Source organism: Providencia sp. PROV208 (genome assembly GCF_028479465.1).
Taxonomy (GTDB): Bacteria; Pseudomonadota; Gammaproteobacteria; order Enterobacterales; family Enterobacteriaceae; genus Providencia; species Providencia alcalifaciens.
In genome coordinates this window covers 173,014-288,356 of record NZ_JAMPNS010000003.1, presented here as the reverse complement: position 1 = coordinate 288,356, position 115,343 = coordinate 173,014, and the positions used below count along the sequence as shown (strand labels likewise).

At 42.1% G+C, this 115,343-nt stretch carries 99 protein-coding genes and 1 other annotated feature (1 of these 100 running past the window's edge); of the genes, 61 read left to right on the top strand and 38 right to left on the bottom strand.

Annotated elements, in window-relative coordinates; translation table 11 throughout:
• The first annotated feature begins 301 nt into the window (after positions 1–301).
• Together sltY and trpR are read left to right on the top strand one after the other, a co-directional pair.
• Entirely contained in the window at positions 302–2,218 is a 1,917-nt protein-coding gene (gene sltY, locus PR766_RS03115) for a murein transglycosylase (RefSeq protein ID WP_006662823.1), read from the top strand.
• A gap of 131 nt (positions 2,219–2,349) precedes the next feature.
• Positions 2,350–2,667, top strand: coding sequence for a trp operon repressor (trpR, locus tag PR766_RS03110; RefSeq protein WP_006662822.1), 318 nt, complete (start codon positions 2,350–2,352; stop codon positions 2,665–2,667).
• An 83-nt stretch (positions 2,668–2,750) separates the two neighbouring features.
• On the opposite strand, the gene yjjX is transcribed toward trpR, so the two are convergent.
• On the bottom strand, positions 2,751–3,287 hold the full coding sequence (gene yjjX, locus PR766_RS03105; RefSeq protein WP_006657125.1) for an inosine/xanthosine triphosphatase: 537 nt from the start codon (positions 3,285–3,287) through the stop codon (positions 2,751–2,753).
• Positions 3,288–3,339: 52 nt separating this feature from the next.
• Here yjjX and gpmB point away from each other — a divergent pair, with 52 nt between their 5' ends.
• Complete coding sequence (gpmB, locus tag PR766_RS03100) at positions 3,340–3,987, top strand: 2,3-diphosphoglycerate-dependent phosphoglycerate mutase GpmB (protein ID WP_036983375.1); 648 nt, start codon at positions 3,340–3,342, stop codon at positions 3,985–3,987.
• Positions 3,988–4,061: 74 nt separating this feature from the next.
• Here gpmB and robA read toward each other — a convergent pair whose 3' ends face one another.
• Positions 4,062–4,964 carry an MDR efflux pump AcrAB transcriptional activator RobA gene (robA, locus tag PR766_RS03095; RefSeq protein WP_006657127.1) on the bottom strand — a complete coding sequence of 301 codons (903 nt, stop codon included), beginning with the start codon at positions 4,962–4,964 and terminating at the stop codon, positions 4,062–4,064.
• A 182-nt stretch (positions 4,965–5,146) separates the two neighbouring features.
• Between robA and creA the strand changes: the two genes are divergently transcribed.
• A complete protein-coding gene (gene creA / locus PR766_RS03090; RefSeq protein ID WP_006657128.1) occupies positions 5,147–5,653 on the top strand; it encodes a protein CreA in 507 nt (168 codons plus the stop codon).
• Positions 5,654–5,734: 81 nt separating this feature from the next.
• Here the strand turns inward: creA and PR766_RS03085 are convergent, their stop codons facing one another.
• Both PR766_RS03085 and arcA read right to left on the bottom strand, forming a co-directional pair.
• A complete protein-coding gene (locus PR766_RS03085; protein WP_006657129.1) occupies positions 5,735–6,538 on the bottom strand; it encodes an LEM-3-like GIY-YIG domain-containing protein in 804 nt (267 codons plus the stop codon).
• Between the two features lie 140 nt (positions 6,539–6,678).
• Entirely contained in the window at positions 6,679–7,395 is a 717-nt protein-coding gene (gene arcA, locus PR766_RS03080) for a two-component system response regulator ArcA (RefSeq protein WP_006657130.1), read from the bottom strand.
• A 1,096-nt stretch (positions 7,396–8,491) separates the two neighbouring features.
• On the opposite strand from arcA, the gene thrL reads away from it, so the two are divergent.
• From thrL to thrC, 4 genes are all read left to right on the top strand, one after another.
• Positions 8,492–8,587: a thr operon leader peptide gene (thrL, locus tag PR766_RS03075; protein ID WP_071524960.1), complete on the top strand. Its 96-nt coding sequence runs from the start codon at positions 8,492–8,494 to the stop codon at positions 8,585–8,587.
• Positions 8,526–8,647, top strand: a sequence feature (Thr leader region). Its footprint overlaps the gene before it by 62 nt.
• Before the next feature lie 24 nt (positions 8,648–8,671).
• Positions 8,672–11,131, top strand: a complete 2,460-nt coding sequence (gene thrA, locus PR766_RS03070) for a bifunctional aspartate kinase/homoserine dehydrogenase I (protein ID WP_006662819.1) — start codon at positions 8,672–8,674, stop codon at positions 11,129–11,131.
• 3 nt (positions 11,132–11,134) lie between these two features.
• Positions 11,135–12,064 carry a homoserine kinase gene (thrB, locus tag PR766_RS03065; protein ID WP_230086822.1) on the top strand — a complete coding sequence of 310 codons (930 nt, stop codon included), beginning with the start codon at positions 11,135–11,137 and terminating at the stop codon, positions 12,062–12,064.
• A 3-nt stretch (positions 12,065–12,067) separates the two neighbouring features.
• On the top strand, positions 12,068–13,363 hold the full coding sequence (gene thrC / locus PR766_RS03060) for a threonine synthase (RefSeq protein ID WP_154636319.1): 1,296 nt from the start codon (positions 12,068–12,070) through the stop codon (positions 13,361–13,363).
• A gap of 73 nt (positions 13,364–13,436) precedes the next feature.
• Here the strand turns inward: thrC and PR766_RS03055 are convergent, their stop codons facing one another.
• The 4 genes from PR766_RS03055 to yaaA all read right to left on the bottom strand — a co-directional run bounded on the left by PR766_RS03055 (position 13,437) and on the right by yaaA (position 16,601).
• Positions 13,437–14,117, bottom strand: a complete 681-nt coding sequence (locus tag PR766_RS03055; RefSeq protein WP_006662816.1) for a hypothetical protein — start codon at positions 14,115–14,117, stop codon at positions 13,437–13,439.
• A 59-nt stretch (positions 14,118–14,176) separates the two neighbouring features.
• On the bottom strand, positions 14,177–14,395 hold the full coding sequence (locus PR766_RS03050; RefSeq protein ID WP_006657135.1) for a hypothetical protein: 219 nt from the start codon (positions 14,393–14,395) through the stop codon (positions 14,177–14,179).
• 226 nt (positions 14,396–14,621) lie between these two features.
• A complete protein-coding gene (locus PR766_RS03045; RefSeq protein WP_036974925.1) occupies positions 14,622–15,617 on the bottom strand; it encodes an aldo/keto reductase in 996 nt (331 codons plus the stop codon).
• 207 nt (positions 15,618–15,824) lie between these two features.
• Positions 15,825–16,601: a peroxide stress protein YaaA gene (gene yaaA, locus PR766_RS03040; protein ID WP_036967378.1), complete on the bottom strand. Its 777-nt coding sequence runs from the start codon at positions 16,599–16,601 to the stop codon at positions 15,825–15,827.
• A gap of 534 nt (positions 16,602–17,135) precedes the next feature.
• On the opposite strand from yaaA, the gene tal reads away from it, so the two are divergent.
• Both tal and mog read left to right on the top strand, forming a co-directional pair.
• On the top strand, positions 17,136–18,089 hold the full coding sequence (gene tal, locus PR766_RS03035) for a transaldolase (protein WP_006662814.1): 954 nt from the start codon (positions 17,136–17,138) through the stop codon (positions 18,087–18,089).
• A gap of 207 nt (positions 18,090–18,296) precedes the next feature.
• Complete coding sequence (gene mog / locus PR766_RS03030; protein WP_006657140.1) at positions 18,297–18,881, top strand: molybdopterin adenylyltransferase; 585 nt, start codon at positions 18,297–18,299, stop codon at positions 18,879–18,881.
• A gap of 91 nt (positions 18,882–18,972) precedes the next feature.
• On the opposite strand, the gene satP is transcribed toward mog, so the two are convergent.
• Positions 18,973–19,539, bottom strand: a complete 567-nt coding sequence (gene satP, locus PR766_RS03025) for an acetate uptake transporter (protein ID WP_036963007.1) — start codon at positions 19,537–19,539, stop codon at positions 18,973–18,975.
• A gap of 335 nt (positions 19,540–19,874) precedes the next feature.
• On the opposite strand from satP, the gene dnaK reads away from it, so the two are divergent.
• On the top strand, positions 19,875–21,788 hold the full coding sequence (gene dnaK, locus PR766_RS03020; RefSeq protein ID WP_006657142.1) for a molecular chaperone DnaK: 1,914 nt from the start codon (positions 19,875–19,877) through the stop codon (positions 21,786–21,788).
• 110 nt (positions 21,789–21,898) lie between these two features.
• On the top strand, positions 21,899–23,050 hold the full coding sequence (gene dnaJ, locus PR766_RS03015; RefSeq protein WP_006662812.1) for a molecular chaperone DnaJ: 1,152 nt from the start codon (positions 21,899–21,901) through the stop codon (positions 23,048–23,050).
• A 62-nt stretch (positions 23,051–23,112) separates the two neighbouring features.
• Here the strand turns inward: dnaJ and PR766_RS03010 are convergent, their stop codons facing one another.
• Both PR766_RS03010 and PR766_RS03005 read right to left on the bottom strand, forming a co-directional pair.
• Complete coding sequence (locus PR766_RS03010; protein WP_036963010.1) at positions 23,113–24,513, bottom strand: amidohydrolase; 1,401 nt, start codon at positions 24,511–24,513, stop codon at positions 23,113–23,115.
• Positions 24,514–24,602: 89 nt separating this feature from the next.
• Entirely contained in the window at positions 24,603–25,451 is an 849-nt protein-coding gene (locus tag PR766_RS03005) for an EamA family transporter (RefSeq protein ID WP_006657145.1), read from the bottom strand.
• Between the two features lie 394 nt (positions 25,452–25,845).
• On the opposite strand from PR766_RS03005, the gene nhaA reads away from it, so the two are divergent.
• Both nhaA and nhaR read left to right on the top strand, forming a co-directional pair.
• Positions 25,846–27,033: a Na+/H+ antiporter NhaA gene (gene nhaA / locus PR766_RS03000; RefSeq protein ID WP_006657146.1), complete on the top strand. Its 1,188-nt coding sequence runs from the start codon at positions 25,846–25,848 to the stop codon at positions 27,031–27,033.
• A 174-nt stretch (positions 27,034–27,207) separates the two neighbouring features.
• On the top strand, positions 27,208–28,131 hold the full coding sequence (gene nhaR / locus PR766_RS02995; RefSeq protein WP_006657147.1) for a transcriptional activator NhaR: 924 nt from the start codon (positions 27,208–27,210) through the stop codon (positions 28,129–28,131).
• Between the two features lie 65 nt (positions 28,132–28,196).
• On the opposite strand, the gene rpsT is transcribed toward nhaR, so the two are convergent.
• Complete coding sequence (gene rpsT, locus PR766_RS02990) at positions 28,197–28,457, bottom strand: 30S ribosomal protein S20 (RefSeq protein WP_006662810.1); 261 nt, start codon at positions 28,455–28,457, stop codon at positions 28,197–28,199.
• A 599-nt stretch (positions 28,458–29,056) separates the two neighbouring features.
• On the opposite strand from rpsT, the gene ribF reads away from it, so the two are divergent.
• The 8 genes from ribF (at position 29,057) to carB (ending at position 40,736) form a co-directional block, all read left to right on the top strand.
• Entirely contained in the window at positions 29,057–29,995 is a 939-nt protein-coding gene (gene ribF / locus PR766_RS02985; protein WP_006657150.1) for a bifunctional riboflavin kinase/FAD synthetase, read from the top strand.
• 28 nt (positions 29,996–30,023) lie between these two features.
• Positions 30,024–32,834: an isoleucine--tRNA ligase gene (gene ileS / locus PR766_RS02980; protein ID WP_154636320.1), complete on the top strand. Its 2,811-nt coding sequence runs from the start codon at positions 30,024–30,026 to the stop codon at positions 32,832–32,834.
• Positions 32,834–33,337, top strand: a complete 504-nt coding sequence (gene lspA, locus PR766_RS02975) for a signal peptidase II (RefSeq protein WP_006657152.1) — start codon at positions 32,834–32,836, stop codon at positions 33,335–33,337. The genes ileS and lspA overlap by 1 nt, the downstream gene beginning before the upstream one ends.
• 102 nt (positions 33,338–33,439) lie before the next feature.
• The gene (gene fkpB / locus PR766_RS02970) at positions 33,440–33,910 is read left to right on the top strand and encodes an FKBP-type peptidyl-prolyl cis-trans isomerase (RefSeq protein ID WP_006657153.1); all 471 of its coding nucleotides are present in this window, start codon (positions 33,440–33,442) and stop codon (positions 33,908–33,910) included.
• Positions 33,891–34,844 (top strand): 4-hydroxy-3-methylbut-2-enyl diphosphate reductase, encoded by a 954-nt coding sequence (ispH, locus tag PR766_RS02965; protein ID WP_006657154.1) that lies wholly within the window; start codon positions 33,891–33,893, stop codon positions 34,842–34,844. Before fkpB ends, ispH begins: the two co-directional genes overlap by 20 nt.
• 222 nt (positions 34,845–35,066) lie before the next feature.
• Positions 35,067–35,888, top strand: a complete 822-nt coding sequence (dapB, locus tag PR766_RS02960) for a 4-hydroxy-tetrahydrodipicolinate reductase (RefSeq protein ID WP_006657155.1) — start codon at positions 35,067–35,069, stop codon at positions 35,886–35,888.
• 448 nt (positions 35,889–36,336) lie between these two features.
• On the top strand, positions 36,337–37,500 hold the full coding sequence (gene carA / locus PR766_RS02955) for a glutamine-hydrolyzing carbamoyl-phosphate synthase small subunit (protein WP_154631675.1): 1,164 nt from the start codon (positions 36,337–36,339) through the stop codon (positions 37,498–37,500).
• Between the two features lie 14 nt (positions 37,501–37,514).
• The gene (gene carB, locus PR766_RS02950; RefSeq protein ID WP_006657157.1) at positions 37,515–40,736 is read left to right on the top strand and encodes a carbamoyl-phosphate synthase large subunit; all 3,222 of its coding nucleotides are present in this window, start codon (positions 37,515–37,517) and stop codon (positions 40,734–40,736) included.
• Positions 40,737–40,879: 143 nt separating this feature from the next.
• Here carB and PR766_RS02945 read toward each other — a convergent pair whose 3' ends face one another.
• From PR766_RS02945 to metC, 3 genes are all read right to left on the bottom strand, one after another.
• Positions 40,880–41,779, bottom strand: coding sequence for a PhzF family phenazine biosynthesis protein (locus tag PR766_RS02945; protein WP_006657158.1), 900 nt, complete (start codon positions 41,777–41,779; stop codon positions 40,880–40,882).
• A 125-nt stretch (positions 41,780–41,904) separates the two neighbouring features.
• Complete coding sequence (locus PR766_RS02940) at positions 41,905–42,582, bottom strand: DedA family protein (RefSeq protein WP_036963016.1); 678 nt, start codon at positions 42,580–42,582, stop codon at positions 41,905–41,907.
• A 137-nt stretch (positions 42,583–42,719) separates the two neighbouring features.
• Entirely contained in the window at positions 42,720–43,904 is a 1,185-nt protein-coding gene (gene metC / locus PR766_RS02935) for a cystathionine beta-lyase (protein WP_154636321.1), read from the bottom strand.
• Between the two features lie 366 nt (positions 43,905–44,270).
• Here metC and exbB point away from each other — a divergent pair, with 366 nt between their 5' ends.
• The 4 genes from exbB to yedF all read left to right on the top strand — a co-directional run bounded on the left by exbB (position 44,271) and on the right by yedF (position 48,407).
• Complete coding sequence (gene exbB, locus PR766_RS02930; protein ID WP_006662806.1) at positions 44,271–45,197, top strand: tonB-system energizer ExbB; 927 nt, start codon at positions 44,271–44,273, stop codon at positions 45,195–45,197.
• 5 nt (positions 45,198–45,202) lie between these two features.
• Positions 45,203–45,634: a TonB system transport protein ExbD gene (gene exbD / locus PR766_RS02925; protein WP_006657163.1), complete on the top strand. Its 432-nt coding sequence runs from the start codon at positions 45,203–45,205 to the stop codon at positions 45,632–45,634.
• Positions 45,635–46,956: 1,322 nt separating this feature from the next.
• Entirely contained in the window at positions 46,957–48,171 is a 1,215-nt protein-coding gene (gene yedE / locus PR766_RS02920) for a selenium metabolism membrane protein YedE/FdhT (protein ID WP_154636322.1), read from the top strand.
• Positions 48,168–48,407 carry a sulfurtransferase-like selenium metabolism protein YedF gene (yedF, locus tag PR766_RS02915; protein WP_006657165.1) on the top strand — a complete coding sequence of 80 codons (240 nt, stop codon included), beginning with the start codon at positions 48,168–48,170 and terminating at the stop codon, positions 48,405–48,407. The genes yedE and yedF overlap by 4 nt, the downstream gene beginning before the upstream one ends.
• Before the next feature lie 37 nt (positions 48,408–48,444).
• On the opposite strand, the gene PR766_RS02910 is transcribed toward yedF, so the two are convergent.
• Together PR766_RS02910 and rdgC are read right to left on the bottom strand one after the other, a co-directional pair.
• Positions 48,445–48,960, bottom strand: coding sequence for a GNAT family N-acetyltransferase (locus tag PR766_RS02910; protein ID WP_006662805.1), 516 nt, complete (start codon positions 48,958–48,960; stop codon positions 48,445–48,447).
• A 236-nt stretch (positions 48,961–49,196) separates the two neighbouring features.
• Positions 49,197–50,102 carry a recombination-associated protein RdgC gene (gene rdgC, locus PR766_RS02905; RefSeq protein ID WP_154636323.1) on the bottom strand — a complete coding sequence of 302 codons (906 nt, stop codon included), beginning with the start codon at positions 50,100–50,102 and terminating at the stop codon, positions 49,197–49,199.
• 175 nt (positions 50,103–50,277) lie between these two features.
• Between rdgC and mak the strand changes: the two genes are divergently transcribed.
• Both mak and PR766_RS02895 read left to right on the top strand, forming a co-directional pair.
• Complete coding sequence (gene mak, locus PR766_RS02900; RefSeq protein ID WP_006662804.1) at positions 50,278–51,186, top strand: fructokinase; 909 nt, start codon at positions 50,278–50,280, stop codon at positions 51,184–51,186.
• A 717-nt stretch (positions 51,187–51,903) separates the two neighbouring features.
• On the top strand, positions 51,904–53,853 hold the full coding sequence (locus PR766_RS02895) for a bifunctional 2',3'-cyclic-nucleotide 2'-phosphodiesterase/3'-nucleotidase (RefSeq protein ID WP_006657169.1): 1,950 nt from the start codon (positions 51,904–51,906) through the stop codon (positions 53,851–53,853).
• Between the two features lie 247 nt (positions 53,854–54,100).
• Here PR766_RS02895 and PR766_RS02890 read toward each other — a convergent pair whose 3' ends face one another.
• The 4 genes from PR766_RS02890 to sbcD form a co-directional block, all read right to left on the bottom strand.
• Positions 54,101–54,400, bottom strand: coding sequence for a hypothetical protein (locus PR766_RS02890; protein WP_006662802.1), 300 nt, complete (start codon positions 54,398–54,400; stop codon positions 54,101–54,103).
• A gap of 446 nt (positions 54,401–54,846) precedes the next feature.
• Positions 54,847–55,446 carry a nitroreductase family protein gene (locus PR766_RS02885; RefSeq protein ID WP_006662801.1) on the bottom strand — a complete coding sequence of 200 codons (600 nt, stop codon included), beginning with the start codon at positions 55,444–55,446 and terminating at the stop codon, positions 54,847–54,849.
• A gap of 199 nt (positions 55,447–55,645) precedes the next feature.
• The gene (locus PR766_RS02880; RefSeq protein ID WP_230086824.1) at positions 55,646–59,329 is read right to left on the bottom strand and encodes an AAA family ATPase; all 3,684 of its coding nucleotides are present in this window, start codon (positions 59,327–59,329) and stop codon (positions 55,646–55,648) included.
• 2 nt (positions 59,330–59,331) lie between these two features.
• Positions 59,332–60,546, bottom strand: a complete 1,215-nt coding sequence (gene sbcD, locus PR766_RS02875; RefSeq protein WP_154636324.1) for an exonuclease subunit SbcD — start codon at positions 60,544–60,546, stop codon at positions 59,332–59,334.
• A gap of 315 nt (positions 60,547–60,861) precedes the next feature.
• On the opposite strand from sbcD, the gene phoB reads away from it, so the two are divergent.
• From phoB to brnQ, 3 genes are all read left to right on the top strand, one after another.
• Positions 60,862–61,551: a phosphate regulon transcriptional regulator PhoB gene (gene phoB / locus PR766_RS02870; RefSeq protein ID WP_154636325.1), complete on the top strand. Its 690-nt coding sequence runs from the start codon at positions 60,862–60,864 to the stop codon at positions 61,549–61,551.
• A 23-nt stretch (positions 61,552–61,574) separates the two neighbouring features.
• On the top strand, positions 61,575–62,873 hold the full coding sequence (gene phoR, locus PR766_RS02865; protein WP_006657175.1) for a phosphate regulon sensor histidine kinase PhoR: 1,299 nt from the start codon (positions 61,575–61,577) through the stop codon (positions 62,871–62,873).
• Positions 62,874–63,381: 508 nt separating this feature from the next.
• The gene (brnQ, locus tag PR766_RS02860; protein ID WP_036974916.1) at positions 63,382–64,710 is read left to right on the top strand and encodes a branched-chain amino acid transport system II carrier protein; all 1,329 of its coding nucleotides are present in this window, start codon (positions 63,382–63,384) and stop codon (positions 64,708–64,710) included.
• 75 nt (positions 64,711–64,785) lie between these two features.
• Here brnQ and ggt read toward each other — a convergent pair whose 3' ends face one another.
• From ggt to PR766_RS02845, 3 genes are all read right to left on the bottom strand, one after another.
• A complete protein-coding gene (ggt, locus tag PR766_RS02855; protein WP_006657177.1) occupies positions 64,786–66,552 on the bottom strand; it encodes a gamma-glutamyltransferase in 1,767 nt (588 codons plus the stop codon).
• A 210-nt stretch (positions 66,553–66,762) separates the two neighbouring features.
• Complete coding sequence (locus PR766_RS02850) at positions 66,763–67,365, bottom strand: peroxiredoxin C (protein WP_006662798.1); 603 nt, start codon at positions 67,363–67,365, stop codon at positions 66,763–66,765.
• 206 nt (positions 67,366–67,571) lie between these two features.
• The gene (locus tag PR766_RS02845; protein ID WP_036963035.1) at positions 67,572–68,183 is read right to left on the bottom strand and encodes an acyl carrier protein phosphodiesterase; all 612 of its coding nucleotides are present in this window, start codon (positions 68,181–68,183) and stop codon (positions 67,572–67,574) included.
• A gap of 177 nt (positions 68,184–68,360) precedes the next feature.
• Here PR766_RS02845 and queA point away from each other — a divergent pair, with 177 nt between their 5' ends.
• The 19 genes from queA (at position 68,361) to PR766_RS02750 (ending at position 86,810) form a co-directional block, all read left to right on the top strand.
• The gene (queA, locus tag PR766_RS02840) at positions 68,361–69,443 is read left to right on the top strand and encodes a tRNA preQ1(34) S-adenosylmethionine ribosyltransferase-isomerase QueA (RefSeq protein WP_006657181.1); all 1,083 of its coding nucleotides are present in this window, start codon (positions 68,361–68,363) and stop codon (positions 69,441–69,443) included.
• A 75-nt stretch (positions 69,444–69,518) separates the two neighbouring features.
• Positions 69,519–70,646, top strand: coding sequence for a tRNA guanosine(34) transglycosylase Tgt (gene tgt, locus PR766_RS02835; RefSeq protein WP_006657182.1), 1,128 nt, complete (start codon positions 69,519–69,521; stop codon positions 70,644–70,646).
• A gap of 217 nt (positions 70,647–70,863) precedes the next feature.
• Positions 70,864–71,196 (top strand): preprotein translocase subunit YajC, encoded by a 333-nt coding sequence (yajC, locus tag PR766_RS02830; protein ID WP_006657183.1) that lies wholly within the window; start codon positions 70,864–70,866, stop codon positions 71,194–71,196.
• Between the two features lie 27 nt (positions 71,197–71,223).
• Positions 71,224–73,071, top strand: coding sequence for a protein translocase subunit SecD (gene secD, locus PR766_RS02825; protein ID WP_006662794.1), 1,848 nt, complete (start codon positions 71,224–71,226; stop codon positions 73,069–73,071).
• A 10-nt stretch (positions 73,072–73,081) separates the two neighbouring features.
• Positions 73,082–74,050 (top strand): protein translocase subunit SecF, encoded by a 969-nt coding sequence (secF, locus tag PR766_RS02820; RefSeq protein ID WP_006662793.1) that lies wholly within the window; start codon positions 73,082–73,084, stop codon positions 74,048–74,050.
• A 112-nt stretch (positions 74,051–74,162) separates the two neighbouring features.
• A complete protein-coding gene (gene nrdR, locus PR766_RS02815; protein ID WP_006662792.1) occupies positions 74,163–74,612 on the top strand; it encodes a transcriptional regulator NrdR in 450 nt (149 codons plus the stop codon).
• Positions 74,613–74,617: 5 nt separating this feature from the next.
• Positions 74,618–75,733, top strand: coding sequence for a bifunctional diaminohydroxyphosphoribosylaminopyrimidine deaminase/5-amino-6-(5-phosphoribosylamino)uracil reductase RibD (gene ribD, locus PR766_RS02810; RefSeq protein ID WP_154636326.1), 1,116 nt, complete (start codon positions 74,618–74,620; stop codon positions 75,731–75,733).
• 103 nt (positions 75,734–75,836) lie between these two features.
• Complete coding sequence (gene ribH / locus PR766_RS02805; protein WP_006657188.1) at positions 75,837–76,310, top strand: 6,7-dimethyl-8-ribityllumazine synthase; 474 nt, start codon at positions 75,837–75,839, stop codon at positions 76,308–76,310.
• A 69-nt stretch (positions 76,311–76,379) separates the two neighbouring features.
• The gene (gene nusB, locus PR766_RS02800) at positions 76,380–76,796 is read left to right on the top strand and encodes a transcription antitermination factor NusB (protein ID WP_006657189.1); all 417 of its coding nucleotides are present in this window, start codon (positions 76,380–76,382) and stop codon (positions 76,794–76,796) included.
• 128 nt (positions 76,797–76,924) lie between these two features.
• A complete protein-coding gene (gene thiL / locus PR766_RS02795; protein WP_036978364.1) occupies positions 76,925–77,896 on the top strand; it encodes a thiamine-phosphate kinase in 972 nt (323 codons plus the stop codon).
• 10 nt (positions 77,897–77,906) lie between these two features.
• Positions 77,907–78,416 carry a phosphatidylglycerophosphatase A gene (gene pgpA, locus PR766_RS02790; RefSeq protein WP_006657191.1) on the top strand — a complete coding sequence of 170 codons (510 nt, stop codon included), beginning with the start codon at positions 77,907–77,909 and terminating at the stop codon, positions 78,414–78,416.
• 701 nt (positions 78,417–79,117) lie between these two features.
• The gene (locus PR766_RS02785; protein ID WP_154636327.1) at positions 79,118–79,657 is read left to right on the top strand and encodes a fimbrial protein; all 540 of its coding nucleotides are present in this window, start codon (positions 79,118–79,120) and stop codon (positions 79,655–79,657) included.
• Between the two features lie 63 nt (positions 79,658–79,720).
• Positions 79,721–80,449: a fimbrial biogenesis chaperone gene (locus PR766_RS02780; protein WP_154632833.1), complete on the top strand. Its 729-nt coding sequence runs from the start codon at positions 79,721–79,723 to the stop codon at positions 80,447–80,449.
• Complete coding sequence (locus PR766_RS02775) at positions 80,430–80,996, top strand: fimbrial protein (protein ID WP_230086826.1); 567 nt, start codon at positions 80,430–80,432, stop codon at positions 80,994–80,996. The genes PR766_RS02780 and PR766_RS02775 overlap by 20 nt, the downstream gene beginning before the upstream one ends.
• A gap of 11 nt (positions 80,997–81,007) precedes the next feature.
• Positions 81,008–81,544 carry a fimbrial protein gene (locus PR766_RS02770; protein ID WP_224050823.1) on the top strand — a complete coding sequence of 179 codons (537 nt, stop codon included), beginning with the start codon at positions 81,008–81,010 and terminating at the stop codon, positions 81,542–81,544.
• A gap of 57 nt (positions 81,545–81,601) precedes the next feature.
• Positions 81,602–82,354, top strand: coding sequence for a fimbrial biogenesis chaperone (locus PR766_RS02765; protein ID WP_154630317.1), 753 nt, complete (start codon positions 81,602–81,604; stop codon positions 82,352–82,354).
• Positions 82,345–83,094 carry a fimbrial biogenesis chaperone gene (locus tag PR766_RS02760; RefSeq protein WP_154632831.1) on the top strand — a complete coding sequence of 250 codons (750 nt, stop codon included), beginning with the start codon at positions 82,345–82,347 and terminating at the stop codon, positions 83,092–83,094. The genes PR766_RS02765 and PR766_RS02760 overlap by 10 nt, the downstream gene beginning before the upstream one ends.
• Positions 83,084–85,666, top strand: a complete 2,583-nt coding sequence (locus PR766_RS02755; protein WP_154636329.1) for a fimbria/pilus outer membrane usher protein — start codon at positions 83,084–83,086, stop codon at positions 85,664–85,666. Before PR766_RS02760 ends, PR766_RS02755 begins: the two co-directional genes overlap by 11 nt.
• A gap of 49 nt (positions 85,667–85,715) precedes the next feature.
• Positions 85,716–86,810, top strand: coding sequence for a hypothetical protein (locus PR766_RS02750; protein ID WP_224050825.1), 1,095 nt, complete (start codon positions 85,716–85,718; stop codon positions 86,808–86,810).
• Between the two features lie 61 nt (positions 86,811–86,871).
• Here PR766_RS02750 and dxs read toward each other — a convergent pair whose 3' ends face one another.
• From dxs to xseB, 3 genes are all read right to left on the bottom strand, one after another.
• Positions 86,872–88,737 (bottom strand): 1-deoxy-D-xylulose-5-phosphate synthase, encoded by a 1,866-nt coding sequence (dxs, locus tag PR766_RS02745; protein WP_006662780.1) that lies wholly within the window; start codon positions 88,735–88,737, stop codon positions 86,872–86,874.
• 174 nt (positions 88,738–88,911) lie between these two features.
• Positions 88,912–89,829, bottom strand: coding sequence for a (2E,6E)-farnesyl diphosphate synthase (ispA, locus tag PR766_RS02740; RefSeq protein ID WP_006657201.1), 918 nt, complete (start codon positions 89,827–89,829; stop codon positions 88,912–88,914).
• A 3-nt stretch (positions 89,830–89,832) separates the two neighbouring features.
• Entirely contained in the window at positions 89,833–90,084 is a 252-nt protein-coding gene (gene xseB, locus PR766_RS02735) for an exodeoxyribonuclease VII small subunit (protein WP_006657202.1), read from the bottom strand.
• Between the two features lie 222 nt (positions 90,085–90,306).
• Here xseB and thiI point away from each other — a divergent pair, with 222 nt between their 5' ends.
• On the top strand, positions 90,307–91,758 hold the full coding sequence (gene thiI / locus PR766_RS02730) for a tRNA uracil 4-sulfurtransferase ThiI (protein ID WP_006662778.1): 1,452 nt from the start codon (positions 90,307–90,309) through the stop codon (positions 91,756–91,758).
• Between the two features lie 54 nt (positions 91,759–91,812).
• Here the strand turns inward: thiI and yajL are convergent, their stop codons facing one another.
• Positions 91,813–92,406, bottom strand: coding sequence for a protein deglycase YajL (yajL, locus tag PR766_RS02725; RefSeq protein WP_006662777.1), 594 nt, complete (start codon positions 92,404–92,406; stop codon positions 91,813–91,815).
• A complete protein-coding gene (gene panE / locus PR766_RS02720) occupies positions 92,369–93,280 on the bottom strand; it encodes a 2-dehydropantoate 2-reductase (RefSeq protein ID WP_036961866.1) in 912 nt (303 codons plus the stop codon). Before panE ends, yajL begins: the two co-directional genes overlap by 38 nt.
• A 174-nt stretch (positions 93,281–93,454) precedes the next feature.
• On the opposite strand from panE, the gene PR766_RS02715 reads away from it, so the two are divergent.
• The gene (locus PR766_RS02715; protein ID WP_006657206.1) at positions 93,455–93,946 is read left to right on the top strand and encodes a YajQ family cyclic di-GMP-binding protein; all 492 of its coding nucleotides are present in this window, start codon (positions 93,455–93,457) and stop codon (positions 93,944–93,946) included.
• An 80-nt stretch (positions 93,947–94,026) separates the two neighbouring features.
• On the opposite strand, the gene PR766_RS02710 is transcribed toward PR766_RS02715, so the two are convergent.
• From PR766_RS02710 to PR766_RS02670, 9 genes are all read right to left on the bottom strand, one after another.
• Positions 94,027–95,388 carry an MFS transporter gene (locus PR766_RS02710; RefSeq protein WP_036967314.1) on the bottom strand — a complete coding sequence of 454 codons (1,362 nt, stop codon included), beginning with the start codon at positions 95,386–95,388 and terminating at the stop codon, positions 94,027–94,029.
• A 363-nt stretch (positions 95,389–95,751) separates the two neighbouring features.
• Positions 95,752–96,639 carry a heme o synthase gene (gene cyoE / locus PR766_RS02705; protein WP_006657208.1) on the bottom strand — a complete coding sequence of 296 codons (888 nt, stop codon included), beginning with the start codon at positions 96,637–96,639 and terminating at the stop codon, positions 95,752–95,754.
• A gap of 12 nt (positions 96,640–96,651) precedes the next feature.
• Entirely contained in the window at positions 96,652–96,984 is a 333-nt protein-coding gene (locus tag PR766_RS02700) for a cytochrome o ubiquinol oxidase subunit IV (protein WP_006657209.1), read from the bottom strand.
• A complete protein-coding gene (locus PR766_RS02695; RefSeq protein ID WP_006657210.1) occupies positions 96,985–97,599 on the bottom strand; it encodes a cytochrome o ubiquinol oxidase subunit III in 615 nt (204 codons plus the stop codon). It lies immediately after the preceding gene.
• On the bottom strand, positions 97,589–99,580 hold the full coding sequence (cyoB, locus tag PR766_RS02690; RefSeq protein WP_006662774.1) for a cytochrome o ubiquinol oxidase subunit I: 1,992 nt from the start codon (positions 99,578–99,580) through the stop codon (positions 97,589–97,591). The genes PR766_RS02695 and cyoB overlap by 11 nt, the downstream gene beginning before the upstream one ends.
• 4 nt (positions 99,581–99,584) lie before the next feature.
• Positions 99,585–100,577: a cytochrome o ubiquinol oxidase subunit II gene (gene cyoA / locus PR766_RS02685; protein ID WP_036961872.1), complete on the bottom strand. Its 993-nt coding sequence runs from the start codon at positions 100,575–100,577 to the stop codon at positions 99,585–99,587.
• Positions 100,578–101,003: 426 nt separating this feature from the next.
• Complete coding sequence (locus tag PR766_RS02680) at positions 101,004–101,777, bottom strand: nucleoside-specific channel-forming Tsx family protein (protein WP_006657213.1); 774 nt, start codon at positions 101,775–101,777, stop codon at positions 101,004–101,006.
• Positions 101,778–102,053: 276 nt separating this feature from the next.
• The gene (gene ampG, locus PR766_RS02675) at positions 102,054–103,580 is read right to left on the bottom strand and encodes a muropeptide MFS transporter AmpG (protein ID WP_154636331.1); all 1,527 of its coding nucleotides are present in this window, start codon (positions 103,578–103,580) and stop codon (positions 102,054–102,056) included.
• 182 nt (positions 103,581–103,762) lie between these two features.
• Positions 103,763–104,344 (bottom strand): YajG family lipoprotein, encoded by a 582-nt coding sequence (locus tag PR766_RS02670; RefSeq protein WP_036961876.1) that lies wholly within the window; start codon positions 104,342–104,344, stop codon positions 103,763–103,765.
• Positions 104,345–104,605: 261 nt separating this feature from the next.
• Between PR766_RS02670 and bolA the strand changes: the two genes are divergently transcribed.
• From bolA to PR766_RS02625, 9 genes are all read left to right on the top strand, one after another.
• On the top strand, positions 104,606–104,944 hold the full coding sequence (gene bolA, locus PR766_RS02665; RefSeq protein WP_006657217.1) for a transcriptional regulator BolA: 339 nt from the start codon (positions 104,606–104,608) through the stop codon (positions 104,942–104,944).
• 340 nt (positions 104,945–105,284) lie between these two features.
• Positions 105,285–106,589, top strand: coding sequence for a trigger factor (tig, locus tag PR766_RS02660; RefSeq protein ID WP_006657218.1), 1,305 nt, complete (start codon positions 105,285–105,287; stop codon positions 106,587–106,589).
• A 483-nt stretch (positions 106,590–107,072) separates the two neighbouring features.
• Complete coding sequence (clpP, locus tag PR766_RS02655; RefSeq protein WP_006657219.1) at positions 107,073–107,693, top strand: ATP-dependent Clp endopeptidase proteolytic subunit ClpP; 621 nt, start codon at positions 107,073–107,075, stop codon at positions 107,691–107,693.
• Between the two features lie 117 nt (positions 107,694–107,810).
• A complete protein-coding gene (gene clpX, locus PR766_RS02650) occupies positions 107,811–109,088 on the top strand; it encodes an ATP-dependent protease ATP-binding subunit ClpX (protein WP_154636332.1) in 1,278 nt (425 codons plus the stop codon).
• A gap of 233 nt (positions 109,089–109,321) precedes the next feature.
• Positions 109,322–111,751 (top strand): endopeptidase La, encoded by a 2,430-nt coding sequence (gene lon / locus PR766_RS02645; protein WP_006657221.1) that lies wholly within the window; start codon positions 109,322–109,324, stop codon positions 111,749–111,751.
• Between the two features lie 238 nt (positions 111,752–111,989).
• Entirely contained in the window at positions 111,990–112,265 is a 276-nt protein-coding gene (hupB, locus tag PR766_RS02640) for a nucleoid-associated protein HU-beta (protein ID WP_006662768.1), read from the top strand.
• A 173-nt stretch (positions 112,266–112,438) separates the two neighbouring features.
• Entirely contained in the window at positions 112,439–114,307 is a 1,869-nt protein-coding gene (gene ppiD, locus PR766_RS02635; RefSeq protein ID WP_006662767.1) for a peptidylprolyl isomerase, read from the top strand.
• Between the two features lie 163 nt (positions 114,308–114,470).
• On the top strand, positions 114,471–114,842 hold the full coding sequence (locus tag PR766_RS02630) for a ComEA family DNA-binding protein (protein WP_036961879.1): 372 nt from the start codon (positions 114,471–114,473) through the stop codon (positions 114,840–114,842).
• Positions 114,843–115,088: 246 nt separating this feature from the next.
• Positions 115,089–115,343 carry the 5' portion of an acyl-CoA thioesterase gene (locus tag PR766_RS02625; protein ID WP_006657225.1) on the top strand. 174 nt of this gene lie beyond the right edge of the window, so the window shows 255 of its 429 coding nt (coding positions 1–255); its start codon is at positions 115,089–115,091; its stop codon lies beyond the right edge, outside the window.

Genomic DNA, 115,343 nt, shown 5'->3' with positions numbered 1-115,343 from the left:
CTGCTTCTTGAATATGACTTTTGCAATAGTAGGGCAGAAAATCTAATTATAATTATCTTATTTTAGGGGAAGTCGGCAGAGGCCTATACCCGATCGCCCCTAGGCTGGTCTAGGTTATCCGTGTTGTCAGGGTTAACGAATCGAATAAGTAAAAGATTGTAAACCCAACCATTTCAAGAAATCTCCTCTGTCGCTGGCTGAAAACTTTAGGTAGCATTAACATTATTGATGTAACTAATGAATGCTTTGAGTATGTTTGAGCGCAATCTCTAACAAGATTTAAGCGATGGAGCGAATAAATATGAAAGGTTGGTTAGCGGCAGTTCCGGTCACTATGCTGTTGGTATCCACAACAGTTTGGGCGGATTCTTTACAGGCACAACGTGAACGTTATCAAGCAATTAAGCTTGCTTGGGATGCCAATAAGATGGATGAAGTCGAGCGTTTATTGCCAACCTTACGTGATTATCCGCTGTATCCATATTTAGAATACCGCGAGCTGTCACAAGATTTAGATATTATCTCGCCAAGACAAGCGCAAGAGTTTATCGATGCATACCCAACGTTGCCTGTGGCGAAAACTCTCAAAAGTCGGTTTGTGAATGAGCTGGCACGTCGCCAAGAGTGGACATCATTATTGGCATTTAGCCCTGAACCGCCACAGCCAACGGAAGCACAATGTAATTTCTATTTTGCCAATTGGGCGACGGGAAATAAACAGGTCGCGTGGCAAGGTGCTGAAAAATTATGGCTGAATGGTAATTCCATGCCTACGGCGTGCGATAAGCTATTTACTGAATGGGAAAAAGCCGGATATCTTTCAACGGATATGATTTTGGCGCGTATTCACCTTGCTATCAAAGACGGTAACACGTCAACGGCAACTTACCTTGCGAAGCGCTTACCAAGTAGCTACAAAACCATTTCTGATGCACTTGTGAAGCTGCAAAATGACCCTTCAACGGTGGTCACGTTTGCTAAAATTCTGACGCCAACTGATTTTACACGTCAAGCAACATTGGCTGGATTTAGCCGTTATGCACGTCAATCTCCTGATGCCGCTCGTTCTGCATTAGCGGGGATCAGTTCTGCCCAGAAAATGAATATGGCAGAAAACCAGCAAATGAAAGACAGCGTTGCTTGGCAGTATATGGGCGTTGATGTAACCCCAGAACAGGCAATGTGGCGTGACGAGGTGATCCGAGAAACTAACTCCGCAGCCTTAAAAGAGCGTCGAGTGCGTTTAGCTCTGGGAGAAGGGGATAAAACAGGTTTGGCTTCATGGCTGAGACAATTGCCAAATGAAGTGAAAAATAAAGAAGAGTGGCAATATTGGCAGGCTATCACGTTAATTGATCAGGGCAAAACCGCAGAAGGGGAAGCCATATTGCGTGAGTTAACCTCGAAGCGCGGATTCTATCCAATGGTTGCGGCCCAGCAACTAAAAATGGACTATCCGGTCATGGTGAACAAAGCGGTGAAACCCGATGAAAGTATCCGCAACATGCCGCAAATTCAACGTATTCGAGAGCTAATGTATTGGGAGATGGATAACCTTGCTCGCTCTGAGTGGATCAACTTAGTCTCTTCAATGTCCACGAATCAACAAGAGCAGCTGGCCCGTTATGCATTCGACAATAAATGGGCTGATCTTAGTGTTCAAGCGACGATCACAGCGAAGTTGTGGGATCATCTTGAAGAGCGTTTCCCTCTTGCGTGGGAAAAACAGTTTGATAATTACACCCGCAGTAAAATGATCCAAAAAAGCTATGCAATGGCGATCGCTCGCCAAGAAAGTGCATGGAATCCACAAGCGCAATCGCCTGTGGGTGCGACGGGCTTAATGCAGTTAATGCCTGCGACCGCAAAACATACGGCGCAAAAGCAAGGGATCAGCGGCTATGTAAATGCAGGGCAATTGACCAACCCGGTGATGAATATTGAGCTAGGTACTGCGTATTTAGACGATGTTTATCAACAATTTGGCAATAACCGTATTCTAGCGAGTGCTGCTTACAATGCGGGACCATCTCGAGTCACGCGCTGGTTAGGCAACAGTGCAGGGCGCATTGATGCGGTGGCTTTTGTGGAAAGTATTCCGTTTGCAGAAACCCGTGGTTATGTGAAAAATGTGCTCTCTTACGATTTGTTTTATAAACATTTCTTAGGTGAGAAAGGTAATGTACTCTCTGCGTCAGAATGGAATATGAAGTACTGATCCGTGTGATGTACCATCTTATCGAGTGACGCGATTGACCATCGATAAGATGGGCTGTGTATTTTTCATTAGGAGTAATAGTGTTCTGTGCTATTATTTGTACTAGTTTAATAGTATGGAAGGGTAGAATGATGACTGTAGAATATAAATCAGATCCGGCATTAACCGCCGATGAGAACGCGGATTGGCAACGTTTTGTGGAACTGCTGCAAATGGCTTTTGAGCAAAATATACAGGATTCAATTCTTCAATTATTACTGACACCGGATGAACGGACGGCATTAGGAACACGCGTAAGAATTGTACAAGAATTAATGCGTGGAAAAATGAGCCAACGCGAATTGAAAAATGAGCTGGGTGTTGGTATTGCCACCATTACTCGTGGTTCAAACAGTTTGAAGTCAGCCCCTATTCCGGTAAAAGAGTGGCTGGAATCTAAGCTACTGTAGTTTTTATAATTTTTTCAAAGTGCTACATGTAGGGCTCTTATTGCTAAGCGCCCTACATGCATTTTAGATTGTTTTGAGTATAATTAGTCTTCTATGTGATTTAGCTCTTTATAAATTTCGTGTTTGATAGGAACTAAAGCCAATATTAATGCTTGTTGATAAACGCTGGTGCGCGTTAATACGCCATTGGTGAAAAAGCCAATTGCACCGCCTTGTTGCTTGATATTATCAATACCAGTGAGATCAGCCATTTCATCTCCCAGTTCACGACCCTCACGGATCCCTGCAAGAACTTTTTCTGGGATCATAATGCTGGCGGAACGGGATTCTCCACGGATTTGATGATGCTCAATCACAATCCATGCAAATGTCATGTCATCTTCAACACCCGCCTCAATACCCACCCAAAAGTCAGCTTCTGGGCGTACTTGGCGTGATGCCATCACACGTTGTCTTGCTCCTGTACGGGTTTCATTATTACCGATAGGTTGCTGTGGAACACTGCTATCGACATTAATATCTTCAATTTGATAACTGCCAGGCCCAAAAACGGCATCGAAAGCAAGATGAATCGCTTTAATTTTGGCTGGATTCGTCGTTGCAGCTATAACTTGGTACATTAATTATTTTCCTTTGAACACATACTTTGTACAGTAATAACGGAACACATCTATGTTACAGGTTTATCTTGTTCGCCATGGCGAAACTGAATGGAACGTTGCTCGTCGCATACAGGGACAATCCGATAGCCCTTTGACGACACTTGGTCGCCAACAGGCAATGCAGGTCGCTCAACGGGTTAAATCCGAAGGTATTACCCATATTATCACTAGTGATATGGGACGCACACGAGAAACTGCACAAATTATTGCGCAAGTGTGCGGGTGTGAAATTATCACAGAACCGCGCCTGCGTGAATTAAATATGGGCGTTTTAGAACAGCGAGAGATAGGCTCGTTATCTGAACAGGAAGAACAATGGCGCCAAAGCCTGATAAATGGCGCTGAAGGTGGTCGAATTCCTGATGGTGAATCCATGGACGAGCTCTTTACGCGTATGTTTGCAGCACTCAATAGCTGCTTAGATTTGCCTGAGGGAAGTCGACCATTATTAGTTAGCCATGGTCTTGCACTCAGTACATTGCTAAGCCGTATCTTAGGCGTACCTGCAAATTCTCCACGTCGCTTACGTCTGCGCAATTGTTCATTATCTCGTGTGGATTACCAAAATAGCCCATGGCTAGCGAATGGTTGGATTGTCGAAACGGCAGGAGAAGTGACCCATCTTTCGCAACCCGCCCTTGATGAACAGCAAGGTTAAAAATCGAATAAATAAAAAAGGCGTTTCAATTCATGAAGCGCCTTTTTTTCATGCGAGTGAAATTCTATAAAGATTTAATGAATTTCAGGCTTTTTAATCGGAACATAATAGCTAAATGTATCAATATGAGTTCTTGGATCCGCATCAGCGCTCACATGATGTTCCACATTTTTAATTTTATAGTGCTCAACGTCATAACCAGGGCGACGAGTCAGATTCAGTTTTGGCAAGTAAACCCCATAAACATGGTATAGGAACTCTTGCATTCGTTCTCTCGTGGCTTCTCCGTGATAGTTAAATTTCACGTACTCACCTGCAGGAATGGTGACATGGCTATATTCGGTATTACTAAAGCTAGCATCTTCAGGTTTAACCGCAGTGGTATAAAACACCGTTTGCTCATCATCTTTTTCTGAACTATGAATGGCATGGTGCAAACCGAACACTTCTGAAGCCACATGGGTGGTGTGCTCTAAATAGTACCGCCAGAAAGATTGACGCATTTGGGAACAGGCTGTTGACCATTCTTCAAGCACGTAAGAACAACTTTGTTCTAAGCCAACCAGTGGTTGCTCTTCCATGGTGATAAATTCATAATCAAGAGGTGAATGGTCATCTAAAACAATTGGAGGACAGATGCCTGTCGCGCACCATTCTTCGGTACGGCGATAAAATGCAGGCGTGAGATTAAACTGTTTCTTGAATGCGCGTGTGAAAGTTTGTTGTGAGTCAAACCGATACTGTAATGCAATATCAAGGATGGGACGGCTAGTTAAACGTAACGCAACTGCGGCACGAGATAAGCGTCTAGCGCGAATATAAGCACCAATTGCTTGGTCGGTCACATCCTTGAACATTCTCTGTAAATGCCACTTTGAGTAACCCGCTCTAGCGGCAACATTATCCAATGATAATGGTTTATCAAGATTGTCATCTATCCAACGAAGAAGGTCGCGAATAATATTTGTTTGATCCATGGATATCCCCAGGCAATACGACTCACAGAACAGATATGAGTAATCAATGAATAGCTATTCTATAACAACTTATCATTTTCGTTTATAGTAAATGAGTTGTATTTAATATTTCATTAATAAACAGAATTATTGCCGTTTAGATTATTTGAAATTTAGACGTTAAGCTGAAAAGGGAATACTGTATGCGTTCTTCCAAATTTAAAAAGGGTATTGCGAAAGGCAATACACTGAAAAATCTCGTTTTGGGAACAATATTGTCTGCATTATCTTTTGTGGCAGCCGCAGAAGAAATTGGCTCAGTAGATACTGTTTTTAAAGTATTCGGTCCTGACCATAAAATTGTGGTAGAAGCATTTGATGACCCCGATGTTGCTAATGTCACTTGCTATTTAAGCCGCTCGAAAACAGGTGGAATTAAAGGTGGGCTTGGGTTGGCAGAAGACACATCTGACGCCGCAATTTCTTGTCAACAAGTGGGCCCCATTGAATTAAATGACCGCGTAAAACGTAACCCGAAAAAAGGGCAAGTAGTCTTCCAGAAGAGAACGTCATTGGTGTTTAAAAAGCTTCAAGTCGTTCGTTTTTACGACCCTAAACGTAACGCACTGATCTATTTAACCTATTCCGATAAGATGATTGATGGCTCGCCGAAGAATGCGCTGAGTGCGGTACCGATTATGCCGTGGTAATCCTTTTTGATATAAAAACCACCACTGATTACGTTTAAAGTCAGTGGCGGTTTTTTTATGGCTCTTAGAAAATATAACTCATTAGATTTGTGTATCTGAATTATTAAAGCCAACTTTGAAAAATGGTTGAGCAAAGTTTCTATCTCGTTTTATGCTTTTACCCACATAAAGCGAACGTATTTCATCACTTGCTTTTCTGCCAATAAATTCCCAACGCCCACTTCCTTGAGTGACATTTCGAGTAAAGTATTGTTGAGTACCTGCTTCTACCCAAGAGTGAATTTCATACACTTCTTTAATGATATTGTTATAGGTAGCATAAGCATATTTTATATCTTGGTTTTTTCGAGGGGGGTTATGCCATACTCCACGAGTTGCCTCAAATAATTCAAGTTCACTCATATTAAATCTATAAAGCTTATTTAAAATAAACCCTATACCTTGGTGCTTAATATCTGAAACATTCATAACTTCTTGTGAATAAAGTGAAGCTGTTTCTTCTAATGTTAATCGTCCTTGCTTGAGAATATCAATGTCATTACTGGTGCTTTTACCATTGATCTTATTGGTTAAACCCTCAAGCCCGTACAAGTCTATGCAAGTTGTTTCTACCATAAAAGCCGTGTCTGAATCTAAACCATGACAAAGAATATCAATACCCAGTAAGTTTTCTTTATGTAATTCATAAATTCGTTTTAGCTTTGGGTCTTCCTCTCTTGATAGTTTATCTCTCGTTAATGCATCTTTAATATGTGTTAAACAACGAGAGCCTGTACCTTTCCCGATATAAAAAGGAATTCGGGTCGTTCCTGTAACTTCGCATAAGGCATAAACATAAAATTTGAGGCTACTGAGTGTATTTTTATATTGGTTAAAATCAGTCATGGGTTCTACCTATAAATATGTGATGAATAGATAGATATATCGGAATATTATTCGAGTTATTTAATGCCACATTAAGTTTTTATATTTTGCAGTCAATAAAAAACCGGCTTTCGCCGGTTCTGTGCATAGCTTAGTGACGATTACTCGTCTAAATCACCGCAGAAACGGTAACCTTCACCATGGATAGTGGCGATGATTTCTGGGGTATCAGGTGTTGACTCGAAGTGCTTACGAATACGACGAATCGTTACGTCAACAGTTCTGTCGTGTGGTTTTAACTCACGACCTGTCATTTTCTTCAGTAAGTCTGCACGGGTTTGAATTTTGCCTGGGTTTTCACAGAAATGCAGCATTGCACGGAATTCACTACGTGGTAATTTGTAGTGCTCACCCGCAGGGCTGACTAATGAACGGCTATTAATATCTAATTCCCAGCCATTGAATTTATAGCTTTCAACTAGACGACGTTCTTCTGAGCCACCGGCTAAATTCATAGTACGGGACAGTAAGTTACGTGCACGGATAGTCAATTCGCGTGGGTTGAATGGTTTGGTGATGTAATCATCTGCACCAATTTCCAGACCAAGGATTTTATCAACTTCGTTATCACGACCAGTTAAGAACATTAATGCAATACTTTCTTGCTCGCGTAATTCACGAGCTAGCAGTAAACCGTTTTTACCTGGTAAGTTTATATCCATGATCACTAAGTTGATGTCATGTTCTGAAAGAACATTGTTCATTTCTTCACCATCGGTGGCTTCGTGAACAACATAACCTTCCGCTTCAAAGATACTTTTCAGCGTATTACGTGTGACAATCTCGTCTTCAACGATCAAAATGTGTGGGGTCTGCATATTTGCTACCTAAAGTATTAAAATAAAAATACTGAACCCATGAGCCGTTTCCAGTTAGGTGGTTGTTGGTATGATTATCTGGAAAAACACGTTCATGAGTATAAATTTGTCTTTACATTTTTCAGTGACTTAACGCTGCCTATCCGCTAGGCAAAAGGCTGTAAAACGAACCAAAACTTAAGCACTTTCCCAATATTGGGCTGTTAACAGCAATATAACAGCTAATACTGCATTTACCACCTAAAAAACTAACTTTTGTTGATACATATCAAAATCAATTGTAGCACGTTAACAATGATTGTTAGGTAGATAATTATACCAAAATTATTTGTTATTGAGATATCGAAATGATGACAAAAACAAGATAAAAAAATTGAGATACTGCCATTTTTTCAGCGTGATATCACAAATAAAGGGGGATCTTAATAGGGATAGTAAGATGGTGATTTGACTTAAGTTTGTTTGCGGGTTGGTTTTCTGCTCCCTTGAATAATGTAAAATTATTGAAGAGTAAAATTTTGTTATTCACCCCAAAATCGCGTAAAAATAGTATTTTTGGTTTTTTATAGTTCAAAGTAAGGGGTTGTACTTATCCACTTTGCGTGAATCTATTTTTTTTTACAAAAATGCAATAAACCGCCTCAGAAATATCCGAATTAATGTTTTCATGCTAATAATGAGTCAGGTAATTATTTTGAGCGCCAATGTACAATTTTGATCTGAAACTAAGTAACGTTTTTTTACAGTTGGGGTGAATATTGATCTGAATTCGCTAAACTCTGAAGCTTGGAAATTTGACGCTATTTGCCTCAAATTGATTGTGGGGTCTGGAGATAGATAACACACCATAAAGTTTGCCTTTTGGTCGTTTTTTGTACGCAAAAATAATTTTTATTTTAAATAAAATTAAAAACCATTAATTTAAGAATAAATGAACTTTATGACTAAATGTCAGCGATAAACTCTCTTTTTATGAAGATTTTTTTGATGAGAGCAGAGGATCGCTTAGCTGAATTTAGAGGCTTTGAGGGGGTGTAAATGCAAATAAATTTGACATTATTATGCGATTACTTTAACCGTATAGGGAGAAACCAAAATGTTCCCTACGAGACAAACAAAATTTATGCGTAACATCAGCCTGATTACGATTATTACCACCACCACCGTGACCACAGGAAACGGGGCGGGCTGACGCATCCAAAAAATAAAAATGAAAAAGCCCGCATCCTAAAAAGATGTGGGCTTTTTTTTGGCGCTAATTCAGGAGAGAAATACCATGCGTGTGCTTAAATTTGGCGGTACCTCAGTTGCAAATGATGAACGGGTACTCAATGTTGCTGACATCGCTGAAAGTAAATTAGCTGATGGGCAAGTGGCTTTGGTGCTATCGGCACCAGCTAAGATTACTAACCATTTGGTCGCAATGATTGAAAAAACAGCAGCAGGTCAAGATGTCATCACGCATGTCAGTGATGCAGAGATGATTTTTGCTAATCTGTTAAAGGGCTTAAAAGAAAAACAACCCGGTTTTGAATATGACAAGCTGAAAAAACTCACTGAGCATGAATTCGCGCAAATCAAGCAAGTACTGCATGGTATTACTCTTCTAGGGCAATGTCCTGATAGCATCAACGCCTCAATTATCTGCCGTGGAGAAAAACTCTCCATCGCCATCATGGAATCGGTATTAAAAGCACGTGGTCATCAAGTGACAGTTATTGATCCGGTAAAAAGCTTACTGGCAAAAGGTCACTACCTTGAGTCCACTGTGGATATCAATGAATCAACGAAGCGTATTGCTGAGCTAAATATCCCTAAAGATCATTTTATTCTAATGGCAGGTTTTACTGCGGGGAATGATAAAGGGGAGCTGGTTGTTTTAGGGCGCAATGGTTCCGACTATTCGGCTGCAGTATTAGCGGCATGCTTACGTGCAGATTGTTGTGAGATCTGGACGGATGTTGATGGTGTTTATACTTGTGACCCGCGTTTAGTGCCAGATGCACGCTTACTTAAAGGCATGTCATATCAAGAAGCGATGGAGCTCTCTTATTTTGGTGCGAAAGTTCTGCACCCACGTACTATCGCACCAATTGCACAATTCCAAATTCCTTGTCTCATCAAAAATACCACTAATCCAAGCGCGCCGGGTACGCTGATTGGTGATGGGCAAACGGATGTTAGCACGCCTGTAAAAGGGATCACTAACCTGAATAACATGGCGATGATCAACGTTTCAGGTCCGGGAATGAAAGGTATGGTTGGCATGGCCGCCCGTATTTTCTCGGTGATGTCTCGTAAAGGGATTTCCGTGGTGTTGATCACTCAGTCATCTTCTGAATACAGTATCAGCTTCTGTGTTCCTCAAAATGAGTTACAGCGTGCCCGTGGTGCGTTAGAAGAAGAGTTCTATTTAGAGCTTAAAGATGGTGTGTTAGACCCGTTAGATGTGATGGAGCAGCTGGCTATTATCTCCGTTGTAGGGGATGGTATGCGCACATTGAAAGGTATCTCAGCTCGTTTCTTCTCTGCATTAACGCGCGGCAACATCAATATTGTTGCGATAGCCCAAGGTTCATCAGAGCGTTCCATTTCTGCGGTTATCGCTAATGAGTCGGCAACTTCAGCGGTACGCTTATGCCATCAAATGTTATTCAATGCTGAGCAAGTGATTGAAGCCTTTATCGTCGGTGTTGGCGGGGTGGGTAATGCATTGATCGAACAGATCCACCGTCAACAGCAATGGCTGAAGCAAAAACATATTGATCTGCGCGTATGCGGTATCGCCAACTCAAGAGCAATGTTGATTAATATGCAAGGGATTGATTTAGATAACTGGAAAACTGAATTAGCGGAAGCTAAAGAGCCATTTAGTCTTAGCCGCCTGATCCGTTTAGAACGCGAGTATCACTTCTTAAATCCGGTGATCATCGACTGTACCTCTAACCAAGAAATTGCAGAGCAATATGCCAGCTTCTTAAAAGATGGTTTTAACGTTGTGACGCCGAACAAAAAAGCCAACACATTATCGATGGATTATTATCATCAATTACGTGAGGCAGCAGAGAGTTCGAAACGTAAGTTTCTCTACGATACCAACGTAGGGGCAGGATTACCGGTTATTGAGAACTTACAAAACTTGCTCAATGCAGGGGATGAATTGGTTCACTTTAGTGGGATCTTATCCGGTTCACTGTCCTTCATTTTCGGTAAGCTGGATGAAGGCATGTCTTTATCTGAAGCGACAACATTGGCAAAAGAAAAAGGTTTTACTGAGCCTGATCCTCGTGATGATTTATCTGGAATGGATGTGGCGCGTAAGCTACTGATTTTAGCTCGTGAAGCAGGCTATGAACTCGAACTCAGTGATATTGAAATTGAATCTGTACTCCCTACTGACTTTGATAGTTCCGGCAGCATTGCTGAATTTATGGCGCGTCTCCCACAATTAGATGAACCTTTTGCAGCGCGTATAAAAGCCGCTGAAGCCGAAGAAAAAGTGTTACGCTATGTGGGTCTTATCGAAGAAGGTCGTTGTCAGGTGAAAATGGTTGCCGTTGACGGAAATGACCCACTGTTTAAAGTGAAAAATGGCGAAAACGCACTGGCATTCTACACACGCTACTATCAACCAATTCCTTTAGTATTAAGAGGTTATGGTGCTGGTAATGATGTAACAGCGGCGGGTGTATTTGCGGATATGCTGCGTACCCTATCATGGAAATTGGGAGTTTAAGAAGTGATCAAAGTTTATGCACCCGCTTCAATTGGCAATGTGAGCGTTGGGTTTGATGTGCTTGGCGCAGCAGTCTCTCCGATTGATGGCTCGCTACTCGGCGATTGTGTCAGCATTGAAGCGGCGAATACATTTTCATTAGAAAATAAAGGTCAATTTGTTTCTAAGTTACCGAAAAAAATGGAACACAACATTGTTTACCAGTGCTGGGAACTGTTTTGCGAGCGACTGGGTAAAAAGCTGAATGTGGCAATGACCCTTGAAAAAAACATGCCGATTGGCTCTGGTTTAGGTTCAAGTGCATGTTCTGTGGTGGCTGCACTGATGGCGCTTAATGAATTTGCTGACAAGCCATTTGATGAAACTGCATTGCTTGGCATGATGGGGGAGTTAGAAGGGCGTATTTCCGGCAGTATTCATTATGATAACGTTGCACCGTGCTATTTGGGTGGTTTACAACTGATCATTGAGCAAAATGGGATTATTTCCCAACCAGTACCTGCGTTCGAAAATTGGTATTGGGTGATGGCGTACCCAGGCATCAAAGTATCGACTGCGGAAGCGCGCGCTATTTTACCTGATAGTTATTCTCGCCATGACATTGTGAATCATGGGCGTTATCTATCTGGCTTTATCCATGCTTGCCATACCCATCAGCCTGAATTAGCGGTGACGATGATTAAAGATGTTGTGGCGGAGCCATATCGTACACAACTGCTCCCTGGTTTTGCGAAGGCGCGCGAACATGCGAAGCAAATTGGGGCATTAGCCTGTGGTATTTCAGGTTCAGGACCAACGATATTCACAATTTGCGATGATAAAAAAATCGCGGAAGAGATGATGCAGTACCTACAACAACATTACATTCAAAATGATGAAGGCTTTGTGCATATCTGCCGTTTAGATATGGCGGGTGCAAGGACAATAGGGTAAACGATGAAACTGTATAATTTAAAAGATAACAACGAACAGGTCAGCTTCGCGCAAGCCGTGAAACAGGGATTAGGTAAGCAGCAAGGTCTCTTTTTCCCTCAAGACTTACCTGAGTTTAGCGCTAGTGAAATTGATGAATTGCTGAAATTGGATTTTGTCACTCGTAGTAGCCGTATTTTAAGTGCATTTATCGGTGATGAGATTCCAGCGGATCAACTCGCTGCTCGGGTCAACGCTGCATTTGCTTTCCCAGCTCCCGTTTCTAAAGTTGAAGATGATGTTGCGACTTTAGAGTTATACCACGGACCTACATTAGCATTTAAAGACTTTGGCGGGCGTTTTATGGCGCAAGCATTAGGTCAAGTCGCGGGTGGGGCACCCGTGACTATCTTAACAGCAACGTCAGGGGATACAGGCGCTGCGGTAGCACATGCATTTTATGGTTTGGATAATGTCCAAGTCGTGATCTTGTACCCAGAAGGCAAAATTAGCCCTCTGCAAGAAAAGTTGTTCTGCACACTGGGTAAAAATATTCATACTGTGGCAATTAAAGATGATTTCGATGCGTGTCAGGCGCTAGTAAAACAGGCTTTTGATGATGAAGAATTGAAAAAAGCCCTGTATTTGAATTCAGCTAACTCAATCAACATTAGCCGCCTATTAGCGCAAATTTGCTATTACTTTGAAGCCGTTGCTCAGATCCCAGCAGAAAAACGTGATCAATTGGTGATCTCAGTCCCAAGCGGTAACTTTGGGGATCTGACCGCCGGCTTATTGGCAAAATCCCTAGGATTACCAGTAAAACGCTTTATTGCTGCGACTAACGTTAATGATACGGTTCCTCGCTACCTAGTCGATGGAAAATGGGCTCCGCATCAAACGGTGGCAACTTTATCTAATGCAATGGATGTGAGTCAGCCAAATAACTGGCCACGTATTGAGGAATTATTCCGCCGTAAAGGGTGGTCATTAAAAGACCTTGGTTACGGGGCGGTGAGTGATGAAGTGACTCAAGAGACGGTACGTGAGCTGGACAAAAAGGGGTATTTATCTGAGCCTCATGCTGCGGTTGCGTATCGTGTGCTGCGTGATCAATTACAAGAGGGTGAGTATGGCTTGTTCTTGGGAACTGCTCACCCAGCGAAATTTAAAGAGAGCGTTGAAGCGATTTTAAATAAGCAAATTACACTGCCACAAGAACTGGCTGAACGCGCGGATTTACCACTGCTTTCTCACTTCTTACCATCAGATTTCGCTCAGTTACGTGAATTTTTAATGAAGTTAGCGCCTAAACAATAGTTTTTATCAATAGGTGGTTTAAAAACGGAAGCTAAGTTGGCTTCCGTTTTTTATGGTGTCGTTTATTGGAGGATCAATAGATTGAGCCATCTGCGCCATCTTGACCGCCATTTGGTCCGCCTTTTCCACCTTTACCCGCTTGTCCTCCGATACCTGCATTTCCACCATTTCCGCCATTACCACTCCCGTCACCATCTCCTCCATTGCCTCCGTGACCGCCATTGCTTCCTCCATGCCCTCCATTACCCCCATTTCCATTGGTGGAGCCGTTACCGCCATTTCCTCCGTTACCTAAACCATCTCCGTTGCCACCGTGTCCGCCATTACCCCCATTTATTCCCCCATTCCCACCGTTACCGCCATTTCCATTACTGCCTGGTGTGGCGTGTCCCCCATGATTACCGTGCCCATTGTTGCCGCCATTCCCTCCATTTCCTCCATGTTGGCCATTACCTCCAGAGCCCCCATTTCCACCTAGACCTCCGTTCCCACCTAGACCTCCATTGTGGTCATTACCACCGCTGCCATTTTGACCGTGGCTACCATTGATAGATTGTTCCGAGAAATACAAATAGTGACCGTGGCAATAAAGAGGTACACAAAAATTAGATCGATAAATATTATCGATAATAATAAATTTATTTATATTAAATAAATTATGTTTATTAAATTGAAAGTTATTTGAATGGCTTAGTATTGGTGTTGTTGTGAAAAATAAAATAGTGAATAATTGAAGTAGAGATTGAGTTTTCATTGTATCCTCCATCCCCCCCTTATTAGCGAAGGGGGGAATAATTAAATAATCGGGTTTATTTAATTTCCATTGCCGCCATTACCACCATTTCCACCATGCCCACCGCTACCACCACTTCCGCCATTACCACCATTGCCTCCGTGTCCGCCATTACCGCCATTTCCGCCATTGCTCCATAAGTATTCAGTGGTAGATTGCTGGTCATTAACCGGTATTGTCATAGCAAAAGTTGATAAAGGGAATAATAAGGTGATTAGGATAGTAGAGATTTTACGCATATAAATTCCTCGTTATAAAGTGAATTAATTAAACTGCAAATAAAGCTTAAATGACTCACTTAAATAATTAAAGAATGTTGTTGGTTAATTAATGGATTAAATTTAGTCTAGGTGAATATAAAATAGTAAACAAAAGTTTTATTCGTTCGTTTGTATTTAAATAAATATACGAAAATAGAAAGCTATCCCTTAAATACCTTATTAAGCGATAGCTCTAGCAGAGAGGTTAAATAGAATCTTCAAGAATAAGCTCAATGGCCTTTAATTCATCTTGGTTAAAATCCCGTTTTTCCATCATACCGAGTGCATCATCAATTTGGCTGATACGGCTTGCTCCAATGAGTACAGAGGTAATACGGTCGTGACGTAGTAACCACGCAAGGGACATTTGGCTCAGTTTTTGTCCTCGAGCGAATGCAAGGTCATTGAGCTTTTTCACTTTAGCCAGCACAGCAGAGGTCAGTCTTTCTGGAGGGAGTGATGGATTACCTGCGGCACGAGAATCAGCAGGAATGCCATTAAGATATCGGTCCGTTAAAATCCCGCCAGCTAATGGAGAATAAGCAATAGAGCCGACACCTTCTTCTTCGAGTAAATCAAGAAGACCTTCTTCAGGTGTTCGTTCTAGCATGGAATACTTGGGTTGATGGATTAAGCAAGGAGTGCCCAGCTGCTCGAGAATACGAATGGCTTCTTGCGCGGTTTCTGCGGGGTAGTTAGAGATTCCTACATAGAGAGCCTTACCTTGACGAACAATCAGATCAAGGGCAGCCATCGTTTCTTCCAATGGTGTTTGAGGATCAGGTCTATGGTGATAGAAAATATCCACATAATCGACCCCAATTCTTTTTAAACTTTGGTTCAGGCTAGCAATTAAATATTTTTTACTGCCCCAATCCCCATAAGGTCCTTCCCACATGGTGTAACCTGCTTTAGAGGAGATGATCATTTCATCACGATAAGGTAGAAAATCTTGCTTAAGGATACGCCCAAATTGTTGTTCTGCGGAGCCTGGAGGGGGACCGTAATTATTGGCAAGATCGAAATGAGTGATGCCATGATCAAAAGCATGCCTTAGCATGGCACGGCAGTTATCAATTGGTTTGTTATCACCAAAATTATGCCAGAGTCCCAAAGAGATAAGTGGGAGTTTTAATCCACTCCGACCGCACTGACGATATTCCATTTCTGTGTAACGATGTGATGCAGCAGAATATGGCATTGATCACCTCCAAAATAAATGGCAAAGACTGACTTGGATTCTGGCATAAGTCTTTCAAGTCCACTGGTGAAAGAATGCTATACCCCATGCGCGTGTTTATTTTATCGCCAAATTGTGACGGAGATTTGAAATAGAGTGTCGAATGTTGAGTATGAATTTTGTAGGGCGTGGTGTGCACCCTACAAATCAAGATGGTGAGTTTGGTTTTTAAGCTTGTTCGGGGCGTGTAAAGACTAATTCATTGCCTTTCGATTGTGACTGATCAAACTGATAACCGTCTAAATTAAAGTCGGACAACTGTTCTGATTTAGTGAGTTTATTTTGGATAATAAAACGGCTCATTAATCCTCGTGCTTTTTTTGCATAAAAGCTGATGACTTTATATTTACCATTTTTTTCATCTAAGAAGACCGGCTTGATAATTGTGCCGTCTAATTTTTTGGTGTTCACAGATTTAAAATATTCATCAGATGCTAAATTAACGAGGATGTTATCCCCTTGGGCCGTGAGCGCCTTATTCAAATGCTCAGTGATGATGTTTCCCCAAAATTCGTATAAGTCTTTGCCGCGGCTATTTTTAAGGCGGATACCCATTTCTAAACGATAAGGTTGCATTAAATCTAATGGGCGTAAAACACCGTATAACCCTGATAACATACGTAAATGTTGTTGAGCAAATTCGAAATCAGCAGGCGAGAAGGTCTCTGCTTGCATACCAGTATACACATCACCTTTAAAGGCAAGGATAGCTTGGCGTGCGTTATCAGGAGTAAAGTTGGGTTGCCATTCACCAAAACGCGCTGCATTTAATCCTGCGAGTTTGTCACTGATTTTCATTAGGCTTGCGATATCTGCCGGCGTGAGTTTTCGGCACGTTTTTATTAATTTCTCAGATTCAGAGAGTAGCTCTGGTTGGGTAAAAGTGTCGATAGGTAGCGGGCTTTCGTAGTCTAATGTTTTGGCAGGTGAAATGGTAATCAGCATAACTTGACCCTTATGATAGTAAATTTATCCGTTACTTTAACAAAAAATCGGATGGAATAGCGAATCGCTGTAATAAGTCGCTCTTATGATGGTTATCTGGTTTACTGAGGTTATGACACTCTCAAGCTAAATGCATTCAGTTCCTAAGGTTATTGCGAAAACGATTGCTGATCAAATAGTTGCTTGCAAGGATATTTCCTCGCTTGCAGCAACGTAGATGCGTGATATTATCATGGGACGGTGCGGCGCTAGCCTCAATTCCTTAATAATACACAAAGTAGTTTAAGTTGCAGGTAGGCGGCAAGAAAATGAATTCCTAGGAGCATACACAAGTATGTGACTAGGATCAGTGAATGCAGCCAACACCCCTACAACTTGAAGCATGACGGGTTCACCCTAAATAGTTCAAGTGGTAGGTAGGCGGCAAGAAAATGAATTCCTAGGAGCATACACAAGTATGTGACTAGGATGAGTGAACGCAGCCAACACCCCTACAACTTGAAATATGACGGGTATAACAACGAGATTAAAGAAATGACCGACAAACTAACCTCCTTACGTAGTCTGACAACTGTTGTTGCCGACACTGGCGACATCGAAGCGATGAAGCTGTACAAACCACAAGATGCGACGACTAACCCATCGCTGATTTTAAATGCTGCACAAATTCCTGAATACCGTAAATTAATTGATGAAGCGGTAGAATGGGCTCGTAAGCAAAGTAACAACCGTGAGCAACAAATTGTCGATGCATGTGACAAACTGGCTGTTAATATCGGTCTGGAAATTCTGAAATTAGTACCGGGTCGTATCTCAACAGAAGTTGATGCGCGTCTTTCTTATGATGAAGAAGCGTGTATTACTAAAGCTCGCCGTCTGATGAAAATGTACAACGAAGCTGGTATCAGCAACGATCGTATTTTGATCAAATTAGCCTCTACTTGGCAGGGTATCCGCGCTGCGGAAAAACTGGAAAAAGAAGGCATCAACTGTAACTTAACCTTATTATTCTCTTTTGCTCAAGCGCGTGCTTGTGCGGAAGCGGGTGTTTACCTGATCTCCCCATTCGTGGGTCGAATCCTTGACTGGTACAAAGCAAACACAGATAAGAAAGAGTTTGCTGCACACGAAGATCCAGGCGTGGTTTCAGTGACTGAAATTTACAACTTCTATAAAGCGCATGGTTATAAAACTGTCGTAATGGGCGCAAGCTTCCGTAACGTTGGTGAAATCATTGAGCTAGCGGGTTGCGACCGTCTGACAATCTCTCCAGCATTACTGAAAGAGCTGTCTGAATCACAAGGTGAATTAGTTTGTAAGCTGAAAGATGCTGGCAAAACTCAAGAGCCGGGCGCTAAATTGACAGAAGCTGAGTTCTACTGGCAGCATAACCAAGATCCAATGGCGGTTGATAAACTGTCTGACGGTATCCGTAAGTTCGCTGTTGACCAAGAAAAACTGGAAAAAATGATCGCAGCTCTGCTGTAATTTCCTTTTTCTTAGAAAACCCAGTCAAATTGGCTGGGTTTTTTTATGTCGTTTTTTCATTGATTAAACTCGCAATTCCATATTTCGGCACAAACACGACGCTGTCAGCGATTCATGCTCATGGTATGATGCAGCATGTTTATTATTGTTGGTGTGGTATTTTCTCGCCAAGTGAACGAATTTAAATGATTAATTTTTGAGGTTTGTATGAATGAGTTGCGCATAGGTCTGGTGTCGGTTTCTGATCGTGCTTCAGGTGGTATCTACGAAGATAAAGGGATCCCAGCACTCGAGGAGTGGCTAACGAAAACAATCACCACACCTTTTCGTGTAGAAACTCGTTTGATCCCTGATGAGCAAGTCATGATAGAGCAGACGCTGTGTGAGCTGGTGGACGAGTTTTCTTGCCATTTAGTTTTGACAACGGGTGGGACAGGACCTGCTCGCCGCGATGTCACGCCAGATGCGACTCTCGCCATTGCTGATCGTGAAATGCCAGGATTTGGAGAGCAGATGCGCCAAATCAGCTTGAAATTCGTACCAACAGCGATTTTATCTCGTCAAGTCGGCGTGATCCGTAATCAGTCATTGATTCTAAATTTACCGGGGCAGCCAAAAGCGATTGCTGAAACCTTGGAAGGCCTGAAAGATAAAGAAGGGAATGTATTAGTATCGGGTATTTTTGCCAGCGTTCCTTATTGTATTCAACTACTTGATGGTCCATACATTGAAACGGATGAGACTATCGTTAAAGCATTCAGACCAAAATCCGCCATTCGTGTAGTTGAGTGATCTCTTCTAAAAAATCAGGCAGAGCGTCATGCCTGCCTGATAATTCTGATTACAGCTTCTATTAATATTCGAAATTAGCTACGTCGTAAAACTAACTACGCTGACCAATTGGCAGAATTGTTTTGCCATACTGCTCATTCAAGACTTCAGCCATTGCTAGATAAAAGGCGCTTGCGCCACAGATAATCCCTTCATAGCCAGCGAACTGAAGTAAAGTGGCATTGTTCGTGAGATTGCCTATTGCTAACATGGCGAACAGTACGGTTAAGCTGCCGAAGATAAATTGCAGCACAAAGTTTGTTTTGAAGGTGCCTAAGAACATAAAGAATGTAAAAATTCCCCACAACAGCAGGAACATCCCTAAAAATGCAGGATCAGTGGCTTCTGCTAATCCCATAGTAGGTAAAAACAGCAAACCGACTAATGCAAGCCAAAAAAAGCCGTAAGAGGTAAATGCAGTTGCACCGAAAGTATTGCCTTTCTTATATTCAATAATTCCAGCAATCACTTGCGCGATACCACCGTAGAAAATTCCCATGCTTAAAATAACCGATGAGAGAGGAAAAAAACCTGCATTATGAATATTCAGCAGGATTGTTGTCATACCAAAGCCCAATAAACCGAGTGGGCCTGGATTGGCAAGCGAACTAGATTGCATATAACCTCTGGTAAAATATTTAAAAATCAAATAGATATAATGAATGATTATTCCCCTATAGGAAGGGGAGGCGCATAATACGCAGTTTTAATTGTCGAAACAATGATCAAGAGACGGGTTTATTTACATTAAATGTAAAATTTTTTTAGTTTTCCCCCTTGATGAATGAATTTGTGACCCCATCTTTAAGACATCAACAGTTATCAATCTAAATTATTGCGAGTTGCAAAAAAAAGTTAAGGTTGGAGTAAAAACTCCCTTGAAAATGAAATATTGAGCCTTATATAGATTGATATCGAAATTAAATGAAAAGAATTCCTTTGGAGGCGTTTTAAATGGGTAAAATTATTGGTATCGACTTAGGTACAACTAACTCATGCGTTGCAATTATGGATGGCACTACTGCGCGTGTTCTTGAGAACAGCGAAGGTGATAGAACTACTCCTTCCATCATTGCGTATACACAAGATGGTGAAATTTTAGTTGGTCAGCCAGCAAAACGTCAGGCTGTAACTAACCCAGAAAACACATTATTTGCGATCAAACGTTTGATCGGTCGTCGTTTCCAAGACGAAGAAGTTCAGCGCGACGTGTCTATCATGCCATACAAAATTATTGCGGCTGATAACGGTGATGCGTGGTTAGATGTGAAAGGTCAAAAAATGGCTCCACCACAAGTCTCTGCTGAAGTATTGAAAAAAATGAAGAAAACTGCGGAAGATTATCTGGGTGAGCCAGTAACTGAAGCGGTTATCACTGTACCAGCATACTTTAACGATGCTCAGCGTCAAGCAACCAAAGATGCGGGTCGTATCGCTGGTTTAGACGTAAAACGTATCATCAACGAACCAACAGCAGCAGCGCTGGCATACGGTTTGGATAGAGAAGTCGGCAACCGTACTATCGCGGTATATGACTTAGGTGGTGGTACATTCGACTTATCTATCATCGAAATCGATGAAGTTGATGGCGAAAAAACCTATGAAGTTCTGGCAACCAACGGTGATACTCACTTAGGTGGTGAAGACTTCGATACTCGTTTAATCAACTACTTAGTTGATGAGTTTAAGAAAGAACAAGGTGTTGACCTGCGCAATGATCCGCTGGCAATGCAACGTCTGAAAGAATCTGCTGAAAAAGCAAAAATTGAGCTGTCTTCCGCTCAACAAACTGACGTTAACCTGCCATACATCACTGCGGATGCAACTGGTCCAAAACACATGAACATCAAAGTGACTCGTGCAAAACTGGAGTCACTGGTAGAAGATTTAGTTAAACGTTCTATGGAGCCAGTCAAAGTTGCTCTGCAAGACGCTGGCTTAAGCGTAGGTGACATCAACGACGTTATCTTAGTTGGTGGTCAGACTCGTATGCCAATGGTTCAAAAAGTGGTTGCTGATTTCTTCGGTAAAGAACCACGTAAAGATGTGAACCCAGATGAAGCCGTTGCAATCGGTGCAGCAGTACAAGGTGGTGTATTAGCAGGTGATGTTAAAGACGTTCTGTTACTTGATGTAACACCACTGTCTTTAGGTATCGAAACCATGGGTGGCGTGATGACTTCGTTAATTTCGAAAAACACCACTATCCCAACTAAACACAGCCAAGTGTTCTCAACTGCTGAAGATAACCAAGCTGCCGTGACTATTCACGTGCTGCAAGGTGAACGTAAACGTGCAAGTGATAACAAATCACTGGGTCAGTTTAATTTAGATGGTATTCAAGCAGCACCACGCGGTATGCCACAAATCGAAGTGACTTTTGACATCGATGCGGATGGTATCTTGCATGTTTCTGCGAAAGACAAAAACAGCGGTCGTGAGCAAAACATTACCATTAAGGCTTCTTCTGGTCTGAATGATGAAGAAATCGAAAAAATGGTACGTGATGCAGAAGCAAACGCTGAAGCAGACCGTAAATTTGAAGAGTTAGTACAGGTTCGTAACCAAGCTGACCAACTGATCCACGGTACTCGTAAACAAATCGAAGAAGCGGGCGATAAATTACCAGCAGAAGATAAAGCTAACATCGAAAAAGCAACTTCAGAATTAGAAGTCGCTTCTAAAGGTGAAGATAAAGCTGACATCGAAGCGAAAATCCAAGCGCTGGTAACGGCATCTGCGAAACTTCTGGAAATTGCACAGCAACAAGCTCAAGCGGGCGCTGCGGGTGCAGGTGCAGAAGCGAAGAAAGATGACGACGTTGTTGATGCTGAATTCGAAGAAGTTAACGACAAAGACAAAAAATAAGGCCCTTAGCGGGCGCAGTGACTATAGCAAGAATGTGACATAGTGACTGATACCGGACACGGGCGTTGAGGGAACTCTGCGCCCGTGTCTGCATGTTAAGGGAAAAATAAATGGCGAAAAGAGATTTTTATGAGGTTTTAGGCCTCGAAAAAAATGCTTCAGACAAAGACATCAAGCGAGCGTATAAGCGCTTAGCGATGAAGCACCATCCTGACCGTAATCAGGAGAAAAAAGATGAAGCGGAAGAGAAATTTAAAGAGATAAAAGAAGCTTACGAAGTCCTATCCGACGAGCAAAAACGTGCAGCTTATGATCAATATGGTCATGCCGCGTTTGAACAAGGCGGTATGGGCGGCGGTGGCGGTGGATTCGGCGGCTTTGGTGGCGGCGACTTCAATAGTGATATTTTTGGTGACATCTTCGGTGACATTTTTGGTGGAGGTCGACGCCAACAGCGCCCAAGCCGTGGTTCTGATCTGCAATACAACATGGAACTGACTCTTGAAGAAGCAGTCCGTGGAGTGACCAAAGAGATCCGTATCCCAACACTTGAAAGTTGTGATGTGTGCCACGGTAGTGGTGCGAAACCGGGGACGAGTGCGGAAACTTGCCAAACCTGTCATGGTATGGGGCAAGTCCATATGCGCCAAGGTTTCTTCTCAGTGCAACAAGCTTGTCCAACCTGTCACGGTCGCGGAAAAATTATCAAAGACCCATGCAATAAATGTCATGGTCAAGGTCGCGTAGAGAAATACAAAACCTTATCCGTTAAGATCCCTGCTGGGGTTGATACTGGTGACCGCGTTCGTTTATCAGGTGAGGGTGAAGCCGGAGCAAATGGCGCACCAGCAGGTGATTTATTCGTTCAAATGCACGTTTTACCTCACGATATTTTTGAGCGTGATGGTAATAACTTACATTGCGAAGTACCAATCAACTTTGCAACGGCAGCACTGGGTGGCGAAATCGAAGTGCCAACACTTGATGGGCGCGTTAAACTGAAAATTCCTGCGGAAACCCAAACGGGTAAAACATTCCGTATGAAAGGTAAGGGCGTGAAATCAGTGCGTGGTGGAATGCAAGGTGACTTAATGTGTCACATTGTTGTTGAAACGCCAGTGAAACTGAATGAGAAACAAAAAGAGTTGCTTAGAGAGTTTGGTGAATCGTTAGGTGGCTCTGGGGGCGAAAAAAATAGCCCACGTTCAAAACGTTTTTTAGATGGCGTGAAGAAATTCTTTGATGATCTCACCAACAAATAATGGTTTGATCTCTCAGTAAAAAATAATGGCTGATCCAGTGAAATACTGAATCAGCCATTTTTTTATTTGACGACCTCGCCACTATCAATGACAGTTTTTCGAACTTGATCCGCAAATTGCAGAGCTTCTTTCACAATGGCACTTTCATCTACTGTGAGCACTTTACGATCTTCCATTAGTAGGCTTCCATCAACGATAGAATGACGTACATTGGATGCATTAGCACCATAAACGAGAGCGGCATAAGGGCTGTACATCGGTACCATATTAGGTGATTTAGTATCAACAACAATGATATCCGCCAACTTCCCTGCTTCAAGAGACCCTAATTTATCTTCCATATGAATCGCTTTCGCGGAGCCTTTAGTCGCTAGTTCAACCACGGTTATCGGTGGCATCGCGGCTCTATCTTTATTCTCAAGCTTATGAATTTTACCGACTAAATTAAGTTCATTCATGGTTGTTAAGGTATTGCTCGACATAGGGCCATCAGTTCCTAAGCCTACGCGAACCCCTTTCGCTAACATGGCGGTGACAGGGGCAACGCCCTTGGCTGATTTTGTATTCGCGCTGACATTATGCGCGACTCCGACATCGTATTGCTTGAGGAGGTCGATATCGCTGTCATTGACCATAATGGCATGAGCTGCGATCACTTTACTGTTTAATGCACCAATATCCGCCATGTATTGCACTGGGCTTTTGCCTCCAGTACGTTTGGCAATTTCTTCTTGTTCTCGGTCGGTTTCCGCTAAGTGGATCATAACGGGGACATCAAGCTCTTGAGAAAGTTTGGAAATTTTCTGTAAATGCTCGGTAGTATTGGTATAAGGGGCATGAGGTGCAAAAGCTGGCGTAATGCGAGGATGATCTTTGTATTGATTGATAAAATTCACTGCATAGGCGATGCCTTCATCCGCATTTTGGGCATCAGCAACTGGGAATTTAATAACAGATTCACCAAGGATTGCACGCATACCAATTTTATCGACAGTTTTTGCTACTTCATCTTCAAAATAGTACATATCTACGTATGTGGTAACGCCCCCTTTTAGCATCTCGACATTGGCTAAGTTAGCGCCTACCCGCACCATTTCTCGGGAAACCATCTTACTTTCTAATGGAAAAATGTAGCGGTGTAATCGATCTGGTACATCATCAGCAAGGGAGCGAAATACTGTCATTGATGCATGAGTGTGGGTATTGATTAATCCTGGCATGACAATATCACCATCAACATTAAGTTGTTTTTTGGCAGTATATTGCTTGGTGAGTTCAGGACCACCCACCGCCACAATTTTGTTTTTATCAATAACGACAGTGCCATTTTCAATAACTTTATTGTGGGCATCCATCGTCAAAATGGTTCCATCAACAATCATTAAATCCGCTGGTGTGGCGGCAAGTGCCGCTATTGGCGCTGCTATCATTGACATGGCAACTAAAGATCGGAGTAAGGTCATTTTTACCTCATGACTAAATGAAAAATTAACGCTAAATATTATTGGTGTTGAAAATAGGATGTGAAAAACACATTCATAACATCACTATCTTAACTGGATAGTTTTGCAAGTAACACCCCAAGTAAAATGACAATACAAGCAAGTACTCGCATGGCATTAAATTTTTCCTTGAGAAATACAATTGAGAGAAACATAGCGAAGAGAACGCTGGTTTCACGGATGGCAGCAACAATAACGATAGGCGCTTGGCTCATAGCCCAGATTGCGATGCCATAACTAATTAGTTGCATTAACCCACCGAGTAATCCCGAACGCCAATATTGTTGAAATCCGTGTAGGAGTGAACTTTTATATTTCATTACTCCGGGGATCGCGAGTACTGCGCCATTAAGTAAGAATAGCCATAAGGTATAGACAATCGGATCTTGGCTGGCTCTTGAACCATAGCCATCAGAGAGGGTATAGCAGGCAGTAAAAAAGGCGGTGGATAATGCAAAAATTAGAGCCTTTCCTTTGATATTCAATGAAAATTTTCGCCCTGCAAAAGCGATGGCGATCACCCCTGAAATGATAAATATAATTCCAACAAAACTCATGAATGGTAGGGATTCATTAAATAAAACAATACTTAATAACGCAGTAATTAACGGAGCAGAACCCCGAGAAATAGGGTAAATCTGGCTGAGATCGCCATGGTTGTATGCTTGGCTGAGAAAGTAGATATAACCGATATGAAAGAATACCGACAAAATTAACCATGGCACCGCTTCAGGTGTCGGGAGCCCAAACCAAAATAGCGCGGGAATGGTTAAAATACCTGAAAAAACGGCAATCATCACTAGACCGAAGAAACGGTCATTACCAAATTTAACGAGAGCGTTCCAACTGGCATGACAAAACGCGGCAAACAGCACAGAAAGCAGAACGTATAGAGACATAATATAGAGAAATAATGATTGCCCAAGGGATGCCTGAGTATCACACAAAGTGGCTTTTTTATGAAGGGACTCACAAGGAATAGCGGAAAGGGGCTTTTATTTTTGCGAAGGGCTTCGAAAATCAAAAAATAAATGATTTTTTAGGCTTTCCAGAACAATTATTTTTCCTTAGTCTCTAAAAAATTTGAATTTTTAAAGTGCTTAACTTAATAAATTTATTGTTGGTTTTTAGAATAGTTGCCTATAGTTAAATTAACGATTTATTATCATTCGTTGTGATCTCAATTATCAAATGCTCGGAAATTACGATCATTAATGGATAAATAAACGATTTTTTACGAATTAATGATTATCATAATATTAACATTCAAAAATATTTTTTGAGGTTATTCATATGACAGCAATTATTCGTAAATTTTTAAAGTTAGAAGCAGCAGGAGGGCTACTCCTAATTATTGCTGCCATCGTCGCTTTAATAATGGCTAACACGCCATTACAGGGAGCTTACCAGCAATTTTTAGATATTCCGGTATCCATTAAAATTTCCTCATTTGGATTAGATAAACCTCTGATTCTATGGATTAATGATTTTTTAATGGCGATCTTTTTCCTTGTTGTAGGTTTAGAGGTAAAGCGTGAATTATTGGAAGGATCCCTCGCGGGGCGCGATAAAGCAATATTTCCAGCAATCGCTGCTGTGGGTGGAATGATTGCACCCGCGTTAGTTTATCTAGCGTTTAATGGTGCAGACGATATTACTCGTCAAGGATGGGCTATCCCTGCCGCAACAGATATCGCGTTTGCGTTAGGCGTGATGGCGCTGCTGGGTAAGCGAGTTCCTACGGAACTGAAAGTATTCTTGTTGGCGTTAGCTATCATTGATGACCTGGGTGTTATTGTGATTATCGCCTTCTTTTACACAAGTTCAGTGTCTGTCATCGCATTGAGTTTAGCGGCGTTGTGTGTGGCGATTCTTTGTATGATGAACTGGCGTCGAGTAGAGAATACAGCGGCTTACTTAGTGATCGGCCTTATTTTATGGGTCTGTATTTTAAAATCAGGAGTTCATGCCACGCTGGCTGGGGTGATTGTCGGTTTCTTAATTCCATTAAGAGGCACAAACAATACAAAACCCTCAGAAGAGTTGGAGCATGTGCTACACCCTTGGGTTGTTTATTTAATTTTGCCAATTTTTGCGTTTGCAAACTCAGGGGTACAGCTCAATGGCGTCACTTTTGATGGGTTAATGAGTTCATTACCACTTGGTGTCGCGGCGGGGTTAATATTAGGCAAACCAGTCGGTATTTTCTTATTTAGCTGGATTTCGGTAAAAGTAGGGTTGGCGAAACTGCCAGCATCGATTAACTTGAAGCAAGTATTTGCGGTTTCAGTGCTTTGTGGGATCGGTTTTACTATGTCTATCTTCATCACTGGTCTTGCCTTTGAAGGACTTGATGAGGTGTATAGTACCTACTCTAGGTTGGGTATTTTAATCGGTTCGACAACAGCAGCAGTGCTTGGGTACTTTATGTTAAGAGTCGTGTTACCGAAACCAAAAAACGCACTCAGTAGTGAAGAATAAACATAATAGACGTAATTATTAGTAAGAATTTTCGAGTTAATCTTCTATGATATGCCCGCGGTATGAGTTGCATACTGCGGGTATTTTAACTTATAACTCCCGATTACGGGGTACGGGTAAAGCGTATGGTCAGTATGTACTACGATAATTATTGGCGATACAAAAGGAATCGATATGCGGGTTTCACATCTTAATTTTAACCACCTTTACTATTTCTGGCATGTTTGTAAGGAAGGCTCTGTTGTCGGGGCTGCTGAAGCTCTTTACCTGACTCCACAAACAATTACTGGGCAAATTAAGGCGCTAGAAGAGCGTTTAGGTGGCAAATTATTTAAGCGTCAAGGTCGAGGATTAGTTCCTTCGGAATTGGGACAGCTTATTTTCCGTTATGCAGACAAAATGTTCATGCTCAGCCAAGAAATGCTGGATATTGTCAACTACAGCAGAGAATCAAATCTGCTATTTGATGTGGGTGTGGCTGATGCATTATCGAAACGCTTGGTAAGTCGAGTACTAGAAACGGCAGTTGTGGAACATGAACAAATTCATTTACGCTGTTTTGAATCTACGCATGAATTGTTATTAGAGCAATTAAGCCAACATAAACTGGATATGATTTTGTCTGATTGTCCGGTGGACTCTTCACAGCAAGAGGGGCTATTTTCCGTAAAATTAGGTGAATGCAGCGTCAGTTTTTTCTGTCGTCAGCCTGTACCGAAGAAACCATTCCCTGAATGTCTTGAGGAGCGTCGGTTATTAATTCCTGGGCGTCGCTCTATGTTAGGTCGTCATTTATTAACATGGATTCGCAATAAAAACCTGCAAGTGGAAGTGCTAGGTGAATTTGATGATGCAGCTTTAATGAAAGCATTTGGGATGTATCACAATGCTATTTTTGTGGCACCTTCTTTGTATGCAAAAGATATTTTTGCTGATGATGAAGTGCAAGAGATTGGGTGTTTAGATAGCGTTAAAGAAGAATATTACGTAATTTTTGCGGAACGGATGATCCAACATCCAGCAGTGCAACGGGTCTGCAACAAAGATTTTTCTGAGTTATTCTCAGCGCCATTCAATAATTTAGAACAGAAAGTGTAGAGCGATAAATTTTGCAGACAAAAAAACCGGCCTAAGCCGGTTTTTTTAATAATCAAGAAGCGAAATTACATTGCTTTGATTTGAGCAACTAAGTTAGCTTTATGACGTGCTGCTTTGTTTTTGTGGATCAGGCCTTTGCTAGCGTGGCGATCAACAATAGGTTGCATGTCATTGAATGCTTTCTGAGCAGCTTCTTTATCGCCTGCAGCGATAGCAAGGTAAACTTTCTTAATAAAAGTACGTACCATAGAGCGACGGCTAGCGTTGTGCTGGCGACGTTTCTCTGATTGAACGGCACGTTTCTTAGCTGATTTGATATTAGCCAAGGTCCAACTCCCAAATGTATTCTATTGAGGACAATTTAAAGGTCAAGGAATATGCCCTTTCGCCCTTCATTTGTCAATGGATTTGTGCAAATAAACATCGTGTACTTCGATGCCAATGCGTTGTGAATGGTGCAAGATTCTATCAGTAAATATCAGAAGAATACAGATCTGAGCGTGAAAAAAAGCATAATTGATGGAAGATATTTTAAATCATTTTGCAGAAAAAAATATTTTAGTGATATCCATCATTCATCAAGAGAAAATTTGGTTGCCAGTAGGTTGTTTTTTATACAGTTTGGTTTGCGATCCAAAATGGATGATAAGAAAACTATAAAAATTAAATATTTTTAGAGATCTCCGAGTAAATTTGTTGTATTGATAATCTATTGGTTATCCAAACTTTTTTGATTTGTTTACCCACAAGGATGAGATTCAATGGCGCAGTGTCGTGCAGAAAGATGCTTCGCAGTGTAAAATCATCGGATTAAATAGTGTAGAGATCAAAAAAATAGGGTTTAATGAAAGCTTTTACGAACTTAGGTTAACCTTATGCGTCGTACAAGGTATAATCCTGCAATTTCCTCGGTATTGAGCCAGTTATGGAGCTAATTCGCGGTATACAAAATATCCGGTCGTACCATCATGGTTGCGTACTGACTATTGGTAATTTTGATGGTGTTCATCGTGGGCACCAAGTGTTACTTCAAAATTTGAAGCTTAAGGGTAAGCAGTTAGGTTTACCAACTGTTGTGATGATTTTTGAACCACAGCCCCTTGAGTTTTTTACGGGTGACAAGGCGCCTGCGCGTTTGACACGCCTAAGAGATAAAGTGAAGTACCTTGCAGATAGCGGGGTCGATTATCTGTTATGTGTGGAATTTAACCAGCATTTTGCCTCATTAACACCTGATGCTTTTGTATCTGACTTGTTGGTCGATAAACTCGGTGTGAAATATCTCGCCATTGGTGATGATTTCCGATTTGGAAAAAATCGCATGGGAGATTTTGCTTTTTTACAGCAAGCGGGTCAAAAGTTTGGTTTTGAAGTTGCCGACACGGAAAGCTTTTGTGATTCAGGTGTGCGTGTCAGCAGCACAGCAATCCGTAAAGCGATTCAAAACAATGATCTGCCATTAGCTGAAAATTTACTCGGGCACACTTACCGTATCAGCGGGCGAGTGGTTCATGGTAATCAGTTAGGTCGAACAATAGGTTTTCCGACGGCAAACCTACCGTTAAAACGTTTAGTCACGCCTGTTACAGGTGTGTATGCTGTAGAAGTTCATGGCTTGGGTGATAAGCCTGTGCCGGGTGTGGCAAATATTGGTACACGCCCAACGGTATCTGGAAAAGGTACCCAGTTAGAAGTCCATCTGATTGATGCACATATGGATTTATATGGGCGTCATATTGATGTTGTGTTGCGTAAAAAGTTACGTGATGAACAGCGGTTTGCTTCGTTGGACGCGCTGAAGGAGCAAATTGCTAATGATGTAGTTGCAGCAAGAGAATACCTCGCTGCAATTGGAATCAGATAATTTAGCGGAAAATTGGAACTGAGAATCGATGAGTGACTATAAAAATACCCTGAATCTACCAGAAACAGGGTTCCCAATGCGTGGCGATCTCGCTAAACGCGAACCACAGATGTTAGAACGCTGGTACAAAGAAGGTTTGTATCAAGCAATCCGTAAAGCAAAATCGGGCAAGAAAACGTTTATTCTGCACGATGGTCCTCCGTATGCTAACGGTAGTATTCATATTGGTCACTCAGTAAACAAAATTCTCAAAGATATTATTATTAAATCCAAAGGGTTGGCGGGCTTTGATTCCCCATACATCCCTGGTTGGGACTGCCACGGCTTACCTATTGAACACAAAGTTGAACAAATTGTAGGTAAACCAGGGGAAAAAGTTTCCGCCGCTGAATTTCGTGCAAAATGCCGTGAATATGCTAAAGAGCAAATTGAAGGGCAAAAAGCTGATTTTATGCGTTTAGGTGTGTTAGGTGAGTGGGACAAACCTTATCTGACAATGGATTTTAAAACCGAAGCGAACATCATCCGAGCTCTGGCAAAAACTATCGCGAATGGTCACTTAGTGAAGGGTGCTAAGCCTGTTCATTGGTGTACAGCGTGTGGTTCTTCATTGGCTGAAGCTGAAGTTGAATATTACGATAAAACTTCCCCATCTATCTACGTTCGCTTCCCAGCGGTAGATAGCAAAGCTGTTTGCGAAAAATTTGGTGTGTCCAGCGACAAAGTCCCATCTTTAGTGATCTGGACGACTACACCTTGGACATTGCCAGCTAACCGTGCGATTTCTCTGAATCCGGAATTCAAATATTCATTAGTAGACGCGAATGGCGATTTAGTTATTCTGGCAACTGATCTAGTCGAAGATGTCATGAAAACTGTAGGCATTGAGTCATGGACGGTATTAGGTGAATGTGACGGCAGTGCACTCGAGTTGCTGCGATTTGAACATCCATTTATGGGCTTCGATGTTCCTGCAATTTTAGGTGACCACGTGACTCTGGATGCCGGTACTGGTGCAGTCCATACAGCACCAGGTCATGGTCCTGAAGACTATGTTGTGGGTCAAAAATATGGCTTAGAAACCGCGAACCCAGTCGGTCCAGATGGCTGCTTCTTACCAAATACTTACCCTAGCTTAGATGGCTTATTTATTTTTAAAGCTAACGATGTGGTACTGGAAATCCTGAGCGAGAAAGGCTTGCTGATGTACAAAAAAGCGATTTCTCACAGCTATCCATGTTGCTGGCGTCATAAGACCCCTGTTATTTTCCGTGCGACACCACAATGGTTTATCGGCATGGATAAAAATGGTCTGCGTGAACAATCGCTGAAAGAGATCGACATTGTTCAGTGGATCCCAGGTTGGGGTCGTGCACGTATCGAATCAATGGTCGAAAATCGTCCTGACTGGTGTATTTCGCGTCAACGTACTTGGGGTACTCCAATGTCGTTATTCGTGCATAAAGACACCGAAGAACTGCATCCGCGTACCTTAGAGTTGATGGAAGAAGTCGCTAAACGTGTTGAAGTCGATGGTATTCAAGCATGGTGGGATTTAGATCCGGCTGATCTGCTAGGCGCTGATGCTGACACTTATCGTAAAGTTCCAGACACCTTAGACGTTTGGTTTGATTCAGGATCGACCCACTTTGCAGTGGTTGATGCTCGCCCTGAATTCCACGGTAACTCTGCGGATATGTATTTGGAAGGTTCTGACCAACATCGTGGTTGGTTCATGTCTTCTCTGATGCTGTCTACCTCGATGAAAGGTAAAGCACCTTATCGCCAAGTATTGACTCACGGTTTCACCGTTGATGGTCAAGGTCGTAAGATGTCTAAATCGTTAGGTAATACAGTTAGCCCACAAGATGTAATGAACAAGCTCGGTGCTGATATTCTGCGTCTTTGGGTTGCATCAACAGACTACACGGGTGAAATCGCGGTCTCTGATGAAATTTTAAAACGTGCAGCAGATTCTTATCGTCGTATTCGTAACACCGCTCGCTTCTTACTGGCGAACTTAAATGGTTTCAATCCAGAAACAGATATGGTGAAACCCGAAGATATGGTGGTGTTAGACCGCTGGGCGGTTGGTCGTGCATTAGAAGCACAAAAAGAGATTACAAAAGCGTACGATGAGTATGATTTCTTAGGTGTTATTCAACGCTTAATGCATTTCTGCTCTATCGAGATGGGCTCATTCTATCTGGATATTATCAAAGACCGCCAGTATACCGCGAAAAGTGATAGCCTTGCGCGCCGTAGTTGCCAAACTGCACTGTTCCATATTGTGGAAGCCTTGGTTCGCTGGATTGCACCAGTACTGTCCTTCACGTCTGATGAAATCTGGAACGAGTTACCGGGTGAGCGTGCTCAGTTTGTTCTGACAGAAGAGTGGTACAATGGTTTATTTGGCTTAGATTCATCTGAAGCGATGAATGATAACTTCTGGGCAGATTTGTTAGCCGTACGTGGTGAAGTCAATAAAGTATTAGAACAAGCGCGTACCGACAAGCTGATTGGTGGTTCACTGGAAGCATCAGTAACTTTATATGCTGATAGCGCATTAGCGGCTAAGCTGAATAGCTTAGGTGATGAACTACGCTTCGCACTGTTAACATCTCAAGCAAGTGTAGCGGATATTGCTACTGCTCCTGAAGATGCAAAAGACAGTGAGCTGAAAGGCCTGAAAATTACCTTCAGTAAAGCGGCTGGGGAAAAATGTCCTCGTTGCTGGCATTACGCAAGTGATATTGGTGCAGTGGCAGAACAACCTGAAATCTGTGGTCGCTGTGTGACTAACGTAGCCGGAAACGGTGAATTACGTAAGTTTGCTTAATGAAGACACCTATTTGTTCTACTGGTTTGCGTTGGCTGTGGCTAACGGTTGTGATTATCGTCGCGGATTTAGCTATTAAGCAATTGGTCTTAAAAGAGCTGACTCTGTACGAACCACATCCTGTAATTCCGTACTTTAACATTATGTACGCCCAAAACTTTGGTGCGGCATTTAGTTTTCTGGCGGATAAAGGCGGCTGGCAGCGCTGGTTCTTTGCTGGCATAGCTATCGCCATCTCTATTATTCTCATGGTGATGATGTATCGCCAAAGTGTGAAGAAACGGCTGAGTAATATTGCTTATGCATTAATTATTGGTGGTGCGATCGGTAACTTATTTGACCGATTAGTACATGGCTTTGTGGTTGACTACATCGATTTTTATGTTGGCAACTGGCATTGGCCAACCTTTAATTTGGCTGACATGGCGATTTGTATTGGTGCGGCATTGGTGATTTTTGAAGGCTTTTTGCCAGATAAACCCAAACAGCAAGATGCCAAATAGAACAGATAGCACGATAGGTAAATAAAGTCCTATATTGCATACAAATAACTTCAGCCCGGTAAGTACCGGGCTGAACTTTATGACGGAAAACAGGTTTAGGTTATGTCTACTCAAATACAGGCGCAGAGTTCTGTTTTACTGAATTTCACTCTGAAATTAGAAGATGGCTCAACGGCGGATTCTTCTCAGGCACAAGGAAAGCCTGCGTTGTTTGCCCTTGGAAATGATTCGCTATCACCGGAATTAGAAGCTCAACTGATTGGGTTATCTGAAGGTGAAAAGAAAACATTTTCACTCGCGGGGGATACGGTATTTGGGAAGCATAATCCAGATTTAGTGCAATACTTTTCATTACGTGATTTTATGGAAACGGGGACCCCTGAAATTGGTACCATCATGCTGTTTACAGCAATGAATGGCAGCGAAATGCCAGGCGTTGTAAAAGCTATTGAGGGTGAGTCAATCACTGTTGATTTTAATCACCCGCTTGCTGAGCAACAAATCACTTTTGAAATTGAAGTTCTTGAAATAGACCCACAATTGGAGAGTCACCATGCAAATATTAATGGCTAATCCTCGTGGATTTTGTGCGGGTGTTGACCGTGCAATCAGTATTGTTGAGCGTGCTTTAGAAATTTATGGCGCACCAATCTATGTCCGCCATGAAGTGGTGCATAACCGCTATGTGGTTGATGATTTACGCCAGCGTGGCGCTATTTTTATTGAGGAAATCTCAGAGGTTCCTGACGGCTCTATTTTGATTTTCTCAGCCCATGGCGTTTCACAAGCGATCCGTCAAGAGGCTCGCTCACGTGATTTAACCATGTTATTTGATGCAACCTGCCCATTAGTCACCAAAGTTCATATGGAAGTGGCGAGAGCGAGCCGTAAAGGCAAAGAAGCTATTTTAATTGGTCATGCTGGGCATCCTGAAGTGGAAGGCACAATGGGGCAGTACAATAACCCTGAAGGGGGTATGTACCTTGTTGAAAGCCCTGAAGATGTATGGAAATTACAGGTCAAAGATGAAAATAACCTGAGCTTTATGACTCAGACTACGCTGTCTGTAGATGATACGTCTGATGTGATTGATGCATTAACTCGTCGATTCCCAAATATTGTGGGTCCTCGTAAAGATGATATTTGTTATGCAACGACTAACCGTCAAGAAGCGGCGCGTGAATTGGCTGAGAAAGCGGATATCGTGCTGGTTGTTGGCTCAAAAAATTCATCTAACTCAAACCGCTTAGCTGAGTTAGCGTCGAGAATGGGTAAAGCTGCGTTTCTGATTGATGGCGCGGAAGATATCCAAACTGAGTGGTTAAAAGGTAAGAGTATTATTGGGTTAACCGCTGGAGCTTCAGCCCCCGATATTTTAGTCCGCCAAGTGATTGATAGACTAAAAGAGTTAGGTGCAGATTCCGTCGTTGAGTTACAAGGACGAGAAGAAAACATCGTTTTTGAAGTCCCAAAAGAATTGCGCGTTGAAGTAAAAGAAATTAACTAAGATACTGAATTTATTATAATGATAGCGACTTTATGAGTGGCTATCATTTTCTATTTTTATTTATTTTTCCTCCCTCAATACAATTTTTTCTGATAATCACGCCTCTTTCTACGCTTTTATTAATATCTCCAGATTAGTGCTGGCGTCCCGATTCAAGTTTCTTTAAGGTATAACCAAGATTTTATTTTGGTTTTCGCCTCAATATTTACGAAAGGATCAAAAATGGCAGATTCAACTGTACGCGTTGCGATTGTCGGTGCGGGTGGGCGCATGGGGCGCCAATTAATTCAAGCAGCACAAGAACAAGACGGAATTCAACTTGGCGCAGCTATTGAGCGAGAAGGCTCTTCACTTATTGGCATCGATGCCGGTGAACTGGCGGGAATTGGGCAAATTGGAGTGAAAGTCGTTGGTCACTTAGATTCTGTCGTTAATGATTTTGATGTACTGATTGATTTCACTCGCCCTGAAGGCACCTTGCAATACTTAGCATTCTGTCAATCTCACCAAAAAGGCATGGTCATTGGAACCACAGGGTTTGATGAACAAGGAAAATTGGCTATTGCTGAAGCCTCAAAATCTATCCCAATTGTCTTCGCTGCTAACTTTAGCGTTGGTGTGAATCTGGTGCTGAAATTACTGGAAAAAGCGGCGAAAGTGATGGGAGATTACACCGATATTGAAATTATTGAAGCTCATCATCGTCATAAAGTCGATGCACCTTCAGGTACTGCGCTGGCGATGGGTGAATCTATCGCGGATGCATTAGGCAAAGATCTGAAAGAGTGCGCGGTGTATGCACGTGAAGGCTATACCGGAGAGCGTGAACCAGGCACGATTGGTTTTGCTACTGTACGTGCTGGCGATATTGTTGGTGAGCATACTGCAATGTTTGCTGATATTGGCGAGCGTGTAGAAATAAGCCACAAGGCTTCCAGTCGTATGACCTTTGCTAAAGGTGCGATAAGGGCATCATCTTGGGTTAATGGTAAGAAAGATGGACTATACAATATGAAAGATGTCCTTAATCTTGATGATTTGTAGTTTTTTGTAAAATAATTTTTTGTTTAAAATCAGATGGCTTCATTTGAAGTCTCTGATTTATTGGTGTCTATTTATTTAATATAATTGTAGCTCTTATTTTTTATTGTCTTTTTGTTATTTTATCTCTTTTTTACTCAAAAATTGCACTTTAGATCCTCCATTGTCTGCGCTATTATCCATTTTTCACTTTTCTTCGCTATTAATCGTTTGCTTTTTTACCCATGAATAGTTATTTCATTAGCCTTCTATAGAAAAAATAGGTAAGAATGCAAAAAAGTAAGCTAAAAGTGAAAAAAATGCATTTTTTTCTAGACAAGACTCTATCCCATCATTAGAATGCGCGCAATTTGCCAAAAATTTGCTTAAAAACTCATTTTGGCATTGATTTAGATCGCAAAATCTGAATTAATATGCAAAAAATATGATTGATTATTCTCCGGAGGATGTTTTGATTAACTCAGCTATATTGGTTCTGGAAGACGGAACCCAATTCCACGGGCGCGCCATTGGTGCTGAAGGGGCCGCTATTGGAGAAGTCGTTTTCAATACTTCAATGACCGGATATCAAGAAATAATTACTGACCCTTCCTATTCCCGCCAAATTGTTACTCTCACTTATCCCCATATTGGTAATGTCGGCACTAATGCTGATGACGAAGAATCTCCTAACGTACATGCTCAAGGCCTTATCATTCGCGACTTACCATTAATCTACAGTAACTTTCGTGGTCAGGAAGGCTTGTCTGAATATCTGAAACGCCACAATGTGGTGGCTATCGCTGATATCGACACGCGAAAACTAACTCGCCTGTTAAGAGAAAAAGGTGCACAAAACGGTTGTATCATCGCAGGGGATAACCCAGATGCGGCGCTGGCTTTAGAAAAAGCCCGCAGCTTCTCAGGTTTAAATGGTTTAGATTTAGCAAAAGAAGTTTGCACCAAAGAGATTTACAGCTGGACTCAACGCTCTTGGAACTTAGATGAAGGGCAACCCGCTGCGAGTAAAGAAGACGAGTTGCCATTACACGTTGTTGCTTACGACTTTGGTGCGAAACGCAACATTCTACGTATGTTGGTTGACCGTGGCTGCCGATTAACCGTTGTGCCTGCAACAACGCCAGCAGAAGCAGTCTTAGCGATGAATCCAGACGGTATCTTCTTATCAAACGGACCTGGCGACCCTGCACCTTGTGACTATGCTATCAACGCAATCCAAGAATTTTTGAAAACTGATATTCCAGTCTTTGGAATTTGCTTAGGTCACCAACTATTAGCATTAGCGAGCGGTGCCAATACCGTGAAAATGAAGTTTGGTCATCACGGTGCTAACCACCCAGTCAAAGATTTAGATAAAGATGTTGTGATGATTACGGCTCAAAACCACGGTTTTGCGGTTGATGAATCCACATTACCCGACACATTGCGTGTGACACACAAATCTCTGTTTGATGGCACCTTACAAGGTATTCATCGCACAGATAAACCAGCATTCAGTTTCCAAGGTCACCCAGAAGCCAGTTCTGGCCCTCATGATGCTGCCGGTCTTTTTGACCACTTCATTGACTTAATTAATGAATATCGTCAAAACACACCACGTTCAAACGCAAAATAATCGGGAGCAAGACAATGGCAAAACGTACAGATATTAAAAGCATTCTGATTCTTGGAGCGGGCCCGATTGTTATCGGACAAGCATGTGAGTTTGACTATTCAGGTGCACAAGCGTGTAAAGCGCTAAGAGAAGAAGGCTACCGCGTTATTCTGGTGAACTCTAACCCAGCGACAATCATGACCGACCCAGAGATGGCTGATGCGACATATATCGAGCCAATTCACTGGGAAGTGGTCCGCAAAATTATTGAAAAAGAGCGCCCAGATGCAGTATTACCAACCATGGGTGGGCAAACCGCGCTGAACTGTGCTCTAGAGCTTGAGCGTCAAGGCGTACTCGCTGAATTTGGCGTGACCATGATTGGTGCAACTGCGGATGCAATTGATAAGGCAGAAGATCGCCAGCGCTTTGATAAAGCGATGAAAAAAATTGGTTTAGGTACTGCTCGTTCAGGTATCGCCCATACGATGGAAGAAGCGAATGCAGTTGCTGATGATGTCGGCTTCCCATGCATTATCCGTCCATCATTCACCATGGGGGGGTCTGGTGGTGGTATCGCATATAACCGTGAAGAATTTGAAGAAATCTGTACTCGTGGCTTAGATTTATCCCCAACTAACGAACTCTTAATTGATGAGTCGTTAATTGGCTGGAAAGAGTATGAAATGGAAGTCGTACGCGATAAGAAAGATAACTGTATTATCGTCTGCTCGATTGAAAACTTTGATGCAATGGGGATCCACACAGGTGACTCCATCACTGTGGCTCCTGCACAAACACTGACCGATAAAGAATACCAAATCATGCGTGACGCCTCGATGGCAGTATTGCGTGAAATCGGTGTTGAAACGGGGGGCTCTAACGTTCAGTTCGCTGTTAACCCTAAAGACGGTCGTTTAATCGTTATCGAAATGAACCCACGTGTTTCTCGTTCATCCGCACTCGCGTCAAAAGCAACCGGCTTTCCAATTGCAAAAATTGCCGCAAAACTTGCGGTAGGTTACACCCTTGATGAATTGATGAATGACATTACAGGTGGTCGCACACCGGCGTCATTTGAACCGTCCATCGACTACGTTGTGACCAAAATTCCACGCTTTAACTTCGAAAAATTCGCAGGTAGCAACGACCGTTTGACCACCCAAATGAAATCAGTGGGTGAGGTGATGGCTATCGGTCGCACATTCCAAGAATCTATGCAAAAAGCACTGCGTGGTCTGGAAGTAGGCGCAACAGGCTTCGACCCGAAAGTGAGCCAGGATGACCCAGAATCGTTAACTCGCATTCGTCGAGAACTGAAAGATGCGGGCTCTGACCGTATTTGGTACATCGCTGATGCATTCCGCGCAGGCCTATCTATCGATGGTATCTTCAACCTGACCAATATCGACCGCTGGTTCTTAGTGCAAATTGAAGAGCTGGTGCGTTTAGAAAACGAAGTGGCAGAATTAGGTATCAATGGTCTGACGAAAGATTTCTTACGCCATCTGAAGCGTAAAGGTTTTGCGGATGCGCGTCTGGCAAGCTTAGTGGGTGTTTCTGAAGCGGAGTTGCGTAAATTACGCCAAGGTTATGATTTACACCCAGTTTATAAGCGTGTAGATACCTGTGCGGCAGAGTTTGCAACCGACACTGCATACATGTACTCCACTTATGAAGACGAATGCGAATCTAACCCGAACAGCGACAAGCCAAAAATCATGGTATTAGGTGGTGGTCCAAACCGTATCGGTCAAGGTATTGAATTCGACTACTGTTGTGTACACGCGTCATTAGCGCTGCGTGAAGATGGTTATGAAACCATCATGGTGAACTGTAACCCAGAAACCGTTTCAACGGACTACGATACTTCAGACCGCCTCTATTTTGAACCTGTCACACTGGAAGATGTGCTGGAAATCGTGCGCATTGAACAGCCGAAAGGCGTCATTGTTCAGTACGGTGGTCAAACACCACTGAAATTAGCGCGTGCGTTAGAAGCTGCAGGTGTACCGGTGATTGGTACTAGTCCAGATGCGATTGACCGTGCAGAAGACCGTGAGCGTTTCCAACAAGCTGTTAACCGCTTAAACCTGAAACAGCCACAAAACGCGACGGTTGCGACTATCGAACAAGCCGTCGAAAAAGCTGCGGGGATTGGTTACCCGCTGGTGGTGCGTCCATCTTATGTTCTGGGTGGTCGAGCAATGGAAATCGTATACGATGAAATCGACCTGCGTCGCTACTTCCAAACCGCAGTCAGTGTTTCTAACGACGCACCAGTATTGTTAGACCGCTTCCTAGATGATGCAATTGAAGTTGACGTGGATGCCATCTGCGACGGTGAAATGGTGCTAATTGGCGGAATTATGGAGCACATTGAGCAAGCGGGTGTTCACTCTGGTGACTCCGCGTGTTCACTGCCAGCTTATACATTAAGCCAAGAAATTCAGGATGTCATGCGTGAGCAAGTGCGTAGCCTTGCATTTGAACTGCGCGTTCGCGGTCTGATGAACGTCCAGTTCGCGGTGAAGAATAACGAAGTTTACCTGATTGAAGTAAACCCACGTGCAGCAAGAACGGTACCATTCGTCTCGAAAGCAACAGGTGTGCAGTTAGCGAAAGTTGCCGCGCGCGTGATGGCGGGGCAAACATTGACCCAGCAAGGCGTGACTCAAGAAGTTATTCCACCTTACTACTCGGTGAAAGAAGTTGTTCTGCCATTTAACAAATTCCAAGGTGTTGACCCAATTCTTGGACCTGAAATGCGCTCAACAGGTGAAGTGATGGGTGTGGGACGCACATTTGCTGAAGCGTTTGCTAAAGCGATGTTAGGCAGCAACTCAACTATGAAAAAATCAGGTCGCGCACTACTATCAGTTCGTGAAGGTGATAAAACTCGCGTTGTAGATTTAGCTGCCAAATTGCTGAAGCACGGCTTTGAGTTAGACGCAACTCACGGAACTGCGATTGTTCTGGGAGAAGCGGGTATTAACCCTCGTCTGGTCAACAAAGTGCACGAAGGTCGTCCGCACATTCAAGACCGCATTAAGAATGGTGAGTATAACTACATTGTGAATACAACAGCAGGTCGACAAGCGATTGAAGATTCAAAACTCATTCGTGGTAGCGCGCTACGTTACAAAGTTCACTATGATACAACCCTAAACGGCGGCTTCGCGACGGCATTATCACTCAGCGCAGATCCAACTGATAAAGTGATTTCTGTGCAAGAGATGCATGCGTTAATCAAATAATTATTGATTCGATAATTATTAACCCCAGCGGCGTTATTGCCACTGGGGTTTTTTATGAGTTATTGAAAATGAAATAAAGGGAATATAGTCACAGCAAAAGACCGCGGGCAAAACACGTTGTGGCTTTTCAGTTTTTAGGGGGACTAAAAATGGACGGTTTGGATACCGATTGTTGCGGCTTGTCCACCCACACAAACTCGGCTGATAGCCTGATCTTGATGAGAAATTTCCACTTGAATTTGCGAGGAGCATCCCATTGCCCGCCCTTGCTCTAACAAAAAATGATTTTCAGTAGGGAAAACATGCTTGACCAAATAGCACCCTAACGCACCGCTAGCACTGCCTGTTGCGGACTCTTCATTAATACCATACAGCGGTGCGAAATTCCGACAATGAGCGGTGAAAGGTAGCTCTCGGCTCAACTCAAACACATGAAAACCAATCGAATCGAATTCACGGCTCAGTTGTGCGATAGCATCATAATTGGGTTTTAAGTTATCTAATTGACTGGGTTGCACTGGAACTAAAATATCAGGTAATCCAGTAGAGATAATTTCAATAGGCAAACCCGTTTTCGTGATTGTTTCGGTTGGAATACCTAATGCAGCAGCAACGGCATTCACATCGGGTCCTTGGCGGGTAATGGGGAGTGCTTGCTCCATAATAACGCCATCAGCACTGACCGTAACATTTAAAATACCTGCTTTGGTCTTTTGGGAGTAGGTGCCAGCGCCTAACTGGTTCAATGAAAATAGGGTAAAAAAGACAGCCAATGTTGCATGTCCACAAAAGTCGACTTCACTTTCAGGGGTGAAGAAATCCACTTTATAATCCGTTTCTTCACCTGCACTTTCACCAGTATAGACAAAAGCCGTTTCGGAAAATCCTACTTGTCGAGCAATCTCTATTTTCTGTGTATCGCTGAGTTCTGGCGGGTTGAGTATGACTCCTGCGGGATTACCACCTGTGTTATCACGGGTAAATGAGTTTACAAGATAAACGTTGATTTCATACTCTGATGCGTGTGTGGTCTCGTATGACATGGTGACTCCAAGGTAATAAAACGCGCCTACCTTATTATTAGGTATTTAGTGGAGGGTGAAAATGTAGGTTTACTAAGGCGACCAAGTAGTTAGGCCTACACTGGTCGCTATATTTTATAGATTTACTATTGGCTTTCTTTACTGCCTTTTAGGGCCTTACGGTGTTTCCAGTAAACGATAATGGAACCAATTAAGCCGCTGACCAACAGGATAACAGGGATGATCATCAGAGCGGTAATGACGATTTGTTCGTGTTCTTTGACAAAGGGAATTTGATTAATTGCATAACCCAAAGTCACAATAATACCGACCCACAATAATCCGCTAAGCCAGTTAAATAACTGAAAACGGCGGTGACTAAGGTCGGATAATCCCGCTAACAGTGGTAACAGCGTTCTGACGAATGCCAGGAAACGCCCAATGAGGAGGGCATATAAGCCTTGGCGGTTAAACATATCATTGGCTTTTTTATGATATTCCTCAGGGAGTTGAGAAAGCCAGCGTTTAACAACTTTGGTTTCGCTTAGCCAGCGACCTTGAATAAATCCAAGCCAACACCCTAAGCTGGCGGCAGTTGCTAATAGCAAAATAGTGGGGATAAAGTGTAAAACGCCTTTAGCGATCAACGCGCCAGAAAGCAGTAAAAGGGTATCACCCGGTAAAAATGCAGCGGGGAGCACTCCATTTTCTAAGACAATCACCATGAAGAGAATGGTGTAAATAACCCAAAGCACCTCTGGATTGGAGAGCTTCATAAAATCGTGTTGCCAAAGTGCCAGTACGATTTCGCGTATGACTTCCATAACCGTTCCTGTATCTGCATAAAGCGAATCATTGGGGTCTATCTTACAGGAAAAATTTCAGCCTAGTTTGATTTGTTTAGGGAATTAATTAAAAGGCAGTGATTAACTGCCTAATAATCATGATGAAATGTTGACGCTTAAATACGTTCAAATGCACGCTGTAAATCATCGATAAGATCTTGTGGATGTTCTAACCCAACATGTAGGCGGAAGAATGACCCTGAATCTGGTTGGTAATCATATTGACGCATATTGAGCAAATCTTCTGTTTGATAACCTAAAATCAGAGATTCAAATCCTCCCCATGAATAGCCCATTTTAAAATGACTGAAATGATCGAGAAAATCACTGAATTGTTTAGGTGATAAACGGGATATTAACTGGAATGAAAACAATCCATTGCAGCCGCTAAAGTCGCGTTTAAAAACGGTATGACTGGGATGACTTGGAAGCGCAGGATGAAAAACGTGAGCAACGGATGGGTGCTCTACTAACCAATTTGCGACGGTTAAGCTATTTGATTCATGTTGTTTAAGGCGAGTTGGTAGGGTGTGAAGCCCTCGACCAGCCATATACACGGTATCTGGATCGGCGGTTTGCCCCAATAGATAGGAGTTTTCACGCAATGTTTCAATGCATCGCTGGTTGGCAACTGCCAATCCTAGCATGCCATCCGAATGCCCATTAATATACTTAGTCGCTGATTGAATCGAGATATCCACATCAAACAGAAGCGGTTTGAGTAAAACGCCTGCAGCCCATGTATTGTCGATCATGATAATGATTTCAGGGGATTTCTGACGAACCGCTTTCACAATGGCGGGAAGGTCGTGGACCTCCATCGTAATAGACCCTGGTGACTCTAGAAAGACGATTTTAGTGTTAGGGCGAATTAGATCGGCAATTTTGTCACCAATCAGTGGGTCAAAGTAGTTTGTCTCGACATTGAGACCAGTTAGAATTTTGTCACAAAAATTTTGGGTCGGATCATACGCGGAGCCTGTAACGAGAATATGATCCCCTGCGTTGATGAATGACATGATGGCATTGGTGATCGCCGCTGCACCGGAAGGATAAAGGACACAGCCAGCACCGCACTCTAATTCAGTCATGGCCTCTTGGAATGCAAAATGGGTTTGTGTGCCTCGGCGACCATACATTAAAACACCATTAGCACGGTTACGTACGGCATGTTTTTTATCTTCTACTGAATCAAAAATTACGGAAGAGGTACGTTGAATGACGGGATTGACCCCTTTTTGCGTGAATTTAGGGTTTCTACCAAGGTGTACGAGCTGGGTTTCGGGTCTAATTTTTTTCATTGAGCGATGCCTTATTTACCGATAGAAAATCCAAATGATTGGTTAAGTTATCACCTGACGTTAAATGATTTCAGTTGCTTAACGCAAGAACAAAAGTTGCTAGCTGAATTTTCTTCATTATAACCAGCAAAATCATGATGGCATTGCGTGACCGCTATCAATGACAACGTTGATAGGTCACAAAAAATTGTGAATACTAATGATAATTACTATCAATTCGCGCTGTGTTTGATATTATCTGCACATCTTGACGAAAAGAGATGAATTCGCGAGTCAAATTTCGCTTTTAATGGTTAGTCGATGAATGGCACAATCATCGATATAAATTTTTTTATACAACACAAATAAGAGAGTAAAGGCCAACTGATGCGTAAATTAACAGCTTCTATTCTATTGGCGATCGGCTTAATGGGCACAGCATCCGCGGAAACAACACCCGCTGCCACTCCTAGTACACCAGTAGCAAGCCAAGGTTCAACAGCAACCCCTGTCAATACGACTTCCACACCTGAATCAGCGTCTACACCAGTGGTAGCAACTGAGACTGTCATTACGAATACCGCAGTCACTGAAAACGTGGAAATTGCTACAGAAGCTCATGGCGGTGGTTTTGACCAAGATTTATCTGTTTGGGGTATGTACCAGAACGCAGACGTCGTTGTGAAAACGGTTATGATCGGTCTGTTACTCGCATCAGTGATCACATGGGCATTATTCTTATCTAAGGGAAGCGAAATTTTAGTTGCGCGTCGTCGTTTAAAAGACGAAGCCAAAGCAATCGCCGAAGTAAAATCCCTTGATGAAGCGGTTTCGATCGCTGATGGATTTAAAGCGAACAGTATTACACGTATGTTATTAGCGGAAGCGACAACAGAAAGAGCACTTTCTGCGAGTAGCCAAGATCTGTCAGGAATCAAAGATCGTACTGCCTTTCGCTTAGAGCGCTCGGTCGCTGCAATCAGTCGCTATATGGGGCGTGGTAATGGTTATTTAGCGACAATCGGTGCGATTTCTCCATTTGTGGGTCTGTTCGGTACAGTGTGGGGGATCATGAACAGCTTTATCGGTATCGCCCATTCTCAAACGACAAACTTAGCGGTTGTTGCTCCAGGAATTGCAGAAGCGCTACTTGCGACAGCAATTGGTTTGATCGCGGCGATTCCTGCGGTCGTGATTTACAATATTTTTGCTCGGATGATCAATAACTACCGTGGTCAAGTGGGCGATGTTGCTGCACAGGCAGCGTTGTTACTGGGGCGTGACCTCGATCTGGCAAACAGCAAAGCAAGGTAATCATTATGGCAATGCGTTTAGGTGACGAACAAGACGATAGCGGTGAAATGCATGAAATCAACGTAACACCGTTTATCGATGTTATGTTGGTTCTGCTGATTATCTTTATGGTTGCAGCGCCACTGGCTACCGTTGATATTAAAGTTGATTTACCTGCTTCCACGGCGAAGCCTCAGCCTCGACCTGAAAAGCCAGTATTCTTAACGGTGAAGTCAGATAGTCAGTTATTTATTGGTGAACAAGCAGTTACGAAAGAGCAATTGGGCTCAACGTTAGATCAAGCGACGAATACCAATAAAGAAACTACCATCTTTTTCCAAGCAGACAAGAGCGTAGATTATGAGACCATGATGGATGTGATGAACGCATTACGTCAATCAGGATATCTCAAGATTGGCCTAGTCGGGATGGAAGCAACAGCCGCTAGCGCTAAATAGCGGCTCGTAATCATGCGTTTTATCTCAGTAGCACGTGTGGGCATCATGACACTGATGTTTTGAGATAAAACGTATTTTCATATCAATACTTTTTTCACGCCAAGCTTCTTGCATATCTTTGCAATATTTCTGATAAAAACTGTTGTTTATCTTTATAGTTTCATAAATAAAACGTTCAATTTTATTCTGTATTTCTTAAAATTTTATTTAAGTTAGAGTAATTTTAAATCCTGCCGAGATAAAATTCTTATCAAATAAGAAATGAAGAAGGTTAATTGAAAATAAACCATTTATATTGTATGGGATTATTCATGAGGGGAGTAAGAGTAGTAAATACTCCAATTAAGGGTATTGATTCGGCGGGGAGCAATGTGGGTTTCAGTGGAACTTACTGATTATTAGAGTGAAGTATAAGAAATGTATACACTCTATTCAAAACAGATGTATAGTTAACCAGCTAAAGCCTAGCTTACAAAAGGTAAAAAATAATTAATATATTTCACCTGAATTGAAAGGATAAAAAAGAGAGTAAATTAACGAGTTTATTTTATTAATATAAGTGTTATTAATAAAACAATGTTAAATCACCTTAAATAATGAAATATAAATATGTAATTGCTGTTATAAATATCACCTTGATGATTTCATTATCAGCAAAAAGCTTATCAAATTGTTATTTAACTATTTTTTGTTTATTTTTTGGTTTTGCTTAAATAAAATAAAAAAACACTTGCGCAACATTTCATGGGCGCTATAATGCAGGCAATAACATTTTGAAATACTTTTTAATAATTTTTTACTTCGAGTTTTTTATTTTTTAAATTTACTAATGCTAGGGAATAAATAAAGTTATAATTGATGTTTGATTAAGCTTTATATTAAAAATAAATATAACCAGTCAGACTCGAATGTATCGTATTAAGTTGTTAGAAGTGGATTTTGAATGTTATTACTGAAGTCAAATGGGCTGACTTTAGACTACACAGCAAAGATGTAATAAAAAATAATTTCATATTATACTCCTCTATAAATAATATAAGACTACATTTCCATGCGCCATCATTAAGATGGCGTTTTTTTTAGTTTTTTTACTAGAAAAATGCTGAGTATGTGATCAGATTTCATGTGAAAAAATACGCAATAGACTCAGAGTAAAGCTTGAATCTAAATCAATTTTTCTAAGAATATTCACAGTTTGTTATTTAATGATAAAAAGTAACAGAGTATGATGTGCACCTCTTCGCTGTGGGGCTTTTATCAACATATCATACAACGGCGGAATTCTTTGCCAGGTACTGGCTTGAATCACTTTGGAAGTAAAAATGACTTGGTCTGAGTTTAAATCTCACTATCTCATCGGTTTTTGGAAACCGTTGCCTGCGGTGATCGCAGCAGGTATTTTATCGACGTATTATTTTGGCTTAACGGGAACATTTTGGGCGGTAACTGGTGAATTTACTCGCTGGGGTGGACACATCATGCAGTTATTTGGTGCTCATCCAGAAGAGTGGGGTTACTTCAAAGTTATTGGTTTCCAAGGTTCACCCCTAGATAGAATTGATGGCGTGATGATTATCGGTATGTTTGCAGGTTGTTTTGCCGCGGCGCTCTGGGCAAATAACGTGAAAATTCGCATGCCACAACATCGCATCCGTATATTCCAAGCTATCCTTGGCGGTATTATCGCTGGATTTGGCGCCCGTCTAGCGATGGGATGTAACTTAGCGGCTTTCTTTACTGGTATCCCTCAATTCTCGTTGCATGCATGGTTCTTTGCTGTCGCAACGGCGGCCGGATCATATTTTGGTGCCAAATTTACGCTGTTACCGATGTTTCGTATTGCGGTAAAACTAAAAAAAGTGTCAACGGCATCCCCATTAACTCAAAATCCTAATACCGCTAAAAAACGTTTTAAACTCGGTATGGCTATCTTTGCTATTGCGATGGCATGGGGCTTTTATACGCTTCTAGATGCACCTGTAATGGGCTTTGCAATCCTCTGTGGGATCGGTTTTGGTTTATTGATTGAACGAGCTCAAATCTGCTTCACATCGGCATTTCGTGATTTATGGATCACGGGTCGTACCCATATGGCGAAAGCGATCATTATTGGGATGGCGGTGAGTGCAATTGGTATCTTCAGCTATGTTCAACTGGGGGCTACACCAAAAATCATGTGGGCAGGTCCGAATGCCGTGATTGGTGGATTACTGTTTGGCTTTGGTATTGTGTTGGCTGGTGGCTGTGAAACCGGTTGGATGTATCGTGCAGTAGAAGGTCAAGTTCATTACTGGTGGGTTGGTTTCGGTAATATTATCGGTGCGACTATCTTGGCTTACTACTGGGATGATTTAGGTCCATGGTTAGCAACTGACTTTGACAAAGTGAACCTGCTGGAAACATTTGGACCACAGGGCGGGTTGCTTGTCACATACGTTTTATTAGCTATTGCATTTATTTTGATGCTGGTATGGGAAAAACATTTCTTCCGTAAACGCGAGCAAAAACTTGCGAATACTTCCGTGGAGGCTGCATGAGCCATAAAGAAATAGTTCCGGATTATCGATTAGATATGGTGGGTGAACCTTGCCCATATCCTGCGGTTGCAACGCTTGAAGCTATGCCATCGTTAAAACCTGGAGAGATATTAGAAGTGGTGAGTGATTGCCCTCAATCTATCAATAATATCCCGTTAGATGCTAAAAACTATGGCTATAAAGTATTGGATATTCAGCAAGATGGACCAACAATTCGCTATTTAATTCAAAAATAGTGATAGGTAAGGCGGGGTTAACCCGCCTTCATGTTATTTACTCTTCCGTATCTTGCCAGCTGGCAATATCGAGCACCAGTTCGCATTCATCGTCAATATAGCCACCCGTTGGGATAAAACCGAGTTTTTGGTAAAACTCAAAGGGGCTTTCTTCACCTTCGCCACAGCTATTATACAGTCGAGGGTAGCCTTTCTTTTTTAAATAACGGATCACTTGAATCAATGCTTCGCGACCAAAACCTAATTTTTGGTAAGGTTCTGCAATCATAAATCGCCATAACATAATGCCATCATATTCAAGTTCATCATCATCTAAGCCTGAATGCAGCATAATGAATCCTACAGGGATATCATCCGCATAAATGCCTCTGTACCAAGCACAATCTGAGAATTGGGCTTCGACCATTGAATAGGCATTGTCTGCCACCATGCTACGTTGTGCCTCACTGAGTGTATGACTCAGTAAACAAATTTCTGAAAAATTTTCTGCCGTCACTTTCTGTAAGGAGACGACTGAGTTTTCATCCACTTCTGGCTCGATGAATTCTATCATAACCATTCCTTCGCTCGAATATTGACCAAAACTTCATTGAGAAGCTGCATTAGTTGTTGTTATTAAATAATCAAGATTGCTACTGATTTGTTGCAAGGATGTAATTTAATCAACCAGAGATTAGGGAGGCAGTCAATGACTTAATTGTGGCTCTGCAAGCAGGGTCTAAAAAGAAAATGGCAACATGCGAGAATGTGTGTTGCCATCGTGAGGTCAGGACGAAAAGCTAAATAATATTAATGTTCGGCTTCACCGCCGAGAACGTCAATGAGACGAGCAATCAAGGCACTGAGCTCGCCTGTCATTAAAATATAATCGGCATCAAATTTTTGAGCAAAATCGTCTTTTGGAATATCGTCATTTTGTTCTTTAAGTTTGTCACTGAATTTTAATTTTTTCAGGGAGCCGTCATCGGACAACATAAATTGTACGCACTCTTCCCAATCCAATGAGAGTTTTGTGACTAACTTACCCGCTTCGATGTGTGTAGCAATTTCGTCAGAAATCAGGTCTTGCTTCTTACAACGAATAATCCCGCCTTCTTCTAAAATCGCTTTTAACTCAGCTTCATCCATAGCTGCAAAGCCTTGAGGTAATGCACCTGAGCGTACCCATTCAGTTAATGTGAGTTCAATTGGGTCTTTAAATGTGAGCGGTACAACAGGAAGCGAACCTAGGCTTTTACGTAATAATGCTAAATTATCTTCGGCACGTTTAGCACTGGCAGCATCGACGATAATGAGTTGATTAACGGTATCAATCCAAATGTAGGTTTTGCTGAATTTACTGAAGGCTCGCGGCAGTAAGTCATGCACGACTTCATCTTTCAAAGATGCTTTTTCGGTTTTCTTCAGTTGGCGACCTTGATCTGCCTCTAATTTTTCAATTTTCTCTTGTAATGCTTGCTTAATCACTGGCGATGGCAGCATTTTGTCTTCTTTTTTAGCACAAATGAGAATTTGGTTATTAGCAGCATGGGTGAGAGCATCGGCACCACGCATTGGAGGTACCCAACCCGTTTTCATCATGTCTTGGCTTCCACAAGGGGTATAAGCGAGCGGCGCAAGTTGTCTTTCCAGATCATCCGCGGAGAGTGCCAAATCCCGATTCAGGCGATAGACCAATATATTCTTGAACCACATGAAAAACCTACCTTTGTCATTAAAAACATGTTTAGCAAGGCGGACATGATAGCGAATTGTCTGTTATTAAGCGAAAAAAAATGCCGGATGCTTTACAGGTTTTACTTTCTATAAAGGGAGTCTAATAATGTAGACAGGTAATTAAATGACAAATGGATAATAAGTGAGTGCCATGATGAGAATAGGTATTGATTTAGGTGGTACAAAAATTGAAGTGGTTGCGTTGGATGATGGCGGCAATATCTTATTTCGCCAGCGTACACCCACACCACGTGGTGATTACCAAGGAACACTCGATGCGATTAAGCGTTTAGTGAATGATGCAGAAGCGGCAACAGGGCAAACTGGGAGCGTTGGTTTAGGGATCCCCGGAACACTTTCTCCGATTACTGGAAAAGTGAAAAACGCTAACTCAACATGGTTAAATGGACAACCTTTCGATAAGGATTTAGCTCACTGCTTAGGTCGTCCTGTCAAAATGGCCAATGACGCGAACTGTCTTGCGGTTTCAGAGGCGGTGGATGGTGCTGGAGCTGGTGCTAAAGTGGTGTTTGCCGTAATCATTGGAACTGGATGCGGTGCAGGGATCGCCATCAATGGTCAAGTTCATTCTGGAGGTAATGGGGTCGCGGGGGAATGGGGACACAATCCTTTACCGTGGCAAGATGACCAAGATAGGCTGTTTCTTGCAGGGGAAAAATGTTATTGCGGGCTCAATGGCTGCACAGAACAGTTTGTTTCTGGAACAGGTTTTATGGCGGACTATAAAAAGCGAGCCGGAGAATCTAAGACGGGAACAGAAATTATTCAATTGGCGCAAAATGGCAACAAGCATGCGATAAAAGCCTTCGAAAATTACCAAAATCGCCTTGCCAAAGCACTTGCTCAAGCCGTCAACATGCTCGATCCCGATGTCATCGTGTTAGGTGGTGGAATGAGTAATGTTGATGAGCTATATGAAAAACTGCCAGAGAAAATACGTCAATGGGTGTTCGGTAGAGAGTTTGATACGCCAATCAGGAAAGCGGAGCATGGGGATTCGAGTGGGGTGCGAGGGGCTGCTTGGTTATGCTCTGAAAATTAATACTCGTCATACTTCACGCTGTAGCTGCGTTGGCTACGCTCACTAACCCTAGTCGCATACTTATGTATGTTCCTAGGGATTAATGCTCGTCATACTTCACGCCGTAGCTGCGTTGGCTACGCTCACTAACCCTAGTCACATATTCATGGATGCCCCTAGGGATTAATGCTCGTCATACTTCACGCTGTAGCTGCGTTGGCTACGCTCACTAACCCTAATCACATACTTATGTATGCTCCTAGGGATTAGCTTCACTTGCCGCCTTGCTACAACGCGAATTATTTAGAGCATAGGGTGAGGGGAAGAGCGAAAAATTCAAAAGTAAAAGTAAAAGTAAAAGTAAAAGTAAAAGTAAAAGAAAGGCAAGGATGGAAGTACAAAAATTGAGCTGGTGGATTTGGCTACTTATAAAGTGAGTGTTGGTGAGTTGTTTGGGGAATAGCGGATTTTATCGATAACTCAAATAATAGCGGTGATTTTTACCGGATAAATCTATTTTTGTGAGCTATATAAAAGTCGGGATTCATAAATGGACTAAAACCGTGATTTAGTCACAAAAAATGGTTACTGTTTGCAGGCATTATCATTAAAACATGATATCTAACACACAGTGATAGGCTTTATTTCGGGTATTGTTGGATTTTTACTCAATAACCATGAAATGAATCTAGATTTTATGAAGGGCGTTCCTTCAAAAGGCAACAAAGGGGATTTAACGTGAAAAAGGCTCTAAAAATTTCATCTTTGGCTCTGCTGGTGGCATTTAATGCCCATGCTGCCACGGTTGACTTACGTGTCATGGAAACATCCGATGTTCACAGTAACCTAATTGACTTCGATTACTACAAAGATAAACCCACAGAGCAATTTGGTCTGGTACGCACAGCGACACTGATTAAAGCTGCTAAAAATGAAGCGACCAACGCGATTTTGGTGGATAACGGTGACTTAATTCAAGGCAGCCCTCTGGCTGACTACATGGCAAATAAAGGCTTAAAAGACGGTGAATCTCATCCAGCTCATAGCCTAATGAACACCATGGGTTACACAGTTGGAAACTTCGGTAACCATGAATTCAACTTTGGTTTAGATTATCTGAAAAAAGCCATTGCAGGCGCAAAATTCCCTTACGTCAACGCGAATATCGTTGATGCCAAAACGGGTGAAAACTACTTCAAACCTTACATTATTGTTGATACCCCAGTAAAAGATCGTGATGGCAAAACCCATACAATCAAAGTGGGCTACATTGGATTTGTGCCACCACAAATCATGATTTGGGATAAACCAAACTTAGAAGGCAAAGTGAAGGTGAATGACATCACTGAAACCGCTAAAAAGTTTGTGCCGCAAATGAAGAAAGAGGGTGCAGACCTGATTGTGGCAATTCCTCACTCAGGATTCTCACAAGAGCCATACAAAGCGATGGCAGAAAACTCTGTGTACTATCTCAGCGAAGTACCGGGTATTAACGCCATTATGTTTGGTCATTCTCACGGTGTGTTCCCAAGCAAAGAATTCGCCGATATTAAAGGCGTCGATGTGGCAAAAGGCACGGTTAATGGCATTCCAGCAGTTATGCCAGGACAGTGGGGTGACCATTTAGGTGTAGTTGATTTGGTGGTTAACAATGACAGCGGCGATTGGAAAGTGGTTGATGCTCAAGCTCATGCCCGCCCTGTTTATGATAAAGCCACCAAGAAAGCACTGGTTGAGCGCGATGAATCACTCGTAAAAATCATCCAAGAGCAGCATCAAGGTACTCGTGATTTCGTGGGTAAATTGATTGGTAAAGCCTCTGAAAACATGTACAGCTACTTGGCATTAGTTCAAAGCGATCCAACGGTTCAGATTGTGAATGATGCTCAGATGGATTACACCCGTAACTTTATCCAAGGGGACCCAGACTTAGCTGACTTACCAGTATTAGCGGCAGCGGCACCATTCAAAGCCGGTGGACGTAAAAATGCACCTTCTGAGTTTGTTGAAGTGGAAAAAGGGGATTTAACTTTCCGTAATGCTGCTGACTTATATCTCTATCCAAATACCTTAGTGGTAGTAAAAGCAACAGGTGCGGATGTGGTTGAATGGTTAGAGTGCTCTGCGGGCATGTTCAACCAAATCGATGCACAATCAACTAAGCCACAAAGCCTGATTAACTGGGATGGTTTTAGAACCTATAACTTTGACACTATTAGTGGTGTGAATTATCAGATTGACCTGACTCAGCCTGCTAAGTATGACACTGACTGTCAAGTGGTTAATAAAGATGCTAATCGTATCAAAAATGTGACTTACCAAGGCAAACCAATCGACCCTAAAGCGGCATTCTTAATCGCGACCAATAACTATCGTGGTTATGGCGGTAAGTTCGCAGGTACGGGTGATGCGCATATTGCGTTTGCATCGCCAGATGAAAACCGTGCGATTTTAGCGGCGTATATTGCTAAAGTTTCTAAAGAGAAAGGTGAAGTCGTTTCGAAGGCCGATAATAACTGGTCATTCACTCCAATCAAAACCGATAAAAAGCTTGATGTTCGTTTTGAAACTTCACCAAGTGAAAAAGCAGCTGAGTTTATTCAGCAGCACGCTCAGTATCCAATGAAGAAAGTAGGTACTGATGATATTGGATTTGCAATTTACCAAGTTGATTTAACTGCTAAGTAATTTCAGCAGTAATAAAAGCGGTAATTATCTGAAGCCTGTCACTTGTGTCAGGCTTTTTTCATTACCGTGTATTTTGGGGTGACATTTATATGAAAAAATAAATGAAGAAAATATTAAGATGGTTGAACTTGGCAATAATGTGGCAAGCGATAGCGAAGTGAGGGCTGGGAATAACATTCGGGGAGTTTAAACTTGAGAGTAAATAGCAGCTCCCCGAATGATGATGCTTATTAAATCTTCAATTAACTTATTCATAAGTTACGTTCAACATAGGTAATTTACTGTATTTGTCATATTCAACTTTGACATACTCGGATTCAACTTTTTTGCCATTTTTCAATGAGCCTGAAGCGGTAACGGTTTTACCATTACGATAACAATCAATATTCACATGAGTTTGATTTGCGATATTGACTTCACACTGAGGTTCATAGATATAACCACCAAATGAGACTGTGCCTCCTGACGATGGGTTAAGATTACTCGCGAAAGAACAACTTGAAATGAAGATTGTCACTACAGTAGTTAATAAAGATAAACGTTTCATAGTCCACCCCCTTTAATAACACTGACCACCATCCAATACTGCTTTTGTGCTCTTATTTTTAGTGTAGTTCAAATACCGATAATGCAGAAATAAAAATTTAGTCTATAAGTAAATACTATTATCATGGGAATATAACATATTGATGTCAATCAAATTAAAGTTATTTTCAGTTTCATATGAGCGATTAAAAAGACATTTTCTTATAAAAATGCGACTTATATATAAAAACTAAATATTATTTTTAAATAAGCAGTGATTGAAAATGAGTAATATCTACTGTTCTAATTTTATATGTAATAATTTGCGATAGATTGGAGTTTTATCTTGTTAAGAAATTAATGAAATTGAAGTGTGCTATATAATGGAATATATAATGATTGGAATGAATAAATAAAGCCCCTACAAGCAATTGTAGAGGCTTTAATATAATAACGGTTAGTGATGAATTACTTGAATACTTTGAAACGAACGTCGTCGTCCATAAAGTCTTTATCAGCCGCCGGTTGCTCAATTGAGCCAAATACCATTTGAGCACGTAAAACCCAATTTGCTGGAATATCCCATTCTTTTTGCACTTGATTATCAATTAATGGGTTGTAGTGCTGCAGTGATGCACCCACATTTTCCTGAGATAATGTTGTCCATACTGCCAGTTGCGCCATACCGCTCGCTTGTTCAGACCAGATAGGGAAATTATCTGCGTATAATGGGAATTGTTCTTGTAAGCCAGTGACTACATTTTTATCTTCAAAGAACAGCACAGTACCAGCGCCTGCGGCAAAGCTATTGATTTTTTGCTCAGTTCCAGCAAAAGCTGCTTCAGGAACGATAGCGCGTAAAGCATCTTTGGTGATGTTCCACAGTTTTTTATGTTGTGCACCAAATAACACGACAACACGTGAAGTCTGTGAATTAAATGCAGATGGTGAGTGCTTAACGGCTTCTTTGATCAATCCAGCAACTTTCTCTTCCGAGATAGGTAATGAGTCGCCTAAGTTATAAATAGTGCGACGATTTTTAATCATTTCGATAAATGCGTTAGACATGTTTGTCCCCTTGCTTTTGTTTAGAGCACGGCAATTTATTGAACAACCTCAGAAGCCGTAACTTGTTTCGATGTGAATAACTATAAAGGTATCCCTTTAAAATCATAGAAAAAAAATTTAACCTAAACATTCAAATTTTTGCATGTAGTTAAAAATCTATAAAAATCATATTAGTAGCTTTATTTTAGGCTTTTTGAGATTAACTGACACGATAGTGGCTTGGGAGTTCACTATAGCCAAGACCATTTGCTTTTTTCACGGTAATTTGTACCGGAATTCGTTCTTTCATGGCTTCAACGTGGCTAATAACACCAATGGTTTTTCCTGAAGCGTTGAGGCTCTCTAATGCATCTAAAGCAATGTCTAAGGTTTCGGCATCCAATGTACCGAAACCTTCATCAAGAAAGAGCGATTCCAGTTGGGTTCGATGACTCACCATGTCAGAGAGTGCAAGGGCTAGTGACAAACTGACTAAGAAGCTTTCCCCTCCAGACAGTGTTTTAATATCGCGAATACTATCCGCTTGCCAGCCATCAATAACTTGTAATTCAAGGTTGGCTAAATGGCTTCTTTGCAGCAAATAGCGACCATGCAATTTATCGAGTTGTTGGTTAGCTAAAGAGACTAAGCAGTCTAAGGTTAACCCCTGAGCATAACGACGAAATTTATCCCCTTCAGCGGAGCCTATTAAGCTGTTGAGGTAACTCCAATCATCGTAGCTTAATTGGCTCTGTTCAATTTTATTCAATAACTCGCGCTGTTGGTGACGTTGCTGTTGATCGCGCTCGAGTTGGTTAATAATCTGCCCTTGTTGTTGGTTTAATTCCTTGATTTTATTATCTAACTCAGTCAATACATGTTGAATGTGCTCCAATGACAACTCCGCAAATTCAACTAAACGTTGTTGTTCATGATTGGCGAGAGATAAGAGGCTTTCTTGATAGCGGGTTTCCGCTTCAAGCTGCTGCTGAGTCACTTGTTGTTTAAGTTGCTCAAGCTGAATTTTTTCTTCGGCAGGAAGGAGGGCATTCAGAAACTGCTCTTGGGTGTCAAACGGGCTATTCTTAAGCGCATCAATAAACTGAGTTCGTGCAACAGATTGCCGTTGATTGAGTTGTTTGAGTTGTTCATCGAGTTCTTGGACACTTCCTGTGAGTGCGGCGATGTGTTTGTCTATCTCACTGATTTGCAGAGTAAGTTCATCGACTTTACGAGCATATTGAGCCTGCTGCACCTGCATATTTTGGGTAAAAATAGTGATAGCTTGACCGTCTAGCATGTTTTGACGTTGGGTATTCGCATGTCCAATTTGCTGATTTAGCTGCTCAAAATGTTGCTGTTGTGACGCGAGTTGTTGCTCAATTTGTTGTGCATAGGTTGTTTCCGCTGCGAGAGTAGCGGCATGAACCTCAATACTTTTAGCGAACTGTTGAGCGTCTGTTTTTTGCGCCTCATAGTATTGCCCGCGTTGTTCAATTTCTTTTAGCCAAGAGGAAAACTGTTCTTGGCTTGGTAGCGTTAGGTTAAATGGCGAGAGCGAGGTGGCTAGCTGCTGTGTTTGCTGCTCAACGCGTTGTTTCAAAGCGTGTTGTTCCGCTTGGTTTTCGTCTAATTGCTGGGAATGGTATTTAAGTTTTTCATCAAGAAGCGATAGCTCGGAGAGCAGTTGCTTAGTTTGAGCTTGCTGTTCGTAATAGTGGTTTTTTGCCTCTTGGTGTTGGCGTTCCAGCTGTGTAAATTCACTGGTGATGGTTTGCTGAACCGTGAGTTGATTGCGCAAATCTAAAAGGCATTGCTCTACTGCGAGATGTGTTTTCGCTAATTCCGGTGTAAGTGCTTGCTTACAAGCTTGTCGCCATTGGGTATTGAGAGCATCTAATTGGACCTGTAACTGTTTTTGTGTTGCTTCATTATCTTGTTGGCGACGTTTATCCGCTTGTAATAATGCTTGGTGTTCGGTGAGTTGTTGTTTTTCGGATTCTATCTGTGTGTTGAGCGCAACCAATTGTTGCTGGGTTTCGTTTGGCGTAACAGCATGGTATGCCTCTAAAGCAGGATGCTTTAATGAGCCACAAAGGGGGCACGGTGTTCCTTCAATGAGTTGTTGGCGTTCATGTTCCAAGCTGACAATTTTTTGTTCTAATTGAAGTTTTTGTTCTAAAACTTGGCGTTGAGGCTCCAATTGAGTCACTCTATCTTGTGTAATTGCAATCAGTTTTTCCACTTGCTGGATAGATTCTGCGAGCTGGTTTTGTTGCTGAATGTGTAGCTGTACTTGCTGGTGTTTTTCCTCATGTTGCGAGAGTAAAAGTGGCAGTATTTGAGCATGCTGTAACTGTGCTTGCAGTTGAATAATGAGAGCGTTAATTGCACTTATATCGTGTTTTTCTTTGTATTCTTGAAATTGTTTTTCAAACTGATTAAAGCGGGAGTGAAACGCTTCAAGACTGAGCTGAGCTTTTTGATGTTCTTTCAGTTTTTGCAATTGAGCTTGTTGCAATGTTTGCCATTCTAGCTTGATTGCGTGCTGTTTTTGCTGATTTTTAGTGAGTTGTTCAGTCAGTTCATAAACAAATTGACCTTGCTGCTGCCAGCGCCCTAATTGGGTAATTATTTGGGCGTCATTTGCGTGTTCTTGGAGAAATAATTGCGTTTTATTCAGCCCACTCTTAGCATGATCAATTTGCTGCTGAGCGTTCTCTACACTTGCTTTTTTCTGTAAATACTCACTGTTTAGCTGACTTAATTGCTCTGAGAGTTGCAATTTTTGTTGATTGAGCTGGGAAAGTCGATTGTCTAATGGGCGCACTTCGTTATCGATCATGACCGTCGTTTTCTGTACCCATTCATTGTATTGATTTTGTTCAAGCTGCGCTTGGGCATGTTGGGTCACTAAAGGTAAACGTTGCTTTTGAGCCTCTTCTAAGTGTTGGGTTATGCGTTGCTGTTTTTGAGTCTGTTCATCAAGTTGAGTTTGCAAGCTTTGCACTGCCAGCCAATCCGGGCGTAAGGCTTCCGCAGGAGAGCTTTGAGCGAGCTTGTGTAATTGGGGCTCTGCCGCTTGATAGCGTTGTTGAGCTTGCTGTTGCGCTAGCTGTAATCGCTGGGTATTTTGTGCGAGCTGTTGATACTGTTGGTGCCAAGTCACGGCTTGTTGATGGCGAAGTTTACTTTGACCCAGCTGCTGTTCTTGGGCTGAATATTGTTGCTGCTTTTCAACAAGCTCTTGATATTCGATTTCCGTAAGCAGATTGATGCTACTGGCTTGTGCTCGAAGGAGATCGAGATCAGTTTTGGCTTGTTTATGCTGATTAAAGATATAGACCGAAATTTGACTATAAATTTCGGTGCCAGTGATCTCTTCCAATAAGTCAGCGCGTTCTTTTTCTGTGGCATTGAGAAAAGCGGCAAAATCACCTTGGGAAAGTAAAATAGATTTGGTGAAACGTCCAAAATCCAATCCCGTGATTTGCACAATTTTTTCACGAATTTCACTGACTTTTTCTGCGATAATTTGCCCATCAGCGACGGTTGCTAGCTCTGCTTTAGGATCTTGGAGGTTGCCATCGGCTTTATTATTTGCGCGGCGTTGGCTCCAGAATGCACGATAAGCGATACCTTTAACTTCAAATTCTACTTCCGCTAAGCATTCGCCCGTATGGCGAGTCATCAGTTCATTTTTACTTTTTGATATTTGCCCTAAACGTGGGGTTTGATGGTATAGCGCGAGGCAGATAGCATCTAATAAGGTGGTTTTTCCTGCTCCCGTAGCACCAGTGATGGCAAATAACCCATTGCTGGCAAACGGTTCTTCAGTGAAATCAATTTTCCATTCACCTTTAAGGGAATTAATATTTTTGAGACGTAAGCTTAAAATTTTCACGCTTATTCCCCTTGTTCAGTGCGTAAGGTGGCGTAGGATTGCTTGAACAGTTGTAATAAACGCTGCTCTAACGCTTTGTCTTCTAATGATTCTTCAGCAAGCCTTCGAGAGAAGACTTCTTCAGCCGTTAATTCACTCAATGTTTCATTGGGCTGTGTAAGGTTTTGGCCTGTTTGGGCTCGACGAGCACGGCGTAGGCGAACCACTTCGACACAGCGATCTTGGGTGAGCGCTTCAATTCGTTGCTGGATATCGCCAAGATAATCTTGGGATGCGACTTCAATATCTAACCAAGTTGGGCGGTTTTCAGTGGTGGTGGGTAACGTCATAAGCTGTTGTTGCAGCTCTTTTAACGTGCCCTTAAGACTATACAGTGGTTGAGAAACAAGGATAGGCAGCAATGTAACATTGGAAAATTGATGACCCTTAAATTCCACTAAACACACACTTTTTTGTTGTTGTGATTCGTCAAAGCTGAGTGCAATGGGGGAGCCGCTATAACGAATATATTCTTTCCCACCAATTAATTGCGGGCGGTGGATATGCCCGAGTGCAATATAATCTGCTGGAGGAAAGGCTCCGGACGGAAATGCATCCAATGTACCGATATAAATTTCGCGGACGGAATCGGTGAGTTCTGCACCGATCACAGTGAGATGTCCTGTCGCGATGATAGGAATATCTAAGCCAAGAGCTTCGCGCTGCTTAACGGCTTTTTGGTAACAGGTTTGATAGTAATCACGGATGGCATTTTGCAATGAAAGTTGTTTTTCTTCACTACTTTGCCCTGCCATACTGATTTGAACATCCCTTGGGCGTAAAAACGGGATGGCGCAAACTAGCCCAGTCGGATTTCCTTGTTTATCTTTTAGCGTAATGACATGAGATTCACTGCTTGAGGTGATGACATGGGTGTTTAAATAACGTAATAGCGCACTGGATTCGTTTAGAACAGAAACCGAATCATGGTTGCCGCTTAAAATGACTAATTGGCAGTTAGTTCGTTGTAAATCAACAATAAATTGATTGTATAGTTCACGGGCATAGCTAGGTGGTGCCCCAGTATCAAAGACATCACCTGCCACTATCAGTGCATCCACTTGGTGCAGTTTGATTTGTTCAATTAACCAGAGTAAAAAGTGCTGATGCTCAGATGCTCGATTTTTGGTGAAAAAATATTGACCTAAATGCCAGTCTGAGGTGTGGATGATGCGCATGAGCTACCTATTCCTATGATTATGACGCTTTTACTATACTAATATTCAAACCCTATAGTTTGCTGTATCACAGTATACCGCATCGGTGCCATATGAAGGGAAGCGCATGAAAAATAGTTGAGAAGCGCTTCGCAATGAAAGTAGGAAGAAAGTAGGAAGCTTGGCTGATATGGCTTTTATGTTTCACTTACATGACAGTAAACTGTTAATCTAATGATGGATCGTAGCCTTACGTTGAGATATTCATAATTCTGTCACAAAACTGACGCATAATGCGGTCACATTAAAAATCTCTTCTTATTTACAGGAACAATCATGGCAAGACGCATTCTAGTTGTTGAAGATGAAGCGCCCATCCGAGAAATGGTTTGTTTTGTATTGGAACAGAATGGTTTTCAGCCTACAGAAGCTGATGATTATGATTCTGCGATAGCACAATTGGTTGATCCATTACCTGATTTAGTGTTGCTGGATTGGATGATCCCCGGAGGTTCAGGCATCCAAGTGATCAAACATATGAAACGAGATAGTGCTACGCGTGATGTCCCCGTAATGATGCTAACCGCGAGAGGGGAAGAAGAAGATCGTGTGAAAGGGTTAGAAGTTGGCGCGGACGATTATTTAATTAAGCCGTTCTCACCAAAAGAATTGATAGCCCGTGTTAAAGCAATTTTGCGGCGCATCTCGCCAATGTCGACAGAAGATATTATTGAAATGAATGGGTTAGTGCTTGATCCGACTTCCCATCGTGTTACGAGTAATGAGATTCCCATCGATATGGGACCTACCGAATATAAGCTACTTCACTTTTTTATGACCCATCCAGAGCGAGTCTATAGCCGCGAGCAGTTACTTAATTATGTTTGGGGTGCAAACGTGTATGTCGAAGATAGGACGGTAGATGTGCATATTCGTCGTTTAAGAAAAGCGTTAGAGCTAGATGAGCATGATAAAATGGTGCAAACGGTTCGTGGTACTGGCTACCGCTTCTCTGTGCGTTATTGAGAAACCATTAGGGAGAAACAGGGGTGCTTGAACGCTTATCCTTAAAACAGCTGATCTGGGGGCTGTTTTTATTTATTTTACCCGCACTAATATTATCTATTTTTATTGGCCACCTGCCGTGGCTATTGGTTATTTCATTACTAGCTGCGTTAATTTGGCATGGATATAACCTGCTAAAACTTTCAGACTGGTTGTGGCTAGATAGAAGTATGTTGCCACCAGATGGTAAAGGGGGCTGGGAGCCAATATTTTACGGTATTTATCAAATGCAGCAGCGTAACCGTAAGCGCCGCCGCGAATTAGGGCAACTTATTAAACGGTTTCGCAGTGGAGCTGAGTCTCTACCCGATGCGGTCGTTATGATGACCACGGAAGGCAATATTTTTTGGTGTAACCGCCACGCTCAACAGCTTCTTGGCTTTCGCTGGCCAGAGGATAACGGGCAGCATATTTTTAATTTATTACGTTATCCTGATTTTAGCCGTTATTTCACGGTGAAGAGTTATGATCAAGCGCTGACGATTGAATTGAACAGCGGTGAAATTGTGGAGTTTCGCATTTTGCCATACACCAGTGACCAGTTATTGATGGTGGCTCGAGATGTGACTGAAAAGCGCAGATTGGAAAAAGCACGCAGAGACTTTTTTGCCAACGTTAGCCATGAATTACGTACACCACTGACCGTCATTCAAGGTTATCTCGAGGTGATGGATGACCAAGAAGGAACATCACCGATGAATAAAAAAGCCTTATCGGTGATGCAAGAGCAGACCCATCGGATGGATAATTTAGTGAAGCAATTGCTGCAACTATCACGAATTGAGGTTGCCCCTCAAATTAATCTTGATGAACAGATTAATATGCCGGTCATTCTTAAAATGATTGAACAAGAAGCCATTGGCTTAAGCCAAGGGCGACATGAGTTTGAATTCGTGATTGATGAAAAACTGCGAGTGCATGGTAATGAAGAACAGTTACGCAGTGCGGTTGCTAACTTGGTTTATAATGCGATAAACCATACACCGGAAGGGACGAAAATTAAGGTGAAATGGCAGAAAACCAATAACGGCGCACAATTTAGCGTGAGTGACAATGGTCCTGGAATTCCTGCTGAGCACATTCCTCGCTTAACGGAACGTTTTTATCGTGTGGATAAGGCGCGCTCTCGACAAGGTGGTGGGGGAACGGGCCTAGGTTTAGCGATTGTTAAGCATGCTGTTCAGCATCATAGCAGCCAATTATCGGTCACCAGTCAGATTGGTAAGGGCAGTGAATTTTCCTTTACGTTACCGCCTGTTTTTATTGTGTCAGATAAAAAATAGGTGTGCCAAATAATCGCTAAAAATGAAACCTTGCTAATAAAATCATTGCATTAGCAAGGTTTTTTGTTTTGCTATTTCTTCCTTTTTGACGTTATTTTTAATCGCCGCGCTATATTTTCATTGTTATCCCTCAATTTTCTTCATCTTATCCTGCCAAAATACATTATGAGTGGTTAAATAATGTTTTGTTGCTGTTTTTTTAGCCTGAATATATACGGGATATTGCAAATTTACTGACAGTAATCACTGGTTCTTAAATTTAGTTTGGTACTTTATTCTTGTTTTCAGGTTTGCTCTTGCCTTTTTTCCCTATAAAAGTTTTACTTGTCGCCAGTTATTGGCGATTTTTACTGTTTTTTGATGTTTAGTATTACAAAGCTAACCAAGGCATGCATTTTATATTGTTAAAGTCATGTTAATCAGAACTCTATTTCGTCATATATGTTCCAATAGGTTATCTATGAGATAGCCTGTTTTTAATTCATAATTTACTAAAAATTAACATAATATGGCTCATCGTTTATCATCCAGAGATATCCTCGCCTTAGGTTTTATGACCTTTGCGCTATTTGTTGGTGCTGGAAATATCATTTTCCCGCCAATGGTCGGTTTACAAGCAGGTGAGCAGGTTTGGACTGCTGCACTTGGTTTCTTAGTCACTGGCGTCGGTCTTCCTGTTCTTACTGTTGTTGCACTAGCAAAAGTGGGGGGCGGTATTGAAGCGCTCAGCACGCCGATTGGTAAAACTGCTGGTTTATTATTAGCTGTCGTTGCTTACTTATCAGTAGGACCTCTTTTCGCGACACCAAGAACAGCAACCGTTTCGTATAAAGTGGGTATTGCGCCATTGCTTGGTGGTGAATCGGAAATCTCCCTATTGGTTTATAGTGCAATCTATTTTGTACTGGTCATCGGAATTTCGTTATATCCAGGTAAGTTACTTGATAGCGTGGGGCATATTCTGGCGCCAGTAAAAATGTTGGCACTGGCTATATTGGGTATTGCGGCGGTGATGTGGCCCGCAGGGCAGCCAATTGTGGCAACGCCAGAATATCAAAATATGGCATTCTCTAATGGTTTCATCAATGGTTACTTAACGATGGATACATTAGGTGCGATGGTGTTTGGTATCGTCATTGTGAATGCAGCACGCTCACGAGGTATCGAAAACTCCTCATTATTAACTCGTTATACTATGTGGGCGGGCTTAATTGCAGGGGTTTTATTAACGCTGGTTTATTTATCGCTGTTTAAACTGGGCGAGAATAGCGGTTCATTAATTCCAAATCCTGCCGATGGTGCTGATATTCTGCATGAATATGTTCAGTACACTTTTGGGAACTACGGTAGCTTCTTCTTAGCGGTGCTGATTTTTGTTGCCTGTATGGTAACTGCTGTTGGTTTAACGTGTGCATGTGCTGAGTTTTTCAGCCGTTATGTCGCAATTTCTTACCGTAAGTTAGTGCTAATTTTGGGTCTGTTCTCCATGGTGATTTCAAACCTTGGGCTCAGTAAGCTGATCGCATTTTCACTGCCTGTTTTAGTATCAATCTATCCGCCTTGTATTGTTTTGATTTTGATGAGCTTTACATTGAAATGGTGGCGTAATCCAACCATCGTAATTGCACCGACGATGTTAACAAGTTTTGTGGTTGGCTTGATTGGCGCAGTGAAAGCATCGGATAGTTTGAAGACCTACATTCCAGATTGGATGACGTCTATCCCATTATACCAACAAGATTTAGCTTGGGTGTTACCATCCGTCGCTGTGCTGGTTGTTGCTATTGTGTGTGATAGATTCATTTCACCATCTAACGAACGTCATAAACACGCGTAGTATTTTGTAAATACGCAATAAAAATGCCAGTGGAGGATAATCCCACTGGCATTTTTCGTTATCATGATGACTGAATTAATTCACACCCACAGCACTACCCGCAGGGCGGCGGACATCGTTAGAGCCATAGATAAAGCCTTCGCGAACTTTACCGGAAACGGCAGAATCGTTACCTGAGGATTTTGCACTGACGCCTGCACCATCAGGAATACCAATCATAATCAGCTCCGCAGCGCCCCATGGCGTCTGTTCAACCATCTTATATCCCATTTTATCTAGTAGAGCTAACGTATCTTTAGACACGCCACGCTGTTCATAGTAAACCTCGTCTGGGAGCCATTGATGGTGAATTCGAGGGGCATTTACCGCTTCTTGTGGAGGCATACCATGGTCAATAATATTTAACGCGGTTTGTAAGGTAATCGAAATAATACGAGAGCCACCCGGTGAGCCGAGAACTAAGAACACTTTGCCATCTTTGGTGACAATTGTTGGGCTCATGGATGATAGTGGGCGCTTACCGGGGGCAATGGAGTTTCTTTCTCCTTGTACTAATCCATACAGATTTTTTTCGCCGACTTTGGTGGTGAAATCATCCATTTCATCATTCAAGAAGAAGCCTGTACCCGGTGGGATAACGACGGAGCCAAATCGACCATTAATCGTGTAAGTGGTTGAAACAGCATTGCCTTTATCATCTACCACCGAATAATGGGTGGTTTCTGGTTTTTCATGCGGTCCCATACCAGGCTGGACTTCGGTAGACGGCGTCGCTTTGTTCGGAACAATTTCTTTTCGCAGATCTGCCGCATACTGTTTACTGAGTAATTTGCCTGTCGGGTTATCGACAAATGCAGGATCACCTAGGAATGTATTGCGATCCATGTAAGCATGGCGCATCGCTTCGGTCAGTGTATGAATATATTCTGCTGAGTTGAAGCCCATTTCTTTTAGGTCATAACCTTCTAAGATATTGAGGGTTTCACAGATAGTCACACCGCCGGAGCTTGGTGGTGGGGCAGAGATAAATTTGTAGCCGCGATATGTACAGCTAACGGGCGTTGTGTCTGCGATGGTGTAATCTGCAAAGTCTTGAGCCGTCAGGATCCCACCGTTTTTCTTCGATGCTGCCTCTACAATTTTAGGTATATCCCCTTCATAGAAGGCGACAGGACCGTTATTAGCGATTTTTTCTAAGGTGTTAGCTAAGTCGGTTTGAACGAGCAAGTCTCCAGGTTGGTAAGTACTTCCATCTGGTTTTAAGAAGATACGAGCGACTTCAGGATCTTGTTTAAAGCGTTCAGTTGTGGTGTCGAGTACATCCGTATCTCCACGGGTGAGTACAAAACCTTCTCTTGCGAGTTTAATTGCAGGCGCCATGACTTGTTGGCGGCTCATCGTGCCATATTTTTCAAGGGCATAATCTAAACCTTTGACTGTGCCTGGAACGCCTGAGGCGAGGTAGCCGTATAAGCTGGCATCTTTGATAAGCTTGCCATCTTTATCTAAATACATGTCGGCACTGGCGGCTTTTGGTGCGGTTTCTCGAAAGTTAATGAAGATATCTTTGCCATCAGCAAGGTGAAGTGTCATAAACCCACCGCCGCCGATATTACCACAGCAAGGGTTAACAACGGCTTGCGCGTAACCGACTGCAACCGCAGCATCCACCGCATTGCCTCCTGCTTTTAAAATATCAGCTCCAATTTGGGATGCGAGGTGTTGAGAGGAGACAACCATACCTTTTGTCGCTTCAACAGCGGGTTCGGAAGCGGCGTAAAGTTGACTTGATGTCAGCAAAGAAATCAGTAGTAAAGAAGGGCGCCATGCATTTTTTATCATTGGTATCTCCCGATTAAATGAAGGAAGTAACGCTTAGATGTAATACAAATAAATAATTTGTTAAATATTTGTATCGTTAAGATATAGCATGAATTATTTAGGGGGCTGAACAGCAAAAGTAGAAAAGTGTTAACGAGGTAGGAAAAATTGCAGATAAGAGATGTAAAAATGCCGGCATTGAGCCGGCATCTGAAAACTTAATTGGTAGAATTACAGACCAGTTGCGTTTTTAGTCAGGTAAGCAGCAACGCCTTTTGGTGATGCGTTCATGCCTTCTTTACCTTTTTCCCACTGAGCTGGGCAAACATCACCGTGCTCTTCGTGGAATTGCAGCGCGTCAACCATACGCAGCATTTCGTCGATGTTACGACCTAATGGCAGGTCGTTAACCACTTGGTGACGAACAATACCGTTTTTGTCAACTAAGAAAGAACCGCGCAGAGCAACGCCCGCTTCTGGGTGCTCGATGCCGTATGCTTTCATGATTTCACGTTTGATATCAGCAACCATCGGATATTTAACTTCACCGATACCGCCGTTATCAACAGGCGTTTTACGCCATGCGTTATGGACGAACTCAGAGTCAAAAGAAACACCAACGATTTCTACGCCGCGTTTTTTGAATTCTTCATAACGATGATCAAATGCAATCAGTTCTGAAGGACAAACGAAAGTGAAGTCCATTGGCCAGAAGAAGATCACAGCTGGACGACCGTTCAGGTGGTTTTTCAGGTTAAAGTTATCAACGATTTCACCATTACCAAGAACAGCTGCAGCAGTAAAGTCAGGGGCTTGACGTGTTACCAGAACCATAATGTACTCCTATGAGTTTTAAGGGTTTCTATCTCCGCAATCATAATGGGGCATGCGGATAAATATAACCTAAGGATAAGGATTTATCCTTGGAGAATAAAGGCATTAAAACCAATTAATATGATAGCTTTTACCTATCAATGGTATCAATTTGGCAAATTAATATCAATAAGATAGTTTTATTCCATTAAAGTGCAAGTTTTAATTTATTCAGATGCACGTAATGTGAACTCTTGGGCAAAAAGCTGTTGTTCCGCCGTCTCAATCATTAGTGGATAAAACTGAAAGAAAATATGTTCAAGCTCTGGATAATTAAGTAAAAAATCATCAAAAGAGCCACTCAAGGCAGCCAGCTTCGGTCGTCGTCTTGCCATGCCATTGAGCGATTTCCCGATATACTCTTTTTCTGCATAGCGAGTCAGCCATTGCTGAGACCACAGGTACTCATTTAACTCCTGAAATTTTTCAGGGGTATGACACAAATCAGGTTCAATGGTTTGCCGAGCAAAACGCACGAAATCAGAGAGTGAAAGGGTAGGAACGAAGCGTGTCCAATGTCGAGAAAGAAAGTGATCCCAGACCAAATCCAATGTGATAGGCGCAACTCGGCGATATTCTTCACGAAATAGGCGACGTGCTTGTTTGACGAGTGGGTGAGTATCGGTCGTTCTATCAACAGCCCTGTGCATACGGATCCCTGCGACAATATCGGCAGAATATTCCCCCGCGGGATTGCCGCGTACGTAGTCCGCCATCATATTTCCCAATAGAGAGCTTTTGGCTAGATGGGCAAGGTGAAGATGAGCAAGGTAGTTCATGTCGGTACTATAAACGAAAAAATGAAAGAAAAAAGAGTGCAGGCACATTCCGTGCGGTTTCAGAAAATATTTGCGCAATATTGCTTATTTTTTATACTAAATGGCGCTTATTTCTTGCGCCAAAGACAGTGCAGCACTAGACTAGTCGCCTTATTTTTTTAGATTGATGTTAATACAATGCGTGTATCCGATTTTACTTTTGAATTACCAGAAGAACTTATTGCCCATTATCCTCAGGCTGAGCGTAGCTCATGTCGCTTACTTGGTCTTGATGGTGCCACGGGACAGCTTACGCATGGTGTGTTTACCGATATTCTTGAAAAATTGGAGCCAGGGGATTTGCTGGTGTTCAATAACACTCGAGTGATCCCTGCTAGATTGTTCGGTCGTAAAGCGAGCGGCGGTAAAATTGAAGTTCTGATTGAGCGTATGCTTGATGAGCACCGTGTTTTGGCTCATGTTAGAGCGTCTAAAGCACCGAAGGAAGGTGCGGCATTATTGCTTGGTGAAGATGAAAGTGTGAACGCAACAATGGTTGCTCGTCATGGTGCTCTATTTGAATTGCGCTTTGATGATGCCCGTGATGTGTTGAGCATTCTTAACCAAATTGGGCACATGCCATTGCCACCGTATATCGACCGTCCAGATGAAGAGTCTGATAAAGAGCTGTATCAAACGGTGTATAGCCAACGTCCAGGTGCGGTTGCTGCACCAACAGCGGGTTTACACTTTGATGAGCCGTTATTAGACGCATTACGTCAAAAAGGCGTTGAGATGGCATTCGTGACATTGCATGTCGGTGCGGGCACGTTCCAACCTGTGCGAGTCGATTCCATCGAAGACCATATTATGCACTCTGAATATGCAGAGGTGCCGCAAGAGGTGGTCGATGCTGTGTTGGCATGTAAAGCGCGTGGAAATCGTGTGATTGCGGTGGGAACTACATCTGTTCGTTCACTTGAAAGCGCCGCGAAAGCCAGCCAAAATGCTTTAATTGCTCCATTCTTTGATGATACCCAGATATTTATTTATCCGGGTTATGAATATCAAGTGATTGATGCCCTGATCACTAACTTCCACCTACCAGAATCCACGTTGATTATGTTGGTTTCTGCGTTTGCGGGATATCAAAACACCATGCGAGCCTACAAAGAAGCGGTTGAGCAAAAATACCGTTTCTTTAGTTATGGCGATGCTATGTTTATTACGCCAAATGCGAATGCTCGTTTTGAGCAAGTCGGCTCGGCAGAACAAGAATAAGTGGCGGCGTCGCTGCTCGCTTAGATTCAGTAACCAATAGCACCAGACTGTTTTTCTGATGCTAGGAGATAAAACGTGAAATATGAATTACAGACAACCGACGGTAATGCGCGTCGTGGTCGCCTAATTTTTGAACGTGGCGTGGTTGAAACCCCCGCGTTTATGCCAGTAGGAACTTATGGCACAGTGAAGGGGATGACCCCTGAAGAAGTGAAAGAAACTGGCGCACAAATTTTACTGGGTAATACCTTCCATTTATGGTTACGTCCGGGTCAAGAGATCATGAAATTGCATGGTGACCTGCACGATTTTATGCAATGGCAAGGTCCGATTTTAACGGACTCCGGCGGTTTCCAAGTTTTTAGTCTTGGCGCCATGCGTAAAATTAAAGAAGAAGGCGTTCATTTCCGTAATCCAATTAACGGCGAAAAAGTCTTCTTAAGTCCTGAAAAATCGATGGAAATTCAGTACGATCTTGGTTCTGATATCGTCATGATCTTTGACGAATGTACACCATATCCAGCCGATTGGGATTACGCCAAAACATCAATGGAAATGTCATTACGTTGGGCTGCACGTAGCCGCCAACGTTTTGATGAGCTAAACAATAAAAATGCCCTGTTTGGAATTATTCAAGGCAGTGTTTACGAAGATTTACGCGATATCTCCGTGAAAGGGCTGGTGGAAATCGGCTTTGATGGGTACGCTGTAGGCGGCCTAGCAGTGGGTGAGCCAAAAGAAGATATGCACCGCATTTTAGAACACGTATGCCCGCAAATTCCAGCGGAAAAACCGCGTTACCTAATGGGCGTTGGTAAACCTGAGGATTTAGTTGAAGGCGTGCGTCGTGGCATTGATATGTTTGACTGTGTGATGCCAACTCGAAATGCACGTAATGGGCATTTGTTTGTCACTAACGGCGTGGTAAAAATTCGTAATGCGAAGTATAAGTCAGATACTTCATCACTTGATGAAGAGTGTGACTGCTATACTTGTCGTCATTATAGCCGTGCTTATTTGCACCATCTTGACCGTTGTAATGAAATTTTGGGTGCGCGTCTCAATACCATTCATAATTTACGTTACTACCAGCGCTTAATGGCAGGTATTCGCCAAGCGATTGAAGCTGGCAATTTTGAGCAGTTTGCTGCCGATTTCTATCAGAAGATTGGGAAACCTCAGCCTTCATTAAATAGAGCGTGAATTTAAAGTGCGAAGTTAGCCCGATCTGTGTAGCATATCGGGCTGTACCCTTCGTTCTTGCAGCTGAATTGTGGTTATTGGCATCAGCCAAAAGAATTATTTAGTGCAAATTATAGTTTTTAGTTCTAGTTACATAATGGTTTGATGTATTTTATGTAACTTGAATTAGTTAAAGTGTAAGTTTGAAATTGCTTTCAATAACAATGAGGAAAGTTGAATGAGTTTTTTTATTTCTGAAGCAGCTGCATCAGCAGGCGCACCCGCTCAAGGTAGCCCGTACTCTCTGATTATTATGCTGGTTGTTTTCGCGCTGATTTTCTATTTCATGATCCTGCGTCCACAGCAAAAACGTGCTAAAGATCACCGTAAACTGATGGAATCAATCGCTAAAGGCGATGAAGTTTTAACAACGGGTGGTTTAATCGGTCGTGTAACTAAAGTGTCTGAAACAGGTTATGTTGTTCTTGAACTGAGTGAGAACACTGAAGTAACTATCAAACGTGATTTCGTTGCTGCTGTTCTACCTAAAGGCACAATGAAAGCAATCTAATTCTGAATTTTCCCGAAGGGAACTGCCGTGCTAAACCGTTATCCTTTATGGAAGTATCTGATGTTGATCACTGCGATCCTCATCGGTTTGCTGTATGCACTTCCAAACCTATATGGTGAGGATCCGGCTGTTCAGATCACTGGCGTGCGGGGAACCGCCGCCAATGAACAAACGCTGATCCAAGTCCAAAAAGCTTTAGAAACAGATAAAATTCAGAGCAAATCTGTTGCTCTTGAGAATGGGGCGATTTTAGCCCGTTTCAACAACTCTGACGTTCAGTTACGTGCTCGTGAAGTTATCATGAACGCGTTGGGTGACCAGTATGTTGTTGCATTAAACCTTGCACCTGCTACACCAAAATGGCTTGAAGCTCTCGGTGGTGAACCGATGAAGCTGGGTCTGGACTTACGTGGTGGGGTTCACTTCCTGATGGAAGTTGATATGGACACTGCATTAGGTAAATTGCAGGAACAAAACATGGATGGTTTGCGTAATGACTTGCGTCAAGCAGGTATTGCGTACTCTTCTATTCGTAAAGGCAGTGATTATAGCGTCGAAGTTCGCTTCCGTAACGCTGATGATCGCAGTCTTGCTGAGAAAACACTGGCGCGTAAATACCCAGATTTAGTGTTTTCTGATGGCAGCGATAACACCATGATTGCTGTTATGACTGATGAGCGCTTACGTGAAGCACGTAACTATGCCGTCTCTCAAAACATCACTATCATCCGTAACCGTGTTAACCAATTAGGTGTTGCTGAACCATTGGTTCAACGCCAAGGTGCGGATCGCATTGTTGTTGAATTGCCAGGTATCCAAGATACTGCGCGTGCAAAAGAAATTTTAGGTGCAACTGCAACCTTAGAATTCCGTTTAGTCAATACAAGTGTGGATAGCTCAGCTGCAGAAAGTGGACGTATTCCGGGTGATTCAGAACTCAAATCTGACCGTAATGGCGTGCCTTATGTTCTGTATAAGCGTGTTGTTTTAACGGGTGACCACATCACTGACTCAACGTCTGAAACGGATGAAAATGGTTACCCACAGGTCAGCATTAGTCTTGATAGTGCAGGTGGCTCTATCATGTCTGACTTTACCCGTGACAACCAAGACAAGCTGATGGCAACCCTGTTCGTTGAGTACAAAGACAGTGGTAAAAAAGATGCTGCGGGTCGTGCGATTTTAGTCAAAGATGAGAAAGTGATTAACGCTGCACGTATTCAAGCTCGTTTCGGTAGCAAGTTCCGTATTACAGGAATTGATAACGCAAACGAAGCGCGTCAATTATCCTTGCTGTTGCGTGCAGGTGCACTGATTGCACCAATCCAAATTGTTGAAGAACGTACAATCGGTCCAACATTGGGTATGCAAAACATTGAGCAAGGTCTGAAAGCGTGTATCGCAGGTCTGTTAGCCTCTATCCTGTTTATGATTATTTACTATCGTAAATTTGGTTTGATCGCGAGTAGTGCTTTGATGGCAAACTTGGTGATGATCGTGGGTATTATGTCTCTGTTACCAGGGGCAACACTGACTATGCCAGGTATTGCAGGTATCGTCTTAACCCTTGCGGTTGCCGTCGATGCTAACGTTCTTATAAATGAACGTATCAAAGAAGAACTGCGTAATGGGCGCTCGGTACAGCAAGCGATCCACGAAGGGTATAAAGGCGCCTTCTCAAGTATTACCGATGCAAACTTAACGACGCTGATCACGGCAATTATTTTGTACGCAGTGGGTACAGGGTCGATTAAAGGCTTTGCGATTACGACAGCGATTGGTGTCGCAACCTCTATGTTTACAGCTATTGTTGGTACACGTGCAATCGTGAACCTGCTATACGGTGGTAAACGTATTAATAAGCTGTCAATTTAAGGAGCACGTTGTGGCACAGGATTATACTGTTGAACAATTGAACTATGGTCGTAAAGTTTATGACTTTATGCGCTGGGACAACGTTGCCTTTAGTATTTCTATCATTTTACTGATCGCTTCTTGTGTGATTATCGGTGTTAAAGGCTTTAACTGGGGACTTGATTTTACGGGCGGTACCGTCATTGAAATCAACCTTAGCCAGCCTGCTGATTTGGATAAAATTCGTGATAGCCTATCTAACTCGAATCATAAAGATCCATTAATCCAAAACTTTGGTAGCAGCCGTGACATCATGATCCGCTTACCACCTGTTGAAGGTGTAGCGGGTCAAGAAGTGGGTAAAGAGATCATTACTATCATCAATAAAAACGTTGATGAGCAAGCGACGGTTAAGCGTATTGAATTCGTGGGACCAAGTGTAGGTGCTGAGTTAGCACAAACAGGGGCACTAGCGTTATTAACGGCGCTGATCTGTATCCTGATTTACGTTGGTTTCCGTTTCGAATGGCGCTTGGCGGCAGGAGCTGTATTGGCGCTCGCTCATGACGTGGTGATCACATTAGGTATTCTGTCTCTATTTCATATTGAGATTGATATGACTATCGTGGCGTCATTGATGTCTGTTATTGGTTATTCCCTTAACGACAGCATCGTAGTTTCGGACCGTATCCGTGAAAATTTCCGTAAGATTCGTCGCGGTACGCCTTATGAAATTATGAACGTATCTCTGACTCAAACATTGAGCCGTACCATCATGACATCAGCAACAACCTTATTAGTGGTTCTGATGCTGTATCTGTTTGGTGGCGCAATGTTAGAAGGCTTCTCACTGGTTATGTTAATCGGTGTGACTATCGGTACGATTTCATCTATCTACGTAGCTTCTGCATTAGCACTGAAGATGGGTATGAAGCGTGAGCACTTGATTCAGGCGAAAGTCGAGAAAGAAGGTGCAGACCAAGAGTCTTTACTGCCTTAATTTTTGCGTAGTATAAAGCGTTGAGAGCACCTTGCGAGTTCTACTTGCAGGGTGTTTTTCATTTCAGGACTGAGTTACACTACCTACCCTATAAATAGAATCAGGAATTCCTATGCATTGCCCATTTTGCTCAGCTGTAGATACGAAAGTGATCGACTCGCGTCTGGTTGGTGAAGGCTCTCAAGTGCGCAGGCGCCGCCAATGTTTGGTGTGTCATGAACGCTTCACCACCTTTGAAGTGGCGGAACTTGTTATGCCTCGGGTAATTAAAAGTGACGACATACGCGAGCCCTTCGATGAAGAAAAACTCAACCGAGGTATGCTAAAAGCATTAGAAAAGCGTCCTGTCAGCTCTGATGCTATTGATCAAGCGATTATTTCTATTAAATCCCACCTACGTGCAACAGGCGAGCGTGAAGTACCTTCCAAGTTGATCGGTAATTTGGTGATGGATGAGCTCAAAAAACTCGATAAAGTAGCGTATATTCGTTTTGCTTCGGTTTATCGTAGCTTTGAGGATGTCCGTGAATTTGGCGAAGAAATTGCTAAGTTACAGGACTAATATTGATGCTTGAACAAGACCGTATTTACATGGCGCGAGCCTTTGAATTGGCAAAAGAAGGGCGCTTTACCACATCGCCGAATCCTAATGTGGGTTGCGTCATTGTCCGTGACGGCGAGATTGTGGGTGAAGGCTATCATCAAAAAGCGGGTGAGCCTCACGCTGAAGTGCATGCATTGCGTATAGCTGGAGATAAAGCAAAAGGTGCGACAGCCTATGTGACCCTTGAGCCTTGTAGCCATCACGGTCGTACTCCGCCTTGTGCGGAAGCTTTAATTAATGCCGGAATTAGTCGTGTTGTTGCCGCGATGCAAGATCCAAACCCACAAGTCGCTGGGCGAGGTTTATATATGCTCAATCAAGCGGGCATCGAAACGGCTAGTAATATTTTACTGGAAGAAGCTGAAGCACTTAACCGTGGCTTTTTAAAACGCATGCGTACCGCTTTTCCCTACATTCAATTAAAACTGGCAGCCTCGCTAGATGGCAAAACGGCTCTAGCGAATGGGGAAAGTAAATGGATCACAAGTCCTGCGGCGCGTAAAGATGTTCAGGTATTACGTGCTCAAGCGAGTGCGATTTTGAGTACCAGCAATACGGTTCTTGCGGATGATCCAGCTTTAACCGTACGTTGGAATGAGTTACCTGAGGATATTCAAGCAAAGTATCCAGAAGAGACGCTGCGTCAGCCAATTCGTATTGTGCTAGATCGCCATAATCGCGTTACCCCTGATCATAAAGTCACTCAGCTAGAGGGGGAATGTTGGTTAGTCCGCCCGACGCCAGACACAACAGTTACATGGCAAGGTGATGTTGAGCAACTCGCTATCCCTGCGGATGACAATGGTATCGATTTAGTCATCTTAATGATGCAATTAGCGAAGCGCAATGTGAATAGCATCTGGGTTGAAGCTGGGGCTAAACTGGCGGGTTCGCTATTGAAATTAGGCTTAGTTGATGAGCTAATTGTGTATATTGCACCGAAATTACTTGGGGATGCGGCACGTGGTTTAGTGAGCCTCCCTGAATTAAGCGCATTATCGGATGCGCCTAAATTTGAATTTACTGACGTTGAAAAAGTCGGTAGTGACCTTCGTGTAAGGTTGCGCCCTGTATGGTAAATGCGTTTTTTTTAGCTGTTTGCTGAAATTCACTCATACGATTACCTAAAGAATGTGATAAAATCCGCGCCCCGCGGGTTATAATTAATATTTGAGGAAGATTATGAACGTAATCAAAGGTGTTGTTGCTGCGCCAAAAGCGCGTGTTGCTATCGCTATCGCTCGTTTTAACAACTTTATTAATGATAGCCTGCTGGACGGTGCTGTTGACGCGTTAGAGCGTATTGGTCAAGTTGCTCAAGACAACATCACTGTTGTGTGGGTACCTGGTGCATATGAATTACCATTGACTGTAAAAGCACTGGTCGAAACCAAAAAATATGATGCAGTTATCGCATTAGGTACCGTTATTCGTGGCGGGACTGCTCACTTTGAATTTGTTGCTGGTGAGTGCAGCTCTGGGTTGTCTCAAGTTGCAATGAACAGCGAAGTTCCTGTGACTTTCGGTGTGTTAACCACTGAAAATATCGAACAAGCCATTGAGCGTGCAGGGACTAAAGCAGGTAACAAAGGTGCAGAAGCTGCACTGACTGCGCTCGAAATGATTAATGTGATTAAAGCTGTAAAAGGCAAATAATGCGCGTCATATTTCGGGCTCAATGAGCTCGGAATATGCTGTGTAGTTTTTTTATTTAAGGGGAATCTTGTGAAACCTGCTGCTCGTCGCCGCGCTCGTGAGTGTGCTGTACAGGCCATTTATTCATGGCAATTATCCGGTAATCCTATTGCCGAAGTGGAATATGAGTTTATTGCTGAACAGGACATGTCTGACGTTGACGTAAACTATTTCCGTGAATTAATTTCTGGTATTGCGAACAATGCCACGAAGCTGGATCAATTAATGTCACCTTACTTATCTCGTCAATTAGAGGAGTTAGGTCAAGTTGAGAAAGCAATTTTACGTGTCGCGATGTATGAACTAAGCTATAGACAAGATGTACCTTTCAAGGTTGCGATAAATGAAGGTATTGAATTAGCTAAAGTTTTTGGTGCTGAAGATAGCCATAAGTTTGTCAACGGTGTGTTAGATAAAGCAGCGCCTGTAGTACGTCGTAAGAAATAAACATAATCAGGTTCCCTCCTGTAATACGTGAGTCACAATGAGTAGGCTGGGTTCCAGTCTACTCTAGTACTTATGTCTGGTTTTTCAGTTTATTTAAAATCAGACATAGCGAAAATGGAAAATCTACCATGTCATATGGCGAATTTGACCTCATCGCACGTTTTTTTAATCGTCAACCTATAAACCGACGTGATGTTAATATCGGTATTGGCGATGATTGTGCGCTAATGACTATCCCCGAAAAACAGCAAATTGCTGTGAGTACTGACACCCTAGTTTCTGGTATTCATTTTTTACCCAATATCTCTCCTGCTGACCTTGCTTATAAATCTCTCGCCTCAAATTTAAGCGACCTCGCTGCAATGGGGGCGGATCCTGCTTGGGTTTCTTTAGCTATAACTTTACCAAGCGTGGATCATGAGTGGCTGCAATCCTTTAGTGATATGTTGTTTGAACAATTGAATTACTATGGTATGCAACTGATTGGCGGAGATACAACTCGGGGTCCAATGAGTTTAACGTATACCGTGCATGGTCTCGTACCTGCTGGAAAAGCATTAACGCGTTCCGGTGCACATAATGGTGACTGGATTTATGTTACCGGCACATTGGGAGATAGTGCTGCGGGATTAGCGATACTACAAGATAAATTGCATCCTGAAAATCGTGAACAGAAACAGTGGTTGGTTGGTCGTCATTTACGGCCACAACCTCGTATCTTGCAAGGTCAGGCCTTACGTAATCTTGCATCCTCTGCGATAGATATCTCTGATGGCTTAGTATCCGATCTTAACCATATACTCAAAGCCAGTGGTTGTGGCGCGAGAATTAATCTTGATGCTTTGCCACAGTCAGAAGCTTTAAAGGCGAACTGTTCCGTCGATCAAGCTCGAGTTTGGTCATTAAGTGGCGGTGAAGATTATGAACTCTGTTTTACGGTACCTGAAATGAATCGTGGTGCGTTAGAAGTCGCTTTAGCGCATACAGGGGCAGGCTTTACATGTATTGGTCAGATCAGACCACAATCTGAAGGGATCAGCTATTTTTGTGATAATCAAGCTGTTGAGGTTAATCTCAAAGGCTTTGATCATTTTGTTTAGGAAAATGTCCATGGCGACCACACAAGAAAAAGCAGCAGCAAAAAAACGATTGAATATGCGAAATCCGTGGCATTTGCTTGCTACAGGATTTGGTAGTGGTTTATCGCCAATTGTTCCTGGCACAATGGGATCATTAGCGGCTATTCCATTCTGGCTATTAATGAGTCATCTGCCGATGTGGAGCTGCTGGGTTATTATCGTGGTTGGGTTCTGGTTTGGATGTTGGATCTGCCAGCGTACTTCCGATGATATGAAGATTCATGACCATGGAAGTATTGTTTGGGATGAATTTATCGGTATGTGGATTACGCTCATGGCGATCCCTGTTGTCAGCGTTCAATGGGTGATTACTGGATTTTTAATTTTCCGTGTTTACGACATGTGGAAGCCTTGGCCAATCCGTATTTTTGATCGTCGAGTCAGTGGTGGATTTGGGATCATGATTGATGACATCATTGCTGCGATATTTGCTTATCTGACAATTTGGTTATTGGTCCATTATCAAGTGATGCCTTTCTAATTTTTCAATTAGCCTGTCACGATAATTGGTATTTTTAGATAATGAAAGCCCTAGTTAAATACTAGGGCTTTTTGATTAAGTTAAATTATTTTCACTTCGTTTTTGTGAATATAGTTAATTTTATTTTTTTTATTTGTAATAATTAATTTTACCGTGATTGTATTTTAATCATCATTTGTTTCAAAATGTAAAAACCAAGAATTAAATTTAACCTCTAAATAAGGGTATCTAATTTATTTTTTCTTTTTTTAGGAAAAACTAACTGAGCAAAATTCACGTATACGCGATATTATCTATGGATTTATTAATTATCTAATTGAACATAATTTCTATTACACATTGATATATAATTTATATCAACGTCATTAATATCATTAATGTCGAAGCTTGATAAGTAAAAATAGCGCATTGTTGAACTACTTAATTAAAAACACCAATAATATGTGTTTTTATTTTGAAATGGAAATTTACAAATTGTTACAACTGTAATTCTCTAAGTACATGTACCAATTAATATTCATCAAGTAATATGTTTAAAAATAACAAGCAAGAATTAATTTTTATAAAATGTACGTTATTTTTAGAAGAATTAAGTTTATCTATTTCGCTTGTTATTCTTTAAATAAAAAACCATTAAAAATTTTATTTTGATGAAGATTTATTTATCTCAATTTTATATTAATTATTATTAAGGGTTTATTATGTTTTTTAATAAAAAAAATCTAACCGTATTATTTATAGCGGCTGGCTTAGGTTTCTCGGGTGCGGCAATGTCTGCAACTAACGCACAGGTCACTGTCACTGGAAATATAGCTGCTGCAACGTGTGATTTAATCGTATCAAATACCGGTATTGATTTAGGTACTTTTATTTCTTCAGATATTAAAGCGGCAGGTGTTATTGCAGGTAGTACTCGTGCTTTCGATATGAGTTTATCGAACTGTGGTAAAGCATTCGATGGTAAAGACGGTAAATTTATACAAATGCACGCGAAAGGTACTGCTTTGGCTACAAATACCGCTTTATTTAATAACATCGATAAAGGAACTGTGGGGGTAGAAGTGACCGCAGATGGTAAACCAGTAAAACCAAATTCAACGATCCCATTAGAGAGTATTAAGACAGTTGCTCAAAATGGTTCAGCCGTGATCCCGATGACGGTGGCTCTGAATTCTACCATGCTTCAGCCGGGTTCTCAGCGTATTGAAGCGCCAATCACTTTCTCTGTTAGCTACGAGTAAGGTTTGCAGTGAAATGGCCGCTTTGTGCCATTTCACAATTTTATTCATGACTTAAAGATAAAAATGAAATTATTAACGTTACTACGCACATTACCAATTATTGTGACGCTATGTTTTATTCAGATAGACACGACTTGTGCGGCGGGTGTGGGGATTAATGCCACGAGAGTTATTTTCCCCCAAGATAGCCAATCTGTTCCCGTTACGCTTCGAAATACTACAGAGAAGGAAGAATATTTGGTTCAGGTTTATTTGACTAAAATAGCCAAAGGTGCGAGCCAAGACCAAACTTTAGATGTGCTTCCTCCTATGTTCTACCTGGCATCAAAACAACAGCGTGATGTTCGCTTAGTTGAAGGTGCTCAGGTTGCGGGATTACCTAAAGATCGTGAGTCTATCTTCTATTTTCACGCCAGAGCGATTGCGGCGAGTGAAAAAAATGGTGAGCTGCAAAAAACGTCAATGAAAGGTGACGTTAAAATCGCGTTAGAGAGTGTCATTAAAGTCTTTTACCGCCCAAAAAACCTGCCATTAACGGTAGAGCAAGCGCATAGCAGTCTGCTCTTTGAGGAAACAGCTAATGGGATCAACGTGGTTAATCCATCACCGTATTACATCACATTGTCATCATTGAGTGTGGGGGGACAAGCCGTTGCGTTAAACCCTGATCTGAACAACACCATGATTGCGCCTTTTGCCAGTATCAATTATTCACTGTCCGTGAAAAAAGGTAAAAAAGTGTGGGCAGTTATCAATGATCTTGGAGGAAGAAGTGAGTATTCACGACCGTAGCATTTATCAGCATCGATGGATGCTTCTCGCTGGCGTGTTTTCCATCATGATGATGCCTCTAGGGCATGCGGGTAACACCCTTGAGTTAATCGCTGAAATAGACAATGCGGGTGAGTGTGCAATTTCGGTGAGTCCCTCATTGATTGAGTTTAAAAGACGCCCATCAATCGGTGAGTTTGTTGCAAACGATGCCGTGGATTTACAGAGGTTAAGCTTGAAATATACGTGTACGGGCTATGAAACCAATGCGCGTCCTGAAGTCAACGTGACGGGAAGCACTGCAACAGATACCAACTTGTTTTTAACGGCAGATTCTACAGGCGCTAAAGGGGTTGGTTTTATGCTGAAAGAAGGTTCTGTAAAAGATCTTTCTGGGTATTACAACACAGGTAAAACCGTGGTGAATGGTGATTCAATATTCTTACCAGCTGACATTAATGAGGGAGAAACGCCGTTTACAGTCGGGTTTATCCGCCAAATTGGTAATAACACAGTGACAGCTGGTGCGGTGAAAGCGGCAATTCTGTTTACTGTTGTTATGCCATAACCGGAGGCGATGTGAGCAAATATTTCTATTTTCTTATGGTGCCACTGTGGGGATTTGCAGAAGGAATATTGGCTGCTCCAAATTCAGTCAGCATTAATTTTGATGCCCACTTATACCAGCGAACATGTGAGATCAATCTTTCTGAAAGCGTGATTGCTTATGGGAGAGTGAAACCTCAAACCATTGTCGATAATGATTCGGGAAAGAGTACAGCGCTTAATCGTAATGTCTCTTTAACCTTAGCAAACTGCTCCGGTCTTGGCACATTAAGTGGGAGCAAAGTGATTGTCACAGGTCCGACTCAAGTCATGAATGGTGAAACGTTATTTAAGGAGAGTGGTAGTTCAGGTGGAGTTGGTATTCGGCTAAAAGCGGGTGGACAAAATAAAGTTAGTGGTGATTCCGTCTGGGATTTATCCGCAACCCATAACCAAGGAAATCAAATCACTGTGGTGACTGCACTTTCATGCGGCAATTGCCAAAACGTTCAAAAAATTCAATTAGGCACATTTAAAGCCACCATGATGTTTACCATTTTAGCGTACTGAATAGTACGTGGGTTAATCACGCTTATTAATAATAAAAATAACGGAATAATTTTGAGTATGTTTAAGAAAACAGGATCCCTATTTTTTATTTTTCACTTATTTGTGCTGTTAATTAGCATTAATGTTAATTCAGCACAGGCTGGATTACGTCTAGAAAAAAGCCGTATTATTTGGAGTAATTCAGATACTCAGCAGTCAGTGACATTAACTAACGACAGCGATGATATTTATTTAATTCAATCAGGCATATTTAATACGCCTACTGGAACCCAAGAATCCTCATTATTTTCTGTTATTCCACCATTGTATCGTTTGGATGCGAATAAACAGCAAACGATGAAAGTGCTATTACAAACTTCACCCGACTCATTACCTCAAGATAGAGAATCTATTTTCTATTTTAGCGTGATTGCGATCCCCGGTGTTTCACCGGAATTAACGGAAGATGCTGCAGCACAATTATCTATTGGCACACGCTTAGTGATTAAACTGTTTTACCGTCCTGTTGAGTTTGCCCAATCTCTTGATTTTGCGGTGGCAAATGTGCAATTTCACGCATTATCTCACGGTTTATGTGTTGCGAATCACTCGCCATATTTCATTACGCTCAGTGACGTTAGGGTGGGAAATCGTATATTTCCTCAGCTAGCCGGAACGATGCTTTCGCCTTTTAGCCAACAAAAATTAGCGATTTCAGACTCGATTTCGGTGCAAGCCCCAATGCGTTGGCAAGCAATTAATGATTATGGGGGTGACACTGTACTTTATTCAGGTTCTGTGAAGGATAACAAGGAGCAGTTATGTCAGTAATAAAATTATTGTACGGTCTTGTTTTTATGCTGCTGCTGAACCATGCCTTTGCCTCAGAGATTAACGAAGGATTTCATTTTTCTCCAGAACGGTTGGTTTATTTGGAAAGTAATCCCAAAGGTATTTCCACAGGTTTACAGAATGGCACGTCAAAAGCAGCATTGATTCAGGCACAAATCATCCCGACGGATAGTCAAAGCGGCTTGCCTGTCGTTGAGCATTTGGGGAAGAGCCATGATGCTTTTTTAATTACGCCGCCATTACATAAATTAGGGATTAATGAGCGTTTTAATTGGCGTATTCAACGTGTAAATGAAGGAAAACTGGCAACGGACAGGGAAACGGTTTTTTACGTTGCTTTAAAGGTTATCCCAGAATCAGAATCGAATCATCAGGCGCCATCGCAGTTTATTCTGGCACCAACTATTTATTTAAAAATGTTATATCGTCCAAGGCAAATTGACGCGTTACGTTTAGATTCTCAAACTGAAAAATTAGACGTAGTTGTGCAAGGCAATAAGGTCATCATTAATAATCCGACACCATTATCCATGACATTAGCGACATTATCGGTAGGGGATTATGACGTACCGGTAGAAAAATTTACTCATGGGATAGCCCCTTTTGGAAAACAGGTAATTGACCTAGATAAGTCCGTCTCTGGCACGGTTACATGGCGAATATTGAACGAATACAGTATCCCGACAAAGCTGGAAGTAAGGGGCGCCAATGAATCTTAAAATGCACAAGATGCCTTTTGCCATTACCCGGATAGCTTTTGCGCTAGCATGCTGTTTATCAGCCGGTAATGTCTTGGCTGAGCCTTATTTTGATCCGACGCTATTGAACTTGCCAGAGGGAACCCGTGTAGACAGCATTGATCTGTCGGCATTTACACGTTCTGAATCAGTGACGGCAGGTCGTTATGTGGTCACCTTGCGAATTAACAAGGAAGATCAAGGGCAGAAAGAGATCCATTTCTCTGCGGATGAGCAGGGCAATATTGTACCTGAAATCACGCCAGCCTTATTGGATGAATATGGGGTTAATGTGGATAGCATACCGACATTGAAATCTTTGCCTAAGGATGAGCCGATCCTTTCTTTAAAAGAGGCACTGCCTGATTCTCAAATCCAGTTTGATGTCGCTAAGCTGGATTTGAATATCAATATTCCACAAGTTGCTATGCGCCATAAAGCACGCGGAGCGGTAGATCCTAGCTTGTTAGATCAGGGGATCACGGCATTGCTCTTTAACTATCAGCTGAATGGTAGCAAACAAAAGTTTAGTGGTTCCCAAATCAGCGGTAAAAACACAGTGAATTCCTTGTACGCCAATATGAGCGGTGGGCTTAACATTGCGGCATGGCGCTTACGTTCTAATTTTTTATATATGGAAAATAAGTCGAAGCACAGTGGGTATAGCACTCACCATCGGGAAAGTAAATTTTCACGCACCATCCTTTCTCGAGATATTCAGCGCCTAGGCTCTGAGTTGGTGGTGGGTGAAACCAGTACGCTGAATGATGTGTTTGATAGCGTTCCATTTAAAGGCATTCGTTTATTGTCTAACGAACAAATGCTCTCAAGAGGGGAGCGTGGATTTGCACCGGAGATTCGCGGTGTCGCGATGTCGAACTCACGAATTATCATCAGGCAAAACGGCAATATTATTTACCAAACCTATGTGGCTCCGGGACCGTTTGTGATTAATGACATTTATCCGACAGGAGCTGCAGGAGACTTAGAGGTTTCTATTCAAGAGGAAGACGGTTCTACACGTGTATTTACGCAAGCGTTCTCTTCTCTGCCCGTTATGCAGCGTGTCGGTGGCTTAAAATATGAAATTGCTGCGGGTCAGTATGATGGAGGGATCACGGACGGCTCTAAAGAGCAGCATTTCATGATGGGAACACTGATTTATGGGTTGCCAAAAGCTATCACGGTTTACACCGGATTATTAGGGGCGAATAACTACTGGAGTGGAATGATCGGGACAGGGATTTCATTGGGCGCATTTGGTGCGCTTTCTATGGATATGACGCACGCTCAAACCACGATTTTTAATGAACGTAAACAAGGTCAATCTTTTCGTGTTCGCTATTCTAAAAACCTATCGGAAAGTGGGACATCTGTGGATTTAACAGCACTACGTTATTCGACGAAAGAGTATTACAGCTTTGCAGATTTCAACCAAGCTGGATACCAATTAAAGGAAAACGTCGCACCGTGGCTTAATGGTCGCCAGCGCAGTAGCTTTCAAACATATATCAACCAGTCATTAGGCAAGTGGGGTTCTATTTACTTACGTGGGATGCGCAGTGATTACTGGGGGAAAGCGGATACGGTCACGACACTGGGTCTGGGTTATAACAGTTTTTATCGTGGCGTTAGCTACGGTATTGATTACAGCATCAGCCGTACTGAAGGTAATGGAAATTGGCCTGAAAATAAGCAAGTGAGTGTGAACATGAGCATTCCGTTCAGTATTTTCAGTGGCCACAAAAGTATTGAGAACATTAACAGCACTTTTCAAGTCAGCCATGATAATACTGGGCGTACTTATCAGCAGGTCGGGATTAATGGTCAGTTGCTAGAAAATAAACTTAATTATCAGTTGACTGAGAGTGGCGATAACCAAGATCAGAGCATGATGAGCTCGTTAAGTTTGGGCTATCAAGGTAGTAAAGGATACCTCGGTGGTGGATACAGCTATGGTCGTGATAGCCAACTCATGTATGCCAACGCGTCAGGTGGCATGATTATTCACGCCGGTGGCGTCTCTTTGAGCCAATATATAGGAAATTCAGCTGCGGTAGTGTATGCCCCTGATGCAGCAGGAACAAAAGTCAATAACGGCTCAACAGTCATTGATTTGAATGGTTACGGTGTACTCCCTCATTTGTCGGATTATGCACAAAACATCGCAAGTTTAGATGTGCATACACTGCCTGAAAACGTAGAGAGTAAAGAAAATGCGTTGAACCTCTATCCAACAAAAGGTGCGATTGTGAGTGCTCATTTTAAAACATTAAAAGGCTATCAAGCCATGATCACCCTACAGCAGCCGCACAATGTACCGATGGGTGCTATTGCATCGCTTCACCAAAATGAGGCTGCAGAAGAGGCTATCATCTCTGGCATTGTCAGTGATAACGGACGGGTTTATTTAAGCGGATTACCCGAGTCAGGACAGTTGGTGATTAAGTGGGGCAAAAGTGGCTCCGAGCGTTGTGAAGCGCCTTTTGAAATGGAGAAATCCGTTGAGAACGCGTATTCATCGTTACGTAATTTAACGCTGTTATGCCATTAAGTGGGCTGGATGTTTTATGAGAATGAATACAATGACGAAGAAGATATTAATGAGGCTGAAAAGCGTATTACTGAGCGGTTTGTTCATTTTAATCGTGAATGCCCCCAGCTTTTCGAAAACGGTGACAGTCCTCAATGGGCGAGGATTAATTGGTGTTTATGGTGAATACACTAAAACTGTGTGGGGTTATAGCGGTATTGGTCAGAGTGGTATAAGGGAATATCCATATGTCTATCTTTATAATGCTGGAGGTTCTGCGAATGGACGTGATAATTTTTGGTGCTCGCCGTATAGTTTCTTTGGTGTTATTGATGGTGTGACCGGCCTTAAACTTGATGGCGGCGATGAAATGATTTTGGTCCCAGAGTTTACGTTTGTTGATGAAAGAACAGAATTCATCAGTGGTCGTTATTTAGATACCATTGCTGGATATTTTAGTGGATGGGGTTCTGGAACTAATGAGCAATTAGGAGTGGACAGCAATTGCTTATGGATGCCTTATCAAAGCACACCGACAGGAAATCTTATTCGTCATTCTGTTACCCTGACTGGGCGTATGTTAATTTATGGAACAGGTAATCAACGAAGTGGTTTTTATAGAATATCATCACCATATTTTGGGGTCATGATTGAGGATTATCTTAAATTTGGTACTGCCGCAACCCATATAATGGTTAGGGCGAATGAACCAATGGACATTATCGTATCGGGGTTAACTTGCACATTGAACACACCAACGTATGTGAATTTTGGTTCTCACAGTGCGAGTAGTCGAAGTAATGAATTACTGGCTACGGTGAAAAATAACATGTCGGTAAATTGTGACCAAGTGACGAATAAAATCGCTGGAACTATTTCGTTATCGGGTAATGTGAAGCCGCAATATTATTCGGGTAATAGTTTGGAAATCAATTTGCTCGATACACAGCAAAAACCAGGGGCATACGTCAAAATGTATGTCATGGTCAATGGCAATAAAACACCGATTACTTTAGATCAGCGCCCAATTGATTTAGCCAAAATTACCGCTCAACAGGCAAGTGTGGGTATTAATAATGAATTGGTCTATGAGCTTTATTCTCGGGGTAATAACGTTGCAGGTAAAGTGAGCGGTAGTGCGGAACTGTCTATAATCATGCGCTAAGAATGAGATGGTTTTGCGGGATTAATAAGGCGTTACTGAGTTAACGCCTTATTTTACAAAATTATTTATTCAGATAAGCATTTATCGCGTTAACGATCCCTATGGCATCTAAGCCCAGATCAGCCAATAACTCATCTTGTGTCCCTTGAGGAATAAAGAAATCCGGTAAGCCTAAATTCAGTACAGGGAGAACTTTCTTCTCTTTCATTAAGAATTCATTCACACCGCTTCCAGCTCCACCCATAATCGCATTTTCTTCCAATGTCACAAGCATGTCATGACTATTCGCCATTTCAAGGATTAAGGCTTCATCTAAAGGTTTCACAAAACGCATATCAACCACCGTTGCGTTGATTTGTTCTGCGGCTTCGAGTGCATTGCTGAGCAGTGTACCAAAGCTGAGAATAGCCACTTTTTCACCTTGGCGGCGGACAATTCCTTTTCCTATTTCGAGTGGTGCCAATGGCATTAATTCTGCACCAGTACCAGCACCTCGCGGATAGCGTACAGCGGTTGGACCTTCTTGATAATGATACCCAGTATGTAGCATTTGGCGACATTCGTTTTCATCACTGGGTGTCATGATGACCATTGTTGGGATACAACGTAAGAATGAAATATCGAATGACCCTTGATGGGTTTGACCATCAGCACCAACGATACCTGCACGGTCAATGGCAAACATCACAGGAAGTTTTTGGATAGCCACATCGTGAATCACTTGGTCATAACCACGTTGTAAGAAGGTCGAGTAAATAGCTACGATTGGGTTATAGCCCCCAATAGCAAGACCTGCCGCGAATGTAACGGCATGCTGTTCAGCAATCGCCACATCAAAGTATTGGTCTGGGTACTCTTTTGAGAAACGTACCATACCAGAGCCTTCGCGCATGGCAGGGGTGACTGCCATGAGCTTGTCATCATCTTTTGCTTCTTCACACAGCCAATCCCCAAAAATTTTTGAGAATGTCGGTCTGGTGTCTTTGCTTTTTGGTAACGTAAAAGTAGCTGGGTCGAATTTAGGTACTGCGTGCCAGCTAATTGGGTCTTTTTCGGCCGGCTCATAACCACGACCTTTTTTAGTCATGATGTGCAGGAATTGTGGTCCTTTTAGCTCACGCATATTTTTTAGCGTTTGGATCAGCGCAATAACGTCGTGACCATCGACAGGACCTATGTAGTTAAAGCCCAATTCTTCAAACATGGTACCAGGGACAACCATGCCTTTGATGTGTTCTTCGGTTTTTTTGAGTAACTCTTTGATTGGTGGAATATTAGAGAAAACTTTTTTTCCACCTTCACGCAGCGTTGTATACAGCTTGCCAGAAAGTAAGTGGGCTAAGTGGTTATTCAGAGCACCAACGTTTTCAGAGATGGACATTTCATTATCATTGAGGATCACCAGCATATCGGGCGCGGCATCGCCGGCATGGTTCATGGCTTCGAATGCCATTCCTGCGGTAATCGCACCATCACCAATGACACAAACGGTTTTGCGATTTTTATCTTCTTTTTCTGCGGCGATAGCCATACCTAAACCGGCACTAATGGAGGTTGAGGAATGACCAACACTTAAAATGTCATATTCGCTTTCTGCGCGCCATGGAAAGGGGTGTAACCCATTTTTTTGACGAATAGTGTCAATTCTATCACGGCGACCCGTTAAAATTTTGTGTGGGTAAGCTTGATGCCCAACATCCCAAACAAGGTTATCAAACGGGGTTTTGTAAACATAGTGCAGAGCAACGGTGAGTTCAATAGCCCCCAGTCCTGATGCAAAGTGACCGCTCGAGCGACTTACACTATTTAGTAAAAATTGTCTCAGTTCATCACAAAGCTTTGGCAAGCTCTCTTTTGGCAAAAGGCGCAGTTCATCAGGCGTCTCTGCAAGTGCCAGCGTTGGGTATTTAGCGGTATCTATACTCATTAGGTGCTCACTACTTAAATTAATTAGGGCGATGCCTGTTAACATTGAGCGGCTGGTGACAGTGATTTTTCTTCGTTAAACGCATTTTGTAAGTCGTCACAACAGCTCAAGGTTGTTTAGGTAATCAATGTTATAATTATCGGTCTTATGCATACCAAAAGGCAAAACATATTGTCAGCTTTTGCGCTCAATGACAAAATTGGCTAAAGCTCTTAACAAATCCGTATTGTAGCCTTGGGATTGTAATGATTCTAAAGCAGTGATCGCATCTTGATAGAGTTCTTTGGCTTTTTCTTGAGCCGCTTCCAGACCCAGTAGTGAGGGATAAGTACTTTTTTCATGTTGCTCATCAGCACCTTGGCGTTTGCCCGTCACTGCACTATCACCGATGACGTCTAAGATATCGTCTTGAACTTGGAAGGCTAATCCGATGGATTCAGCGTACTTATCTAAGTTAGTTAAGGCTTGATATCCTTTATGCCCCGCGGCGTAGGCGCCAAGACGAATAGCGGCACGGATTAAAGCCCCCGTTTTGTGCTGGTGGATACGCTCAAGAGAAACAAGATCAACGCGTTTACCTTCTGCATCAAGATCTAATGCTTGTCCTCCACACATACCCGCTAAGCCACTGGCATACGCCAGTTCGGCAATCATCGCAATGCGGTCTTTATCGGAGACATCGGGCATTGATGCGCTAGACAGTAACTGGAAGGCAAATGTCTGTAAGGCATCGCCTGCAAGTACCGCATTACCTTCACCAAATTTGATGTGGCAAGTGGGTTGCCCACGACGTAAGTCGTCGTCATCCATAGCCGGTAAATCATCATGGATCAGCGAGTAAGCGTGGATGCACTCAACGGCGGCTGCGGGTGCGTCTAAATTATCAAGACTCACGCCGAGCATTTCGCCAACGGCATAAGTTAAGAAAGGACGTAAGCGCTTACCCCCTAATAACGTGCCGTATTTCATGGCTTGTGCTAAGGGGAGATCAGCAAAAGGCAGTGAATCTAATGAGGTTAATAGATACTGATTAACGCGATCATGAGCTTGGCGTTGTTGACGCGCAAAGGTGTCTGGATGTTGTTCGGGCATAGTTTATTCTGTATCAGGTGAAAAATTGTCGAGGGCTTTATTTTCGTCATCGCTCAGCAAAATTTGCACACGCTGTTCTGCTTGCTGGAGGACTTTTTGGCCTTGTTTCGCAATTTGGACGCCACGTTCAAATTCATTTAATGCATCTTCCAAAGGAAGCTCCCCTGTTTCTAAGCGAGCGACAATTTGCTCTAGCTCTTGAAGGGAGTTTTCAAAACTAACAGTTGGAACTTGCTGAGATTTTTCTTTAGCCATAATCGTTAATCACTAATGTTAAATCACTTAAAAGAGGGGAAACTTTAATTATTGTGCAGACTAACTTAGTCTCGCAATGGTTACAATTTATTATTGGTGTTTTTAGATTCAGTACGCAAGATAGTGCTATAATACGCCTCTTTATTGACAACTGGTAAAGTGAACAACAGTCACTTTTTCGCAACGTCCGTTTGCCCCACTAACCAAGAACATGCAGCGACTATGAAGTTTATTATTAAGTTATTCCCAGAAATCACAATCAAAAGCCAAACCGTTAGACTCCGTTTTATCAAAATTTTAACGAGTAACATCCGCAATGTATTGAAGAGTCTTGGTGAAGAGATCTCGGTTGTCCGTAATTGGGATAACATTGAAGTGCGTGTTAAAGGGGAATCAAAACACGACGAAATCTGTGACATGCTAAGCCGCATTCCGGGTATTCACCATATTCTCGAAGTAGAAGAGAAACCTTTTACTAGCCTACACCATATTTTTGAAATGACACTGGAAGCCTACGGGGCATCGGTGGAGAACAAAACGTTCTGTGTGCGAGTAAAACGCCGTGGCAAACATGAGTTTTCATCCATTGACGCTGAGCGTTATATCGGTGGCGGCTTAAATCAGCACATCGCCTCAGCGAAAGTGAGATTGAAAGATCCTGACACCACCGTGCATCTGGAAATTGAAGATGACAAGTTGATCCTAGTAAAAGCGAGAATTGAAGGTATCGGCGGATTCCCGATTGGTACGCAAGAGGATGTCCTGTCGCTAATTTCAGGTGGGTTTGACTCCGGGGTTTCCAGCTACATGTTAATGCGTCGCGGTTGCCGCGTGCACTATTGTTTCTTTAACCTTGGCGGCGCAGCCCACGAAATTGGAGTGAAGCAAATCGCTCACTATTTATGGAACCGTTTTGGTAGCTCCCATAAAGTACGTTTTATAGCAGTAAACTTTGAACCTGTTGTGGCTGAGATTTTAGAAAAAATCGATGATGGTCAAATGGGGGTCGTATTGAAACGTATGATGGTACGTGCAGCCTCCAAAGTGGCAGAGCGTTATGGTGTTCAAGCTATCGTGACTGGTGAAGCGCTTGGTCAGGTTTCGAGTCAAACACTGACGAATTTACGTTTGATTGATAATGCATCAGACACCTTAGTATTACGCCCACTCATTTCTCATGATAAAGAGCACATTATCAAATTAGCCCGTCAGATCGGAACTGAAGATTTCGCAAAAACTATGCCAGAATACTGCGGTGTGATTTCGAAAAGTCCTACCGTGAAAGCAGTAAAAGCGCGTATCGAAGCGGAAGAAGCTAACTTTGATTTTGGTATTTTAGAGTCAGTCATTGAGCAGGCTCAAAACATTGATATCCGCCAAATCGCACAAGAAAGTCTTGAGAAAGTGCCTGAAGTTGAGATGGTCAACGAGTTATCCGCAGATAACGAAGTTATCTTAGATATCCGCTCAATCGATGAGTTTGAAGATAAACCATTGAAGCTGGAAGGGATTGAAATTAAACATATTCCATTCTACAAACTGAGCACACAATTTGGTGATTTACCAAAAGAGAAAACGTATCTTCTCTATTGTGACCGTGGTGTGATGAGCCGCTTACAAGCTTTGTATTTGAAAGAGCAAGGTTTTGAGAATATTAAGGTTTATCGCCCGTAAGTTGTCAGGTGATGTCGAATGAAAAAGCGAGCTGATTAGCTCGCTTTTTTGTTTCTAGTCTTCCAGATAATCATTAATGCCTGGAGGTAAAATGAGCTGTGCGGCAACGTTGGCAGCCGTTTCTCGCCCTTGCAGTAATTCAATCAGCTTCAGCGCAAAATCGAAGGCCGTCGCAGGTCCTTGGCTCGTGAGTAAATTCACTCTCTCATCGAAATAAACACGTCTATCGACCCATTTATGGGCTGGAATTTTGTCCCGCATACTTGGAAAGCCAGTCATGTTTCCGAGAGGAAATAGCTGGTGGTGCTCCAAAACTAATGCAGGGGCGGCACAGATGGCTGCTACAATTTTTCCATCCAAATGCATGCGCCTGACTTTTTCAACCACCAGAGGGCTATCACGGAAAGCTTCTGCTCCTGCCAGACCGCCAGGTAACACGATTGCATCAAAAGGCTCGTCTGCTACGTGGATGATAGGTAGGTCAGCAACCAGTTTAATACCTCGAGATGCGGTAATCTCTAATGCTCCGTCTTCCGTCACACTGGCTAATGTCACCTGTATTCCGGCACGGACCAGTAAATCGGCGGTAGTGACTGTTTCAATTTCTTCACTACCATTGGCGATGCATATCAGCACGGAGGTTGTCATAACGTTGTTCTCGATTTTTAATTAAATGGTATAAGCGGTCATTTTCGGGAGTGGCTAAGCCATGCGCTCGGGCTTTTTTGATTAAAAATCCCGTAATATAGTCAATCTCAGTTCGGCGATGATTTCGCACATCTTGGAGCATCGATGAATAATTTTCTGCACTGCTGTGAATGATGCCATAGATATATTCAGTTAGCTCTGTTTTGTCTGCGTGCAATCCTTCAGCGCTCATCACTTGGCAACATTCATCAATCAGTAGTGCAATCTGTTCTGGGTAGTGGACAAGCGCTCCATTAGCACAGTTATGCTCGATAGTGAGGGGGTTAATGACGCAATTGGCCATCAATTTTCGCCAGCTGGTATTGAGGATTTGATTGTGCCAAGCCACGTCAGGTAGTGCATCATGTAGGATATTGGCAATCGGGTAATAAGATTCCGCTAGGGAGTTAACTGCACCAATGTGAGTGACACCATGAGCGACATGAAAAACTTGGTTATTATCTTGCCATGCGGCATGGGTTGTGACGCCACATAAAAATGGATGACGTAATGTACCGAGCTCTTCCAATGTACCTAATCCATTGTGAAGCAAGAGGATTGGGCTACTTTCAGGTATGATTGCAAGTAAGGGTAATAGGGCATCTGAAACTTGCCATGCCTTCAAACAAACGATGACCAGCTCACTCGAATGAAGGTGTTGGTGGCTATTACAAGGAATTAATTCACGAAATACTTGACCATCGGGCTCATTGACATCGACAAATAGGTCAGATTGAGCCATGCGTAACCAGCCTTGAATATCATGTCCTTGTGAGGAGAGCGCGGCTAGCCAGAGTTTACCAATAGCACCACAGCCAATCAGGGTTATTTTCATCGGTTTTCCCTACTATCTGAGAGCAGTTGACTTTGATTATTGATTGCCATCATAGCGATTTTATTATGATATCCAAATAATTAGTTGTGTTATACAAGTGATGAGCGCTGTCAACGTGGAGTGTGATAATCAAATAGGCTATGATAATCCGATTGATTATAGGAGAGCGTTAAAATGCCATCATTTGATATTGTATCTGAAGTTGAAATGAGTGAAGTCCGCAATGCGGTAGAAAATGCTCAGCGTGAATTAACGAGTCGCTGGGATTTTAAAAATGTCACCGCAAATTTTGAACTGAATGATAAAAATGAATCTATCAAAGTCACCAGCGAATCTGATTTCCAAGTTTTGCAATTGGTTGATATCTTAAGAGAAAAAATGGCAAAACGAGGTATTGATGGTGCCGTATTGAATGTCCCGGAAGAGATTGTTCATAGCGGTAAAACGTACAGCGTAGAAGTGACATTAAAACAAGGTATCGAAGCGAGCATCGCAAAGAAAATTGTTAAATTGATTAAAGACAGTAAGTTGAAAGTTCAAGCACAAATTCAAGGTGAACAAGTGCGTGTGACCGGCAAAGCGCGAGACGATTTACAATCGGTTATGGCATTAGTTCGTGGTGGTAACTTAGGTCAACCATTCCAATTCAATAACTTCCGCGATTAATTTTAAGTTCGTTTCCGTTATTGAAATAGCCCGCTATGTTGCGGGCTATTTGCTATAAGTGAATGAGTACGGGTGAGTCGTTAAGCATGAACGATCGCTTCGAGCTCTGCGCGATTAACGATTTTTTTATCAATTTTAATATATATACTCATTTCTTCAGCGATAACAGACACATCCAGTACGCCATTAACCGCTTCTAACTGTTCTTGAAGTTTAGCGATATTTTTAAACCGGTGTGGTAGAACCATACGAATGCTGCTGACATAAGGCGGTTGTTTCATCGTCAAACTGACAATAAACCACGCGGCACAAAGTATTAATCCGCCGATAAAAACGGTACTAGCACCTTCAAATTTATATAACCATCCGCCAAGAATTCCTCCTAGCGCCACACCTAAAAATTGGCTAGTCGAGTAAACGCCCATTGCGGTGCCTTTATAACCAGCGGGTGCTTCCTTACTGATCAATGAAGGTAAAATTGCCTCCATGATGTTAAAAGCAATAAAGAACAGTTGGATGCCTAAGAAAATAATCCACAGTTGATGACCCGATTGCCATAAAACAATTTCTGCTGCGGCTAAGAGTAAAATACAAAATAGGAAAACTTGCTTCATTTTACGGTGTTTTTCTGCATAAATAATGAATGGCAGCACACAGATAAACGCGACTAGCATAGTGACTAAGTACGCTTTCCAATGGTCTTTAGCTAAGTAACCTGCATCGGACATAAGTAAGGGGAGGGCAACAAAGCTGGACATCAACAGTGTATGTAAACTTAAAATCCCAACATTTAGTTTGAGTAGTTGAGGATTGAATAAAACCGCTTTTAAGTTACTTTTAACGAAAGCAGACTCTCGGTTTACAACATGGTAAGTGTTATTAGGGACGATAAAAAGGGTCACGAATATAGCGCCAACTGCCAATAGCGTAATGCCCCAAAATAAACCACTTAAGCCAACAGCGTGAGTGATAATCGGTCCTAATACCAAGGCGATAGCGAAAGTGACTCCAAAACTAATACCTAAAAAAGCCATCGCTTTAGTACGATTTTGTTCGCGAGTTAAATCAGATAATAAAGCCATAACTGCAGCAGAAATGGCACCCGCACCTTGCAAAGCACGCCCAATAATAATGCCCCAGATAGAGCTGCTAAGTGCAGCAATAATACTGCCCACGATAAAAATGAGTAGCCCAAAAACAATGAGAGGTTTACGACCAATTCGGTCAGACATCAAACCAAATGGGATTTGAAAAACGGCTTGGCTAAGCCCATAAATACCAATCGCCAAACCAATCAAAAACTCGTTAGCACCCTGTAAATGCATCCCATAACTGGTGAGGATCGGGAGCACCATAAACATGCCAAGCATGCGAAGGGAGAATACGGATCCTAGTCCCCAAGTTGCTCGGAGTTCTAGGTGGGTCATTTTATTATCATTCATAAAAATACTCGTTATATTTTGAGCTGTAGCTGTGTTGGCTACGCTCACTAACCCTAGTCACGTAGTTATCTACGTTCCTAGGGATTAGCTTCACTTGCCGCCTTGCTACAACCCAAACTATTTAGAGTATTAAATCTTAATGAGCTTAAATTATTCTTTTTATTTCGGGTAGCAGCTGTTTTGGTGTTAATTTAAAGTTAAATCAGTGAGTTATGTTTTTTTATATAAAAGCATTGGCTTATTGATAGCAGGTGGCTATTTAACCATAAAACTCATCACAAAAATATTCGCAGGCAAAAAAAAACGGCGGGAAGTTTGCACTTCCCGCCGTTTGAACGCATTTATTGTCAATAATGCAATAAATTATCGGACTAATGCTATAACAGTATCGCTTGAAACGGTTGGGTCAACTGACATCATCACACTCAGCGATGTAATCGCCACGATAGAAAAGATGAACAGTTTGCGAGCCCAAACTCGGTCGTCATTTTCAGTTTTGAAACCTGAAATTGCCATACCGAGCCACCATAAGCTAACTGCAGCGCCGACAACCAGATATTTATAGCCCGCGTATCCGCTAATCGCTAACATTAATGTTGCGACCATAAATGCAAGGATATACAAGAAGATATGCGTCTTAGCGACAGATATTCCCTTGATCACCGGTAAAACAGGGATGTTTGCGGCTTTATAATCCTTAAAGCGGAAAATTGCGATGGCATACGAGTGCGGCATCTGCCACAAGCTGAATATCAACAGCAGGATTAAAGCTCCAGCATCAAATTCATTTGTGACAGCGCAGTAGCCGATAACCGGTGGTGCTGCGCCTGATAGGCTGCCAATCAACGTGCCATATACGGACTTACGCTTCATGTACAGGCTATACACGCCCACGTACACAATGAAACCAATGAGTGCAAGTAGCATTGCCAGTGCATTGGCTGCTACGAGTAGCAGCACCATACCAGCAATACCTAATGCAGTTGCGTAAATCAGGCTAACTTTCGGGTCAATCAGCCCTTTAACTAAAGGGCGATTCTTAGTTCTTTCCATGATACGGTCAATATCACGGTCGATGTAGTTGTTAAATACACAACCAGAAGCCACGACCAATGATACACCCAGCAAAGTCGCAATAAACAGCGGGTAATCAATTGACCCTTTAGAGGCCAGCAGAAAACCGCCGATCACAGAAATCAGATTTCCGAATATAATTCCTGGTTTGGTCACTTGCAGGTATTGCTTAAACATATCGGCAACTCTTTAGTCGAGCATCATATTGATGTTCAGGTTGTACATAATCCACAGAGAGCCAATAACAACGATACCGATGATTAGCATAGTGAACAGGAATGCAATCAGGTTCCAGCGCTCATCTGATGATGTATTCATGTGTAAGAAACAGACAAGGTGTACAAGGATCTGCACGACTGCCATTCCAACAACAGTTGCCAGAATAACGCCTTGTGACGCTGTTCCATTCATCACCATCCAGAAAGGAATTACAGTCAAAATTACTGACAGAATAAAGCCAATCAGGTATGTCTTAACGCTACCGTGGCTTGCTCCAGTATGAGCATCTTTTGCATGACTCATTTAAATAGCCCCCAGAAGATAAACAACGGTAAATACACAGATCCAAACAACATCTAAGAAGTGCCAGAACAGGCTCAGGCAGTTCAGACGGGTTTTGTTAACCGCAGTCAGACCACGACGACAGTTTTGGATAATCATCAGAATGATCCAAACCAGACCACAAGTTACGTGGATACCGTGAGTTGCAACTAATGCGAAGAAAGCAGATAAGAAACCACTGCGATCTGGACCGTAGCCTTCAGCGATCAGCTCGTGGAACTCATAAACTTCCATCACAACGAAGCCAAGACCAAATAAGAAAGTAATGAATAGCCATAAGTTAACGGCAGCCACTTTCTCTTTGTGCATTGCAATCATTGCAAAACCGTAGGTGATACTACTGAATAACAGTAAGAATGTTTCACCTAATACGAACTGCAAACTAAAGATGTCTCTACCAGCAGGACCGCCAGCAGTGCCATCAGATAAAACCACATAAGTTGCAAACAAGCTAGCAAACAGGATCAGGTCACTCATTAAGTAGATCCAGAACCCAAATACTTTCGTTGCACCTGCATCGTGGTGCCCATGCTCTGCATGGGCTACATTATGATTAGTCATTGTATTAGTTGACATCGTTCACACCTGCCTTACGTAATTCTTCAAAGTGCTTATTCTCGATTTGTTCGATTTCAGCAACAGGTACGTAGTAATCAACATCTTCGTCGAAGCTTTTTGCAATCCAAGTAACAATCATGCCACCGAAACCAACGATTGCCAGCCACCAGATGTGCCAGATCATTGCGAAACCAAAAATTAAGCTAAATGCAGCGATGATAACGCCAGCGCCTGTGTTCTTCGGCATATGAATTTCTTCATATGAAGTTGGTTTCTTATGAGCGATACCTTTCTCTTTCATATCCCACCAAGCATCGCGAGTTTGAATCTGTGGTTCAATAGCGAAGTTGTAGAATGGTGGTGGAGAAGAGGTTGCCCACTCAAGAGTACGTCCACCCCATGGGTCACCGGTTAAGTCACGATTTTCATGACGGTCACGGATACTCACGATAATTTGAATAACTTGGCAAGCAATACCCAGAGCAATCAGACCTGCACCACACGCAGCTGCAACCAGCATACCGTGATAGGTTGGGTCAATATTCTGGCTCAGACGACGGGTCATACCCATAAAGCCAAGGATATATAACGGCATGAATGCTAAGAAGAAACCGGTAATCCAGAACCAGAAGGCACGAACACCCCATTTCTCATTCAATGTGAAGCCGTAAGCTTTAGGGAACCAGTAAGTCATACCCGCGAAGCATCCGAATACCACACCACCAATAATAACGTTATGGAAGTGAGCAATCAGGAACAGGCTGTTGTGCAGAACGAAGTTTGCACCCGGAACTGCTAACAGAACACCAGTCATACCACCTACAGAGAAGGTGATGATAAAACCGATAGTCCATAACATTGGTGATTTGAACTCGATACGACCTTGGTACATGGTGAACAGCCAGTTGAAAATCTTAACCCCTGTAGGGATTGCGATAATCATCGTAGCGATACCAAAGAAGGCGTTAACGTTCGCACCTGAACCCATCGTAAAGAAGTGGTGTAACCATACGATGAAGGACATAACGGTGATAACGATGGTTGCCCACACTAGTGAGGTATAACCAAACAGACGCTTTTTCGAGAAGGTTGCTGCAATTTCTGAGAACACACCGAACACTGGTAGAACAAGGATATACACCTCAGGGTGACCCCATGCCCAAATCAGGTTGATGTACATCATCATGTTGCCGCCCATATCGTTAGTGAAGAAATGGGTGCCCAGATAACGGTCTAATGTCAGTAACGTGATGGTCACTGTCAGAATTGGGAATGCTGCAATAATCAGGATGTTGGTACAGAATGCTGCCCAGCTAAATACTGGCATTTTCATCATCGACATACCCGGTGCACGCATGCGGATAATGGTCGCGAAGAAGTTAACACCTGTTAATAGCGTACCGATACCGGATATCTGGAGACTCCATATCCAATAATCGACCCCGACCCCCGGATTGTACTCCAAGCCGGACAGAGGAGGGTATGCTAACCAACCAGTTTGTGCGAATTCACCTACCCCTAATGAGATGTTGATTAATACAACACCCACTACGAAGAACCAGAAGCTCAGGGAGTTAAGGAATGGGAATGCAACGTCACGGGCACCAATTTGCAGAGGAACAACTAAGTTCATCAGACCAACAACAAATGGAGTTGCCATGAAGAAAATCATGATAACGCCGTGCGCTGTAAAGATCTGATCATAGTGGTGAGGGTTTAAGAAACCTTCTTGACCCGCTGAAGCCAGCACTTGCTGACCACGCATCATAATCGCATCCGCGAAACCGCGGAATAACATCACCATCGCAACGATGATGTACATAATACCAATTTTTTTATGGTCAACAGACGTTAACCATTCTTTCCACAGCCATTTCCATTTTCCGAAATAGGTGATTGCACCGACTAAGCCAAGTCCACCGAGGACAATGGCAATCAGTGTAATAACGATAATCGGTTCATGAAGTGGAACTGCGTCCAGTGTTAGTTTTCCAAACATGCCCTTATTCCTCAGCGCCTGCATGAGCATTATGGCTCATATGCATTGAATGACCTGTAGATTCTTGTGCTTGAGCAGTGTTGCCCATGTGCATAGAATGATTTGCTTCATTATTAGCATCTACAGGAGCGTGACCTTTATGGTGCTCATGACCAAACTTCATAATAATGTCTTCATAAAGTTTAGGTTTCACGCTAGAGAAGTAGGTAACAGGAACGTTCATGCTAGGTTTAGCAACTTCGTCGAATGCCTGCATCGTATCCATAGTTTTTGGTGATGCTTTTACTTTCTGTACCCACTCATCGAAGCCTTGGCGATCTGCTGTTGCAATAGCATTGAACTTCATATCTGAGAAGCCGTGACCGCTATAACTTGCTGAGAAGCCTTTATAGGTACCTGGTTCGTTAGCGATTAAGTGAAGTTTTGTCTGCATACCCGCCATCGCGTAGATCTGTCCACCTAAAGATGGGATGAAGAATGAGTTCATCACAGAATCAGACGTGATTTTGAAGTTTACAGGAACACCAGCAGGGAACGCGATTTCATTGACTGTAGCAATGCCTTGATCTGGATAGATAAAGATCCATTTCCAATCAGCTGAAATAACTTGAATGGTAACAGGTTCCTGATCACTAACTAATGGCTGATACGGGTCCAGCTCATGAGTCGTTTTCCAAGTGATAGCACCTAGAATAATGATAATAATGATAGGAACTGTCCAACAGACTAACTCAATTTTGTTAGAGTGAGCCCAGTTAGGACGGTAGGTAGCTGACTTATTGGACTCACGATATTTCACTGCGAAGATAATCGCCATAAAAATAACAGGAATCACAACAAGGAGCATTAAACCGATTGCAATAAGAATCAGCTCTTTTTGTTTTACGCCAACGGCGCCTTTAGGATCCATCAACACCATATCGCAACCGCCTAATAATAAGGCTGCTACAACCAGTGAGATTGCTCCAATGCTTTTTTTGTAGTTCATAAGTCTCATCCACGACCCCAAATGACAAGAATCTAATTGTCGTTTCATCAGTGCGGGCATTTTACGGTAAGGTTATGCGAGTGTAAATGATTGTAAGGCAAAGAAACGGAAATGTTAGCTCTTTATGTTAATATGATCACATGTAAAGCTTTTGCGTCTAAAAAGTTAAAAATGCTGCTAATTATAGGTATGTTTTGATAAAACAGTATGAATACTAAATTATCTTGGTAATTTTTCAAAGAAAAATATATACAAAATTGACAAAAAAATATGAAAACTGATTGGATTGTTAAGAGAATTGGTAGGGGAAATTACTGAATTTATTGCCGATAAAGCTAAACTGATTACTTTACCGGCAAAACAATACAGAAAAACTGTTACATTTTTGAAACTAAAGGAAATATATTAAAAATATATACAAGTTTTTCGTTGTCACTAGAAGTTATACTTTAATGTATAAATGATTGCATCTTGATAGAAATCATCGCCTAATTTATTGTCAGCATAACGATATTGGACACCGGCTGCTAAATTTGGAGTGGCGTTCCACCAAAAAGCAAGTGCTCCATTTACGCCATCACGACCGCCATTACCATAGCGTTCATGACGAGCAAATTCCATTTCGTGCCAGTTGGTGATCATGAAATTTTCTTGGAACATTTTAAAGTTATAACCCGCAACCCAACCTACGACATAACCGTTATTACCAGAATAATAAGTTTGGTCTACATAATGTAAAGCGACGAAAGGCTTGAACCATAGATCGCCAATCGAAGTGTTATAGCCTAATCCATACAGTGTATTTACTTCATGGAAATTGCCCCCATGCTTATCACCTGGTAAAGACCAAGTACCATAAACATGACCATATAAGTTAAATCCAGTATCTGCGATATAAACGCGAGCCGTTGTTTTTACAGTGTAACGTTGGTTTTTGCCTGGATCTTCATGTTGTTTATTGAATGGGTTTTCAAGATCAAAGAATCCATACAGTTCACCCCAATTAAAGTTAGCGCCGCCTTCGAGCTCGAAGTAAGCAAAATCTTCCTTATGAGTTGTATTCTTAGATTTGTTTACTGTATGACGGGACCAGTCAAGATAGTTCACGTTGATGTCTGCGAAACCATTCTGATACCCAAGAAAATTTTCAGCATTCGCGGTTCCTGCTAATGATGTTAAAGCAGCAGCGCAGAGTAGTGTTTTTTTCATAAGACATTATTTTCGTTTATGTATTAATAAAAATTAGTTGCTACGCAAACTTTCAGCTTGTCAACTAACCATCCTCAAACGTGTGAGATATTAGACTTTACATTTGTAATTAAAAAATATCTTTCAAAGAATGGGTGATAATGATCACGTTTTTATCAATCTTTAAGCGATATTTGCTAGAGAGATCTAATTTGGGAAAATAGGAGAGATTCCCCAAATTAATTAGTTCAAATTGGGGAATATTGAATTAGATAGAATGAAAATTCTTCAAAAACATTATGATAGTTTATGTTTTGTTGCTTTTCGGACAGCCAAGTAGTCGAGTGTACCACCCACAATAAGGCTCATAGATCCAATAGCTATCCCAATGTTAAATATGAGGTTTTGATAGTAAGGAAGAGCTAGCCATAGTGATAGATGGGAAGTAAACAAGTAAACTTTCACGCTGGCAAATGATGTGATTAGCAAACTGATTAACCAGACAGCCAATATAGATGCGGCAATAATTAGGGCATAAACTGCTATTTTGTAGGCTTTAGGGAATAATTCTCTGCGCTGGAATTCCCCTGTTGTTTGGGTGTAAACCAGCGAAGTACGGCAAGCGAGTAGTAATAAAACGCCAGGAACAGCCACACCAATGGAAATTAAATAGAATAGTGGCCAGCCATAGGTACTGACAAAAATACTAGCAACAGGACCAATATAAACACGGCCTACTGCGGATAAGGCTGAAAGCAGCGCAAATTGTGTTGCTGATAACGATTTATTACATAGGGTCATTAATAGGGCAACAAAGGCCGCAGTTCCCATACCTGAAAAAATATTTTCGAGGAAAATAATGGATCCCATACTAATAATATTGGGTGGTGTAACAGCAAGGAACCAGTAACCAATATTAGAGCCACCTTGAAGTACACCAAAGACAAGTAGAGCTTTAAATAAGCTCATGTTTTTCATTAAATAACCGCCAAATAGTGCCCCGATAATGGTAGCCGCCATTCCAACGGTTTTATTGACCGTTCCCACCTCACTTAAGCTAAAGCCAAGGGCATTCAACAAAAAGTTGGTATTCAATGCCATGACAAACGCATCACCCATCTTATAAAAGATTAAAAGCAATAAAATGAGCCAAGCGTTATTTCGACTGAAAAACTCGGCAAGTGGCTCATAAATAGCATCTTTTAGGGATGTCGGTGGCGCGGTATTTTCTTGAGGCTCTTTCGCAAAAAGTGTCGCGAAAATACCGATAAACATCAGTCCAGCCATGCACAAATAAAGTTGTTGCCACGTGAGAAATTTGTCAGCAAGCCACAGTGCCAATCCGCCAGAAACCAACATACTTATGCGATAACCCATGACGGATGTTGCTGCGCCAATACCACGCTCTTCTGCACTTAGTAAGTCAGTTTTATATGCATCGAAAACAATGTCTTGGGAGGCGGAACAGAAAGCGACTGTGACCGCTAGCGCTGCTAGCCACCAAAGATGTTCTGAAGGATTCATAAAGCTCATTCCAGCAATGCTGCTAACAAGCAGAATCTGTGTTGTTAATAACCACCCACGACGGCGCCCCAAAAATGGTGGGGTATAGCGATCCATCATGGGAGACCATAGAAATTTTAAAACATAAGCTTGACCAACAAGGGAAAAGAAACCGATGGTTTTAATATCAATTTTTTCAACGGTTAACCAAGCTTGCAATGTTCCAGCGGTCAATGCCAGAGGCAATCCTGAAACGAATCCCAGTAAAATTAAGGTGACATTATTGGGTAGTGTAAAATTGGGCTGTGTAAAACGTGGCATTATTCCCTCATCGCCTGATGCTGGTGTATTACATTGCGCGAAGAGTTGCGCAGCAGAAAGATAGAAACAGCCCAAGCTATCTGTATTAAAAGTATAGCTTGGGATTGTTGGGGGCGGCGGATGCTTTGCCTAGCCTCGAAAAACCTGAATGATACTAGTATGAAATCATTCGGAATGCGCGATTAATATCGTGAATTTTGTCTGATAAAATCGGCGAGTTCTTGGTCTTTAGCCATATCGGAAATTAAATCACTTAACGCTAAGTTAATCGCTGCTTCAATTTTTTCGTTAGTTGCGCCTAACGTTCCTTGAGTATTGTAATTACGGCTATAAGTTCGGGTTTTTGTCGAACCATTCGGCGCAGTTGCATTGACGGCTACGCTGGAGTTAACTGTAATATTATGTCGTAAGCTTCCTTCGCTTACTTGAGTGTTCAGCTTGTTTAACTGGACAACTAAGTTGATATTCGCTGGGGAAGTCACCATAAACCCACGTGCTGCCATCTGTTTTTCAACCGCTTCTTGCATTAAATAACGAGGGTCGCGAGAAGGGTTCAGAACCACTAAACTTCCGTTGCGATTAATTTCAGCTAATGAACGGTTTGGACGGTTATCAACGCTACTTACACTAATTGAAGTGGCATTTAATGTCGGATTTTTTGCGGGTAAGGCAATTTTAGGTTCGAGGGATAGCGTATTCGACGGTGCTGTACAGCCCGCTAATAAAAATAACGCAAAAAGTGGAAAACACAGTCTTCTTAACATAATTCTTCCCAGTTCATCTTTCCTAATTGAAAATGTTCCGTTATGGTTCGGGGTGCAACAACTCAACACTATTAGACAACAGTTTGAGAAAAAATTCGCATAAATGTGCAGTTGAAGAATATTTTGCGTTCCCAGACCATGGTCCTAACAATGTCGATGCTATTATCCGCTATTTCCATAATAAGAAGATAGCCATTAACGGTATACTAGGGCGATTTTTTTCTGTGTGCTTTACTGCATTCAATTAATTTAGGAGTCTCTATGGGCGCCAATGTGTCACAAACGATGCAGTCTCGAGTGAGTGAAAAGCTAAAGACTGCATTTGAACCGGAACACATGGAGGTGATCAATGAAAGTCATCAACATAATGTTTTGCCGGGTTCAGAGAGCCATTTTAAAGTGGTTTTGGTCAGCGATAAATTTGAAAACAAACGTATGATTGGTCGTCATCGTGAAATTTATGCTATTTTGGCAGACGAGCTTGCAGGTGGCATCCATGCATTAGCATTACATACCTATACACCGAAAGAGTGGAATGAATTAGCAAATACTGCGCTAAAATCGCCAGCTTGTCGTGGTGTAGGTGGTGTGAATCGCTAATTCAATGCGTCAATGGCAACAAAGCAGCAAAAATATGTTTGTTTAAATCACCGCAAGTGAACATTTTTTCCTCAGTTTGAGAGAGAAAAATGAATTTTTAGTCAGAAAAGTCACAAATAAAGAGGAATGATCGCTTCTTTTATCGGCTTTTCTCGACTCAGAGCGCATGCATCGGTATAATGCTGCGTCTAATTTTCAGTAAGGTTTCGGGACGCTTCTGATATCAGGGATGACCGTTATGAAAGTAACGCCCCCGGTTCTGGAAGGGAGATTGCCGTTATGATTTAATGGCATAACTCTGGAGTAGACCGATCACTAAGATTTATTTTGAGGTAAGAAGATGCAAGTTTCTGTTGAAACGACTCAAGGCCTTGGGCGTCGTGTAACAATCACCGTTCCTGCCACTGATATTGAAAAAGCGCTGAATAGCGAGCTGGTAAATGTTGCTAAGAAAGTTCGTGTTGATGGTTTCCGTAAAGGGAAAGTACCAATGCACATCGTTAAACAACGCTACGGTGCGTCTGTAATGCAAGACGTTCTGGGTGATGTGATGCAACGTAACTTTATCAATGCAATCATTGAACAAAAAATCAATCCAGCTGGTGCTCCAAGCTACAAACCAGAAATGTTCGAAGACGGTAAAGACTTCGTTTATGCGGTTGAGTTTGAAGTGTACCCAGAAATCGAATTAAAAGGTTTTGAAACTATCGAAGTTGAAAAACCAGCTGTAACCGTGAAAGACGAAGACCTCGACAACATGCTGGAAACTCTGCGTAAGCAACAAGCACAGTGGAAAGAAGTTGAAGATGCAGCGACTGCTGATTCACGTATCACTATTAACTTCACTGGTTCTATCGACGGTGAAGAGTTTGAAGGTGGTAAAGCTGAAGACTTCGCACTGGTTATGGGCGAAGGTCGTATGATCCCAGGCTTCGAAGAAGGCGTTGTGGGTCATAAAGCGGGTGAAGAATTCGATATCGAAGTTAACTTCCCAGAAGATTACCATGCAGAAAACCTGAAAGGTAAAGCGGCTAAGTTTGCTATCGTTCTGAAGAAAGTAGAGCAACGTGAACTACCAGAATTTACTGAAGAATTCGTTAAGCGTTTCGGTATCGCTGACGGTTCAGTAGACGGTCTGCGTGCAGAAGTTCGTAAAAACATGGAACGTGAACTGAAAAATGCAGTTCGTAACCGTGTGAAAGCGCAAGTTCTAGATGGTCTGGTTAACGCTAACGAAATCGAAGTTCCAGCAGCAGTTGTTGATGGTGAAATCGATGTTCTGCGTCGTCAAGCTGCACAGCGTTTTGGTGGCAACGAAAAACAAGCGATGGAATTACCACGTGAACTGTTCGAAGAACAAGCTAAGCGTCGCGTAATTGTTGGTCTGCTGTTAGGCGAAGTTATTCGTACTAATGAGCTGAAAGCTGACGAAGATCGCGTTAAAGCGCTGATCGAAGACATGGCATCTGCTTACGAAGATCCATCAGAAGTTATTGAATACTACAGTAAAAATGAAGAGCTGATGAACAGTGTTCGTAACTTAGCGTTAGAAGAGCAAGCTGTAGAAACGATTCTGGCAGCGGCTAAAGTGACTGAAAAAGAAACTAACTTCACTGAGCTGATGAACCAAGTTCAAGCTGGTTAATTTTTCTTTTTAGCAGTACAAAACAAAAACCCGTAGTGTTTCACTGCGGGTTTTTTGTCAATTAGAGCCGTAATATTTAGACTTTGTGCAAATCATCTTGAAAATTACATTTAAACCCTAATTATAATAAGAGTCATCAAAATATTGTTCGCAGGATGATGAGCGGATTTTTGTGTGGAACACGTTTTTCAGCAGTATAAAACCGTGTAACTAGATAGACTTGTGTTAAACTCTTTAACAGAGCATCTTGCTTATCACAGTGTTTCTAACTGTGTTCTGGCTTAATTCTTCTGTCACTTTTTAACCTATTATTTAAAAAGTGGCTAAAATAATGAAGTGAGCGAAGATCATAAGCATACAGATACAACTAATTTAGAAAACGTGTTTTTTAGAAATATTGTTTGTAGCACAATTCCTGCCCAAAATGGCGGACAGACAGCAAATTAGGCGCAAGCACCAGAAAGTTTTTAATAGGAGATTTCGATGTCACATTTTGGCGGTCAGGAGCAGTTAGCATCCCAAATGGCACTTGTGCCAATGGTTATCGAGCAAACCTCTCGAGGTGAACGCTCATATGATATTTATTCACGTCTCTTAAAAGAACGTATTATCTTCCTAACGGGTCAAGTGGAAGATCATATGGCGAACTTAATTGTCGCTCAAATGCTATTTCTTGAAGCAGAAAACCCAGAAAAAGATATTCAACTGTATATTAACTCACCAGGTGGTGTGATCACCGCTGGGATGTCAATTTACGATACCATGCAATTTATTAAGCCGGATGTTAGCACTATCTGTATGGGACAAGCGTGTTCAATGGGCGCGTTTTTATTAACCGCAGGTACAAAAGGTAAACGTTTCTGCTTACCAAACTCCCGCGTTATGATCCACCAACCATTAGGTGGCTATCAAGGCCAAGCGACGGACATTGAAATCCACGCCCAAGAAATCTTGAAAGTGAAGTCACGCATGAATGAATTGATGGCTCAGCATACTGGGAAATCCATCGAAGAAATTAGTCGCGATACAGAACGCGACCGTTTCTTATCCGCAAATGAAGCAAAAGAATATGGTTTAGTTGACCATATTTATACTAGCCGTTAATTTGCGAGCATTTTGATATAATTCGTTTATATCTTAAAATTTTTGAAAATTTGTTGCCTTGTTTTGCTGCGAAAGCTAGATAAAACAAGGCATTATAAATATAAGTGAGGTCTACTGATGACAGATAAACGCAAAGAGGGGGCAGGTAAATTACTGTACTGTTCTTTCTGCGGAAAAAGTCAGCATGAAGTGCGTAAGCTGATTGCCGGTCCGTCAGTCTATATTTGTGATGAGTGTGTGGATTTGTGCCTCGACATCATCCGTGAAGAAATCAAAGAACTGGCTCCGCATCGTGAGCGTAGTGAATTGCCGACTCCCCATGAAATCAGACAGCATCTTGACGACTACGTTATTGGTCAAGAAAAAGCTAAAAAAGTCTTAGCGGTTGCGGTTTATAACCACTATAAACGCCTTCGTAATGGCGACAAAACTAGTGATGACGTGGAATTAGGCAAAAGTAATATTCTGCTAATCGGTCCTACTGGTAGCGGTAAAACGTTATTAGCAGAAACCTTAGCGCGTTATCTGGATGTGCCATTCACAATGGCAGATGCGACGACATTGACTGAAGCAGGTTATGTGGGTGAAGACGTTGAAAACATCATTCAGAAGCTGTTGCAAAAATGTGATTATGACGTCGAAAAAGCTCAGCGTGGTATCGTGTATATCGATGAAATTGATAAGATTTCGCGCAAGTCTGATAACCCATCTATTACGCGCGATGTATCCGGTGAAGGGGTGCAGCAAGCATTACTGAAACTGATCGAAGGTACTGTTGCGGCTGTTCCACCCCAAGGTGGTCGTAAGCATCCTCAACAAGAATTTTTACAGGTAGATACCTCGAAAATTCTGTTTATCTGTGGTGGTGCATTCGCAGGTCTGGATAAAGTGATTGGTCAGCGTCTGAATACTCGTTCGGGTATCGGTTTCGCAGCACAAGTTAAAGGCGAATCAGAGAAGGCTACTGAGGGGGAATTACTCACTCAAGCTGAACCTGAAGATTTGATCAAGTTTGGTTTGATCCCTGAATTCATTGGGCGTCTTCCAGTCGTTGCTACACTGACTGAGTTGAGTGAAGAAGCACTTATTCAGATTCTGAAAGAGCCTAAGAATGCGTTAACTAAGCAATACCAAGCGCTGTTTAATTTAGAAGGTACTGAATTAGAGTTCCGTGAAGAAGCATTAACAGCGATTGCGAAAAAAGCAATGGCGCGTAAAACGGGAGCTCGAGGCTTACGTTCAATTGTTGAAGCTGCCTTGCTAAATACCATGTATGACCTACCTTCAATGAGTGATGTTGAAAAAGTGGTTGTAGATGAAAACGTGATTAATGAACAGTCTGAACCGCTGCTGATATACAGCAAGCCGGATGCTCAAGCTTCTGGTGATAATTAACTTCTCACCTGTGTTCAATAAATAATCAAATAAAATGAGGGGGAACCCTCATTTTGTTTTTTATGCTTAACTAACCATTGAATGCTAAAATCTTGTCCCCATATAGTTTATATTCTTAGTTGTGGTTTCCTTATTTTGAAATAGCGCTGTTTATATAACAGTGTTTTGCAAGAATTTTTTCTGTTATAAGCAGAAACCCTTAACTGGCGTGTGCTAAACGAAGAGAGAGCTTTATGAATCCAGAGCGTTCCGAACGCATTGAAATACCAGTATTGCCTCTGCGTGATGTAGTGGTGTACCCACATATGGTGATCCCACTGTTTGTTGGACGTGAAAAATCCATTCACAGTCTGGAAGCAGCAATGGATCATGATAAGCAAGTGATGCTGGTTGCGCAAAAAGAAGCCTCAACCGATGAACCTGGGGTGAATGACTTATTTACTGTTGGGACAATTGCGTCTGTGATTCAGATGCTGAAGTTACCTGATGGTACCGTTAAGGTGTTAGTCGAAGGATTACGTCGCGCACGTATTACTAGCCTGACTGACAATGGTGAATATTTCTTAGCTCAAGCTGAGTATTTACCAAATGACAGTGCGAAAGCGGCTATTTACGATGATGCATCTAAAGAGCCTAGCGCTGCTGAATTGGTCGACGAAAAAGAGCAAGAAGTTTTATATCGCACTATCGTTAGCCAATTTGAAAGTTACATCAAACTGAACAAAAAAATTCCACCGGAAGTTTTGACTTCACTGCATACGATTGAGCAAGATCAGTTAGATAAACTGGCTGACACAATTGCTTCACATATGCCGTTAAAACTGGCAGATAAGCAACGCGTTTTAGAAATGGCAAATATTGCTGAGCGTGTTGAGTTCCTGATGGCAATGATGGAGTCAGAAACTGAGTTACTGCAAGTTGAAAAACGCATTCGCAACCGCGTGAAAAAGCAGATGGAAAAAAGCCAACGCGAGTACTATTTGAATGAGCAAATGAAAGCGATTCAAAAAGAACTTGGCGAAATGGATGATGCTCCAGATGAAAACGAATCGCTGAAACGTAAAATCGAAGAAGCGAAAATGCCAAAAGAGGCTCAAGAAAAAGCGGAAGCAGAATTGCAGAAGCTGAAAATGATGTCTCCAATGTCAGCGGAAGCGACAGTTGTTCGTAGCTACATTGATTGGATGGTTCAGGTTCCATGGCATAAACGCAGTAAAGTTAAAAAAGACTTAGTGAAAGCACAAGAAGTGCTCGATACTGACCATTATGGTTTAGAACGAGTCAAAGACCGCATCCTTGAATATCTCGCGGTTCAAAGCCGTGTTAGCAAAATCAAAGGGCCGATTCTGTGCTTAGTTGGACCTCCAGGTGTAGGTAAAACCTCACTGGGCCAATCTATCGCAAAAGCGACAGGACGTGAATACACTCGTATGGCGCTGGGTGGGGTACGTGATGAAGCAGAAATCCGCGGTCACCGCCGTACTTACATTGGTTCAATGCCGGGCAAACTTATCCAAAAAATGGCGAAAGTTGGGGTTAAAAACCCACTCTTTTTATTGGATGAGATCGACAAAATGTCATCAGACATGCGTGGTGATCCTGCGTCTGCACTATTAGAGGTGTTAGATCCAGAGCAAAACGTAGCATTCAACGACCATTATCTGGAAGTTGACTATGATCTGTCTGACGTGATGTTTGTCGCGACATCGAACTCGATGAATATTCCTGCTCCATTATTAGACCGTATGGAAGTAATCCGTCTTTCTGGTTATACCGAAGACGAAAAGCTGAATATTGCTAAAAGACATTTGTTATCCAAACAAATCGAGCGTAATGCCTTGAAAAAAGGTGAGTTATCTATCGATGATGGTGCACTCATGAGCATCATTCGTTATTACACTCGTGAAGCTGGCGTGCGTGGTTTAGAGCGTGAAATCTCTAAATTATGTCGTAAAGCTGTTAAAGCATTGCTGATGGATAAAAAACTGAAGCATATTGAGATAACAGCAGATAACCTGAAAGATTACTTGGGTGTTCGTCGTTTTGACTATGGTCATGCTGATACTGAAAACCGTGTAGGGCAAGTGACTGGATTAGCCTGGACAGAAGTGGGTGGTGATTTATTAACCATCGAAACTGCCTGTGTACCTGGTAAAGGTAAGCTAACATATACGGGTTCTTTGGGTGAAGTGATGCAAGAGTCAATCCAAACTGCACTGACGGTTGTTCGTGCTCGCGCGGAAAAACTAGGCATTAACAGTGACTTCTACGAAAAACGTGATATTCACGTTCACGTTCCGGAAGGCGCAACACCAAAAGATGGTCCAAGTGCGGGTATCGCGATGTCAACGGCACTGGTTTCTTGCTTAACGGGTAACCCTGTGAAAGCGGATGTGGCAATGACAGGTGAAATTACGTTACGAGGCTTAGTATTACCAATTGGTGGGCTAAAAGAAAAATTACTGGCAGCTCATCGTGGTGGTATTAAAACCGTGCTTATCCCAGATGATAACAAGCGTGATTTAGAAGAAATCCCTCAGAATGTGATTGCTGATTTGCAAATTCATCCTGTTAAGACAATTGAGGAAGTACTCTCATTAGCATTGGTCAATCCTCCTTTTGGGGCTGAAGTGGTCCAAAAGAAAGCTAAAAGAGTGAGCTGAATCAAGAAGTTTGTATAAAAGTAAGGCTGACAGCTAATTTAGGGCTTGTCAGCCTTTTTTTTCGTCGTTACTTTAGCGAAGATTCTGATAATGGTTAGCGTACTATCTGTTTTCTTGCCATTAATATTCAGGATTGATATAACGGCTGCATCATTAATTAACTATACTTAGTAATGTTAACTATACTGTAGTTGGTTAATTAACCGATAAAGTCAAAACTAATATGGGGATGATAATAGTGAATAAGTCTCAACTGATTGAAAAAATCGCTGCAGAAGCGAATATTTCTAAAGCCGCAGCAGGTCGCGTAGTCGACGCTTTCGTTGCTTCTGTAACGACGTCTCTGAGCAAGGGTGATGATGTTACTTTAGTTGGTTTTGGTACTTTTAACGTACGTCAACGCGCAGCACGTACTGGTCGTAACCCGCAGACAGGTAAAGAAATTAAAATCGCTGCGGCAAAAGTACCTGCATTCCGTGCAGGTAAAGGTCTTAAAGACGCTGTTAACGGTTAATTGAGTTTAGTTTCGTCTTTCACGCATTTTTGCGAAAACTCAAACTGACGTAATGTCTTTAATCAGCTAATATATAAGCGCGCCATGGAAATGGTGCGCTTTTTTTTCTATCTGAGTTAAAATTAGCGTAATATTAAGAAATTCAACAAAGCAAAGCGGAGTTAAGCCTTTTTATGATGGAAGATCTACGCACGAAGGCGAACAGTCCTTTTATTAAAGTGTTGTTAGCTATTATTATCTTGTCATTCGTGCTGACAGGTGTTGCTGGCTATGTGATTGGTGGCTCAAGTAATAATGCTGCTGAAGTCAATGGACAGCCAATAAGCAAGGAACAATTACAGCAAGCTTTCCAGCAAGAACGCCAGTCGTTACAAGAATACTTAGGAGATAAATTCTCTGAAGTTGCGAGTAATGACAACTACATGAAAGAGCTGCGTACCCAAGCTTTGAATAACTTAATCAATAATCAATTGATTAATCAATATGCTAATGAATTACAACTTTCTGCCAGCGATCAACAAATTGAGCAGGCTATTTTTGCTATGCAAATTTTCCAAACTAATGGAAAGTTTGATAGCGAAAAATATCGCGAAATTTTAAGTCGTTACAATATCAATGCAGACAATTTTGCCGCTCAAATTCGTCAAGATTTAGTGCGTGCACAATTAGGTAAATCGTTCACCGGAACAGAATTTGCGCTACCTTCGGAAGTTAAAGCTTACGCTGAATTATTTATGCAAGAGCGTGAGGTACGCACTGCAACGCTGTCATTGGCTGCATTGCAAGCAAAACAAACAGTGACTGAGGATGAGCTGAAAGCTTATTACGCGGCAAACCAAAACAGTTTTATCTCGCCTGAACAAGTTCAAGTGAGTTACGTAGAAATGGACGCGGCATCAATGCCTAAAGCGTCAGTCACTGACGAAGAAGTGAAATCTTACTACGAACAAAATCTGAAAAACTTCACGAAAGCAGAACAAAAGCTTTATAGCATGATCCAAGTTGCATCAGAAAAAGATGCGCAAGCTTTAGAAGCTGAACTGAAAGGTGGTGCTGATTTCGCAACACTTGCGACAGAAAAATCGACAGATAAATTCAGTGCGGGCAATAAAGGCGTGATTGGCTGGATGGAAGCGACCTCCACGCCAAGTGAAATTATTAGCGCTAATTTAACTGAAAAAGGTCAAGTTTCTGCGCCAATCAAAGTTCAAGATAACTATGTTTTATTCCGTTTAGATGATGTGAAGCCGGAAGCTGTTAAGCCTTTTGATGAAGTAAAATCCAGCATCGAAACTAGTTTGGTTCAAGATAAAAGCGTTAAACAATTCTATGACTTACAACAAAAAGTCAGTGAAGCAGCAACGAATGACAATGAATCATTAGCCTCCGTTGAAAGCATTTCCGGTCTCAAAGTGGTCACTACAGGTTGGTTTGATCGTCAAAACCCGCCAGCAGAACTGAATTTCCCTAAGGTGGTTAATGAAGTATTCAGCGAACGCTTAGTGGATAAAAACGGTTCAACAGGCATTAACTCAGATGTTATTAACGTGGAAGGTGACCGTGCGTTTGTCTTACGTGTTGCTCAATATAAAGCGGAATCAATTGAGCCATTCGAGACGGTAAAAGCGGATATTGAAGCATTGGTTAAGCGCCAAAAAGCATCTGCACAGTTAAAAGCAGATGGTGAAAAATTACTGGCAGCGTTACAAGCAGGTAAAGGTGACGAAGCACTGAAAGCCGCTGATACCCAGTTTGGTGCTGTTCAAACGGTTTCATTCCTTGCTCCAGCTACTGATGTAACGGGTGTTGCAATGAAAATGACACCACCGGCAGAAGGCAAGCCAACGTATGCAATCGCTTATGATCAAAAAGATAACCTGTTGATTGTCCAACTAGATAAAGTCACTTTAGGTCAACCAACTGCGGATGAACTTAATCAGTTAGCTAACGAATATCGTGGTGCAATGAGCTCTGCTGTGAATGAAGCATTAATGCTGAACTTACGTACAAATGCAAAAATTGAAGTACAAAGCTTAGAATAAGCTTTCAGCATAGGATAGTTGCGAAGTGCTTCGCAATTAAAAATGCAATATATGTAATAGAAGGCCACCCATAGGGTGGCCTTTCGCATTGTATAGTTCGAAGAAAAGTTTTTGAAAAAATTCTCTGGCATTGTGGAGTTTCAACACACATAGGAGAACAATGATGGAATGGAATAAATATATTAAACAAGGATTAGGGACAGTGTTAATGGTTGCGATATTGTGCCCTTTATCCGTCTCTGCGGCGGTAAAGAAAGCGGAAACAGAAAAACCGGTGACTTCGATTATGCAGTCTCAAAATAGTGATGAAATAAAAAGTACAAATCACTTAACTTCCCCTGATCAGGTCAATATTAATCAAGCGAGTGCAGAAGAGTTAGCGAGAAAACTCAGCGGTATAGGTAAGCAGAAAGCGCAAGCTATTGTCGAATATCGAGAGAAGTTTGGGGCTTTTAATGCCATAGAAAATATTCTTGAGGTACAAGGAATAGGTCCGGCATTTTTAGAAAAAAATCGAGAAAAACTCGTGCTTTAGCAAAATATTAGCTCACTTCATTGTGAGCTAACTTTATGTAGATAAAAAGAATGTTTTAAGTGCTCAGTTATTGAAATTAAATTCTAAATATAAGTTAAAAATTATTAGTCGGTATGTTTTGTTCTAATCAATTTGATTTAAAAAGTAAATATGAGAGCCAAGTCTGATAAGTGAGATTTATTCAGCAGAGTTTCTAAATATTTGTTATTTTTATGTTACCAAATAAATTAACTGGTCGGAGTAGTTATGGCGATACAGATTAAAGTACTCGGTTACCACATTGATGTGTTCCAACATGTAAATAATGCTCGATATTTAGAATTTTACGAAGCGGATAGATGGGATTGGATGGGAAAGGCAAATCTCATTGAGTGGGCTATCCAGCACAAAATTATTATGGCTGCTGTAAATATCAATGTGAACTACTTCCAAGCTGTTGGTTTGGGGGATGAACTGACCGTGACGTCAAAAATCGATAAAATCGGTGTTAAAAGTGCTGTT

Excerpts from the sequence above, each read along its gene's own strand:
- PR766_RS02630 (WP_036961879.1), top strand. The coding sequence starts at position 114,471 with ATGGAATGGAATAAATATATTAAACAAGGATTAGGGACAGTGTTAATG.
- cyoA (WP_036961872.1), bottom strand. The coding sequence starts at position 100,577 with ATGAGACTTATGAACTACAAAAAAAGCATTGGAGCAATCTCACTGGTT.
- brnQ (WP_036974916.1), top strand. The coding sequence starts at position 63,382 with ATGGCTCATCGTTTATCATCCAGAGATATCCTCGCCTTAGGTTTTATG.
- ggt (WP_006657177.1), bottom strand. The coding sequence starts at position 66,552 with ATGATAAAAAATGCATGGCGCCCTTCTTTACTACTGATTTCTTTGCTG.
- exbD (WP_006657163.1), top strand. The coding sequence starts at position 45,203 with ATGGCAATGCGTTTAGGTGACGAACAAGACGATAGCGGTGAAATGCAT.
- yajC (WP_006657183.1), top strand. The coding sequence starts at position 70,864 with ATGAGTTTTTTTATTTCTGAAGCAGCTGCATCAGCAGGCGCACCCGCT.
- sbcD (WP_154636324.1), bottom strand. The coding sequence starts at position 60,546 with ATGCGCATCATCCACACCTCAGACTGGCATTTAGGTCAATATTTTTTC.
- PR766_RS02715 (WP_006657206.1), top strand. The coding sequence starts at position 93,455 with ATGCCATCATTTGATATTGTATCTGAAGTTGAAATGAGTGAAGTCCGC.
- tig (WP_006657218.1), top strand. The coding sequence starts at position 105,285 with ATGCAAGTTTCTGTTGAAACGACTCAAGGCCTTGGGCGTCGTGTAACA.
- PR766_RS02890 (WP_006662802.1), bottom strand. The coding sequence starts at position 54,400 with ATGAAACGTTTATCTTTATTAACTACTGTAGTGACAATCTTCATTTCA.
- thrA (WP_006662819.1), top strand. The coding sequence starts at position 8,672 with ATGCGTGTGCTTAAATTTGGCGGTACCTCAGTTGCAAATGATGAACGG.
- phoB (WP_154636325.1), top strand. The coding sequence starts at position 60,862 with ATGGCAAGACGCATTCTAGTTGTTGAAGATGAAGCGCCCATCCGAGAA.
- nhaA (WP_006657146.1), top strand. The coding sequence starts at position 25,846 with ATGACAGCAATTATTCGTAAATTTTTAAAGTTAGAAGCAGCAGGAGGG.
- yajL (WP_006662777.1), bottom strand. The coding sequence starts at position 92,406 with ATGACAACCTCCGTGCTGATATGCATCGCCAATGGTAGTGAAGAAATT.
- metC (WP_154636321.1), bottom strand. The coding sequence starts at position 43,904 with ATGAAAAAAATTAGACCCGAAACCCAGCTCGTACACCTTGGTAGAAAC.
- ileS (WP_154636320.1), top strand. The coding sequence starts at position 30,024 with ATGAGTGACTATAAAAATACCCTGAATCTACCAGAAACAGGGTTCCCA.
- yedF (WP_006657165.1), top strand. The coding sequence starts at position 48,168 with ATGAGCCATAAAGAAATAGTTCCGGATTATCGATTAGATATGGTGGGT.
- mog (WP_006657140.1), top strand. The coding sequence starts at position 18,297 with ATGAATGAGTTGCGCATAGGTCTGGTGTCGGTTTCTGATCGTGCTTCA.
- PR766_RS02910 (WP_006662805.1), bottom strand. The coding sequence starts at position 48,960 with ATGATAGAATTCATCGAGCCAGAAGTGGATGAAAACTCAGTCGTCTCC.
- PR766_RS03045 (WP_036974925.1), bottom strand. The coding sequence starts at position 15,617 with ATGCCATATTCTGCTGCATCACATCGTTACACAGAAATGGAATATCGT.
- arcA (WP_006657130.1), bottom strand. The coding sequence starts at position 7,395 with ATGCAGACCCCACACATTTTGATCGTTGAAGACGAGATTGTCACACGT.
- PR766_RS03085 (WP_006657129.1), bottom strand. The coding sequence starts at position 6,538 with ATGACTGATTTTAACCAATATAAAAATACACTCAGTAGCCTCAAATTT.
- trpR (WP_006662822.1), top strand. The coding sequence starts at position 2,350 with ATGACTGTAGAATATAAATCAGATCCGGCATTAACCGCCGATGAGAAC.
- PR766_RS03055 (WP_006662816.1), bottom strand. The coding sequence starts at position 14,117 with ATGAAAACTCAATCTCTACTTCAATTATTCACTATTTTATTTTTCACA.
- PR766_RS02695 (WP_006657210.1), bottom strand. The coding sequence starts at position 97,599 with ATGTCAACTAATACAATGACTAATCATAATGTAGCCCATGCAGAGCAT.
- nrdR (WP_006662792.1), top strand. The coding sequence starts at position 74,163 with ATGCATTGCCCATTTTGCTCAGCTGTAGATACGAAAGTGATCGACTCG.
- PR766_RS02885 (WP_006662801.1), bottom strand. The coding sequence starts at position 55,446 with ATGTCTAACGCATTTATCGAAATGATTAAAAATCGTCGCACTATTTAT.
- thrL (WP_071524960.1), top strand. The coding sequence starts at position 8,492 with ATGTTCCCTACGAGACAAACAAAATTTATGCGTAACATCAGCCTGATT.
- PR766_RS02845 (WP_036963035.1), bottom strand. The coding sequence starts at position 68,183 with ATGAACTACCTTGCTCATCTTCACCTTGCCCATCTAGCCAAAAGCTCT.
- cyoB (WP_006662774.1), bottom strand. The coding sequence starts at position 99,580 with ATGTTTGGAAAACTAACACTGGACGCAGTTCCACTTCATGAACCGATT.
- dxs (WP_006662780.1), bottom strand. The coding sequence starts at position 88,737 with ATGAGTATAGATACCGCTAAATACCCAACGCTGGCACTTGCAGAGACG.
- PR766_RS03050 (WP_006657135.1), bottom strand. The coding sequence starts at position 14,395 with ATGCGTAAAATCTCTACTATCCTAATCACCTTATTATTCCCTTTATCA.
- cyoE (WP_006657208.1), bottom strand. The coding sequence starts at position 96,639 with ATGTTTAAGCAATACCTGCAAGTGACCAAACCAGGAATTATATTCGGA.
- thrC (WP_154636319.1), top strand. The coding sequence starts at position 12,068 with ATGAAACTGTATAATTTAAAAGATAACAACGAACAGGTCAGCTTCGCG.
- queA (WP_006657181.1), top strand. The coding sequence starts at position 68,361 with ATGCGTGTATCCGATTTTACTTTTGAATTACCAGAAGAACTTATTGCC.
- exbB (WP_006662806.1), top strand. The coding sequence starts at position 44,271 with ATGCGTAAATTAACAGCTTCTATTCTATTGGCGATCGGCTTAATGGGC.
- ribD (WP_154636326.1), top strand. The coding sequence starts at position 74,618 with ATGCTTGAACAAGACCGTATTTACATGGCGCGAGCCTTTGAATTGGCA.
- thiI (WP_006662778.1), top strand. The coding sequence starts at position 90,307 with ATGAAGTTTATTATTAAGTTATTCCCAGAAATCACAATCAAAAGCCAA.
- PR766_RS02700 (WP_006657209.1), bottom strand. The coding sequence starts at position 96,984 with ATGAGTCATGCAAAAGATGCTCATACTGGAGCAAGCCACGGTAGCGTT.
- clpP (WP_006657219.1), top strand. The coding sequence starts at position 107,073 with ATGTCACATTTTGGCGGTCAGGAGCAGTTAGCATCCCAAATGGCACTT.
- dapB (WP_006657155.1), top strand. The coding sequence starts at position 35,067 with ATGGCAGATTCAACTGTACGCGTTGCGATTGTCGGTGCGGGTGGGCGC.
- xseB (WP_006657202.1), bottom strand. The coding sequence starts at position 90,084 with ATGGCTAAAGAAAAATCTCAGCAAGTTCCAACTGTTAGTTTTGAAAAC.
- PR766_RS02680 (WP_006657213.1), bottom strand. The coding sequence starts at position 101,777 with ATGAAAAAAACACTACTCTGCGCTGCTGCTTTAACATCATTAGCAGGA.
- ribF (WP_006657150.1), top strand. The coding sequence starts at position 29,057 with ATGGAGCTAATTCGCGGTATACAAAATATCCGGTCGTACCATCATGGT.
- ampG (WP_154636331.1), bottom strand. The coding sequence starts at position 103,580 with ATGCCACGTTTTACACAGCCCAATTTTACACTACCCAATAATGTCACC.
- sltY (WP_006662823.1), top strand. The coding sequence starts at position 302 with ATGAAAGGTTGGTTAGCGGCAGTTCCGGTCACTATGCTGTTGGTATCC.
- fkpB (WP_006657153.1), top strand. The coding sequence starts at position 33,440 with ATGTCTACTCAAATACAGGCGCAGAGTTCTGTTTTACTGAATTTCACT.
- lon (WP_006657221.1), top strand. The coding sequence starts at position 109,322 with ATGAATCCAGAGCGTTCCGAACGCATTGAAATACCAGTATTGCCTCTG.
- dnaJ (WP_006662812.1), top strand. The coding sequence starts at position 21,899 with ATGGCGAAAAGAGATTTTTATGAGGTTTTAGGCCTCGAAAAAAATGCT.
- yedE (WP_154636322.1), top strand. The coding sequence starts at position 46,957 with ATGACTTGGTCTGAGTTTAAATCTCACTATCTCATCGGTTTTTGGAAA.
- satP (WP_036963007.1), bottom strand. The coding sequence starts at position 19,539 with ATGCAATCTAGTTCGCTTGCCAATCCAGGCCCACTCGGTTTATTGGGC.
- PR766_RS02750 (WP_224050825.1), top strand. The coding sequence starts at position 85,716 with ATGAGGCTGAAAAGCGTATTACTGAGCGGTTTGTTCATTTTAATCGTG.
- yjjX (WP_006657125.1), bottom strand. The coding sequence starts at position 3,287 with ATGTACCAAGTTATAGCTGCAACGACGAATCCAGCCAAAATTAAAGCG.
- creA (WP_006657128.1), top strand. The coding sequence starts at position 5,147 with ATGCGTTCTTCCAAATTTAAAAAGGGTATTGCGAAAGGCAATACACTG.
- tal (WP_006662814.1), top strand. The coding sequence starts at position 17,136 with ATGACCGACAAACTAACCTCCTTACGTAGTCTGACAACTGTTGTTGCC.
- PR766_RS02670 (WP_036961876.1), bottom strand. The coding sequence starts at position 104,344 with ATGTTAAGAAGACTGTGTTTTCCACTTTTTGCGTTATTTTTATTAGCG.
- ispH (WP_006657154.1), top strand. The coding sequence starts at position 33,891 with ATGCAAATATTAATGGCTAATCCTCGTGGATTTTGTGCGGGTGTTGAC.
- ribH (WP_006657188.1), top strand. The coding sequence starts at position 75,837 with ATGAACGTAATCAAAGGTGTTGTTGCTGCGCCAAAAGCGCGTGTTGCT.
- nhaR (WP_006657147.1), top strand. The coding sequence starts at position 27,208 with ATGCGGGTTTCACATCTTAATTTTAACCACCTTTACTATTTCTGGCAT.
- PR766_RS02940 (WP_036963016.1), bottom strand. The coding sequence starts at position 42,582 with ATGGAAGTCATACGCGAAATCGTACTGGCACTTTGGCAACACGATTTT.
- PR766_RS02785 (WP_154636327.1), top strand. The coding sequence starts at position 79,118 with ATGTTTTTTAATAAAAAAAATCTAACCGTATTATTTATAGCGGCTGGC.
- dnaK (WP_006657142.1), top strand. The coding sequence starts at position 19,875 with ATGGGTAAAATTATTGGTATCGACTTAGGTACAACTAACTCATGCGTT.
- lspA (WP_006657152.1), top strand. The coding sequence starts at position 32,834 with ATGAAGACACCTATTTGTTCTACTGGTTTGCGTTGGCTGTGGCTAACG.
- bolA (WP_006657217.1), top strand. The coding sequence starts at position 104,606 with ATGGGCGCCAATGTGTCACAAACGATGCAGTCTCGAGTGAGTGAAAAG.
- rdgC (WP_154636323.1), bottom strand. The coding sequence starts at position 50,102 with ATGTGGTTCAAGAATATATTGGTCTATCGCCTGAATCGGGATTTGGCA.
- carB (WP_006657157.1), top strand. The coding sequence starts at position 37,515 with ATGGCAAAACGTACAGATATTAAAAGCATTCTGATTCTTGGAGCGGGC.
- PR766_RS02765 (WP_154630317.1), top strand. The coding sequence starts at position 81,602 with ATGTTTAAGAAAACAGGATCCCTATTTTTTATTTTTCACTTATTTGTG.
- ppiD (WP_006662767.1), top strand. The coding sequence starts at position 112,439 with ATGATGGAAGATCTACGCACGAAGGCGAACAGTCCTTTTATTAAAGTG.
- clpX (WP_154636332.1), top strand. The coding sequence starts at position 107,811 with ATGACAGATAAACGCAAAGAGGGGGCAGGTAAATTACTGTACTGTTCT.
- thiL (WP_036978364.1), top strand. The coding sequence starts at position 76,925 with ATGTCATATGGCGAATTTGACCTCATCGCACGTTTTTTTAATCGTCAA.
- panE (WP_036961866.1), bottom strand. The coding sequence starts at position 93,280 with ATGAAAATAACCCTGATTGGCTGTGGTGCTATTGGTAAACTCTGGCTA.
- PR766_RS03010 (WP_036963010.1), bottom strand. The coding sequence starts at position 24,513 with ATGACCTTACTCCGATCTTTAGTTGCCATGTCAATGATAGCAGCGCCA.
- ispA (WP_006657201.1), bottom strand. The coding sequence starts at position 89,829 with ATGCCCGAACAACATCCAGACACCTTTGCGCGTCAACAACGCCAAGCT.
- PR766_RS03005 (WP_006657145.1), bottom strand. The coding sequence starts at position 25,451 with ATGTCTCTATACGTTCTGCTTTCTGTGCTGTTTGCCGCGTTTTGTCAT.
- yaaA (WP_036967378.1), bottom strand. The coding sequence starts at position 16,601 with ATGCTGATTACCATTTCACCTGCCAAAACATTAGACTACGAAAGCCCG.
- PR766_RS02780 (WP_154632833.1), top strand. The coding sequence starts at position 79,721 with ATGAAATTATTAACGTTACTACGCACATTACCAATTATTGTGACGCTA.
- PR766_RS02760 (WP_154632831.1), top strand. The coding sequence starts at position 82,345 with ATGTCAGTAATAAAATTATTGTACGGTCTTGTTTTTATGCTGCTGCTG.
- PR766_RS02710 (WP_036967314.1), bottom strand. The coding sequence starts at position 95,388 with ATGAATGATAATAAAATGACCCACCTAGAACTCCGAGCAACTTGGGGA.
- PR766_RS02755 (WP_154636329.1), top strand. The coding sequence starts at position 83,084 with ATGAATCTTAAAATGCACAAGATGCCTTTTGCCATTACCCGGATAGCT.
- PR766_RS02850 (WP_006662798.1), bottom strand. The coding sequence starts at position 67,365 with ATGGTTCTGGTAACACGTCAAGCCCCTGACTTTACTGCTGCAGCTGTT.
- mak (WP_006662804.1), top strand. The coding sequence starts at position 50,278 with ATGAGAATAGGTATTGATTTAGGTGGTACAAAAATTGAAGTGGTTGCG.
- pgpA (WP_006657191.1), top strand. The coding sequence starts at position 77,907 with ATGGCGACCACACAAGAAAAAGCAGCAGCAAAAAAACGATTGAATATG.
- gpmB (WP_036983375.1), top strand. The coding sequence starts at position 3,340 with ATGTTACAGGTTTATCTTGTTCGCCATGGCGAAACTGAATGGAACGTT.
- robA (WP_006657127.1), bottom strand. The coding sequence starts at position 4,964 with ATGGATCAAACAAATATTATTCGCGACCTTCTTCGTTGGATAGATGAC.
- PR766_RS02945 (WP_006657158.1), bottom strand. The coding sequence starts at position 41,779 with ATGTCATACGAGACCACACACGCATCAGAGTATGAAATCAACGTTTAT.